Genomic DNA, 115,343 nt, shown 5'->3' on the forward strand with positions numbered 1-115,343 from the left:
AGTGAAGCTACAATAGCTAATGCAATTGAAAGTGTGAAAGCACATGTAAATGAAGTCATCGTGCTTGATACAGGATCTACAGATGAAACGGTAAGGATTGCTCAAGAATTTGAAGCAATTGTCTTTCACTACTCATGGCTTGATGATTTTTCTAAAGCAAGAAATGTTTCCTTGCTACATGCTAAACATGGCAGTTGGATTTTGATTATTGATTCTGATGAAGTGTTTTCATGGGACAAATCGATAAGTTTGAAGGAATGGCTGGTAGGAAAAAATCCAGAAACTGTCTTCACTTTCACATGCAATCATTTCAAAGTGTCGGATAAACAATTACTCTCCATAACACATGTAGAGCGATTATTTGCAAGAGGTTATTATCACTATCAAAGATCAATACATGAAACATTAGTTTCAAATAGAGCCAATAACAAAATAATAGAGATCTGTCCTAGTGGTACTTTTCATCATTATGGTTATGATGAATCGGAACATAAGGATAAACATATTAGAAATGTTAGACTGCTACAAAAGGCAATTCAGTTAGATCCTAAGGATGGATTAAATTATCGCTACTTAGCAAACGAAGCTTTTAATACTGAACAGTACACGCAATGTCTCCATTATGTCAATAAAGCATTCGATCTACTTGCTGTTGAGGAAACCTACAGCCGTGCTCAAGTACATTACTATAAAATTATGGCACTTCTACAATTAAATCGAATCGGTGAAGCTGAGAAGGCTGTTAGATCATCTATCGAAGAGATTCCAGATTATATCGATTTGTATGCAATAGCAGGGGAGTTACACTTTGCTTTTAAGCAGTGGTCTGAGGCGGTCAGAAGCTATAAGGAATGGGAAATTCGCTTGGAGCAGCAAATACTGCTTCCAAATAACTGTATTACTCTAATGAAGACATTACGCATGCATAATTGGATTGCCATTCAAAAGTTAGTACGTCAATCAAATAGAAATGAGGCCCCAATTATGAAATTGGCACTGTTAGTTGTCCATCCACATCTCGAAATGGATTTAGAGGAACTAGTCAAGCATTTTGAAGAAAAATTTAGTAGCATACCCTTTGATATCGGATATTGGTCAAATTCGCACGATTTAAAAAACAGCCAATTGCATATTGGAAATTGTCAATTTCATCTTGTTGAAGCTAGTAATTCTATGGAAGCAGCGGAGAAGCTATCTACAGCCTGTGAATCGGATGTGACTTGGATATGGATGGCAAATGAGAGACTTGTTTCAGAAGTGAACGAGGATGTTATATATAGCGTTTTATCTAATAACGGCTGTATCTCTGTACGCTCTTATTCGGATCGTATTGGAAGTCGCTCATTGGAGAATCGACTTCATGTGGGCAAATTAATGACTGAAGACATACATATAATGGCAGGTGCCCAGTCAAATAACTCGAGAATGATAGCGAACGGTAATCCTTTCTCGGTTCCATCGCCACTCGTTGTTCAAAGACCATTTATTATCGCTCTAGATAAACAAGCTCTGTACATGGAAGCTGCTCGGAAAGAAACATCTCGTAACCAAGTACTTACTGCCTTTGGTTGTCAACGATATGAGGAAGTTCTGCAGATGGAAGAACCGGATGAAGGAGCGGGAGAATGGGTAACCTTCCGATTTTATCGGATACTTGCTTGTATTAATCTTGGTCAAATCGAACAGGCATCAGAGTACATTTACTATGCTTTGCTCGCTGACTTAGACGCTCAGGATCGATTAGAATTTATCTATTTATTCGGGAAACTATCTCAGAATGTGCAAATAAATGATATGAAATCGGAAGCTATTGATCTGATGGAGGAATCATTGCAATTACATCCAATGATCGAAACGAAGCATGTGCTTACAACCGAGACTGATTGGCTAGCTTTAATAGCGGAGCTTCAGTGGCAGCTGGGGAAACAACAGGAGGCTATCCGATCATGGCGCCATAGTCTTGAAAGTTCATCTTACCAAAATGAAGGATGTGCTTATCGTTTAGCGGAAGCCATCTATGAACATTATCAATTGGAGGGTTCCGACAAGGTAGCTCGTATGCTCTTTGAGATCTATAACCGAGATTCCCCGACAGCAAGATCATACCTACCCCCTCTTTTCCATTATTTGAATATACCTGAGTCGGCGCTGTTTTTCCAACGTAATTCAGATGAAATCAATAAAGGTACATTCCTAGATGATGATTGTCCGATGGTTAGTGTTATCTTACCCGTTCGTAATGATACAGAGTTTTTATTCGAAAGCATTCATAGCATTCTTTCACAAACTTATTTAAAGCTTGAATTAATTATTGTCGATGATGGCTCTGAAGAAGATATCTATTCAATCGCGAATCAGTTTAATCATGATAGTCGTCTTAGCTACTATAGGATTGAAAGCAATGGTGGCTTCCCGTACGCACTAAACTATGGTTTGTCAAAGGCTAAGGGCGAAATGATGACCTGGATCTCATCTGATAATAAAGCTCATCCAAGTTGGTTGGAGCGAATGGCTTTGAAACTATCAGCACATCCCAATGCTGCTGCTGTTTATTCGGATTACTATCATATAGATAAGAATGGCTTGGTCAATGAAACCATTCGAATGCCTACTTATAAGCTTAATGGAATGCAAAATGGAGGGCCATCTCTTGTATGGAGAGCATCCACTTTGCAGAGAACTGGGAACTTTGACACTTCGCTCTTTGGTATTGAAGACCGTGACTTTTCGGTGCGGATAGCCCTAGTAGGAACAATTATTTCACTTCAGGTGCCTCTCTATTATTATCGCATACATAGTAGCAGTTTCTCATCCAAGATTGATAATGGTTCTTTTGGCGGCTGGCTAGCTCTATATGAGAAGTTAAAACGCAAATGGTTGTTTTTAAATTTTGTATAATAGACCAGGATTTTAAATCATGACTGAAACTAGGTACCAAGCAGTTCAACTAGACGATATTGAACATATTCACCAACAACTGCAACTAGATTACAAGGATTTGTTACTGTCATAGGGATGACGATTGTTGCCTAACACGAAATCTATTAATCTCTCATATACTACTTTAGTTTCAAAATAGGGGAGGTGTAGAAGATCATGGCAGGGAACTCAATGAAAATTACAGGTGCTTATATTTTAATCGTACTAAGCTTTCTAGCTATCATTTTGACATGTGAGTCGAAGCTATTGTCACCATTGGGGGGGATTTTCATTGCAGGTGTAAGCTTCATAGGGGCTGTTCTTATGTGGCAGGATGCAGTCGAGTCATTGCAAGGAGTTAGCACGGAAAATATCAACCGTGCCAAAGTCAATCGCTGATAAACTAGAGGATAAAGACAACACCCCCCAGAAGTCGAAGTCTGAATCCGGGAAGTGGAGTGATTTATTTGGATTCGGCAAAATGATGGACAAACTCCCCCTTCATAAACTCTCAGCAAGAATGGCTTATTGCATGTTTTTCGATTTGGTTTTATTGTTTTTCGTTCTTATTCTACGTGCGACTGATACCAAAATGAATGAGTTTCCGAATGCTTGGGATTTTAGACTAATCGTACTCACAACCATCGTTGTCTTCTTCGTTGGGCTGTGCGATTTGATGAAATTAAAGAAATAAACGGGATGAAGTCCTGTTAAATGCCTCTTTTTAAAAAAATGAAGAGGCTTATTTTTTAATAGAATTGCCTTTTTTTTGGGGGGGAAACTGTAGTTTACAGAAAATTCAGCATTTTGAAATGCGGAGAATAATGTCGAATAATAAAGGTAGTTTGTAGAACTTTGTCGAATAAAATGGGAAAATAGGATATTATAGTCTTTTCTAGCAGTTCGTAAGAGAATCCGCATAATTTGCACATAAAATTCGGAACTATTACAAAGGTGAAAATTTGATTAATATTCCATGAAATTCGCGGATTTGGTACTTGTTACCTAGTCCACAAGGTAGGCAACACATCGTATATATGTTACACTTTCAATAAGAGATTTAGGAGAAAAATGGTTGAAATCCTGATTTTTTGTCGAAATTATATCATATGTTTACGTGATTGGGGTCTCCAATGATTGATATACATAGCCATATATTGCCACATTTAGATGACGGGGCATCAGATCTGGAGCAAGCCGTTCACATGGCAAGGGCAGCCGTGGAACAAGGGATACATACAGTAATTGCTACCCCCCATCATGAAAATGGTAGATTCACGAACGATGCAACTTTAGTTGTAGAGAAAGTGAAATTGTTTCAAGAGGAGCTCAATAACAGGAATATCCCTCTTCATATCCATACAGGTCAAGAAATTCGCGTCTATCGGGGATTAATTGACGATCTTGAAGCTGGGCGCACTGCCACGTTAGATGGCTCACGCTACTTGCTAATGGAATTCCCATCGGATCGAATACCTTCGGGAATAAATGAAGTCATGCACGAGCTGCTGCTACTAGATATTGTGCCAATTATCGCACATCCGGAGCGTAATCGTGAGATTGCCCAGGATCCTATGAAGTTGCTCCAATTAGTGCAGCTAGGTGCCTTGAGTCAAGTGACGGCTCATTCCCTGCTGGGTCACTTCGGTAAGTCCATTGAATCACTGTCACTTGATTTATGCAGGAATCACTTAGCTCATTTCATTTCTTCAGACGCGCACAACACGACTAATCGTAGGTTCGTACTTGCAGAAGGATATGAAGCTTTGCGTTTGGAGCTAGGGCAAGCCATTGTGAGTTCTTTTCAAAACAATGCCAACAGGATCATACATAACCTTGCAATTGAAACACAATCCCCTGTTTGGTCGAGACCGAAATGGTTTCAGTTTTGGAAATTCAAATAAAAGCAAGACAACTAATTTAAAGAGGTGAATTTTAGCATGACGATGAAAAAAAAATTAACTGTTACAACTTTGGCAGCAAGCATTATGTTTGCATCCATTGCTGGACTTCCACTAAGTGAGCAAGGTCTAGCTAATAAACTAGGGATTACGGTAGGGGTGGCTTCTGCTGCAACTCCTTCAATTCAGGATAAACTGAATGGATTGCGTGATGAGCTGGCAAGAGATACGCAAGGACTAGAAGCCGCAAGAGCGACTAGGGATTTTGTTGAACTTCATGAGTTTTCAGATGTAGAGATGGAAACCCTACTTGGACCTATTTGGACTAATTTGTCTCCAGCAGGAGTTGACGTTACTCCAGTTTTCGAACTATTTAATTCATTGGATCTGTTCTACGATGAGTCAAGTAATGCTATTGAACAATTACTTAGTGAGCCTGCAATTCGCGATGCTATTGATTTGTTATTTACTTATGAAGCAGATGGTTATGAAAGACTCCCTGGTATTGATGAATCTGGTGGTTTGAGCAAGCAAAGCGTGATTGATTTTCAAGAAACAGCACTCACTGCATTAAAAGATAACAAGATGAAATTGTTACTAATTATTAAAGATGCATTTGAAACTGGTGGTAGTTCTCAAGCTATTAAGGATGAGCTAAATGAGATCGTCTCGAATAATGTATTGAATCAACAAAATTTGATTATTAGCAAATTCTTGAACAAGTATGGAATCACGCTTAGTGATCTTAATCAGGTTCAAAACAACATTGCGAACTTTATTGGAGAAGATGCCAAATTAGCTAGAACTGCAATCGAATCTGCCGGCATTAGATACCTACTTAAGGATGAATTTACCTATGCACCAGTTGTAACTTCGAGTTCTGTAGAGCCGAAACTTACAATTTTTGGATATCCCCTCAATCCGTATTTAAATTGGGAATTGGTAAGCGGGAGTGGCGTGAAATTTGAAAGTGGTAAACTCCTACTTGATGGTGCAAACTCCGGTAGCGGTGTAATTCAAGCACGCGATTCCAAATTCAAACTACTGCTCTACATCTCACCTACGCTGACATTGACGAAAACAGACGATAGTAATACCACAGGTGGCGGTGGTTCTCCAGTTACTACAAACGATGAAACAACGAAAAAACTAAATGCACTTAAAGATCAACTTGCAAATGCATCAGAAGAAAAGAAACAAGAAATTTTCCGAAAAGCACAAGAAATAGTCGCAGATGCCATTCGTGAACTAGCTACACTTGATCTTCAATCACTCATTAAAGTTGAAAGCGACACTGCGAAACCGACTCTTAACGTAACTGAGCTAGCGAGCAAGATGAAAGAAATTGCTGCGCAAGCGAAAGATCTTAACTATCAATTGAAACAATTGAATCCGAATGCAGCCGTAGAGAAGATCCAACTTAAACTTGATTTCGGTTCAATTTCAGCTAAAACAACAGAAATTCCGTTAGGTAAAGCATTGCTGGATGCAGCAATTGCAAATGGTGTTGAAACTGTTGCCATTTCCATGAATGGCCTTACATTAGGCGTGAGTCCAACCGAGTTCGGTGCAGATGCAACGCTTAAAGTGACTAGTCAAGATACCAAAGTAGCAACAAGTGCAACACAACTGCCTGTAGCAGCTGGGGTATATGAATTTGAGTTTACATCAGGTGGAGCGAATATCAGTAACTTCAATACGCCAGTTGAAGTGACGATTCCAGTTCCGAACGGCAGCAAATTCGATACAGAGTTATTATCCCTAGCCAAAATCGTAGATGGCAAATTAGAATTCTACGGTGGTAGCTATGAGAATGGTGTGCTGAATGCACAGCGTACAGGATTCTCTACGTATACAGTAGTTGAGAATAAAGTTGAATTTGGTGACACGACTTCTGTTAAAGCTTGGGCTGGCAGACAGATTCAAGTTGCTGCTGCAAAAGGAATCTTAGAAGGTCGCGCTGATCAATTTTTCGTACCTAACGGTCTAGTCACACGTGCAGAATTCGCGAAAATGATCGTAAAAACCTTCTCTCTTGAAAATGTAACAGCAACTGAGAACTTTACAGATGTGAATGATTCTGACTGGTTCAAAGTATACGTGGCTTCGGCAGTTAAGAATGGCATCGTAAACGGGAAAGAAGCAAGCAAGTTTGATCCAAATGGTAATATTACACGTGCAGAAATGGCTGTGATGTCATCCAGAGCGCTCGCACTAAAAGGGATTTCCTTGAGCCCGGCTAAAGTAGACGAAGCACTCCAAGGATTCACCGATGTGAATGCGATTAACTCATCTTTGAAAGCTGGCGTTGCGCTTGCAGCAAGCGAAGGCATTGTTATTGGTGAGGAAGGCAATGTATTTAATCCAAATGCTAACTCTACTCGTGCTCAAGCTGCAGTTGTTATCTACCGATTGTTGAATAAATAGAAACCGTATATTTCAGGAGGAATCCTCATCTCTACCAGATAGAGGGGGGATTCCTTATCTTTTCTAATAAAAATATGATGAGACCAACGACCAAGGCGAGACATGACATCATGTAGACGGAGGGAATGGCATGGAACTGGATTTAAAAGATTACTTGAAGATTATCAAGAAAAGGGTGTGGATGATACTTTCAATTGTTGTGCTGGCTACAGTAGCAACGGGGATTATCAGCTATTTCTTTATGCAACCGATCTATCAGGCTTCAACCAAGTTAATTGTAAATAAATCAAATGATCAAGTAGGCCTATCACAAGTTGATATCAATACAGTTAATTTAAATATCAGACTCATTGACACGTACAAAGAAATTATTCGTACCCCAAGAATTATGGATAAGGTCGTTGCCGAATACCCACATTTGAAAATGACTGCTGAGCAGCTCGTGAATACGGTCAAAGTGAGCTCAGTTAACAATACACAAGTTATGACTCTCATTGTACAAGATCCTTCGTACGCTCGAGCAGCGAGTATTGCCAATGCCGTGTCAATCGTATTCCAAGATGAAATCCCTAAAATTATGAAAGTCGATAATATTTCCTTGCTGAATGAGGCCAAAGATATTGAGAATCCGGTGCCAGTGAAGCCAAATAAGAAGTTAAATGTAGCTATCGCTTTCGTAGTGTCATTAATGATTGCGCTAGGAGTTGCCTTCCTATTGGAATACTTGAATGATCAACTAACGACTGAAGAAGAAGTTGAACAATATTTAGGTTTGCCAACCTTAGCGATGATTACCAAGATGAGACCAGAAGATTTACAGAACAATCATAGCAAACAAACGAATGAACAAAGAGTGGGAGGACGTTCAGATGTCAAACTCAACCAATAAAAGACCGATTATCACACATCAGAATCCTAAATCTCCCATTTCGGAAGCGTATAGAGCTCTTCGTACCAATATCCAATTCTCATCAATCGATGAGGAGTTAAGGGTTATCATGGTAACTTCTGCTGGACCTGGTGAAGGGAAATCAACCACACTGATTAATTTAGCTGTAGCCTATGCACAAACAGATAAGAAAGTATTAGTTATCGATGGGGATCTCAGGAAACCAACGATGCACCACACACTGCGTGTATCCAATCGTTGGGGACTTACGAACCTGTTGACGAATCAACTAACCATTCGGGAAGTACTTCAAGACACATTTATACCTAACTTGCAGATTATTACTTCGGGACCTATCCCTCCTAACCCATCGGAAATATTGGCTTCCAAAAAAATGTTAAGTGTCCTTGAGGATCTTAAGCTCCAGTTCGATGTCATTTTGATTGATGCTCCTCCTGCGATCGCTGTAACCGATTCACAGATCATTGCTTCGCGTACAGATGGAGTTATCTTGGTCGTAAATTCGGATCGAACGAAGAGAGAAGCTGTACTCAAAGCGAAGCAAAACCTTGATAATGTGCGAGCAAGATTACTTGGCGTCGTGCTGAATAATGTGGATCGGAAAAATAAAGATGCTTACTATTACTATTATTATGGTGAAAGTCAATAAGATCACCTACGAGTGAGGGATTCCCGTGAAGTTAGGCAACAAACAGACAATACTTGTTACTCTCGATATGTGTCTAATTTGGCTAAGCATATTGATTGCCTATTTACTAAGGTTCGAATTACATATTCCTGCGTCCTATATGAGACAGTGGATGGAATATTCTGTGATATCTATGGTTGTGGGATCCGCTTGTTTAATCTACTTCAAGATGTATAGACGTGTATGGGAATATGCAAGCATAGGCGAAGTCATTTCAATTGTCAAAGCAGTCGTAGCTACCTGTACGCTGTCTTATTTCATTATGATTTTGTTACATGAGCCAAGAGTCCCATTCGCCGTATACGTCAGGGTAATGGAGAATATGATTCTTATCATTGGAGCAAGTCGTTTTGTCTGGAGAGTGGTTAGAGATAAATACTACAAGAAGAAATCTAACCAACGGAAAGCGTTAATTATTGGGGCAGGTGCCTGCGGAATCTTAATAGCCAAAGAATTGAAATATAATGCGAATTCCCCCGTTTATCCTGTTGCCTTCGTTGATGATGATCCTGCCAAGTTCAAGCATTTGATCATGGGTGTCCCCGTTATTGGTGACCGTAATGCGATCATCCAAATCGTGGAATCCAGTGAAATTGACGAAATTATTATTGCAATGCCATCTGTTTCCAAACTAGAAGTTTCTGAGATCATTGCGATCTGCAAACATACGAAAGCCAAAATGAAAATCATTCCTAGGATTAATGACTTGATCGAAGGCAAAGTCACGATTAATGCAATTCGTGATGTACAAGTAGAAGACCTACTTGGCCGTGACCCTATTAACGTTGATCTAGAGGGTATTGCCAATTATGTACAAGGTAAAGTCGTTCTAGTCACAGGAGCAGGGGGTTCTATTGGATCTGAATTATGCCGACAAATTGCACCTTTTCATCCAAAAAAGTTAATTCTGTTGGGCCATGGAGAGAACAGTATTTATCTCATCGAGAAAGAAATACATAGACTTTTTCCAACATTACACATAGAGCCAGTCATTGCAGACGTTCAGGATTTAGAACGAATGAAGGAAGTCTTCCAAACTTTTCAGCCAAAAGTTATTTTCCACGCAGCTGCCCATAAACACGTTCCCCTCATGGAACGCAATCCAGCAGAAGCTATTAAGAATAACGTTTTTGGAACCCGAAATGTTGCAGAATGTGCCCATCAATTTAACGCGGAGAGATTTGTTCTCATTTCAACGGATAAAGCCGTTAATCCCACAAGTATTATGGGAGCTACCAAGCGGATTGCCGAACAAATCATTCAAAGCATGGACCTTGTAAGTCAAACCAAATTCGTAGCCGTGCGCTTCGGTAATGTACTCGGTAGTCGTGGTAGTGTGATCCCGCATTTCAAAGAACAGATCGCCTTGGGCGGACCTGTGACCGTCACGCATCCAGAGATGGTGCGCTATTTCATGACCATTCCAGAAGCAGTTCAACTGGTTATCCAAGCAGGTGCATTTGCAAAAGGTGGAGAGATCTTCGTCCTAGATATGGGCGAACCGGTCAAGATCGTTGATCTAGCCATCGACCTTATTCGTCTATCTGGCTTCGAACCTGGAGTCGACATGGAGATTCAATTCTCTGGTATCCGTCCTGGGGAGAAGTTATATGAAGAGTTGCTTCTAAGTGAAGAAGGGCTTGGTAACACTACGCATGATCGTATCTTTGTCGGAAGTCCTTTGAAGATTAGTCAAAGTGAACTAGCGTTGAAGATTTTAAGATTAGAAAAAGTAATTGCTGATAAACATGGAACCGTCTATGAGGCTTTGAAGCATTTGGTGCCGAGTTTTAGTAATGTGGGTTAGAGGGATATTGGTAGTAAGTTTGATATTACATTGAAGGAATACAAAAGTAAGGTTAAATAGGATTAGTTGTTATGTAGTTGCTTGGGAAGAATGATACACCGATTTAGTACTAAACAGCTATAGAACTTAAGGAGTGTAGATTGTATGTATATAAAAATTAAAAGATTAATAGATATCGTACTTTCTTTAATCGGACTTATTGTAATGTCACCGTTATTCTTAATTTTAACAATAGCGATAAAGTTAAATTCTAGTGGTCCAGTTTTTTTTAAGCAAAGGCGCGTTGGAATTAATAAGACACATTTCAATATTTTGAAATTTCGTACTATGAGAATTGACTCTCCTAAAGACACTCCAACTCATTTATTAGAGAACCCAGAGCAGTACATTACCCAAATTGGTAAGTTCCTAAGAAAAACATCACTGGATGAACTACCTCAAATTTGGAATATATTTGTTGGTGAGATGAGTATTATTGGTCCTAGACCAGCTTTGTGGAATCAATTTGATTTAATTGCTGAGCGTGACAAGTACGGTGTAAATAATGTGCCACCTGGACTAACTGGGTGGGCGCAGATCAATGGTAGAGATGAGCTTCCAATTAAAGTTAAGGCAGAGTTAGATAGAGAGTATGTTGAGAAAATAAGCTTACGGATGGATGTTAAATGTTTCTGTGGAACAATCGTTAGTGTTTTGAAAAGTGATGGGGTTGTTGAAGGTGTGACTGGAACTACTGGAAAGAAAGAAGTTGCAAGTAGTAAGGAGTTTGCAACCAAATGAAAAAAATATTGATAACAGGTACAAGTAGCTATGTTGGTAATAACTTGAAGAAATGGCTTCTAAATGAACCAAATAAATATTCAGTAGATTCGATCAGCTTAAGAAACGATTCATTGAAGGGAATAGACTTTTCAGAGTATGATGTTGTGTTTCATGTGGCTGGAATTGCTCATATAAATGAAACAAAAGATAATGTAAAACTGTATTATGAAGTGAATCGTGATTTGGCATATGAAACTGCTAAAAAAGCAAAAAGAGATGGTGTTAATCAATTCATATTTTTAAGTTCGATGAGTGTTTATGGAATTGAAAGCGGGGTGATTACTAAAGACTCCCCACTCAAGCCCAAAAGCAACTATGGGAAGTCTAAGTTACAAGCAGAGGAATTAATTTCAACATTAGAAGACGAAGATTTTAAAATCGCAAAACTGCGCCCACCTATAATTTACGGTAAGGGTTGTAAGGGGAATTATCCTAAGTTGGCAAGTCTTATTCTTAAAACACCAATTTTTCCTGATATAGAAAATAAGCGAAGCATGATATACATAGATAATCTCTCTGAATTTGTAAAGTGGATAATTGATAATGGTGCCAGAGGTTTGTTTATTCCTCAAAACAAAGAGTATGTGAAAACAAGCAAAATGGTACAAATGATAGCTGAAGCTCATGGGAAGAGGATCCAAGTAACTAAGTTGTTTAATCCCTTATTAGTTTTAATGAAAAAGAACAGTACATTTAATAAAATATTTGGAGATTTAGTTTATGAAAAAAGCTTATCTAAATACGATACTCAATATAATTACTTTATTGATTTTAAGAACTCGATAAAGTTAACGGAGGACAAATTGAAAAAAATTGTAATTCTCTCAAATCATCATACATATACTTACAACTTTCGTAAAGAAATTATACAAAGACTTTTGGAAGAAAATTATAAAGTATATATCGTACTTCCTTATGGTGAGAAAGTTGAACTTTTAAAACAAATGGGATGTGAATTTATAGATCTACCTCTTGATAGGCGCGGGATGAATCCAATTAGTGATTTAAAGTTGTTAATTAAGTATTACAGAATTATTGAAAATATTAAACCCGATGCTGTTTTATCGTATACTATTAAGCCTAATATCTATGGAGGCCTAGTATGTAGGCTACAGAATATTCCGTATTTCCCAAATGTCACAGGACTTGGAACTGTAATGGAAAAAGAAAGCTTGCTACAAAAAGTACTGATTCAAATGTATCGATTAGCATATAAAAATGCTAGCTGTATATTTTTTCAAAATGAAGAGAATAAAAAGTTCTTTGAGAGACAGAAAATTACAATGAAAAAAAGCATGAATATACCAGGTTCAGGTGTTAATACGCAGCATTTCTCATTACTTCCTTATCCCTGTGATGATACTGTGGAATTTGTATTCATATCTAGAATTATGAAGGAAAAAGGAATAGATCAGTATTTGGAAGCAGCCGAGTTTATTGGAACGAAGTATCAAAATACAAAATTTCATGTACTTGGATTTTGTGAAGAAGACTATGAGGGTAAACTAAAAGAAATGCATGATAACGGATTTATTATATATCATGGAATGCAAAGTGATGTTAGAGAATTTCATAAATTTTCACACTGCACTGTTCATCCTACCTATTATCCAGAAGGAATGTCAAATGTACTTCTTGAAAGTGCTGCTTGTGGAAGGCCAATTATCACTACCAATCGTAGTGGTTGCCGCGAAGTAGTTGATGATGGTATTAATGGGTATGTTGTTGAACAGGAAAATAGTCTGGATTTGATAGACAAAATAGAAAGATTTCTAAAATTAGATTTTAATTCGAAAAAACAAATGGGTATTTCTGGAAGGTTGAAGGTTGAAAAAGAATTTGATAGAAATATTGTGGTAAAGGCTTACTATGAACAAGTTGAACTAGTAGTGGGGGATTAAAGTGGACTACAAAAAGTTAATACCAAACCGGCAATTAAGATTAAAAATATTAAAATTTACAGATTTTTTGCCAGATAAATATATTGTTAAACTTCAGTATAGAATTGCCACTGGAAGAAAATTGAACTTGAAAAATCCTGTGCGGTTTACAGAAAAATTACAATGGTATAAGCTAAACTATCGTGATCCTCTTATTACAAAATGTTCAGATAAGTATAGTGTTCGCGAATATGTTGCCTCAAAAGGATATGAAGATATACTAGTTCCGATGTATGGAATTTATGATCGAGCTGAAGATATTGACTTCAGTAAACTACCTGATAGATTTGTGCTTAAAACCACAAATGGTAGTCATTCAAATATTTTATGTGAAAAAAAATCAAATCTAGATGTTGAAAGTACAAGAGTAGGATTAAATCAATGGTTAAAAGCATGGAGTGGTAAAGTTGGTAGAGAGTGGGGTTATTATAACATAATTCCTCGAATTATCTGTGAAAAGTACTTAGACAAGGATGAAAATAATGATTTAATTGACTATAAATTCTTCTGTTTCAATGGTGAACCAGTCTGTCTGTACGTAATTGTTGAAAGATTTTTGGAAGATGGAATAAAGTTAGGTATATACAATATGGATTTTGAAAAAATGCCCTACAGAAGAGCTGATATACGCGAGTTAACTTCAAAAGCTGTTAAACCTAAGAATTTTGAGAAAATGGTTGAAATTGCAAAAGTACTTTCAAAAGATTTCCCTCATACGAGAGTAGATCTTTATAATATTGATGGTGAAATTTATTTTGGTGAATTGACTTTTTATAATGGTAGTGGTTATAAGGGGTACTTGCCCGATGAATTTGATTTTATTCAAGGAGAAAATTTTATTCTCCCGTCACTAATTAAGTCCTAAGAAGTATGGGAGGATCGAAAATGAAATTAGCTTTATTGGGTGATATAGCATTAATTGGAAAATATGATACAACTAAAAACTCAGATGTTAGAAAAAGGTTAAAACATTTGTCTTTAAAATTAGAGGAATATGATTTTGTAATTGGAAATTTAGAAACACCATTAACAAATGAAACTAAAACTTTAGTGTGTAAGTCAATGCACTTAAAGACAAGTACTATAAATGCTGAATTATTAAAATATCTCCATATAGATGCAGTTTCTCTAGCTAATAATCATGTGTATGATTACGGTAGAAAAGGGTTTGTTGATACTATTAATACTTTAAATAATAATAATATCGAATGGTTTGGCGCAAATCTGAAGTATCTGACTAAAGTAATTAATGGAGAAAAAGTATCCTTTAGTGGATATTGTTGTTATAGCACTAACGCATCTGGTTATATCGAAGGTAATAAACAAAAGGGTATCAATCTGCTTAATTATAATAACGTTATGAAGCAAATTGCGATAGACAAAGATAATGACTCTTTTAGCATTATGTCATTCCATTGGGGAGATGAACATACGAACTATCCAAAGTATGAACATAAAAAGTTTGCTGAACAAATTGCTGTTAATAATGATGTAGTGATTTGTGGGCATCACCCACATGTAATACAAGGAATTCAGAAGTTTAATAATTCACTAGTAGCGTATAGTCTAGGTAACTTCATATTTGATGACTGTACATCAATAACCGGGGGACTAGTATTAAAGCAGAATGAAAGCAATAAAAAATCTTTTATTCTAGAAATTGAAATAAAAGAAGGGCAAATTATTGATCACAAGTATCTTGGATTTAAAGAAGAAGGAGAACAGTTTGTTTTTTATGATATAGAAGATGAAATACAAGAGTTATCAAATACATTAAATAAAATAGAGTCTATTGATATATATGAAGAGAATAGAAGATTTCAAATAGATAATGTTAGGAAAGAGAAATTTGGAGATAGGAATCTAAATTGGCTGATAAGTAGAATGAATTATTATTCATTAGGCGCTTATATAACAGCAAAAGTTCGAAGGAAAAAATATTTGAAAGAAGTGCCAAGATTTTTAGATGGGAGTTAACTATCTATGAAAAAGACAGTTTTATATATAGGCAATTTTTCATTTCCGTTAGGAAATGCAGCTGGTAAAAGAGTGTATGCCAATGGTAAGTTACTCAAAGATATTGGATATGATGTAGTCTTTGTTGGAATGAGTAAAGAATTCATTTCACTTAAACCACTGGAGGAAACAAAAAAAAAGTTTGATGAATTTGCTTATTATGATTTCCCATATCCCAATAAGATTTTTGATTGGTTAAATTACGGGAAATTATTCAGTGAATTAACAAGGTTTCTGGCAAACGAAAAAATACTAGATGAAATAGGTCTAGTTATATATTATGGGAGTCCTTCACTTTCATTATTTATTACAAAGCTAATTAAGTTTTTTAGAAAACAAAATATTAAAGTTATAGCTGATTGCGTAGATTGGCTTACAACTAAGACAAATAATCCTTTATTCGATATAGTGAAATGGGCAGACAATACTTATCAAAAAGCATATGTTAATAAAAAAGCAAATGGAATTATTGCTATAAGTAGTTATCTCTCAGATTATTATGGAAAAAATGATTGTATGACAGTTATTATTCCGCCGCTGTCTCCTGTTGAATATTGCATTTTAGATCAAAAATCAATCAATAATAATGTCACAATACTATCATATGCAGGTCTACCTTTTAGGAAAGGACAATTAGTAAAAGATCTTAGTAAATTGAAAGATAGAATTGATAAAACAGTAATATTGCTGCATCAAGCAAAAATAGAGGGTTGCGAATTTATTTTTAATGTTTATGGTTTTACTAAAAGTGAATATTTGATAGCAATACCAAATCACAAAAAATATATAGATGAACTAGCTGATAATATTGTGTTTCATGGACACAAATCAAATGAAGAAGTGGTAAAAAATATTATTAAATCGGATTTCACTATTTTAATTAGAGATGTTAATAGAGATACTACCGCAGGCTTCCCAACAAAAATATCGGAGAGTATCAGTTGTGGTACACCTGTGATAACAACAAGAACTAGTGATTTAGGAGAATATATAATTGAAGGAGAAAATGGCTTTTTTATTAATAACACAGATGAAATGGAGTATGCTGTTTCAGATATTAAAAAAATTCTATGTATGAATCAAGTAGAAATAAAAGTAATGGAAAAAAAATGCCTAGACTCAAAAATTTTCTACTATAAAAACTATGTTAATAAATTGGCTGAATTTATAAGTAAAGTTTTGGAGGAAAGAGTTAGCTAGAGTTTGTGAAAAGTATCTCCTACTGACGTTATGTATTAAATATACAATATAAGCGATAATTGAGGGGAAAAGGTACGTAGAGATTTATCAATGATCATTCAGAGATTTTGCGAAGATTGACATAAGCACATTGAATAAATAAAAATTGATATTAATCTTATGGTAACAGCAATGAAAAAGCTGTGTGTTATAAAGATCAGTAGTTGCAATTTTGATAAAATAAATCTTTTATAGTGGAGGGAAATAGATTGCATTATTTTGACATTCCTATTGTTTTATTTTTCTTTAGGAGGAAAGATACTATATTAAAAATAATTGATAGAATATCTAAAGTTAAACCACGTAAGCTATACTTAATATCGGATGGGCCTAGAAACGACGCTGAAAGGGAAGAAGTAAAAGCCTGTCGGAGTGCTGTCGAACAGCACATTACTTGGGAGTGTGAAATAATTAGAAATTATTCGGATGTTAATAAAGGAATATATAATAGGATTGGACTTGGGGCAAAATGGGTGTTTGAAAGTGAAGAAAAAGCTATTTTTCTAGAAGATGATAACCTTCCTGAAATCACCTTTTTTGAATATTGTAAAGAAATGCTAGATTTATATAAAAACGATACTCGCGTATTGTGGATCTGTGGTACTAATTATTTAGAAAAATATGAACCTGAAAATCGTGCCAGTTATGTATTTACTCAGCATCTTCTACCATGTGGTTGGGCATCATGGTCCAAAAAATTCACTCAGTTTTATGATGGAGAAATGAGTTTATTTGAAGATAAATCTTTAGTTAAAAACTTAAAATACGAATACTCAAATAAAGCGTTATTTAGCCAACAGTATTATTCATTTCAGAGAACTAAGCATTTATTAGAAAACGATTTGCGTGCTTCCTCATGGGATTATCAAATAGCGTTTTCTATCCGTATCAATGGTTTGTATGGAATATCACCGATAAATAATCAAATTCAGAATATAGGTGTTGATGAATTTTCGGAACATGGAGGAACCTCGTTAAATAATGTAATGACTAGACGTTTTTGTGGAATAAAATCATATCCGCTAGAGTTTCCCTTAGTACATCCAAAAACTGTATTATCTGACCATACTTATGAAGAGAAGATTGGAAATATTATCTTGTATCCTTGGTATTTAAGAACTGGAAAATCTATTGTGAAACTACTAAAACCAATTTTAGGAATTGGGGAATATGAAAGTTTTAAAACATGGATGAAAAAATTTGGTAAAGGTATGTCTAACAAATGATCAGAACTATCGAACATCAGTTACCCCCAAAAAATGCACTTAATATATTCTTGATTGTTTTACTTGCTATTTCAATAGTATATAATAGCGGGTCAGCATTAATGACTGTCAATGTCACTATTGGACTAGAATTGCTATTTACTTCTTATATTATTCTTTTGGTAAAATACTCGAAATTTAGTCTGCGGATTAAATTCAACCTGTTCAATCTTTCATTTTTTCTTTTAATGGTAATGGTTATAAATTCGTTTCTATTTAATTTTGATCTGACTTACATAGCTAGTAATATTAGGTATGTGTTAATAATAAGTTTTGCGTTTATATTTGTAAAATCCATTGAATTTGAATTATTTGTTAAATATTATATCAAAACCATGAAGTTTATTGTTGTAATTTCATTAATACCTTATTATATAATAAACTATTTAAATATTAATTTTCTTCAAAGCTTGCCAATAATAGAGAATGTTAATGGTGTCCAATATTATAATGGGATATTATTTTACTACTTCACATATTCCCATTTAAGGAATATAGGCGTATTCTGGGAACCTTCGATTTTTTCAAGTTTAATTGTTATGGCAATGGTTTATGAGATATGCTTTAAAAAAGAAAAGACTTCTTATATAAATATAATGATATTTACAGTAGGGATAATTACTTCTCAATCAACTGGAGGTATTTTCTTAATTCCATTGGTTCTATTTTTATATCTATTTAAAAACGCTAATACACTCAAAAGTTTAATTTTACAAATAGGGCTTTTATTAACTTCTTTATTCGCATTTTTTAATTCGAATCAACTTATTTTGTTACTGGCAGAGATATTTCCTAGAGCATATTTACAACTTGACACGGCTCAAGACAATGTTTCTGTAGTCGATAGGTTGCAATCACCACTTGCTAATTTTGAATTATTCTTAGGAAAACCCTTTTTTGGGCTCGGTTTAGGTAATGTAGACACTGCTTATTCATTCTTGAACATAACACAGACATCCACTTCCACTTACTACTTGGCCACATTTGGAACTCTAGGAATTATTTACACTTTCTTGATTGTATATGGTGTAATGAAACAAAAATATCGCTCTTTAAATGAAAGATTTATTATTACAATTATAATATTAATTATTGTAAATAAAGAACCACATTTTTGGTTTGTTGGAACTTATATTATTTTATTCTATTTTATTAAACCGGAACTAAATGTAGAAATAAAGTAAACGAATATTATTTGCTATTACAATAATATTCAAATACAGACAATTATGAATTATTGTGAATCGTTAATATAATATAAAGATGATAGGTAATAATTAATGAAAAGAAATTATTTTTATTCAATAAAAAAAAATAAAAGCTTATTTTTAAATATTGTGGGTTCAATAGGAATAAAAGGTTTGTCTATGCTGGTTGGCCTACTGACACTCTCGGAGAGTATGAATTATTTCTCAGATCGACAAGTACTAGGTGTGTGGTTCGTATTAGTATCAATATTAACTTGGATCCTTACATTTGACTTTGGTATAGGCAATGGGTTAAGAAATTATCTTGTTGAAGCGTTTGTTGAAAAAGATACAGTTAAAGTGAAACGATATATTTCCTCAGCATATTTTACAATGGGAGTTCTATCTCTAACACTTATAATAGTAGGTTATATTTTTATAGGAATATTAGATTGGAATTCCCTTCTAAACATTGAAGATAACCTTATCAATAATAAATTTTTAATAATTGTGATTCGAATAATGTTTATTGGTATTGGACTTCAGTTTTTCTTGAAGCTTATATTGTCAGTATTATACGCAATGCAAAAAACTGCTTTATCGAATTTGATATCTTTGATATCGAATACTTTAATACTTATTTTTGTTATGCTTAATAAAACAATGGACATAAAATCTAGTCTTTTAAATCTATCAATTGTTTATATTTTGGCAATCAATATACCACTTATAGTTGTCACTATAGTATTGTTTATAAATCCGTTAAAGAAATCAAAGCCCAATCTTAAATATTTGTCAAAAGAATATGCTAATAAAGTATTAAAGTTAGGATATATGTTTTTCTGGGTACAACTTAGTTTATTAATAATCAACTTGACTAATGAATTTCTGATTGCTCGATTGTTTGGCCCTGAATATATTGTAGAATACCAAGTTTACAATAGATTTTTTATGCTTTTTTTGACTTTTTTTTCAATCTTAACAATACCGATTTGGTCAGAAATAACGAAAGCTTATAAGGAGAAGAGAATTGATTGGATTAGAAAAATGTATAAATATCTTAACTTTGCAGCCTTAGCTGTTTGTATTATCTGTTTTTCAATTTTACCAGTATTTCAATATATTGTTAACTTATGGATGGGGAGTAATGCATTAATAGTTGATATTCATACAGCGTTTTTATTTGCTACTTTCAATAGTTTAATGGTTTTTATTTACGCAGTTACATGTATTGCAAATGGGATAGGAAATTTAAAGACTCAGTTGATATGTAACACAATTGCAGCTGTAATTAAAATACCACTTACTATATTATTATCAAATTTATTAGATGCTTGGACAGTATTAATAGTGGTAAACATAATAATAATGCTTCCGAGTGCGGTGGTACAACCTCTGGTTATACGGAGACAATTAAACTTTGTATACAAATAGTATCATAATCTAAGTGTAGAATATAAGTTGAGGAGAAATTTAAATGTTTAACAATAAGACTTTATTAATTACAGGTGGCACAGGTTCTTTTGGTAATGCTGTTATGAAAAAATTCTTAGATTCAAATATTAAAGAAATTCGAATTTTTTCTCGTGATGAAAAAAAACAGGATGACATGAGAAAACTTTATAAAAATGAAAAGCTGAAGTTCTATATTGGTGATGTGAGAGATTTGGGGAGTTTAAAAAATGCAATGCATGGTGTCGATTACATTTTTCACGCAGCAGCACTAAAGCAAGTACCATCTTGCGAATTTTTCCCACTAGAAGCTGTTAAAACAAATGTGATAGGAACAGATAATGTGCTTTCAAGTGCTATTGAAAGTGGAGTAAATAAAGTGATTTGTTTGTCTACCGATAAAGCTGCCTATCCAATAAATGCAATGGGCATTTCTAAAGCAATGATGGAAAAGGTCTATGTTGCTAAAGCAAAGACAGTAGACTCAGATCGGACATTAATTTGTGGTACACGCTATGGAAATGTGATGGCTTCTAGAGGTTCTGTAATACCCTTATTTATTGAACAGATTAAGAATGGGGAACCATTAACAGTAACAGACCCCAACATGACTAGATTTCTTATGAGTTTGGAAGAGGCTGTTGAACTCGTAGTATTTGCATTTGAAAATGCTGTTGCAGGGGATATTATGGTACAAAAAGCACCTGCATCGACTATTGGGGATCTAGCACAAGCAATTAAAGAATTGTTCAATGCAGGCAATGAGATAAAAATTATTGGAACTCGGCATGGGGAAAAATTATATGAAACGCTATTAACTAAGGAAGAACATATAGTAGCTGAAGATTTAGGTGGTTTTTATAGGGTGCCAGCAGATAAAAGGGATCTTAATTATGATAAGTATTTTGTAGAAGGTGTTAAGAAATTATCTTCTGAAGATGAGTATAATTCTCACAATACAGATAGACTAAATATAGAACAGATTAAAGATAGGTTACTAATGCTTGATTATGTTCAAGAAGAATTGAAAGGTTGGAATAAATGATGAGGATACTGGTGACCGGTTCAAAGGGTTTTATCGGTAGAAATCTCATAGCAGAGCTTAAAAACCAAGATTTTACAGATATTTTTGAGTACAGTAGGGAAACAGATCCATCTTTACTAGATAAATATTGTAAAGAGGCAGATTTTGTGTTTCATCTTGCTGGTGTAAATCGTCCCAATGATGAGTCTGAATTCATGGAAGGTAACTATGATTTTACATCAACCCTACTAGATTCTTTGAAAAAGAACCAAAACAATTGTCCAGTAATGCTATCGTCTTCAATCCAGGCTGAACTAGATAACCCATATGGTATTAGCAAAAAAGCTGGTGAGGATTTACTCATTGATTACAGCAAAAAAACAGGGGCTAAAGTACTCATTTACCGTTTATTTAATGTGTTTGGGAAGTGGTGTAGACCTAATTATAACAGTGCAGTTGCGACATTCTGTCACAATATTGCTAATCAATTACCGATATCCGTAAATGATCCGAGCGTTGAAATGAAATTAGTTTATATCGATGATGTTGTAGAAGAATTGATCAGTTCATTGAAAGGTAATGAAAATTTAGTTGGTGATTTTTGTGAAATTCGGGAAGTTCACAAGATTACTCTTGAAGAATTAGTTACATTGATTAGTTCCTTCAAAATGAGTCGTGAGGAACGCTCTATTCCTAATATGACTAATAAATTTACGAAGAAATTATATAGTACTTATTTGAGCTACTTGCCAAAAGATCAATTCAATTATGACCTTAAGATGAATATAGATCAAAGAGGGTCTTTTACAGAGTTTATTAAAACTCCTGATAGAGGGCAAGTATCTGTGAATATATCTAAGCCTGGCATAACAAAAGGAAATCATTGGCATCATACAAAGAATGAGAAATTTCTTGTGGTAAGTGGCAAAGGAGTCATCCGATTAAGAAATATCCATTCAGATGAAATAATTGAGTATTTTGTATGTGGAGACAAATTGGAAGTAGTAGATATACCGATTGGCTATACACATAATATTGAAAACCTTGGAAATATCGATATGGTTACGATTATGTGGGCTAATGAATTCTTTGATCCTAAGAAGCCTGACACATACTATTTGGAGGTTTAGTACATGCAAAAATTAAAAGTCATGACAGTCGTTGGTACTAGACCAGAGATCATAAGACTGTCAGCAATAATTAATAAACTAGAAGAATCAAATGCAATAGAGCATACCTTGGTTCATACGGGACAAAATTATGATTATGAGTTAAATGATATTTTTTTTAATGACTTTAATTTAAAAAAACCGGATTATTTTCTCAACGCGGCTACAGGAACAGCGGTTGAAACTATAGGGAATATTTTCGTTAAAATTGATCCTATTATGGACAATGTTAATCCAGATGCAGTGTTAGTACTTGGTGATACCAATAGTTGTCTATGTGCTATTGCGGCAAAAAGAAAGCAAATTCCAATATTCCATATGGAAGCAGGAAATAGATGTTTTGACCAACGAGTACCAGAAGAAACCAATAGAAAAATAGTTGATCACATAGCAGATATCAACTTAACCTATAGCGACATTGCAAGAGAATATTTATTAAAAGAAGGTCTACCTGCAGATCGAATTATTAAAACTGGTAGTCCGATGTTCGAAGTTCTTGACTCGAGAAAAGATGACATTGAGAAATCAGATATATTAGCGAGATTGGAACTTAAAGAAGGAAAATACTTTCTAGTATCAGCTCATCGAGAAGAAAATATTAACTCAGAAACTAATTTCCTAGATTTAGTTGATAGTTTAAATTCGGTAGCAGAAAAATATAATGTACCTGTAATTGTAAGTGTACATCCTCGAACTAGAAATATGATTAACTCTAAAGGAATAAAGTTCAATTCATTGATAAATACGATGAAACCCCTAGGTTTTAATGACTATGTTAAGCTTCAAATCAAAGCAAAAGCAGTACTAAGTGATAGTGGAACTATAAGTGAAGAGGCTTCTATTCTTGGTTTTAGAGCACTTAATATTAGACAAGCTCATGAAAGACCAGAAGCAATGGAAGAGGCATCGGTTATGATGGTAGGATTAAAAAGAGAGAGAATAATGCAAGGATTAGAGATTTTAGAAAAGCAAGATAGAAATACTCTACGGTTTGTTGATGATTATAGTATGCCTAATGTATCAGATAAAGTCCTTAGAATTATACTTTCCTATACGGATTATGTGAACAGAGTTGTATGGGGAAAATAGGTTGATAAAGTAAATCTTACATGAGCCCCTCAAGAAAAGGCTAGAAATATTCAAGAAAAAGACTTTGTTTTATATTTATTGAAAAGTAGAGGATGGCGTAGCCATGACTAAGATTGCAGTAGCAGGAACAGGTTATGTCGGCTTAGTTGCAGGTGCGTGTTTCGCTGAAGTTGGCCACTATGTAACTTGTGTTGATATTGACGAAAATAAAGTGAACTTAATGAAATCAGGTGTCTCACCAATTTATGAAGATGGTTTGGAAGTGTTAATGCAGAAAAATTATGCTGCAGGAAGACTTGAATTTACTACTGATTACAAATCAGCCTATAAAGAAGCAGACGTAATTTTCATAGGAGTAGGAACACCTGAGCAGCCTGATGGTTCTGCTAATCTATCGTATATTGCAACTGTTGCAAGGCAAATTGCTGAAACGATAGTGAAAGATTGTCTTGTTGTAGTGAAATCTACAGTTCCAGTCGGAACAAATGATAAAGTGGAACAATTCATTAATGATTTCTTGGTGAATGATGTAAGAGTAGAAGTAGCATCAAACCCTGAGTTCCTGGCTCAAGGATCTGCAGTGCACGATACTCTCTACGCTGAAAGAATTATTATTGGAACTGAAAGCAACTGGGCTGAAGAACAACTGAAGGGGATATACGAACCTTTTCATTTACCAATTGTTTCAGTAAATAGAAGATCAGCAGAAATGATTAAATATGCAGCAAATGACTTCCTTGCTCTTAAGATTTCTTATATGAATGATATAGCCAACCTTTGTGAGCTTGTGGGAGCGGATATTCAAGATGTTGCAAAAGGCATGAGTTTTGATGAAAGAATTGGCAGTAAGTTCTTGAATGCAGGAATTGGTTATGGTGGTTCATGTTTTCCGAAGGATACTAAGGCGCTTGAATATATGGCAAAACAACATGGGTATGAACTAAGAACTGTGAAGGCTGCAATTGATGTGAACAATGACCAAAAAACGGTACTATTTAACAAAGCTAGTAAGAGACTAATTACTTTTAATGGACTAAAGGTCGCAATACTAGGTCTAACATTCAAGCCAGGCACAGATGATTTAAGAGAAGCTGCTTCACTTGAAAACGTGCCATTGTTGTTAGATCAGGGTGCAGATATCTATGCCTATGACCCTATAGGAAGCATGAACTTCAGTAGAGTATTTCCAGAAGGAACGATTAGTAGAGGAAGCATTACATATGTAGAGAAAATTGATGGTGCGTTAGAAGATGCAAATGTCTGCTTTATTTTCACTGAATGGGGAGATATCAAAGCAGTACATCCTGAGACTTTTGAAAAACTGATGAGAACACCACTAGTCTATGATGGAAGAAATATCTTTAATGTTACTGATATGAGAGACGCAGGGGTGGAATATCATTCTATTGGACGTTCATCAGCAACTAGAGAGGATATAAAGGAGTTGAGGAATCTTGGATTACAAAGCGTTAGATCCTAGTAAAGTGTATTTGATAACAGGATCGGCAGGATTTATCGGGTATTTCTTATCTAGGAAGCTTTTAGAACAAGGTTGTACTGTGATTGGTTTAGATAATCTAAATGACTATTACGATGTGAAACTTAAAAATACTCGTTTAGAGCTACTGAAACAGCATGAGAAATTTAATTTTATTAAAGTAGATATTTCAGAAAAGTCTACAATTACGCATATCTTTAAAGAGTACAAGCCGAATATAGTGGTAAATTTAGCAGCCCAAGCAGGAGTTCGGTATTCTATAGAAAACCCAGATGTGTATATTCAAAGTAATGTTATCGGTTTTTATAATATTCTTGAAGCATGTAGAGAATTTCCTGTGGAACACCTCGTGTATGCATCTTCCAGCTCTGTTTACGGTGCAAATAAGAAGGTGCCTTTTGAAGAAACAGATTTCGTGGATCATCCAGTTTCGCTATATGCGTCTACGAAAAAAACTAACGAATTAATGGCACACACGTATAGCCACTTATATAAGCTTCCTGCTACAGGACTTCGGTTCTTTACGGTTTATGGTCCTATGGGACGACCTGATATGGCTTATTTCGGATTCGCAGATAAGCATTTTGCTGGTGAGCCAATTAAGATTTATAATAATGGCGATTTTGAAAATGACCTCTACCGCGACTTTACATTCATTGATGACATCGTAACGGGAATCGAGCGATTACTTGCAAAACCTCCCACAGAGTCAGCTCTTCATAAAGTCTTTAATATAGGGAATAGTAGTCCAGAAAAGCTAATGGTATTTATAGAAACTTTGGAACGAACATTAAGTAACGCTTTGGATAAAGAAGTAGTATTTAAAAAGGTGTTTGAGCCTATCAAACCTGGGGATGTGCCAGCAACTTATGCATCTACAGAATTATTGGAGAAAGCAATTGGATTTAGGCCCAAGACATCAATAGAAGATGGATTGCAGAAATTCGCTGATTGGTACGTTGAGTATAATAAAATTAGGATATAGGATATCTACGTTAATTGTAAATAATGGCTACCTAGTACTTCCGCCCCTCCCTCCCTACAAATAATCACGACGAATAGATCATTGCTGCAAATTATGGATTTGCTACAATAGAAATAAGTCAATCGCATAAATCGGACGATAATGGCAAAGCTGATGAAAATCAGTGACGCAAAGCTATAGGGACTAAGCTGGTTATGCCAGTATGTCAGCCAGCTTCCGAATCATCGTGCCTCCCAGCGATTTATGTGAAATCGAGGAGGGAATTAGATGGATAAGTATTGGCACTCTTTTTGGTTGAGATTTAATGAGGTTATCTTGGATAGCTGCATATGTGATGTTGAACGAACGAAGATTTTTAACAAAATTAGTTATCATCGTACGAAACTCTATACATAGTGAAAGCACCCTGAGGGTGCTTTTTTTTGATATCGTTCTCATTGTTGCCGCGGGTACTGCTTTAAACAGAAAATAGGACTATTGACCATGACCTTGGTCCCTCTGTAAATGTCGAATTCTCAGGTATAATGAATTTATTCCCAACTTGTACAAACCGTTATTTTGGGCTGTCGGTGAAGCGTCTGCGTTTAAACCCCCAATATTTGATCCAAATAGCGCCTTCATCATCCTTGAAAAGCTTGATACCTATTAGTTTCAATGGAGTCCATACTTCTGAAAAGTAGTAATTAGGCAAGTGCATCGTCTCCTGTGTATGGTGTATATTACTAATTAATATAAATGCTATCAATTGAAAAGTATGTCGAAATTTGTCACCCGTCTTAGTGTGGTGATTATTTTTGCGTTCTAGTGCACTTCGTGGTGCGTTTTTTTGCGTTTTCTGCGACAATATGTGACTTCTGGGCTCAAAGAGTTTATAATATACATATCTAATATGTGACTTGGCTGGTGAAGATATGAAGAAAAAGAAGTGGAAGAAGCGACTAGTCTGGGTTGGAAGTAGTTCTATAATGCTACTTGTAATTGGGTACTTTGGCATGAATATAGCTATGTCTTATTTTCTGAATTCGATGATTCCCTCCATGCCTTTGGAAATCAGTCAAGCGGTTGACGAAGAGGATAGCTTAATAGTTTCTGATGTTAGTGATGTTAATAGTAAAACTAACGCGATAAAAGCAACGAAGGAGTCTACGATTCCCAATGTGCAGAAGCTAGATGATGCGACGCCTACGCTTAAACCGCAAGAGACGACGATTCCAATAGATACGTCTACTGAGAAACAAGCTACTGGTTCATCTACTCAGAAGACGAATGATTCTAAGAGTGTTGGTCAGATTTCTACACCATCTCCATCGTCAAAGAATGGGACAGGCTATGAGGCTCAAATTACGACAGAGAAAGCAAAAGAAGTCCAGGATGTGATTACGCTCAAAGAAAAGGCTTCTGTAACTTCGGTGCTTTTGAAGAAATTAAGTGCGTCGGATCTCCAACTCTTTGCAAAGATGGCTGGTAATGGCTTATCTGTTGATGAAAAGAAGAAAGCTAAGGATATTATTCTACAGAAGCTATCGGAAGACGAGTATAACCAATTGATTGGTATTGCAGCGAAGTATGGATTAAGCCAAGGGAAGAAATATGCAGATACGCAGCCAAAGTCAACAAAGTAATGTAAACAGAGTTGCTAACTACAGTAGGGGGTTGAGATGAGAAAAAGGTTCATACTGACTGTCATTGTGCTAGGTATGCTAGGCGTTGGCGGTTATACGGCTTATAGTTATGTGATGAATGTGATTGCAGACAAAATAGCTAATCAACTCGTCGTGGATAGTGGGACAAGTCAGGAATGGTTGAATTCCATGGATATGTCCGCTATTGCAAATACGATTGAAAGTCCTCCAACGGTTTCACCGAGTGTTGAGAAGCCGAAGACGGCAAATGAAGATAAGTCGAATCCTAAAAATTCGAATGAACAGGTCAACGCTGGGAATACCGTGAAGGAGCAAGAGCCAACAACGGGAAATGAACAAAAGAAGTCGACTGCAACGGAGAAGAAGGAAGCTGTTCAATTTGAGGATAAGCAGGAGGCTGTGAAGTTCGTGATGAGCCGATTCTCGGCATCTGAACTCAACAAGCTTAGGCAAATGGCTAGTGGTGGACTGACGCCTGAGAAGAAGGCGGAACTGAAGAAGATTGCGTATACGAAGTTTAATTCGGCAGAGATTGCAGCTGTACAGAAAGTAGTTTCATCCCAATAATACATAGAAGAGGTGTTCAGGAAGTGAAAGCAAGTCAACGTATGAAAGTAATAACAGGTTTATCGTTAGCGGTTCTGATTGGGATTTCTGCGCAAGCATCAGCAGCACAAGCGCCAGTAGATGTGGATGTGTATCAAGTTCCGATGCATTTTACATTTGATGGGAAGGAATATGCACCGCCAGAGGGTCAGCAGGGTTTTATTTATGAAGGCACAACCTATGTTCCTATTCGATTCATTTCTTACTCGCTGGATAAAGCGGTCAACTGGGACCCGAATACATACACGGTAACGATTGCAGAGCCGAAGGCAACAGATAAAATTAATATTAGTGAGTATAAATTAAATACGCAGGTTTTTTCGAAAAGTACGGAGAAATTCGATAAATCGAAGTTGGCTCCAAGTAATTTGAAGGTATATAAAGAGAAGATTAATTATGTTTTTGACGGTGTAAAGAAGAGTCCAGCCGATGAATTGCCAGGATATATTGTGAATGGTAGTTTGTTTGTTCCGATCCGTTTCTTCTCGGAGTCCGTTGGCAAGACGATCAATTGGGATTCGGAAACGTACACGGTGTCCGCGGTTACGAAGGAAGAGAAGAAGCCTGAGGTAAAATTGCCAGAAACGAAACCAGAAACGAAGCCTGTCGTTACTGGGCCTGTTGGCGGCGGTGGTGGAGGTGGATCCATTAATAAACCATCCGAAGCTTCTATTAAGGCTGATGCTGAAGCTAAAATGTCAGCTTTAGAGTCAAAGGCATCTGATGTATTGTTTGATCTATTAGCTAAGTACCTTGTCTCACATGATAAGAGTTTAATATCAGAAGCCAGAGCGTTCATCGCGGATACAGAGAGTAAATTTTATCAAATTTTGAATGACGCAGAATCGAAACTTTCAACGAATGGTTATAATACTGAGATTATTAATACTTATGAAGCAGCTTATTTGGAAAAGAAAGCGTATCAAGAGGAAATACTTAAATCCCAATAATCCGCCCATTTTTGGGCTTTCATTCACCGAGTAGGCTATCGCACACATACAGTATAGTATCTAATCAAACTATACAGAGGATTGTGAGTGATTCCGATATGACGAAGCGTGAAGATCAAGAATTTCGTCCACCGCTCGGTGGACATGGCGGCGGTTTAGGTGGTATAGGCGGTATAGGACACGGTCCAGGAGGCATTGGTGGACCCGGAGGGCCGGGGCACTTCCCAGGAGGACCTGGCGGTCCAGGACACTTTCCAGGAGGACCTGGCGGTCCAGGTCACTTCCCGGGTGGACCCGGAGGCCCAGGTCATTTCCCAGGAGGCCCCGGGCACTTTCCCCACCATGGCGGCGGCTTTAACAATGTGTTGCCTTGGGTAGTGGCTCCATTGCTATATGGTGCAGCGACACAACCGTACTACCAATACCCACCATATTACCCGTACCCATATCCATATCCGCCATACTATCAGCAATATCCACCATATCCGCCGTATCCCGTGATAAGGGATGATCAAGAATCATAGTAGTATAAGAATCAGAGCTGTCTAATAAGTAGGAACTTCCTGCTTGCTAGGCAGCTTTTTTCATTATTTAGTTTATTTAGAATTATTATAAATAAGGTTGACATTATCCTTATTTTATTTATAATAATTATTATCTGATATCGATTATCAATGAAAAATTAAGAAGCCGTATGGAAGGAGTGCATCACCGATGTATGATGTCATTATTGTTGGAGCTGGTCCTGCTGGAGCTTCTGCGGCGATTTATACAGCACGAGGGAATTTGAGAACGTTAGTTATCGATAAAGCACCGAATACAGGAGCTTTAGCCATTACGCACAAAATTGCGAATTATCCCGGTGTCATTGGGGAATTGTCAGGTAAGGATCTGTTGGATACGATGCGCGACCAAGCCAAAGGCTTCGGAGCTGAGTTCATCCAAACGACGATTACAGATGTGGATGTGGAAGGCGAAACGAAGTATGTGTTTACCGCTGATGGGATGTTTGAAGGTAAGTCGATCATCATTGCAACAGGTTCTAAGGGACGTAACCGGATGCTGCCTGGTGAGGAAAATCTGATGGGACGCGGCGTTAGTACGTGTGCGACGTGTGATGGTGCTTTTTTCGAAGGCAAAACGGTCGCAGTGATCGGGGATTCGGAAGAGGCGCTGGAAGAAGCCCAGGCGTTAAGCAAGTTCACTAAATCCATCCATTTCGTTGTACCTCGACCCGAGTTGCAAGGTGTACATCACGTTCCAGAGTTGAAAGGCACGAACATTCTTTACAAGACGAAGCCGCTCGAAGTTCTGGGCGAAGGGCAGGTGCAAGGTCTCAAAATTCGTACAAGCTCTGGCGCCGAGGAGGTGCTGGATGTGGATGGTGTCTTCGTTTTCCTATCTGGCAGTAAGCCAGGTACGGATTTCCTACAGGATCAAGTTCCTCTTGATGAGGATGGTTTTATGATCTTGGACAGCTCGATGCAGTCGCCGGTTGCGGGTGTATTCGGTGCAGGAGAAGTTAGACGTACCCCAGTGAAACAAGCGGTTGTTGCCGCTGCGGACGGTGCGATTGCCGCCATGGCAGTGGATAAATTCATTAATAAACGGGCTCAACTGATCCCGCAATACAAATAAATTAACCTTTAGGAGATGACCAACTATGTCTAATGTAATCGTATATTCCAGTACTAATTGCCCTTATTGTGTCCAACTGAAAAAATATTTAACAGATCAGCAAGTCGGTTTTGAAGAAAGAAACATCGATTTGAATGACCAATACGGACAAGAGCTGCACGATATGGGCCTCATGTCATTGCCTGTCACCGTCATCGGTGACCACAAAATTCTGGGTCTCAACGTTACCAAACTCAAAAAAGCACTAGCTGAAATCGCTAGCTAATCTAATTCATAAAACCAAAGGAGATATCAACCATGACACAACAACTAACCGTTCAATCACCTGCTACTTTTGCTAAAATAGGACTGCCAGCCCCGAGCTTCAACCTGCTCTCCACAAAAAATATGGAGACGCTCGAAGAAAAAATCTCGTTTGAGGATTACCGTGGCAGATGGCTCGTATTCTTCTTCTGGCCATTTGACTTTACGTTCGTATGCCCGACGGAAATTACCGCGTTCAGCGACTATTACGAGCAATTCCTTGACCTCGATTGTGACATCGTCGGTGCATCTGTAGACAGCGTCTACACGCATCGTGCATGGACACAAACGCCGCGCGATCAAAGCGGTATTGGTCCTGTTAAATTCCCATTGGTCAGTGATTTCTCCAAAGAAACAGCACGTGCCTATGGCGTCCTAGATGACGAGACAGGTGCTGCGCACCGCGGTTTGTTCATCATTGATCCGGATGGGGTGCTTCGCTATCAAGTGGTTACGGACATGAATGTCGGCCGCTCGGTAGATGAGACGCTTCGTGTGCTTCAAGCGCTGCAAGCTGGCGGTCTGTGCCCAGCGAACTGGAAGCCAGGCGATCGCACGCTGTAAGCCGATTGTTAAGGGAAGCAGCCCGGCCCGCCGAGGCGAGCTAGCGCACAAAAAATGTGCGCAAGGGACCCGCCGGGCCCGCCGAGGCGAGCTAGCGCACAAAAAATGTGCGCAAGGGAATGGGCCCGGCCCGCCGAGGCGAGTTAGTGCACAAAATTTGTGCGCAAGTGCAAATAACTATTGTAATTTTCTGTAACTTGAAGTAAATTATTTATGAAGATCAGGTCGTGAAGAACACGCCGCTTGTATGGGAACCCGGTTCCCGTGCAAGCGGCTATTTTATTTCTTCGAGGTGGAGAAGAAGATGGGGAAAATAAATGATGAGATGAGCTTACAGCTACGTGATGCGTACGAAAAGTGGATGGCATTACAAATCAAGTCGTCCACAGGAGATCGGCGGCTGAGGCTGCAAAAGGGTCTGAGTTTCTCATTAAAGAAATTCATTATCCATGTGCTCTGGTCTGCAGTCGGGAGTTTTGAGGGATGGTTTGCTGAGTACGAAGTGATGGATTATAAAGACGGATATAGATACCTTGATTTGGCAAAACCATCGACTGGTATCAAAATTTGTATCGAAGTCGACGATAAGGGAACACATGGTCACAACGCGGATTCCTATAAATTTTCAGATGACCGATTCCGCCAGAATGATCTTATCATCGACGACTGGAAAGTGCTGCGCTTTTCATTGCAAAGCATACTGGAGCAGCCTCGCCGTTGCCAACAACAGTTGATGCATGCGTTAGCGAAGTGGGGGAATGAATCCCAAATAGCACAGCCGCTTTTGTCACCAACCGAACTTGCTATTTTCAAGTTGATTGAAAATAAGACAAAGGCCTACTCCCCGATTTCGATAGCTCAAGCAGTTGGAATCCATAGACATACAGCAGTAAAATATCTGAAGTCTCTAGTTGAAAAAGGTAAAGTAATACCTGATGTCAAAACAGGCGGTCCAATCAGGAGATACCGCTGCAACAAGGGTTAATGAGACGGAAGTTTGAATTGTCGAAATGTGAAAATTATCAAGCTGGCATAGTTCGTATTCGTACCCCCAATTAAAGTATAATAGGTACATTACAGGTAGATAGTGAGGTCGAATGCAGCATGGCGTCCATTGCGGACAAGGTATTTATGGGTTCTTTAATTTTGATGATGATAGCTGTTGTCGTTAGCGGAATTGGCTTTCAATTCGTGAATTGGAAATCACAGGTGACCAATGAACTTGAGGGAGAAACACAAACGAGCAGCTCGCGGAAGAAATCCGTTATGGATCGACAAGATAAAAGTCTGAAACGCATAGGGCGTTCTTATTTATTTTGGATTGCTCTTGCGGGCATGCTAATTTCTATAGGTTTAAGTTATTTATCGAAATAGGGAAAAGCGTAGAGCTGCTCATGTAAATGATGAGTGTGCTGTACGCTTTTTGGTTAATTATCGGGGCGAAACGACGAAAATTTACATAGTATGATGGACAAGATTCTCCAACATTCGCATCAATTGTGCGTTATAAAGAATATATAGATTCTTTATAAGGAAGTGAAGGTTGATTTCTATGAAAACGGACACGCAATTGAAAATCGAGATTCAAATTATTTCTAATGAAATATCTTTGCTATATAAGAAACAAGATGAACTAAGCAAGCAATTACAGGAAGTTTGTCTCCACGAAGAGAGACTTACCCTCAACAATGTAGAATATTCGGGTATTTTACAAAGTATTGACTACTGTATGGATTGCAGAAAAACATTAACCCTCGATAGTTGCGCAACAAGTGTTTAAACCATCTTAGGTAGTGATATATGTCGTTATACAGAACAGTGAATAAACGCGCCGGTATTGGCGTGCTTACTCATTGTTTTTTAATTTAGCCAGAATCCCGCGCAATAAACCGAGCGGATAACACCACTTTCTCCACCTGTCTGCCCGGGTGCTGTAGTCGGTACAGCAGTGTTTCTACAGCGCGAATACCTAAAGCTTCCTTACCGAGCTCGATCGTGCTCAGAGTAGGAGTCGCATAAGCGGCTGTCTCAATATTGTCCAGCCCGATGACTTTAACTTGTGAAGGTACGTCGAGACCGTGTCGGCTTAAGATGGGCAGGAGTGCAAGGGCGAGATGATCATTGGCGCAAACAAAGCCGTCTGGCATGGTTTCCGGTGTTAATGCCGCAACTTTGCGCTCCAATTGGTGAAGCATGTGTGGGCCTGAGTAAGGGATTTGCCACTTCTTCAAATGGTAGTGCTCAACAGGTCCAGGTCCTGCTATGTCTTCGAGCGCCATGCGGCAGCCCCACCATCGCTCTTTGAAACTGACGGCGAATTGATCATCGCCTATGAAAATAACACGCTTCGCGCCCGCGGAGAGCAAGCGTTGGCAAGCCATTTTGCCAGCATCCAAATTGTTATTGAGCACACAATCGACTTCGATGAGCGGTTCATGATGGTCGATAAGGATAAGTGGAATGCCACTCTGCTTCAACGAAATGACGGACTGCGCAGGAAAGGTGCCTGCTAGCAGCTGCCCTATGCAATGCGACGGATCGAGATAGGAAGGCATCTGCAGTCCCAGTTGGTGATGAGGTGCGATGGGAACGATGAGATGCTCATAACCGAGCTCTTTGCTAGCTGAAGCAATGCCGGTGAGAACCTTTCCCCAGAAAGGGTTGTCCTCCAGATAGGTAGACTGAATCCAGACTAGGATATAAGGTGTAATTTCGGTTGTGGCAGCGGGTTTGGAATCGGTATCCCCATGCGAGATGTGGCTGGCAGTTTGATGAAGAGCTGCAGGGCGTTGCGGGTGTTTCTGCTTGAGTGTATAGCCCATCGCTTTGGCAGTCTCCTGAATACGAAGACGGTTCTCTTCACTGACGCCTGATTTGCCAGATAAAGCTTGAGAAACGGTATATTTGGACATACCTAGTCGGTCTGCAATTTGCTGCATGGATACTTTTGGGCTCATGAGTGACATCCTTCTATGTTATATATACGTTGATTTATTGGAATGAACCTAACAAATCTATTGTTCCTGATCAAGGGGATATTGTCAATGCGCGTTTATTTCATAGGTTTATGCAAAAAAAGATTGACCACAACTCAGAAAGTGAGTAAATTATGTTCATAATTACGAGTTGTTAGCCTAACAAAAATAACGAAATAACATGAAGTGACGATTGAACCCACACATCGATTTGGAGGATGAAAGCATGCTTACAACGATTATTTTTTACGATCCGACATTTCCATATGAAGGAATTCGGCCCGATGACAAGGCTGTTGCACAGCTTGGAGAAATAGGAAGAGTGGTTGGAGCGGAGGGGTTAGAAGAAGCTCTGCAGCAAGGGGCAGATAACTTCATTCATCTCCACGGACGTTACTTTCCGAAGTCAGCATGGCAAGCAATCCTGACTCATGCGCGTAAAGGCAAAGGATTCGTACATCTAGGCAGTGCTCCCTTCCGGGTACCGGCATACCTAGGCACAGAGGGTTGGGAGCTGGAAATTGAGCAAACGGCGTACCATCAACAGCTTCAAATTCATGAAATTCTGTCCGTTGACGATGCTCCTATCGTCAGCTATACCGCGAATGTTGAGTTACCATTGCTGGCAGGCAAGGAAAATCTGTTCGCCATTCAACCGACGGTTGGCTTCGCGCTGCATGTGACTCGTACCGACGATCATCCAGGTCAAATTGGTTCTAGTGGTCCGATGGACGCGCATTTCACGCCACTTCTGAAAGGGATTTCCAAGGAAGGACGCGAAGTGGCTGCACCGATCGTGCTTCTTGAGAACACGAAGGGGGCGTTTGCGGGAGGGCGGTGGATTTTCGCCAATGTGGTCACGGATGAAACCTTCTGGGGTAACGGTGGAGCAGCGCTTGTAAGTGAATTGGCAGCATTTACTCAGCGCGGTGTCACGGAAATATGGTTCAAGCCGAACTACGCTTGCTATGATCCGGGCGACCGTGCAGCGTTGACAGTTCAATTGCAGACGCTTGCGAATCGTACGGGGGCTGTCTCGGAGAATGAGTCTTGGACATTCCATGTCCAAGTATCCAAAGACGGTGCAACATCACCGATCTGGACGACGGAATTCTCGATGAGTGCGTCACGCGAGCTCTCTTTTAAAAAGGTAAACCTTCCTGTCGATATTGAAGCGGGTTACTATACAGCGGTTTGTAAAGCAGCAGCGAATACGGGGGAAACGCGCACCTTTAACCAAGGTTTCTGGGGATATGATGCCGAGTTGCTTCGCGAAGGGACGCCGATGTCCTGTGATCGCGACTACTTCTGGAAGGACGGACGTCCGCTTCCGATCGTTGGGATGACGTATATGACGAGCGATGTGGCGAGGAAGTTTTTGTTCTTGCCAAACGTTTCCGTGTGGGATCGCGATATTGCGCAAATGGTCAAAGCGGGTATCAACCTGCTGCGTACTGGGGTGTGGTCAGCTTGGCGTCAAATCATGTTCGTAGACGGACATCCGTATGAGGAAGTGCTGCGCAGCATCGATGCTTTTATTTTGACTTGCAAAAGACATGGGATCGAAGTCACGTTTAATTTCTTCTCTTTTACACCAGAGCTGTGGGAGGGCGTGAATCCGTATTTGGATCCGCGCAGCGTGGAGGCGCAGAAGCGGTTTATATCTTCGGTGGTGTCCAGACATAAGGAAACGACGAATGTGCATTGGGATCTGATCAATGAGCCGTCGATGTTCAATCCGAGTAAACCTTTTGCAGGGCCGCAGTCCGCACATGATGCTTTCGAGCACGAAGCGTATGTAGCTTGGCTGGAGGAGCGTCATGGGGATATTCGGAAGCTGCAAGAACGCTGGAATATGTCTCCTGCCAAACTGCCGAGCTTCGCTAGTGTCCGCTTGTTGGATTCTTCTGAGGTGAACATGAGCACGACAGAGACGCTGGAGAAAAAAGGTTCCCCATGGTTGGACTACACCCTGTTCACAATGGACATGCACAATCGCTGGGCGAAGGAATTGATCGCGACCATTCGCAGTATAAACCCCGCACAGTTGGCGACTGTGGGACAGGATGAGGGATTGGGCGCGCAGCGGCCATCGCCATTCTTTTACGCGGAGGCTGTGGACTATACGACGGTGCATACGTGGTGGTTAATGGATCAGTTAGTATGGGACGGGATTTTCTCCAAGGCGCCGACGAAGCCGAGTTTGATTCAAGAAACGGGCATTATGTATGTAGAGACGGCAGATGGGCGTGCGAAGCGTTCGGAGTATGAGTTGCGAAATATTTTGGAGCGTAAATACGCCTATGCGTTCTCGACGGGGGGAGCGGGTGCTGTTCAGTGGATTTGGAATATTAACTTCTATATGAACAACATTAATGAGTCGCATATTGGGGCGTTGCGGGCAGATGGGACAGAGAAGCCGGAGGCAGATGTTTCGTACGATTTCGGGGCATTCATGGGCGAGATTCGCGATCTTTTCGTTGGCCGTAAATTAGAGGACGTCGTAGCTGTGTTCCCGTATTCGAATGATTTTTCCACGCGCAAATTAGCCGGTGATGCAACAGCGAAGCTGACGCGCACTTTGGCTTATGGGATGAACGTACCGTTCCGCGGGTTGAGCGAGTATCATCTCGAGGCATTGGCTTCGGATCAGCCGAAGCTGATTATCGTGCCAAGTGCGCACAACTTCAGTGATGCCGCTTTGGAAAAATTGACGACGCATGTCCGTGAGAATGGCGGAACATTGCTGTTTACAGGTCCGCTTGGTTTGAATGAGTACTGGGCACCAGTTGCTCGGTTGACGGATATCGTAGGTGAAACGGTGCTGGGCAACATTGTCCGTGAAGAGGCGATGGTCTTGGACGGCGAAATGCTTCCTGTGTCCTTCGGTGGTGCGCGAATCGCTCAGCTGAATAAAGAAGTACCACTTTCCGATGATGGCAAATGGAATTCGCAGCATGGCGTCGTTCGCAGCTACGGGCTCGGCAAAGGACAGCTCATCTGGTGTCCACTCCCAGTGGAGCTTGGTGAGCGCGATGAAGTGTTGGAGAAACTTTACGCGTATGCGTTGAAAACGGCTGGCGTTGAGCGTGAGCTGACGTGGCTGAAAGGCGGGCAGTTGCCGGGCGTGTACGGGCGGAAGCTGAGCTTTGACAGCGGATCGTTATTCATCTTCGTCTCGGAGTTCGGGGTGGACACGGAGATCGAAGTGACCGATCCGGCAACGGGAAGGAGCTACGCGTTCGAACTGGAAGCCGAACGTACAGTGATGTTCGCTGCGAATTCTGCAGGCGAGTTGCTGGCGGTGTATCGACCTGAGCAGGTTCAGGTCAAGGTGAAGTAGGAAAGATGAAGCCCCCGGGTGAGAAGATGTTCTCATTTGGGGGCTTTTTGGCATTTGGAGATGAGTAGGAGTAAGAGTGGTAGTGGTGGTTGGAGATGTATATGGATGAGGAGGTGGAAGTGGAAGTGGAAGTAGAAGTAGAAGTAGAAGTAGAAGTAGAAGTAGAAGTAGAAGTAGAAGTAGAAGTAGAAGTAGAAGTAGAAGTTGAAGTGGAAGTAGAAGTAGAAGTAGAAGTAGAAGTGGAAAGGTGGAGTTAGGTAGCTAAATTTATTTCGATCGGCGGAGGGAGTGGATGAGAATGATGAGATAGGAGTAGAGAGAAGTAGATAGAATTAGAGAGGGGCAGTTATGTAGATATCTTTTAAATAAATGGAAAAAGTATATCTAAAATAGTCGTATTTCTCAGAATTTGCTGAATTGATGGAAAAAGTACAGCTAATATGAGCAGGATTGGCGGTATATAGGATTCTGAAGGATATTAACTGTATGAAATCCATCTATTGGATCTGAATGAAGCAAATCAGCAAAAATAGCTACATAAAATCCATTTAAATTTGTTTCGAGCGGCGGAGGGAGTGGAGGAAGTGGAGGAAGTGGAGGGAGTCAATGCGCAAAAAGCCCCTCAGGGTCATCCGAGGCCACTGAAAAAGTCTATTCATAGGAAAAGGTACAGACCTTCAAGAAAATTGAAGCGGCTGTACTTTTTTTTGCTCTATAATAGAGTCATCACAAAAAGTAGGTGAGAGCGGATGATTCGGCATCAACAGACCTTGATTTTAAGTCCTTACGCGGCACTGTATGACATCGTCGTGCCGAAGGATAACATACTTCGGCAAATTAATGAATTAGTGGATTTCACTTTCATATATGAGGAATTGGAAGCTAAATATTGTTTGGACAATGGTCGTAACGCCATTGATCCCATTCGTATGTTTAAATATTTACTGCTAAAAGCTATCTTCGAGCTATCTGATGCTGACATTGTCGAGCGATCTAAGTACGACATGTCATTCAAATACTTCCTCGGCATGGCACCGGAGGACACGGTAATCGATTCGAGCTCCTTGACGAAGTTCCGCAAGCTGCGGTTGAAAGACATTAACCTTTTAGACATGCTCATTGGCAAGACCGTAGAACTTGCCATCGAACGGAATATCTTAAGGAGCAACTCTATCATCGTTGACGCAACGCATACGAAAGCGCGCTATAACCAGAAATCGCCGCAAGAAATTCTGCAAGACCGTGCACGAAAGTTGCGAAAAGCCGTTTACGCCATGGATGACTCGACTAAAGCCAAGATGCCAGCAAAGAATACAGCCAACGTTCTTGAAAACGAAATCGAGTACTGCCAAAAGCTCGTCACCTTCATCGAATACCAATCTGGAATCGCTCTAGTGCCAAAGGTTCTAGAACCGCTTAACCTACTGAAAGAGACCATAAACGATGACATTGAGCAACTTCGTCTGGCGGCGGATCCGGATGCGCGAGTGGGACATAAGAGCGCAGACGATGCTTTCTTTGGTTACAAAACGCACCTAGCAATGACCGAGGAACGTATTGTTACAGCGGCTGTTATTACAACTGGCGAAAAGAACGACGGCAAACAATTGCAGACACTGATTGAGAAAAGTAAAGCAGCAGGTATGCAGGTCAAAACCGTTATTGGAGGCTTACTCCGAAAAAGATAACATTTTGTACACGAAGAGCAATGAGATTAAACTGGTAGCCAAACTCAATCCGCTCATTACACAAGGCGGCCGTAAGAGCGAGGACGAGTTTTTGTTCAACAAAGATGCTGGCATGTACGTTTGTCCCGCAGGTCACATGGCCATTCGTAAAGCGAGACAAGGAAAGAAAGGCGTCGGTAAAAACCAAGCCGACACCTATTTTTTTGATGTGGAGCTATGCAAGTATTGCCCATTGAAAGAAGGCTGCTACAAAGAAGGAGCTAAAAGCAAGACGTATTCGGTAACGATTAAATCCGATGAACACTCCGAACAAAAGGCATTTCAGGAAAGCGAGTATTTCAAGGAGAAATCTAAGGAACGCTACAAGATTGAAGCGAAGAACAGTGAACTCAAACACGGGCACGGGTATGATGTCGCCACATCCTCGGGTCTGCTTGCCATGCAATTGCAAGGTGCAATAACCATTTTCGCAGTAAATCTAAAGCGGATCTTAAAGTTAGCGGATTAAAAATACCGAATGAAACAGCGGTCTTAGGAGTAAAAAGAAGACATCCGAGCCCAAAGAGGGAACGGATGTCTTCTTTTTTGATACGTAAAGGCAATCAACGAAAAATGCGTAAGTTTTTCAGTGGCCTCGGGTCATCCCTGAAGGGCTTTTGTCCAGCCTTGATTGGACTGTTACGTAATCTCATCAATACAAGTGCCGCAAACAAGCTTTCCTTTGAAATAAGTCATATCCTCGAAATTACCACAAAACACACAAGCAGGCATATACTTCTTGAGCGTAATACGCTCAGGGTCCACATAGACCTCGATGGCGTCACCGATCTCAATATGGAGTGTACGACGCAACTCAATAGGTAAAACAATCCGTCCCAATTCGTCTACTTTTCTTACAATTCCCGTCGATTTCATACATATACCTCCTTTTTTCATGAACGAAGGAACTACTTTAACTAGTTACAAAGTCTCATATTCTGTATATACATCTATTCCACATATCCACTCAAATTCCTTTTATTTACTGACTGTGATTTTCAAGCAGAGACCAATATGCCACTGCTGAATGAAAGCGAAAAAAATGTAAACTTACTTCAATAGAAACGTCAACTTTGACCCAGACAATCTTGGTATAGTTAGGAAAATAACAAGCGAAGGTGGAGGTTATTCATTGATTTGGAATCGTTTAGGCGTATTGACGGATGAAGTATCTCCGGATTTTGAGAAAGCGTTGAATTGGGCTGCCGAGCAGGGGTTACAACATGTTGAAGTAAGAGTTGTGAATGGCGTCAATGTATCTGTATTGGCTGACGATCAGATCGCTGACATCCGCAAAATGGTTGAAGAGCGTGGGCTTTACGTCTCCGCCATTGCATCTCCTGTGTTTAAATGCGCGTTGGATCCCAAGCGAATGGTGGAATCGGGGGATACGTTCGGGCAGCAAGAACAGAGTGTGGAGGAGCATTTTAAGAAACTGGACAGGGTTATCGAAATTGCTAAAGGGCTGGGGACAACGCGCATCCGTATTTTCTCGTTCTGGCGAGAGTTGGAGCCGCAGCAGCATCGTGATGAGATTGTTCATCATTTAAAAAGGGCAGGCGACATCGCGGCGAGGGAAGGCGTGGTCCTGCTCCTAGAGAATGAGCCTTCCTGTAACGGAGGCTTTGCGGAGGAAGTAGCGGCACTTGTATCTGCCATCGATTCTCCAGCAGTTCGTGGTCTTTGGGATCCAGGCAATGAAGCGTATGGCGCCAGAGAGGCGTTCCCGAGCGGATACCAGTACATGAAGGATGCTTTGGCACATGTCCATTTGAAGGATGCCTACATTCGTCACGATGGAACTCCGAAATGTGTGCCTCTTGGTTCAGGGGATGCGGCAATAACGGCTCAAATTAAGGCGCTTGAAGCGGATGGGTATGAGGGATTGTATACGATTGAAACGCATTTTGTTCCAGAAGGCGGCAGCCAGCTGACAGGTACGCGAATGACACTGGATGCGCTTCGAGCTCTGCTTGAGGAGGTATAGGGTTGGCTAACTGGAGGTTCGGGATTATCGGCTGTGGATCGGTCGCTGATTTTCATATCGAGGCTATACGTCAAATCGAAGAGGCTAGTCTGGTCGTGGTATCTAGTCGAACAGAGGCGAAAGCGCAAGAGGTTGCTGATCGAGAAGGCTGCTCTTGGACGACGGATTATCGCGAGCTTTTGGCCAGATCTGATGTAGATATCGTCTGTGTCACGACTTCAAGCGGCAGCCATGCAGCCATCGGTTTGGAGGTTGTGAAAGCTGGCAAGCATCTGATTATAGAGAAGCCAATCAGCATGAATGTGAACGATGCGGAGCGGCTTGTGCAGGCGGCCAAAGCGAATCGTGTTACGCTCTCAGTCATCTCACAGCGGCGATTTGAAGCTCAGAATCAAGCGATTAAACGGGTGTTGGATGAGGGGGATCTCGGTAAGCTTCTGCTGGTTGAGGTGTCACTCCCCTTCCATCGATCCCAGTCTTATTACGATAGCGCGGAATGGCGCGGAACGATTGCTGAGGACGGCGGGGCTTTAATGAACCAAGGGATTCATTGCTTGGATCTGCTGCTGTGGTTCGCTGGAGACGTTCACACCGTCTTTGGGAAAGTGGCTACTCAGACGCACGATATGGAAGCCGAAGATATGGGATTAGCCATTTTACAATTTAAAAATGGGACTTTCGGTACAATCATGGCCTCGACCAGCATTGCCCCGGGATTTGCAGCGACGATCAATTTGTACGGGGAAAAGGGTTCGATCAAGCTGGAAGGCTCGACGATTGTCCATTGGACGGTGCCGGGACGAAGCGAACCAACTTGGGCGCAAGCAGGCGCCTACGGCGGGATTACCGATCCGCGCAGCATTGTATCGGATTTTCATCAAAGCCAGCTGTTGGACGTCATGGCTTCCATCGAAGCCGGGGATGAACCGCTCGTTACAGGTGAATCTGGATTGCGCGCGGTGCAGCTAGTTGAACAGATTTATAAGAGCGCTGCCGAAGGGCGGCAGCTGACTATATGATAAATGGAGGAACGGTCCTATGAGCGAGTCACAAGTACAGGTACAGCCAATCTGGCAGGCACGAATCGATGCGTTGCAGGTGAATGTGTATGAGAATCGGATCGCGTTGGGGCAAGCGGCTGGGCTAGATGCAGCCAACCAAATCAAGTCGCTGCTTGCTGAGAAAGCGGCTATCCGTATTATTTTCGCGGCAGCGCCCTCGCAAAATGAAATGCTCGAAACGCTGGCTCAAGATAAAGCCATCGACTGGTCGCGGATCACTGTGTTTCACATGGATGAATACATCGGGTTGAGAGAGGATGCGCCGCAGAGATTTGGGCGCTTTTTGAACGATCGATTGTTCGATCAGGTAAAGCCGGGCACCGTACATCTGATTAATAGTCTGAACCAGGCAGATGACGAGTGTAGACGATATAGCGCACTCCTTGAAGAAGCGCCGATTGACATTGTCTGCCTTGGCATTGGTGAGAATGGTCACATCGCCTTCAATGACCCTCCTGTTGCCGATTTCGCTGATCCGGCGTTGATTAAGCCTGTGGAGTTGGATGACGTTTGCCGGCAGCAGCAGGTGAATGATGGATGTTTTGACAGTTTCGCTGATGTGCCGACCCATGCATTAACCTTAACTATTCCAGCGCTGATATCGGGGGCACATTTGTTCTGTTCCGTACCTGGTGTAACGAAGCATGTGGCGGTGAAACGTACATTGAACGGAGACATCTCGACCGAGTGTCCGTCGACGATTCTCCGCGAGCATCCGGACTGTACGATGTATCTGGACCGCGATTCCTATGGCCGATAATACGAGCGTCATTCGTGCACGCCATTATGCCTCAGGATCACCTGTTGCGGTTACCGTCCGCGATGGACGAATTGATGAAGTGAGGCAGTTGGACGATTCCCTGCAAGAGGAATTGCCGATCGTCGCCCCTGGCTTGGTCGATCTGCAGATCAATGGCTATGCGGGATTAGACTTCAACCAGCTTCCGCTGCAAGCGGAAACGGTTAGTCAGATCATCCGCAAGCTATGGCGGGAAGGGGTCACCTCCAGTTACCCCACCGTCATTACGAACTCGCCAGAGCCGATCACTAGTGCGCTCGGCAGTATTGCGAGCGCCTGCGCAGCGGATGCGGCGACGGAGCAAGGCATTGCGGGCATTCATCTCGAAGGCCCGTTCATTTCACCGGATGACGGAGCGCGTGGCGCTCACCGCCTGGATGCCGTAAGGCCGCCGGATTGGGACCTCTTCTGCCGCTGGCAGGAAGCGGCGGGCGGCCGCATCAAGATCGTGACACTGTCGCCGGAATGGCCGGACAGTGCCACATTCATCAAGCGCTGCGTCGATAGTGGCGTGATCGTGTCCATCGGCCACACTGCGGCAGACGCTTCGCAGATTGAGGAAGCCGTTGCGGCAGGTGCACGGATGTCGACGCATCTGGGGAATGGCGCGCACCTGATGCTGCCGCGTCATCCTAATTACCTGTGGGAGCAATTGGCACAGGAGGCGTTGTGGAGCTGTGTCATCGCGGATGGGTTTCATTTGCCGGACCAAGTGCTGAAGGTTGTGCTGAAAGTAAAGGGCGAGCAAGCACTGCTAGTCAGTGATGCCGTTGCCATCAGCGGTCTTGAACCAGGCGTCTATAAGACGCACATCGGTGGAGATGTTGTACTTACCACAGAAGGCAAGCTTCACTTGGCTGCTGACCCCCGGCTTCTTGCAGGCTCGGCCCAGATGCTGCTGTGGGGTATTGCGCATCTGAACAGACGAGGCATCGCCGAGTTCTCATCCGCGTGGGAAATGGCCTCGACACGCCCGGCTCGCTTGATGGGGTTACCTGTCGCAGCGGGAATATCGGCAGGAGCCCCGGCTGATTTCGTGCTCTTGGGCAATGTGCGAGATGATGGCAGCATCCCCTTACGGCAGACTTACAAAGCCGGGAAGCTCGTTTATGTTGAGGGTAGTGAGATTTAATAGAAGCGCGGATTTGCTCGTCGCACGATAGGGTTGTTCTATTCGGCCAATTGGCATATGCTTGAAGGAAATATGGCTTCGGACAGGTGGTAATCGTATGAGCATGGGGAAGGGAATGTCCTATTTTCAAAGTAATTTAACGCTGAAAAAGGAATTTCCTTTTAAAATATTCAGCTACTCCAGCCTCTCGCTGAAGCAGCCCTTGCATATTCACGAATATACGCAGATTGCATACGTACTCAAGGGGGTATGCAACCATCAGCTGCGAGGCAAGTCGCTGAATGTCAGCAGAGGGGATATGTTTATCATCACCCCAGGGGTGGAGCACAGCTTGAGCGCTATCCAGGATCAGGAGTTCGAAGTGGTGCTGATTGATTTTCTCCCGTATTTGGTGAGGGAGCAGTTGAAGCCTTTCTCAGATACCCTGCAGCCTTTACTTCAAAATGCAGACGAACAACCCGAGATATCCTCCTTACCGCAGCCGTGGCTGCATATCTCCAAGTCGAAGCAGCTTCTCGTCGAGCAACTGCTTCAAGATATTCAGGATGAATTTGAGCATCGTGAAGCGGGTTACGAATTTGCTATTTGTACGAGTCTCGTCAAGCTGCTCATTATTATGGATCGCGAATACCGGCGTGCAAGGCGAAAGCAACGTGTGCAATCAACATCGATGAGTCAGCATCCAATTGAAGAAGTAAAACGATATATACACGATAATTACAGTCAGGATATTCCGTTGGAGCAAGGAGCTTTCCTAGCGAATATGGCGCCTGCGTACTTTAGTACGGTTTTTAAGAAAGAGACAGGGCAGAACTTCGTTGATTATGTGAATGAGGTACGCATTGAAAGAGCGATGGAGTTGATTCAGCGCAATATGCATACGATTACACAAATTGGCTTCCAGGTCGGATTTCATCATCTGAGCCATTTTATCCGAACATTCAAAAAACGAACAGGCATCACGCCTACTGAATATAAGAAAACGTTTGGCAAGACCCCCTAAACCTACGAAGAAAGAGGTAGTTGAGATGACCAAGAAAATTGTAAAGGTAGGTATTATCGGACAGGGACGCAGCGGGCGCGATATCCATGGGAATTTACTTGTTCAATTGCCTGAGCATTACCGAATTACAGCGGTTGCGGACTCCATTCCAGAGCGTCAAGAGCTGGCGAAACAAGAATACGGATGCCAAGCTTACGGGTCCTGGGAGGAGATGGTTGCTCAAGAGGAACTGGATTTGATTGTGAATGCTTCTCCGAGCCATCAGCATTTTCCGATTACGCTAGAGCTACTTAACCGCGGTCTACATGTGTTGTGCGAGAAGCCGTTGGCGAAATCAACGGAGGAAGTTGACCAGCTCATCGAGGCATCCGAGCGAAACGGCGCTATCTTGGCGGTATTCCAGCAATCCCGATATCAGCCTGCCTTCGTTCAGCTGCGTAAAGTGATTGAATCTGGCGTACTGGGGCGCATCGTGCAGATCGACTTCAGCTATAACGGATTTGCTCGCCGTTGGGATTGGCAAACGTTGCAAAGCAATAATGGCGGTAGCTTGATGAATACAGGACCACATCCACTGGATCAGGCGCTGCAGCTGTTCGGTGCGGACGCACAGCCGGAGGTCATGTGCATCATGGACAGAACGAATACGTTCGGTGATGCGGAGGACTATGTGAAGCTTTTGCTGCGTGGAAAAGGTAGGCCAACGATTGATTTGGAAATTTCATCCAGCTCCGCCTATCCTCACGAGCAGTTCAACATTCAAGGAACGAATGGTGGCCTGCATGGAACGGGGGATAAGCTGGAGTGGAAATATTTTAAACCTGAGGAAGCGCCTGAGCAGAAGCTAATCCGAGAGCCTTTATTTTCAGCAGATGGGAAGCCTGCCTATTGCAGTGAAAAGCTGCCTTGGCAAACGGAAAGCTGGGAGGTTGCGAATCCTGGTGGAAAATCAACTTTCGAGCATATGACGGAGAAGCTGTACCTGATGTTGTATGACACGCTGACCGAGGGGAAAGAGTTGGAAATTACACCTCAGCAGGTGCGCAGGCAGCTGTGGGTTATTGAGGAGTGTCAACGCCAGAATCCTCATATTTATGCGGAAAAGCAATAAGAAGCAATGCCCCGAACTCGCTTTTTTGGCGGAGGAGGGGCTTTTTGAGATCGATCGTGCTGAGAGGACGGCGGGAAAGCGTGATCTCGCACGCTTATTAAGGTTCGCGAGCGGCTCAGTTAAAAATAACTGGATTTCCTGTAGTTAATTTTGGACGGTTTCATCTTTTTTAAGGAATAAATGTATTTCATACAGCTAAATGAGCACGATTTGATGGGAATAGTGGAATGTGGCGATATTAACTGTATTTTTTACATTTAATTGGATTTTCTTGGGGGAATTCCGGGAAATAGATGTAGTTTATACAGTTAGTTGTCGGCGAGTGGTAAGTGAGTGTGTATGTGCGAGTGGCGAGCTAGTGGCTAGTGAAAGTGTATATGAGCGAGTGATGGGGCTAGTAGCTAGTGAGTGTATATGTGCGAGTGGCGGGCTAGTGGTTAGTGAGTGTATATGTGCGAGTGGCTGGCTAGTGGATAGTGAATGTATATGTGCAAGTGGCGGGCTAGTAGCTAGTGAGTGTATATGAGCAAGATGCGCTGCCCACCTAGTTAGCCTCATTTCATAGATGATTCTTATCATCTACCAATAAGTGAAAGATTTGCTTATATGCGAGATCGCCATGATGTCCTATATTTCTCAGTAAGGCTATGCCAATTGCTTTAAGTTACGTATGTGTGAACATGGGTACCCAGAGGAGGAGCAGCATGAACTGGATTTTTGAACGGATGGAAGCGTCGCATCTGAGTGATATGGTGGTGCTTTGGAATAAGGAGTTGTTGGCGTCGTTTCCGATGAGGCTGCGATTGCTGGAACAGAATGTGGTAGGAGACAGACTTTGGCTAAGGGAAGGATCTTGGGTAGCGCTAGAGGAGTCGTCAAGGCGTGTTGTTGGATTCGTTATTGCCAAAATGGCAAGTGATGTTACTACGCGTTTTGGCATTCGCGGGGATATGGGATGGATTCAGGCTCTGATGGTAGACCCGGAGTATAGAAACAAGGGAATCGGAAGTTCTTTACTTTACAAAGCTGAAGAGGCCCTGCAGAATGCAGGAGCACGACGGATCATGCTGGGTAATGATCTGCACGGCCGTCTGTTTCCAGGGATTCCGGATCAGCTCGAGGAAACGAAAGCGTGGTTTGAGAAGAGGACTTACTCCTTCTTGGAGAAATCTTTTGATCTGATGAATGCGTACCAAGAGGATCAGATCGTATCTTTGCCAGCTGTCCATGAGGCAACATTCCGAGTTGCCAATCCGCACGATCGAGAAGGTTTAACTGCGTTCATGAGCCGCTGCTTTCCTGGTACATGGGATTATCAGCATCGCGATTATTGGGAACGCGGGGGGACGGGCCGGGAATTCGTGCTACTAGAGAAAGAAGGCTCGATCATTGGTTTCTGTAGGATGAACGATGCACAGTCTCCCCTGTTAGCGCAGAACATTTACTGGTCGCCGCTCTTTGAAGGCGAATTAGGCGGCATTGGCCCTCTAGGCATTGATGAGAGCTTCCGTGGATATAAGTACGGTATCTCGATTGTACAAGCAGCAATTCATTACCTGTTGCAGCGTGATGTTCGCCACGTGGTCATTGATACGACACCTTTCGTAGATTTCTACGGAAAGTTGGGCTATCTTAGTTGGAAATGCTATGCGAGATATGCCAAGGATTTAAATTAAGGGAATTAAAGAGGGAGCAGATACACCATTCGGGTGTGTTTGCTCCCTTTTTTGAATTAATTCTTATTATTAAGCCTACGAAACTCACTAGGTGTAATCCCTGTATGTCGTTTGAAGACACGGTTAAAAGAAGCAGCTGTAAAGTAACCAACGAGCGAAGCGATTTCCTGTACTTTCAGGTCGGTATCTCGCAGCATTTCAATCGATTTATTCATTCGGACGGTGAAAATGTAGTCGCTGAAATTCGTTCCTGTCTTTTCTTTGAAGTAGGTCGATAGATATGGCCCGGTAATTCCCAGCTTAGCAGAGATAGCTTCCAGTGACAGGTCATCTCCAAAATTGGATTCGACATACTCCATGACGAACTTGGTCATGACGTCGGTTTCCGATTTCTTCTCCTTAATGGCGGCTGCGGAGCGGGATAGGAACCAGTGTAAGAATTCCTTGTACTGCTCTAAGGTATGGCATGCTTTCAAGAGATCGTAAGGTGAACCTCTGTCGGAGAGCGTATGGATAGAAATATTTTGGGCGTACATACTCTTCAATGCTTTGTTTACGATATCTTTGGTGAAGTCTTGGAACTGGTAGGCTAATGCGCCAGCCTTGGCAAGCTGATCAAGCAGCTTATCGGCTAGAGGTATTGTGACGGCGTCAGATCCAGCTTGTAGATTAGCTGTCAGCTCGTTCTCCTCGGAAGGTGTAGGAATCAGTAGCGCGGGCTGTGGGAGCCATTCTGTAATGATCTGAACATCTTCGCCTAGTCGTCTTTGTTTAATGAGGTCTAACGCGTTCTGATAGGTTTCCACAAAGTCAGATGAGTTCTTGTGAATAGGACTTGGTGCAATGGTGAAGTTGCAATATAACGAGTCGGTGTCCAGCATGCGCACAAGATGATCTAGATCATCTGGATGCCCATCATCTTCCTCATTTTCGATAAAAAGAATGGATAGGATCTGATCTTTCTCCAATTGGAAGGTTAATGAATCAGCGTATATACGCGAGAAATGAGTCTCGATGAGTTCCTTATACGTGTTGAAAATGCGCTGATGGCCGTTCGTAATTTCCGTGAGGAACTTATCTTTGAAGTCAATTTGAAAAAGGATGAGCTTGTACGGCTTGTTCGCGTCGATAGAGGTATGCAATTGTGAGCCTTTACCTTCCAGCTTCTTCAATCGTGTCATGTAGGCAAATTGCTGCAACAGGGTATTCTTAGAGCGAATGTCGTTATGAAATTCCTGATTCGATCGGGATAGATCGTGAAGTGTATTGTGAAGCAAGTTGAATTCCTTAATTCGACTATTCGTAATGCCTTGGAGACCTGCAGGATGATACGATTCCAGCGAACGAAGCATATTGGCAAGAGGATTATGAAATCTTCTAGCGATCAGATATGAAACGGCAAGTGAGATGAATAAAGAAAGCAAGATGAGCACTAGCATATTGAGATTAAGCCGGTGAATTTGTTTGGTTAACCCTTTGTCAGAGACGATCTCGATGTAAGTTAAGCCTGTATCCACACTAGTGCGATAGAAGTAATAGGTATTCTTAATTAATGCATAGCCGCTTCCGGTCTTCTCCTTAATTTCATCTGGTAGTTGAGTCACATCAGAGGAGAAAATTACATTGTGATTACCATCCATAATGAGGAGGCTGCTTTCAGGCTGCGACTGATGAAAGGCTTCGAAGACCTTAGAGCTCTTCATGAAGACGATAAAAGCGAAATTCGTATCATACGCACTCTTAATTAGGATGGGCATGAGGCTGCCGATTGGTTTATTTTCGAAGGCGGTAAGTGAGTTGAAGACGGCGGAAGGGTAGATTTTGAAGCTTTGTGAGCTTTCCAACTCCTTATTCCAGAAATCAACCGTATAGGAAGACTGGGCATAAAACTTACTGAACATGGTCTCGGCATTCCGGGTACCGTCTTTTTCAATGACAAACCGACTATCTTTGAAGTAATAGAGGATGTTGTCTAAATAGAGCAAGGAATTATTAAGTGAGTACTGTAAATTGGTTTGTGCTTTAACCACAATATCGTAGTGGGATAATGGATTACCATTCTTGAGGATTTCTGTGTCATTGCTGAACAGGTAGCCGACCATGATGCTTCGAATCAGCTTGATATGCTTCTCATAATTAGCGACAGTCGTATTCAAATTTAGACCGCTATTGAGAATAATCTCATCCTTAATCCGATCGCGGAAGAAAGAATAGGACCACGTATTAATCGATACGAGCAACAGAATAATCGCGATGAAGCTGAAGAACAAGGTGTAGAACAGTGATACTTGATTTTGGATTTTTGTCGAAAATCGTGCTATCCACTTCATCGTGTCATTCCTTTCCTTAGTAGGAGTTAACCATATTGAGTATAGCATGGAGCACTAGGAGCGGTTCAATACTCTGAGCTTTAAAAAGTTCTCTATTTTCATGATTCATGACGCAAAGAACGTGGAAAGGGTGCAAAATAGTGACAGATCGTGGATGCTCATGCGTAATTTTCCAATCTACCAATAATCGTGAATATTGACTTTCCTTAAGAACCTATGTCGATTTCGGGAATGTAGAAAATAGTGAGGAATCGAAAGTATGCCTCATTGCCCGGATGATTGCGTTACTTTAAAGTTTGATGCATAGACAGGATATTCAGACTGGAGGTCAAGGCATGGGGCAATTCCAAAAGAGATGGCAGAACAGCAAGTATTTAATGCTCTTGTTTTTGCCGGCGCTTATTTACTACTTATTATTTAAGTATGTGCCAATGTTCGGGATTTTGATTTCGTTTAAGGACTACAACACCTTCAAAGGTGTGTGGGCAAGTGAATGGGTCGGTTTGAAATTCTATTCACTATTCTTTCATAGTCCCGATTTTCTGAAGCTGCTGAAAAACACAGTGCTTCTAGGGATTTATAAAGTAGTTTTCGGATTTCCAGCACCTATTATTTTAGCTCTCTTATTAAATGAAGTGCGCAGGGCTACATTAAAGCGTTTTGTACAATCGATCAGTTATTTGCCTCACTTTATTTCCAATGTTGTTGTTGTAAGTATGATGTTCTTATTTCTCTCCCCAACGAGTGGACTAGTCAATAAAGTGATCCAGTGGTTTGGGTATGATGCCATGAACTTCATGCAGAATGAAAGCTATTTCCGGACGATTTATATTTTGTCAGAAATTTGGCAGCATGTCGGCTGGGAAACGATTATTTATCTAGCAGCGCTAAGTGCGATCGATCCTCAATTATATGAGGCGGCGAAAGTGGATGGTGCAAATCGCAGACTCCAATTGCTGCATATTACAATACCGGGCATTCGGCCGGCAATTATTATTCTGTTTATTTTGAACATCGGACATGTCTTGGATATCGGTTTCGAAAAAGTGCTTCTGATGCTGAATCCTTCCATTTATGCAACCGCCGACGTGCTATCTACCTATGTGTATCGGACGGGTATACAGTCATTGAACTACAGTTATGGTACAGCGATCGATTTATTCAGCAGTGTCATTAACCTCATCTTCATTCTGACTGCCAATTGGATTAGCCGCAGAACGAGCGAGACAAGCTTATGGTAGGGAAGGGAGTACGTGTATGAAAAGAAAATTTGGTCTCTTTGATATTGTTTTATTCGTGAGTTTGCTGGGAGTTGTCGTATCGGCACTGTATCCCTTCGTTTATATGATAGCGGTTTCGTTCAGTGGAGTCGTTCCCGTCTTAAAGGGGCAAGTATTCCTGTGGCCAAAAGAATTTAATCTGAACACCTATGCATCCGTTTTTGAAAAACCAGAAATTGGAAGGGCTTACCTCAATACGATCTTCTATACCATACTCGGTACGACGCTTTCTTTGTTAGTTAGTGCAGCAGGTGCTTATGCCCTTTCGAAGAAACATATGCTGTTTCACCGTGGCTTCATGATCATGATTGTGATTACACTATTTTTCAGTGGTGGCTTGATACCAACATTCCTAGTCGTCAAAAGCTACCATCTTATTGATACGATTTGGGCGATGATTTTACCAACTTTGGTCAACTCCTGGAACCTGATTGTCATGCGTACGTTCTTTGCTGGCATGCCCCAGGAGGTTGAGGAATCTGGCAAAATGGATGGGCTTACGGACATCGGCATCTTCTTTCGGCTCGTTTTACCGCTATCCAAAGCCATTCTGGCGACCATTGGTTTATTCTACGGCGTTGCAATCTGGAACAACTTCTTCTCCGCGCTCTTATATTTGCGAGATGCCGACTTGTTCCCTCTACAAATTATTGTTCGCAACATGGTGCTGCAAGGTCAAGGCACGGGTGCTGGCAATATAGGCGGCGATACGATGATCGTAGACGAATCCATTAAATACGCAACCATTATTATTACAACGGTTCCCATCCTGATGATCTACCCGTTCCTGCAGAAGTATTTTGCAAAAGGAGCACTAATTGGGTCGATCAAAGGTTAATATAGAGGTACAAGAACAATGGGAAGCAAGAAACGCAAGACAAGTGAGACATGGATAGTCGGATCAGTAGAACAGCATGAGGCTATTTCGCACATGGGAAAGCAAATTCAAAGAAATTAGGGAGAGTGGGGCAACGTATGAAGAAGAAGTCGGTCGTTATGTTAGCAACAATTATGAGCATGAGTTTCGTTGTGGGTGCATGTTCCAAAGAAAACAGTGTGGCAACACCATCCGCAGCATCGACAGCAGCAGCCTCATCATCAGCGTCATCAGCACCGAAAGCACAAACCTTCAAGTTTCTAGACTACAGTAACCCAAGCTGGCCTTATGATGCGAATTGGAAAGTATGGGGATATTTGACGGAGAAAACAGGTGTAAAGCTTGATATTCAATTGCCGCCAGGAAATCTGCTTGAAGATGCACTTAGCATAACTGTTGCTTCTGGTGATATGCCAGATTTGATGTGGACACAAACGAAAGCAACCGCTGATAAATTCGGGCAGCAAGGTGCCTTGGTCAACATTCTTGATTATGTGAAGGACATGCCGAACTTGAAGGCTTGGATGGAGAAATATCCAACAGAAGCGCAGAACGTATTATCGTCTAATGGCAAAATGTATGTGTTCCCTAACCAAGGTTTAGGAGAATCTAACCGTCGTACCTGGATGTATCGGGAAGATGTATTCAAGAAGCTTGGTTTAGCCGCACCAACGAACTGGGATGAACTCTATGAGACTTTGAAGAAGCTCAAAACGGCATATCCAGACAGCTATCCGTTGACGTTCCGTAATGGCTTGCGCTATTTGTACGATTTCGGAGCGGGATTCAATGTACCTGCAGAAGTAGAAAAGCGTAAAGCATCTGTTTTCTTTGACAGCGCATCCAAAGAATGGAAATATGCGCCGATCCAGAACGAATACAAGACGATGTTGACGTATATGAACAAGTTCTATAAAGAAAGCTTGATCCCGAAAGATTTCTTAACGATTGATACGAAAATGTGGCAGGATATCGTTTCCACGAATCGCGCATTCGTGACACTTGACTACATGGGACGTATTGACTTCTATAACAGTGCATTACGTAAAGACAACCCGCAGTTCACTATGAATTATATGGCTCCTCCAGCAGGTTGGGCAGGTGGACCGCGTAAGACTGCCTTTACAGCAGTGACAGAGGAAGGCTTCATGGTTTCTTCCAAGTCGACCAAAATCAAAGATGTCATGAAATACATGGATTTCTTCTACTCGGAGGAAGGTAAGAAACTTGTTAGTTGGGGGAAAGAAGGAGATACGGCTAGCGGAAATTCCTTCACAACGAAATATGCGGACATCGCAGATTTGAGAAAGAAAACCGGTTTGTCCACAGATGGTGCTTATACTTGGTTTGATTTCAATGCACATATTTCCGTTTCTTCACCAGAGTTGCAAGCTGCCTACAAAGAAGCCCCTAAATATGATGGCGAGAAAAATAGTACACTTGCTTTCACGCTGGAAGAACAACAAATTTTGGATACGAAGGGTGACTCCTTGAACGCTAATCGTGATGAGAATTTCTCCAAATTCATCATGGGTGCACGCAACTTCAGCGAGTGGGATAAATTCGCTGAAGAGCAGAAGAAGCTTGGCTACGAGGAAATCGTTAATATTTACAAGAATGCCGACAAACGCGCAAAAGATGCAGTGAAAAAGTAAGGTTTAGAGGAAACACTTGACTGATTGCAGCCCCGCCTGAGATAGCGGGGCTTTGTATTACCCCAGAGGAGAGGAATGAAGATTATGGTTCTTCGTCAGTTTATGAAAAGGCTGTCAGCTTTACATGCAGGATTGCTACTCTTCAGCCTGCTGCAAGTGTTCCTTCCGCTTCAAACCGCGCGTGCGGCGGTTCAGGAGTTTCCGATTTCCTTACAGTTGAACAATATGGATTCGACGACGAATCTAACTGGTGACATTAAAGGCACAGCCGATCTTGCTGTCGTAAATAATTCCGATCCTCAGTATATCAAAGAAGGTACGGGATCCAAGAAGTGGTTATTGGCCTTTAATAATGGCGCGGATGTTGCAGGTTCGGCGCTTATTTATCCCAAATTAGCGCCGAACGTTGATTTGAACGGATATAGCACAATGAAAATATGGGCTTATTCAATAAAAGCAAGAACCGGCGATCAAGCTGATAAGCCAATTCAACTTCGATTTTATATGAAAGGTGACACTAGTAATTACTATTACTACAGAGTCCTATTGGATTGGACAGGATGGAAGGAAATTGAGGTTCCCCTCAACGTGGTAAAAACACAGAAGAGCATTGCAACATTAAATAATTGGGGTTCGTTAGATTACGTGCGTTTCGATCAAGCCGCTATCGCCAATACGACGCTAGACTTAGGCTTGCAAATTTACTTAGATGATTTTCGATTAACCAATACGGCATCTATTCAACCTGTTACGGCAGATAAAGCCTCTGGCGAATATGCAAATAAAGTAACGGTTAGTTTATCCAGCTTATCGACGCCAGCTATACTCACGAAGATATACTATAAACGAGTCGGTATTGATAGTACATTCCAACTTTACACAACGCCACTCACGCTCACATCAAACGGTGAACAGACAGCCAATGTAACACTGGTTACGAAATCATCAATTAACAATATGGAAAGTGAAGAAACGAGCTATCAGTACGCCATTATTTTTCGAGACTATGTAGAAACGGTTAATGTGAACCCGCCAGCGGGATTATATGCGGAAACGAAGTCGGTTACCTTATCCTCACCGACAGTCGGGGCGGCGGTCTATTATAAAATTGAAGGTGTAGATAACACTTATAAGCTGTATACAACACCACTTGTAGTTGATCACTCACAGACAGTAACGACGAAAGCTGAATTCGAAGGCAAGGTCAGTGAAGTGAAGAGTTACACATATAACATTGATTTGTCTGGAAGTTCCAGTACACCAATTGGTAGTATGGAAACTTTTGCAGGTTGGACGAACACGACAGCAACCTCTGAAATACCAGCCGTTCTTGGTACGAAATCGGGGAAATGGACAGATCCAACAACGGCCATTAACGTAACAGGGATGACTGGACCTTGGAAGCAAAATGACCAAATCGAATTCTGGATGTATTCAGAGAAAGCATCGAATAAAAAGGTGTATTTCATTCTTGAGTGTAACGTTCCAACGCCAGGGTTCGATTATTTCATGTCTACGTTTTATGTGGATTGGGTAGGATGGAAGAAAGTTGAAGTGCCCTTCAACAAAATGCTGAATTCAACGGGATTAGCTGATTTAGCGAATTTTAACCAAGTCATCATACATCCTAATTGGTACAATTTAGATGTATCCGATCCGACGGAAAAGCTGTATTTTGATGGTTTTGCACTTGCTAAGAATGCGGTAGAATCATCCATTAAACAAATTGATAAGAGTACATTACCAGATAGCACGCTGAACTATACATTTTCGCTCAAAAATATCAGTGATGTCGATACCGCTTATCAAATTACGCCTAAAACACCATTTGGAGCTGGTTACGATGTAACCGTATCTCCGACAACCGCTGTCGTTGCGAAAGGTGAGGAAACGGATGTAAATCTTCAGGTCAAGGTGCCAGCCTCTGCCCAAGCGGGTGATGTGCAGAAGGCGATTTATACTGTGAAGCCTTTACAAGGTGGTAAAGAAATCACAATTGAATTGAATGTGAAGGTCGGGGCTCCAAGGGTCGCGACGAAGCAACATCCTTACATTATGACATCTCAAACGCAACTGAACGAGGCGAAAGCTAAGATTCAGAGCTATGGTTGGGCTGAAGATTACTTAGATGCGATAAAAGTGAAAGCAGACAGCTGGTTGAACAAAACGGTCTACTATCCATCCAAACCAGCAGGAGAGAGTGGTAAATTCGTATGCGGGGATACACCACTCGTTTTCAATTATGATTCGCCTCATGCGCATCTCTGTCCGACAAACAACCAAGTATACACGGGTTCCGATGTGGATGCTGGGTGGCGGTTTACCGCACATACGGTTAATATCGAAGCCGTACGCAATCTTGCACTAACGTATGCATTAAGTGGAGAAGTTAAGTATGCGCAGAAAGCCAAAGAAATGCTGCTGAATTATGCGGAATTATATCCAAGCTACGCCATGCAAGCGCTAAATGGTAGGCTGTATTATCAGTCGTTGGATGAAGCAGTTCAAATGATTCAACTTGTTCAGGCCTACGACTTGATTGAACCAAGCGGTCTATTGAATGCCGCTGATAAATACAATGTGGAGCAGAATTTGTTTGCCCCATCGGCTAAAACTTTACAAGGTTATGACGTAGGGAAGTCTAACTGGCAAACGTGGCACAATGCAGCGATTGGTGCTGTTGGCGCAGCGTTGGAAGATAAAACGCTAATGGATTTCTCTGTTACCGGGAAGAGCGGATTTAACTTCCAAATGGCGAACAGTGTTCTATCGGATGGATTCTGGTACGAGGGTGCGATTGGTTACCATTTCTACGCACAGTCTGCCCTGTTCTTCCATGCACAAGCCTTGAAGAATATGGGATATGATCTATTTGCTAGTCCGAATTTCAAGAAAACATTCGATGTTACGATTCAGTATGCTTTCCCTGATCTCGGCATTATTAACAGTAATGATTCTGGTAAATATCCTACCAATTTAGGAGCGCCAGGAAGAGTCGTGCCGATGGATTACGAAGGCGTATACGCACAATACAATGATGCTGTATACAGTACACTGCTAAGTACGCTTTATAATGACAAAGAGCGGGCAAGAGGCGGCTTTATTGTACCAGGCAATGCAAGCTCAGGTATTGTTGGGGAGCAAGCAGTGTTTTACGGGAAGTCTGTGATTCCTACTGGAGGCACATTACCGTCAGAAAGTATGAATTTCACAGGACTTGGCCATTCTGTATTACGAGCTGGTACTGGAAATGAACAACTGTATGCACTCGTTGATTACGGTGTACACGGCGGTTATCACGGTCATCCTGATAAACTTCATTTAGAGGTATTCGGGAAAGGTGAGCGGTTAGCCCCGGATCTGGGTATTCCTCCTTACAGTAATTCCATGTACACGTCATATTACAAAACGACATTCTCACATAACACCGTTATGGTTGACGGCGATACACAGGCGATTCCAACTGTGAACAATGTGGAAGTATATGAACCCACGAAGTTATTCATGCAATCTGAACCTTTTAATATTATGACGAACACCTCAAGTAAAGCATACACGGGCATGGGACGCTATGAGCGAACAGTGGCTGTGACGAAGGATTACATGATCGATCTGTTTACGCTAGAGTCGGCAACAAGACGTCAGTATGATTGGTTATTGCATGGCATTGGTTCCTTCACGCCTGGCACAACAATGGATACTTTCGCAGGTCCACTGGGTACGAAGGACTCGACGCCTTTCTTCCGAAATGGTACATCCAAGGAGCTTTCCGGTAAATGGGAAGGTGCATGGAATACCGCCAATGGAAAGGGATTAAAGTTATTTAGTTTAACTAGCTCTCCGAGTGCGACTTCTACGATGATCGTAGGTGAAGCACCAGGACCTGGCAATGATACAGCTGCTTATACACCAACCGTGGTTAATCGTGTATATGGCAACAATGCGCAATTCGTTAGCGTACTTGAACCGTATTCAGGAACAAGTAAAATCGAGAACGTGCGCAGAACCGATTCCACACACATCGTGGTGGATATGAAAGATGGTCGCAAGCAATTATTCTATTCGAATAGCGAGAAAGAAACAGCTGGACAGTTGCAATACTATTTCGTAGATGGTACGCAACAAACAGCGGAGAATGTGGTCATCGCAACTAGTGTGAATTCGAATGAATTACAGCTGACTGTTGGCGAGTTGTCGGGCGTTAGCAGTGTGACAACGGTGACTTACGCGCCATCCACAACGAAGGTGATATGGAATGGTAGTGAAGTACCATTCACCAAGGATAATGGTTTTGTAATGGTAAGCGTGAAGTCAGCATCTGCACCTACATTATCAGCAGATGTGACAGCGAATGATACTCTGAGCGCCATCGACATTACGTTCCCAGAGGATGCCGCATGGAGAGCGGCCATCTCGTCAGTGAAGGATGGCGCAACGAGGTTGTCACCTGCGGATTACGTGATCCAAGCAGGGAAGATCACGATACGTGCTGGTGTGCTTAGTGAGGGGAACCATTCAATAACGGTAAAAGCAGCGAATTATGACGATGCTGTTGTTACACAGATTATCCTGCTGGGTGTTCCAGTCGTGATAAGTAACGATGCATTGCTGTCGGACTTAGGTGTAAATCAAGGCTCGATAACGTTCGATCCTGCTCAACTGTCCTATAGCGTGGATGTACCAAATAGCGTAACCAGTCTTATTTTGACGGTAAGTAAAGCTCATGTGAATCAAACGCTGACAGTTAGCGGAGCAACGTATAGCTCAGTAACGGGGAATGTGTATACCTACACGGTGAACGATTTACAAGTGGGAGCTAATTCCATCGCTATTAAGGTGACAGCGGAAGATGGCATTGCCTTCAATCCATATCAGCTTAGTGTGAATCGAGCGGCAGAAGTGCCAGTAGTTAGCAGTAATGCTGACTTGAGTGGGCTAATGTTGTCTACTGGCGTGATATCTCCTGTTTTTGCAACGGACACAACGTCCTATAGCTTGCAGGTATCTAATTCAGTTTCGCGTATATCGGTTACGGCGAGTGTGTACGAAAGTCATGCGACAATGACCGTGAATGGCGTTTCAACGATTAGTGGCCAAGCGAGTGAGCTGGTTAATTTACAAGTAGGTACGAATGCCATCAAGGTCGTAGTGACTGCACAGAACGGCAACAGTAAGACTTACACGGTAACCGTGACACGTGCAGCAGATACCAGTAGCTCTTCATCATCACCTTCAACATCAAACAACTTACCCGTTGTTTCTACAAATGGTACGTTGACATTGCCGCAAGGTAAAACAGGCGAAGTTAGTTTGAACAATGAGGTGAAGATTACAATCCCGGCAGATGCTTCGGGCAAAGAACTGAAACTCACGATAGACAAAGTACTCGATACGCAAAAACTGATCACAAGTAGAGAGGTTCTTGCTAGTCCGATTTTTGAGATTTTGAAAAATTTCTCAGAGAACTTCAGTAAGCCTATTACGCTAACGTTTGCTTTTGACAAAACGAGCTTGAAGGCTGACCAGAAAGCAGTCGTTTTCTATTATGACGAGGTTAAAAAAGTTTGGGTGGAAGTCCCTGGTGGTAAGGTAAATGGGGATCAAATCACCGTTGATGTCAACCATTTGACGAAGTATGCAGTATTCGCTGTTAATCAAACGACGGTTATACCTGGGAAACCAACCGTAGATCCAATATCAAATCTGAGTGATATCGCAGGACATTGGGCAGAGGCAGATATTCGATCAGCGTTGAAAACGGGCATCGTGCATGGCTATGAGGATGGCTCATTTAAGCCGAATCAGTTCGTGTCGCGTGCGGAATTCATCGTCATGCTGATGAACGCGTTGCATCCGAACGCTGGGGCAGAGAATCTGCCGAATTACAGCGATAGCGATGTGATCGGCGACTGGGCGAAGCAAGCAATTGCGCTCGCAGCCAAATCGAACCTTATTCAAGGCTACGAGGACGGCACATTCCGTCCTGGCAATCCATTGACAAGAGCACAACTGGCTGTTGTGCTGGCGAACGTGAACGGATCTGGCTCCTCAGCGGCAAAAGCCGTGGCATTCGCGGATGTCTCCGACATTCCTGCGTGGGCCTTAGACGCTGTAGGCATCGTACAAGAAGAGGGGCTGATGCAAGGATACGCAGAGAACCGCTTCGGACCTCTTGCCACAGTTACACGTGCAGAGGCGATCACGGTGATTACTCGATTGCTGCCAAAGCAAACTAACAAGTAAATAAACAAAACCAGGAAGGCACACGCTTGCATGCAAGTGTGTGTCTTTCGGTTTTTATTTGTGTAGTCTGTATCTCTAACAGAAGCCTGTATCTCCAAGAGTACCTTGTATCTTCAAGAGTAACCCCTGTCTCCAAGAGTAGCCCTTATCTCCAAAAGTAGCCTCTTTCTCCAACCTTAGCCCCCAACAACTGCTGCCAATTTGAGAGTAGTGAAAAGTTAGGACAGTAATCAGGGGGGATGAGTGTAATGGACTATAATGAGCATAATTGTCGTGAGGATAAAGAAAAGAATGTGGGAAAAGTGGAGTAATGTGAAGTAGAAGGACGATGTGGAGTAAGAAGTAACAAGGGAGTGGATGTAATCGACATAGTGACCTCAAATTCCCTCTCCCCGTCAAAAATGCAAAAGAGCACTTTTCGTAGGGGGTTCGCCTAGAAAATTGGAAATTGATGCAAATAGGCATCAATTTAGAGCGATTTCATGAGATTCTCCTAAAAAACCTTAAAAAGGTTGCCTATTTGCACGCATTCCCTAATATCGTCATTCAAATAGTAGCAAAGGTTGTATTTTTGCATTTTTGAGGATGAGGAGAGAAGGGAAAGATTACAACCTTCTAATCACACCACCATTAGTCCGATTTTACCGAACTAATCTCACTGTCAGCACCAGCAAATCCTAATTAGTCCGACAAAGCCCAACTAATTCGCCTCAAACGCCCCTCACACTAAGAAAACAAGTTAATAGTTCGGCAGAATCGGACTAATTGACTATTTTAGAGTAGAATGTTCGGTTTAGTTCGGCAGAATCGGACTATTGCGGATGTCGGGAGTACGCTGAGGAGATTAGCAGTGAGGAAGTGAGAAAGAAAAGTAAATGTGGAAGGGATGATCAGCAGCAGCTTAGAAGTGCAGTGAAAGTGAGTGCTCCTAAAGCAAACAAAAAGAATAAGCCAATTACAACAGCAATTGGCTTATCCCTTTCTTCACTTCAAATTAATAGAGTTTGGTGATTTTCCACCAATTGATATCAAAACCGCCGGTCACCGCATAGAGGCCGAATTGATGTGTGCCTGCTGGAATCTGAACCTCATGAGAAACAGTGCGATAAGTCGACCAGCTGCCGGTATTCGGGATATCGATTTGACCTAACACGGTTCCGCCAGAGTTGATGTCCAGCGAGATCTTCCCGTTATTATTCGGGGTCGCAATCCGATATTCGACCAAATACGTTCCAGCTGTGGGGATATTCACATTGCTAAAAGCAATCCAATCTTGGTTGTCAATCGCGCCAACATTTTGGCCGCCGCCTGTATCTGGAGTGGTTTCGGTGATGACGCCGTTCATAGAATTGTAGCTTTCGGCTTGGAACGTGCGGTTATAACAGCCCCCAACGGCGAGTTCGCAGATTTCTGCTTTATTGGTGGAAACCTTGAGGTCGTCGTACCAGATATAAGAGTCATTCTGAGGTGCGAATGCTGAGGTAGCTCCGCCGAAGAACGAAGAGAAGTAGGCTTTATCAACTTTATCGGTGTTGCGAACGAAGCGTAATCCTGTAATGTTGGCTGCCGAAGTGCCGTTATACCAAATTTGGATCTCACCATCTGGATTGGCATTTCCGTTCGTAACGGTGTTAACCTTGAGGCGCTGAACGATGTTCACCCATGATCCTTTCGGGTAATAGATGTCGGCACCGTTGTTTTTCAAAACAGCATAGTCCCCATATTGCCCAGCATTGCCCATGTGATAGTAATAAATAGCGGCTTGCCCGCCTGAACGCCATATCATCCGAGAGCTAAAGCCATTATAGCCCGTACACTCCTGCCCGCCTGAACAAGCGGCACCACCGGCTAATCCTAGCCCGAGTTTACCTGCATTTTCGGTCGATCCCCAACTGAAATCGCTGCTAAATCGCACCCAATAAGATAAATAATATTCTTGCCCAGGTGTTACGGTAAAAGGTGCTTGAGCCCCGGAATTTTGCGGATCAATTTGGCCTTGAGGGTAGAATACACGAAGTGACTGACCACCAGAGTGGTTAAAATTATAGCCATCAATCCATGTGCGTGTGCTCATGCCAAGGTCCCAGGGGGCACTCCAACCGTCGATACCCCATTGCGAAAGACTGTAAGCGCTTCCGCGCGTAGGCCGTTCAAAGGTGTTCACTTTTGGTGTTGCATAGGCAACAACCGATCCCATCATCATGAAGAAAACAAGCACTAACAGCAATACTTTCTTTTTCATAAAAAACCTCCTGTTAAAAATAATACATGCCTTGTTTCGGAATGACTAACAAGCTGCTGCGAAATTCATGCTGATCGTTGGCCGTTCGTGCCTTGCGACGTTAAACCATCACCTTCTTCCTTCGTCTGGGGAATTCTCTCCACTACGCAAAATTACGAACTCTTGTTGACTCTCAGACTCGATAGATATCTGCGCTTCTTCATTGTATTAGCGTATGAGCTGGCGAACTATCGTCAGATTTTCGGAAAATAGCCCTAAATACGTCTTTGAGCGTGTGCAGAGTTATCACTTTTTAAGATAATTGATCAGAATGGTGGTGTGTGGATTGTAATCAATTTTACATGTTAAAATAGAAGAAAATGGACAACTAGGAGGCACTATGGATCCCATCAGATTGTTGAAAAAGGAAGATTTACAAGACAGTCTTGCCTTGTCGGAGTTTGCTTTTCAATTTACGGTTTTGCCGGAGGAACGAGATAAACGGCTGGCAGAGATGGCATCCCAACAGACTCTTGGATATTTTGCCCAAGAGCAGTTAGCAGCCAAACTAACAATTCTGGAGCTGGAAACATGGATAAACGGCAAAGCTTTTCAAATGGGTGGCATTGCCGGTGTAGCGACATGGCCAGAATATCGTCGACAGGGAATGGTCGGCCAACTGTTGTCTGCATCATTACAAACGATGAAAGAATCCGGTAAGACTGTATCTTTCTTAGCACCGTTTTCTTTTGCCTTCTATCGCAAATATGGGTGGGAGGCTTATATCGAATATATGCGATATGAAATAGCTACCCACCAGCTACCAAAGCCAGAGGTGGCAGCGGGCAGCACGCTCCAACGCATTGAAGCGGAACCGGCGGTGCTGAATCCGATCTACGAGGCTTATGCAAAACGCTTTAACGGCATGCTTGTTCGGACAGAAGAGTGGTGGCATAGGATGCTTTCCAAGAGGAAGAAAGGTATCGTAACTATATATCGGAATGCTGCTGGGGAGCCAGAAGGGTACATCATTTACCAAGTGAAGGAAAGTGTGTTCACTGTGCTTGAACTAATTGCACTAACAGAGGATGCTAATCGTGGACTATGGCGATTAATCTCCAATCATGACTCGATGATTGACAAAGTGGTATGCCAGACGCCGATTGGCGACCCGCTGCCATTTGTATTGGCGGATCCTCGAATTAAGCAAGAGGTCGTTCCTTATTTTATGGCGCGAATTGTTGATGCTGCTGCGTTTCTGAGGGAGTATCCTTTTAATGTGGTTGTGGAAGGTGGAAGCGAGGGTAAGCCATTGTATCTTCAGCTTCGAGATGGACACGCCGAGTGGAATAATGGAATATTCCGAATTCAGCCATCAGAAGGTGATGGGAATGCTGTTATTAAACTAAGTGAGGAACAAATGTTCGTGAATGAGCAAGGCGGCGATAAAAAGGAAGAGCGGCATGTCATCTCATGTGATATCCAAACCTTGTCCGCGCTGCTCATGGGGTACAAACGAGCATCGTTGCTGCATCGTATTGGCCGTCTGCAAGGTGACACGGTTGAGATCTCCAGGTGGGAACGATTCATTCCGGAGCGCACAACGTATCTGACGGATTTCTTTTAAAAGAGTGAAAGGCACGGATCTCGGATCCGTGCCTTTTTTCAAAATAAGAAAGTATAAAATTCAAAGAGCAGGATTCCCTTCTAAGTGTGGTGATTTTGCAGATCACACGCTAGCGCACAAATAATGTGCGCAAGAAGATGCAGCCCGGCTGCCACGGCACGCTAGCGCACAAATAATGTGCGCAAGAAGATGCAGCCCGGCTGCCACGGTATGCTAGCGCACAAATAATGTGCGCAAGAAGATGCAGCCCGGCTGCCACGGCACTCTAGCGCACAAATAATGTGCGCAAGAAGATGCAGCCCGGCTGCCACGGCATGCTAGCGCACAAATAATGTGCGCAAGAAGATGCAGCCCGGCTGCCACGGCACGCTAGCGCACAAATAATGTGCGCAAGAAGATGCAGCCCGGCTGCCACGGCGCACTAGCGCACAAATAATGTGCGCAAGAAGATGCAGCCCGGCTGCCACGGCACTTTAGCGCACAAATAATGTGCGCAAGAAGATGCAGCTCTTCGGCCATCGCATGCCGCCTATTTCTCAATGGGGTCTGCCCAGTCTGTGTACGTTGAGTAATGATTTGTGAAATACTGGATGTAAGTAGAGTAGATGTAATTGTAGAAGTAAGTAGAAGTAGAAGTAGAAGTAGAAGTAGGTTTAGAAACAGGAGTAATTGTAGGAGTAGATAGAGATGAAGTTATAATATATGAATGTATGAGTTTGGAGTGCGGAGTCAGAATAGTGTGTTGGTCGGATTGAATTCTCGTAATTCTCCTTTGCGTCAGGCGAATAAATGGATTTGATACAGTTAAATTCTTGGAATTTCCGATCAAACACAGAATAGATGGAAAACCTACAGTTAAATTTAACTATTTATACCCGTTTGAACAAAAGAAGCAGTTTTAACTACATATTTTACATTAAAATCGAGTTTAGGAGGAAATTTCACATAATTAGCTGTACTTTTTCCAGTTAATGCAAATATAAAGAGCACAAACACTTCCAGATCTATAAACTCCACCAATTTCGTCCGAGGACTTTGACGCACCAGCAAAAAACCAGTTAGCATCGCACCATCTGATGCTAACTGGTTTTAGTAATGCGACTTGTAGCGGGCAAGTCTATTCCACTAACTTAACATCCACAATAACTTCCAAGTCCTGCGTGCCTGAGCCGCGATAGACGCCTTTGACAGGGACGATATCATTATAGTCTCGTCCATGCCCAAGCTTGATGTAGCGCCAGTTCACTTCGCAATTGTTCGTTGGGTCATACCCAAACCAGCCAGATCCCGGGATGAGACATTCCACCCAAGCATGGGAGGCTTGTGTGAAATCCGCACTGCCTCCTTGCAAATCACCGACGAAGTGGTAGCCACTCACATATCGGGCTGGAATGCCTTTCTCACGGCAGATGGTGATCATGAAATGAGAGTAGTCCTGACAAACACCACGCCTCAGCTTCAGCATCTCGCCAACCGTGGTTTGCACGGAGGTTGCGGAAACATCATAGGTGAAATCGTGATTGATGGTGGTATAGATGGTTTGGAGTAGATCATATAGAGGTACTCCATCATCGACTATGGCGTCGGAGTAAGCTTTCAACTCTGGTGTTAGCCCTGTATAGCTAGTAGGTAATAAATACTCAGCATATTCATTCTGAAAGTCATCTCTGTATCTCGAAGCTTTCTCTTCATAAGCCGATCGATGGGATACAGGGTTGTTATCATTCTCGTGGGTAACGACGGTGGAGACCATTTTGATCGTGAGTTCACGATGAAGCTTATTGACCGTAAAGGCGTGTACCCTGTTGTGAAAATAGTCTGAATAGGTGAAGAATGCCGAAACGGGCTCAGTTGTGATCGCATGATGATAACACGATTGCCGACTGTCTGTTAAGGGAGTTAGCCGAATTTCATTGACACTGTCCTGTGCGGAATCGGTGTAGGAATAGCGAGTAATGTGCGTAATTTCCAGCTTCTTCATGCGATAACCTCCTCCCGAGAGGGAAAAAAGACTTTGGACATCCGTACCCCCATCCCATTGCAGGAGTCGAGGAGTGTTTGCAATGTCGTTTCTAATTTACCTGATCTCAAATCATCATCATCCATGCAGGCTAAATTCGCTTTCACTTTCCCAGCTAATTTAGCTAGCTTATGAACTGCGTTGGTGAGCTCAGGATCATCCAAATGAATGCCCTTGAACGAGCGCTCCAACGATTGAATGGAGAAGGCGACCGAACGTGGGAAGGTCTCATTCAATAGCAGAAATTTGATGATACTATTCAAATTGACCGTGTCCGCATATTCTTTTCGATACGATTCGTATCCACTGACGGATTTCAAAACTGCGAGCATAAGCGGATAAGAAGAAAAGTCCTCTTTGGCATATTCCGAGCAGAGAGATTGAATTAATCGCAGCAGATTCTCAGCACGCTCTAAATAGCGCCCAGCTTCAACGAAGTGCCATTCGTTCTGACGAGGCATGACAGAAGTCGCCGCGCCTTGAAACATGGATAGCGTATCCCGGATAAAGCGATAAAACAGATGAGGCGAATCATTCGTAATATCGCGGACTTCTTTTTCTTTGAGCCATAAATAGAGTCCATTTAAAATGTCCCAAAGCTCGGAAGGCATTTTCTCCCGAATATTTCGCAGGTTGGCACGTGCGTGGTTCGTACAGGCAAGCAGGGAGTTAGAATTATTTTTATCTAGCGTAATGTACTGAAGTACGTGTTGTTCGGTGAAGCTGCCGTACTGTTCTATGAAAACAGCACGGTCCCCAATTGTATCGATGAGCCGGCTCCAGGATTGCTTGCTGCTGCCTTCCATGTCCTCACGGATATGATAATACACATCGATCAGCCTAGCGTGATTCTCTGTTCTTTCCGAATATCTACCGATCCAGAATAAAGCTTCCGCTGTTCGTCCCATCATGACCATATCCCTTGGCCTCCATTCGAATTGTAGGTTGCGTTTAGCGAACAACCCACGTATCTTTACATCCCCCGCCTTGCGAAGAATTCACAACGAGGGAGCCTTCTTTCAAAGCAACACGCGTAAGTCCGCCAGGAATCACTTGAATGTCTTCACCCGCGATGACAAAAGCTCGCAAATCAATGTGCCTTGCCGCCATTTGACCATCGATCATGACTGGTGCTCTCGATAGTTGTATCGTTGGTTGCGCGATGTAGCGATCAGGGTTGGCTAGGATTTTGAGCCGGAAATCAGCAATTTCACTCTCAGAAGCCGTTGGCCCAATCAGCATGCCATAACCGCCAGATAGCGAAGTTTCCTTCACAACCATTTCATGCAAATTCTCCAAAACATGCGCTCGCTCATCGGGCCGCGAAAGAATGTACGTCGGTACATTGTTCAAAATAGGCTCTTCATTCAAGTAATACCGAATCATATCTGGCACATAGGCATAAATGGCCTTATCATCAGCTACGCCAGTACCTGGTGCGTTCACAATGTTGATATTGCCTGCGCGATAGGCGTTCATAATGCCAGAGACACCTAGCATCGAGCTCGGATCGAAAGCGAGCGGGTCTAAGAAATCATCATCGATCCGGCGATAGAGAACATCAATTTGACGAAGTCCTTTGATACCGCGAATGTACACTTTGTGATCAATGACGACGAGATCGTGTCCTTCAACTAACTCTAATCCCATTTGTTGCGCGAGGAACGTGTGCTCGAAATAAGCGGAGTTATAGCAGCCTGGTGTCAAAAGTCCAATAACAGGATCAGATTTACCGGAAGGACTTAGCTTGCGCAGCGCGGTCAGAAATACATTTAAGCTATGCTCAATATCTTGAATGGAATGACTGAACACGAGTTCAGGGAATAAGTGCGTCATGATTGATCTGCTTTTATATAGGTAAGAGAAGCCAGAAGGGGAACGGAGATTATCCTCGAGAACGAAATATTCACCCTGCTCATCTCGAATTAAATCAATCCCAGAAGCCGTAACATACACATCGTTAGGAATGGAAAGACGCATCATTTCTGGTCGGAAATAACAATTGGAAAGCACCATTTTTCTGGGAATAATCCCATCCTTCAGAATGGACTGCTCATGGTAAATATCTTTGAGGAACATATTGAGTGCCTTTACTCGCTGTTTGAGTCCACGTTCGAGCTTCATCCACTCTTCCTGCGGGATAATCCGAGGGATAGGATCGAAGGGGAGTGTGCGCTCTAGCGCCTCCGTCTGATCGGGACTATAGAGGGTGAAAGTGATCCCTTCTTCCATCATCCGTTTCATCGTAGCGGTCTGGCGTTTGTTTAAGTTACCTGTCTTCATCGACATGAATTGAAGGAAGGTACTTTGATAATGAGGGCGAACCGAGTAGGCGTTCATAAACATCTCATCAAAAAAAGGTCGAGGATCATAAGGGGTAGTGACCAGATTCTCAGGTTTGGACATCGCAGCTCCCTGGTTTCATCGATATGCATTCGGAAGCTACATGTTGCTAAGGGCCCGAAGCAGAAACCAGGCCTCCTTTCTGATCTAAGTTCTTTATTTGTTAATTTACATAACATGAGTAGTGGTGTGATGTGGATTTATTCTATTGTAGATTTTTCAGAAAATTATGTCAATATAGAAAATGAGCTAAAACACTGACGTTTTTTATAAAAATTTTCTTAATGTTCGGAAAAAACATGAAAATTCCAGTTATATGTCTTGATTTGCATGAAAATTCACTATAAAATTGTCGAATAAGACAAATGTAAAAGAAAGTCACATTAAATGTGATAAAAGGGGTGTTGGGTATGTTTGATTGGCTGGGGTTTAGAAAAGGTCTGCCTTTATGGTGGTCCTACCGCCTGAATCGTCATATCAAGGAAGATGTTGAGCATATTTTCGAAGGAATTGCGCACACAAGAACAGAAATTTTACGAGACTGGGCTCTCGCCTACTGGTCCAATTTGGACCGATTGTTTGAACAGTTATCGGGAACTGAAGTGTGGAAGGAGTCTGCTTCGAAGGATGTATCGGTCGTTGGAAAGCTCCTAACAGCCGCAATGAAGAGTGGAGCTGATTTCTCTGAAGTATTCATTTTGAATGAAAAGGCTTCTGTCGTATACTCCACACACAACGCTCATGTGGGAAGATCTTATGCGGCTGGAGGCGTGCTGGGGAAAGGGCTGGAAGAAACGCGCAAAGGCGTGAAATGCTTATTCGGACCATTCTCGGATCCGCTTACGCTCCAAATTGGCCCAAGCACTTCGCCATTTCATGATGCGATGACGATCGCTTTCATTTCACCTATTATGGTAGGTGGGCAATGGAAAGGAGCCGTTTGTGGACGCGTGCCGAACGATGTGCTCGGGGATTTGATCCAGCGCGAGTCAGGGCATGTATATCCCGATTCTGGTGATAACTACTTATTTATGGCCAAGCCTGGGTTAAATAAGCAAATCGTTCCTGGCACAGCATTATCGCGAAGCCGATTCGAAGATTTGACTTTTACCCATGGCGATAATTTAAAAGACGGCGTTCGCACCGATTACGGTATCGTTGGCGTTAAGGAGCATACGGAGTTGGAGCTTATTTTCACGGATCCGGCGACGGGACAGCTGCATCCAGGCGTAGCGGGAACCATTGCTAAGGGAAATAATTTATTCGTGGAATACCCAGGATATTCCGATTATCGTCATATTTCGGTTATTGGGAAAGGTGTAACCTTCCAGCTGCCGCATTGTCCTGATGTGTGGGGAATGATGTGTGAGGGCGATTTGGAAGAGGTCTATCGCATTCGTTCGATCGATTGGAAGATGTTTAGTCTGCAAATAAGGTTTATAGTTCTCATGCTGCTAGTTTCCGCGAGTAGCTTCTGGCTCCTAAATGGACATGTTTCCAATGGCGTCGGCGCTGCAATTATGATGGGTGTCAATCTTCTCTTCGGCGGAGTTGGTGCAAGTTTAATTAGACGCCAAGGAAGTAAGCCAATTGCTAGACAACTTGCTCAAATCAATAAATTTATTCGAATTAATGCTGAAGGTAAAGGGGATTTGACACAGCGTCTGAAGGTTGACGAGTTCGCTGGCGATGAGACGCGGGATTTGGCCAAATGGATCAATAATATGATCGATTCCTTGGAGGGCATTATGCTACAGGTGAAGCAAGCGGCTGCTGAGGTGCAAGTGAGCCAAGAACGGATGAATGACTCAACAGGGTCGACAGAGCAATCTACAGGTCGGATGAGTACCAAAATCCATGATATGATTCGCTCACTGCGTGGTCAACTGAAGGATATTGATGTCGCGAAGGACGTTACGCAAAATATGAGCGGAACTTTACGTGAACTGGAGCAGAAGGCTTCAGGGCAGATTGCCGTAGCGCAGGATGAAGTTGAACGTATTGGTCAGAAGATGACGGATATCTCGGCAAAGGTGGAAGAGACGAATCAAACGATCCAAACCTTCTTGCATACGACACAAGAAATTCCGAAGCTGCTTAAAGTCATTGAAGAAATCTCAGCGCAGACGAATCTATTGTCACTGAACGCCTCCATAGAGGCAGCACGCGTAGGTGAGCACGGCAAAGGTTTTGCCGTTGTTGCTGGGGAAATTCGCAAGTTAGCGGATTTGACCAAGAAATCAACGACAGAAATCAATGAGACGATCGAGCAGATCGAACGACATGCGAATGAAGCCTTCATCTCCATGGAAGAAGGTACGAAGGTCGTTTTAGAAGGAACGCAGATTGTTGCTGCAGCATCTGAGATTCTGAGTACGGCGAACGCTCACGACACTATGAAAACGCAGGTTGTAGAGGAAGTCGTTGCGCTTATGGAGAAGATTGCAGCAGTAAGCAAAGAGAACCGTCAGATCTCAGCGGAGGTTGAGCTTACTGTGAAAGAGCTCCTGCAGGACATGCATCATGTACGTCAAACGACAGGTGATGTAGGGGCAATAACACACTCTATGCTGTTGCTTGTGAATCAGTTTCATTTGACGGAGAGCCGTATTCGTTAAAAGGTGATTATTAGACTTTCTTTCGCATGTTAACAACCCCATCCCGCATACAATGATAATGCGGTATGGGGTATTTATGTTCACATGACCTACCTGATACGTATGGTTACATACGAGGCAAGTTTCTAAAGAAACTTTAAGGAGGATGTCAAATGAGTGACCGTTTGAGCATTCAAACGAATCGGGCAGATAATGTGAATCCTAGTGAATTTAGAATGCTAGCCCAGCGTTTGAAGGAGGAGCATGTGCAAATGCGTGAGCAGCTCTCCGACATTCGAACGCTAGCTGCAGCTTTGTACACCCTTGATGATTGCTCAATTGGGATGTGTCGTCTGATCGAACTTCAGGACGGCATTCTATCCTTGGTGGAGGAATTGGAGCAGCATTCGGAATGGGAAGAACAAGTTTTATTCCCGGGTCTGCAATCATATTTACATCCGACAATGGCTATTTCTGTTTCCCGGTCCATGCATGTGTTGGAGCAGGATCATGATTTGGCCAAAAGAGTCGTACAGTCATACGTCAACGGTGTTAATGCCATGAGCGTGCCGGTCGACATGGACTTTGTCCATGTGATGGCCTCCGAGCTGCTGACCGCTTGCCTCATTCTGCTCAAGCACTTCACGTTGGAGGAGGAGCTTGTATATCCTCTAATTGATCGGATTATGGACCAGATCGAGGAGCAGATTAGTTAGGTAGGGTGCCAACGGAGTAAGCATGAGAAGGCGCGCTGGTCTGGTGTAATAGGAGTAGTTAGAGTAGCAAACTGGGTAAGAGTAGAAGGAGTAGTAAGCGTTACAAATGCAGCTGAAATTGTTGGAGTAGTCATGAGGAAGTGAAGTTTGAGTAGTAGGATTGGTGAAAGTAGCAAGTGAAGAGTGTAGAGAGTGTCAGGGTGAAATTCGCTAGAATAGTTGAAAGTGGAAAAGTGGAAAAGTGACAAGTCGTAAGCGGCAAAGTAGTAAAGTGGAAAGTGGAAAGTGGAAAGTGGCAAGTCGCAAGTTGCAAAGTGACAAAGTGGCAAAGTAGTAAAGTAGCTAGAGTAGTTGAAGTGACAAAATAACAGGTGTGTTAATTAGGGTCAAGTGTCGCGTGAGTAGTAGGAGTTTGAAGTAGCTAGAATTTGACAGTAGCAAAGAGGCCCTGCCGCGCCGCCGCAATAACTGGAAAACCTCCATTTAAATCAGGCCAATTGGCCTGATTCCAGAGAATAACTGCAAAAACTCCAGCTATTTTCAACCATTTGCTCGCTTTTCGCGACAAAGGTGAAATTTAACTGGAGTTTTTCCATTTAAATGGAAGAATCAGCCGGATCGAGCGAATTTAGATGTAGTTTTGCATCTAATTACCGCCGGGGCTGCGCAAGGAGGGGGAAAGGTTCCCCCGACAGCCCTCCACACCTTACATGCTCGGCAAGAGCCACTTCAGCGCAGTGAATTTCCGCAGCTTCTAGGCTCCGCAAGCGCCGCGCCGCTGCAATAACTGGAAAACCTCCATCTAAATCAGGCCAATTGGCCCGATTTCAGAGAATAACTGCAAAAACTCCAGCTATTTTCAGCCAATTGCTCGCTTTTTGCGACAAAGGTGAAATTTAACTGGAGTTTTTACATCTAAATGGAAGAATCAGCCGGATCGAGCGAATTTAGATGTAGTTTTTCCATCTAATTACCGCCGGGGCTGCGATAGGAGTGGGAATCGATCTGCGGAAAGTGGCGAGGCGCCGACATTTCCGCGAAAAGAATCGATTCCCAAAAGAGTCGACAGTTCGATTCGCGAAAGAAGGGGCATGCCCCCCTCTTAAGCCTCCAACGTGCTCAACGTTTTCTCTTCGCACTCCTTGGAACAGAAGCTATCATGCTCCTCTTCACAAGCCTCGCAGCAAATGTGCTTCAAGTGGCATAGATCATTCGCGCAATTAATATAGCGATCCTCTGCGGTTCCGCAGTGGTAACATTTGCCTACAACGATATCTTCATCTGTGCGGTTAATCGGTACGGAGATGCGCTCATCGAACACATAGCATTTCCCGTCGAATAAACGACCTTGCACCTCTTCGTCTTTGCCGTAGGTGACGATCCCACCGTCCAGCTGATACACGTCGGTGAAGCCTTCGTTAATCAAGAAACCGGATAATTTCTCACAACGGATGCCTCCCGTGCAGTAAGTGAGAATTGGTTTGTTTTTAAACTCATGCAGATTGTTGCGAATCCACTCAGGGAATTCCTTGGTCGTTTCGACCTCAGGGCGAATGGCGCCACGGAAATGTCCGATATCATACTCATAGTGATTACGGCCATCGAGCACGATGACATCTTCATTTTTGAGCTTCTCATAAAATTCCTTCGGCTTCAAATGCGTTCCCGTAAGCTCATTCGGGTTCACGTCTTCTTCAAGACGGAAGGTGACGAGCTCTTTTTTCGGACGGACAAACAGCTTCTTGAAGGCATGTCCTTCATGATCATCGATCTTGTAAACCATATCTTTAAACAATGGCATGAGATTCATCATCGCCATGTAGGCTTCCGTTTGCTCTACGGTCCCAGAAAGGGTGCCGTTAATACCCTCAGGAGCAATCAGAATGCGTCCTTTGACACCGAGCTTTTTGCAATAAGCCAAATGTTCTCGCGCCAATGCTTCGTGATCAGCAACAGCAACGAATTTATAATACAACAAGATGCGGTATGGAGCGCCATGTTCAGTCATAACAATAACCACCTATACGTATAAAATGACACACTCCATCAAGATGGAGTATACGCATATAGTGACATAAATTCATGTTTTTTTCAATCAAGCAGTAATTTTTGGATAGTTTGATACACAAACTGCAGCTCGAACTCTAACGCCTGAAGCAAAGGGAACGCGCTATATAAATCCCGATCTGTTGCTTGCAGCTTCTTTTGCTCATTCACAAAATCCTCCAATTCACTTGCCGCGGCAAACACGCGATTAGCCGAAAGATTGCTGGAAGAGCCGCGTATACCATGAAGCAAACGAAGAATCTCCTCGAAGTTGCCTTCGTCGATGTTTGCTTTCAACTGCGCTATCAGCGGGTCGGTTTGATCTTGAAATTTACGGAGCATCTCACGATAAATGTCCGTTTTTCCGCCCATGCGTTGGACTGCCTCCGCAATATCGAGTCCAGCAATTTTATGATTTTCCACCTGCAGACGAAGTGTGGTTTCAATAGCAGTTCTTAGCCGTTCGGGTATGATAGGCTTGGAGATCATGTCACTCATCCCCGCCTCCATACAGGCCAGACGGTTGTCGAGCGTTGAATCCGCAGTTAAGGCAATAATCGGAATATGTGCCCATTTCGGCTCAAGACGAATACGTTTGGTCGTTTCGATCCCATCGAGCTCGGGCAAGTGGATATCCATCAGGATCAAATCATACGTATGATTCTCCAAGTCATGCAGGGCCTCGAATCCATTCCCAGCCACTTGAATGCGGCAGTTCATCATACTTTCCAGCAGGGAGCGAGCCACCGTTTGGTTAATTTCATTGTCCTCCACAATCAGTATGCGGAGTGGAGCCTTACTCAGGCCATTTAAAGGGGAGAGTGCAAAGTCTTTCTCCCAATCGGTCGCCAAGGGATCTGTCGAATGGGTATGTACGATTTCGCTTTCAGCTTGCAGCGAAGCTAGCGTCCTGTACAAGAGACTACGAGAGATCGGCTTGACTAGGATAGCATCGGGCGAGGCTTCTGTGGGTAGCTGTTCAAGTGCATCTCGTCCCGATAACGATGTGTAAATAATCGTTCTAATCCCTTGTTGTTGGCAAGCAGCCAACATGGTAAGCCACACATCTTCCCCATACATATCATCGGCTTCCATATCGAGCAGAAGGTAATCAAGGGGGATATGATCAATAACTTGGAGGGCTTCTTTCCACGTATACACCCCCGCAGCATCGTTGCACATAGATTGCAGGTTTTGGACAAGCACCCTATTAAGTGTAGGGTGATCTTCTACGACGAGCATAGCGAGTGGCAAGGGAATGAACGGCTTTGTGCTTGGCAAATAGAGTGTGAAGGTGAGAAGGACCAGAAATTCACTCCCAGCACCTTGCGTGCTCGAGACCGAGATCGAACCGCCCATATTTTCGATAATATTTTTGGAAATAACAAGTCCTAGTCCCGTTCCTCCATATTTACGGCTGGTTACCTCGTCACCTTGGATAAAGGGTTGGAATAAATTGGCCAACTGTTTCTCTTCCATGCCAATCCCCGTATCCGTAACGCTGAATCGAAGCGTAACCTCATTCTCATGCGTTTGATCTACGCCAACACGAAGTATGACAGTTCCTTGTTCCGTGAATTTAATTGCATTGCTGGATAGATTCAGAAGTACCTGATAGAGCCGTAAAGAATCGCCGATCAATCCAATAGGCACTTGGTCGGATATATCACAAATAAAATCCACTGGCTTATGACCTATCAGCACACTTAGCGTTTCACACACACGATCGATGGTCTCATCTAGATAAAAAGGATGATGTTCGATCACAAGCTTATCTACTTCCAGCTTCGAAAAGTCCAGAATATCATTGATGATATGCGAAAGAGATTGGGAGGAACGAGATATTTTGCGTATATAATCCATTTGTAATTCGGTCATCGCGGTTCGCTCAAGCAGGTGGGAAAGTCCTACGATCCCATTCAGAGGCGTACGTATTTCGTGGCTCATGCGAGCAAGGAAAACACCTTTGGCCAAATTGGCATCATCCGCCTCCTGCTTAGCTAGGATCAACTGCTCCTTGGCATGGACCTGATCTGTAATATCTCTCGTAATTGCCGAGAAATAAAGCTCGCCATTATCGAGAGGAAAGTGAGGCACGATGATAAGCGATGCAATGATGCGTTGTTGTTTCTTGGTCATGACTTCTGCTTCGATTTCCCAGAAGCCATCTTGGATAGCCGTTTGAAGACCTTCGTCGAAATTAATGTCATTCAGAATTTCTACAAACTCATGAAAATGTGTGCGTTCATAATCGGTTCCAGCTAATCCCATCGAGTGAATACCGGCAGGATTAATATAGAAGATATAACCGTCTTGATCGAAGGTGAGAATGGCATCCCGCGCGCTTTCAACAATCGTGAACAGCCGTTCCTTCGTCTCATTACTTTCTTTAATATCACTGATATCGCGTGCAATTAAGACGTAACCTTTTAATTCGCCATTCGGATGCGTGATACAGCTAACACTCGCTTGCACATAGATGCGGGTGCCGTTTTTATGATACCAGGTCCACTCTAAATCCTCTTTCAAATGGCGCAAGGAACGAATGACGAGTGCTGTACAATCTGCGGGAATCGTCTCGCCTAGTTCCGCAGAATATTGTGCGGCTCTTTCATTCAGCTGTTTTTGATCTAACCAAATTAAGGGAGAGGCGATTTTATGTACGTCTGCAATAGAATACCCAAGCATCTGCGTAGCTCTGCCGTTGAGATGATTAATCATAAAGTTTGGATCCATCACGATCATGGCGTATTGATTATGACGAATAAAAGCTTCGAACGGCTCGAAAAGCTCGCGGATATTCTCCATCATGCCATTGACAGATAAGGCAAGGGCACCTAATTCATCTTTGCTTTTGAACACGATGGGCTTCATGTGGAAATCACCAGCTGCAACCGCCTCGGTTACTTGGAGGATTTGTTTAATCCTTTTGATAATCAGATGGTTCGTTGTGAGGTAAATAAGGAAGAAAATAATTAGCGCTGCCATGACGATTAATCCTACTGTTGACCATAGTAGTGGACTTGCAGGGGCTTCAATGGCAGTGACTGGCATGGAATAAGCGAGATACCAATTTAATTGAGGGATGCGTGCATAGAACCATCGTGTCTTCGTTCCAGTGAGAAAGGGCTCGTCAATATAACCATGCCCAGCTCGTAAGGCTTGTTGAAACGCAGGTTCTAATTCGGGATATTCCGTGAAAATGTTCATCTTAAGAATGGTAGAGGGGTTTGTATCATACAAGACAAGTCCCTCCCGATTCACAATCAGCTGCTCTCCGTGATCGAGTGGAGCTAGTAAATGTTCTTGAAAAACAGGTGCTGCCTCCATAGAAACATCGATGATACTAACGACCTTATGTTGATCATCAAAGATGGGCGCTGTAATCGAGATGACGTATATGCCCTTCATTTTGCTTAGATGAGGGTCGGAAATAAAGGTTTTCCCTTTCAGAGCTTGCTGGAAGCGAACCTCACCTGAGATGGAGAAAGTCAAACCAGAGGTAAATTGCAGGGTTCCATCCAAATCAGAAATAGCCATGGCGTGATAGCGATTCCCATCCGATTGCAATTCATGCGTCAGAAATTGTAGACGTTGTGCTTGCGTACCATTTTTCATAATGCTGACCCGGCTTATAAGCTCAACTTCTGCCAGACGAATAGACAAGAAATCATATAAGTTTCGTGCGGAATTCGATACAGCGGTTATGGACTGCTCATTCATTTGCTGCAGTAACTTACTTCTCGAGAGCTTATAATTGGTAAATCCAACGACGGCAAGGGAGATGGATGTGATGAGAACAAGCCAGGCGACGATTTTAAATCGTAAGGATGATGACATTTTTTTCCTCCGAAAGCCATGTAATTGTTAGAAAACCTCATAGTTTTATCATGATTAGAACAGAACAAATTTAATGATTTCAATCTATGATATATCCAACAGATCAATTACGTATACACACTAGTTCAAAAATGGGTCAAAGAAATAGGGGGATTTAGGTATGCAGATGACAGTAAGAACGAAATTTATTGCGGTATTTGCAATCATCTTCTTGATGGTTGTAGGAATGAGCTGGACAGCTATGGATCGGATGGGTGCGTTAAAAGACATGAACAATAGTCTTGCCAACAACTGGATGATGGGGATTCAAGATATTGAGGAAGTACATTTTCATTCGGAACATTTGCTAACTTTGTACTATCAGAAGAAATTAGAGCCAGACGTGAAAAAGCATGAACCTATCGACAATGGTATGGCAGCAACGATTACACAAATCGACAAATTGTTAGGAAAATATAAGGATTCTGTGTCGAGTGAAGATGAAGGGGTACGTTTGCAAGAGCTTATCAAGAACTGGGATGGATTTAAAACATCATTTGTAGCAAACAAACAGTTATCAGGTGATCCAAGTAAAGTGAAGGAAGCGGCAGAGAGCTTGCAAGTGATGTCAGCGGCCTTCAGCAAAGCACAGAAATCCATGGCCGATATGGTTACCTACAACCAAGAAGGCGGTCAGCAAGGTGTAGTAAACAGTGTTAATGAATACAAACGAAGTGTAGTAATTGCTTTTATTGCCTTGGGTGTGATGCTTGTATTTATGATTGCAGCTTGTTATTTCCTCGTAAGCAACATTTCTAATCCTGTTCGCAAAGCATCACAAGCTTTAAATCGGATCTCCAAAGGTGATCTAACTGTTCCAACGATTGTTGTCAAAAATAAAGACGAAATCGGCCAACTTATCGGAGACGTGAACCAAATGGTGAGCCATCTTCGCCATTCCGTAGAACAAATGCTGCAAGCATCGACAAGTGTTGCCGCTTCCTCTCAGCAGCTGTTTGCCAGCTCGGAGCAGAATACCTCAGCGTCACAGCATGTTGCGGTATCGGTGCAGGATTTTGCTAATGGAGCGGATACGCAAGCTCAAAGCTCTGTGGAGTGTGGGAGAGCCATGGAAGAAATGGCAGCAGGAATTTCCCGTATCGCCGAAACAACAGCTGATGTATCAGAACTATCCATGACGGCTACGAACATTGCGGAGCAAGGCACACATGCCATGGAACGCGTCGTGAATAAAATACAAGCAGTCAGCACATCCGTAGATGCAGCGAATCAGGTGATTCAAGAACTTGAGAAGCATTCCCAAAGTATCGGCCAGATTTCCACGTTAATCGGGAATATTGCTTCGCAAACGAACTTGCTTGCGCTGAATGCAGCGATTGAAGCTGCACGTGCCGGCGAAAGCGGCAAGGGCTTTGCTGTAGTAGCTGGTGAGGTGCGTAAGTTGTCTTCCCAAACAGATGATTCCGTTCGTGAGATTTCTGAGCTTATTACGTCGATACAACGAGACTCTGCTCGTGCTGTTGGGGTTATGAACAATGGAAGAACAGAAGTGCAGGAAGGTCTACAAGAGGTCAGTGTTGCTGAGAAAGCATTTGGTCAAATCGTACAAGCCTCGCAAGAAGTAGCGAGTAAAATTCAAGAAACAGCGGCGGCAGCACAACAAATGGCAGCAAGTTCGGAAGAAGTGGCGGCTACTGTTGCACAAGTAGGTTTCGTTGCCCAGCAAACTTCAGGCACAGCGCAATCCGTTGCTGCAGTTACTGAGGAACAGTTGGCATCAGCCGAAGAAATCACAGCATCAGCCAAAAACCTTGCCGGAATTGCAACGGATTTGAATCAAGTGGTGGGTACTTTCCGACTTTCGTAAATTATTTTCAAAAAAAGTGGTGGAGAATCAGACTTTTCCGAAAGCTGGTGCGTCTAGTTATCGTGAGGGTAAAAAGCGACAAAAAACGATAACTCAGAAGGAGTGAATAGGAAATGAAAAAGAATCCATGGAATATGTTGAAAATGGGTGTTGTTGGTTGTGCAGTACTAGTAGGTGTGAGTGCTTCGGTACTTCCTGTTGCGAGTATGGCTTCAGCAGATACGGTTGTTGCTACATCGGCAACTAAAGCTGCTCCAGTTGTCATTAAAGAAGTAGTGCTTACGTCCAAAAGCACATACCTAACAACCAACATCAAAGTACCCCAGTTGACAGGTATGTTGGATACGAAATATCAAGACGAACTGAATGATATTATTCTATCGCATGCCAACAAAGATTTAGCTAGTTGGGAAAAAGATGCTGCCGATGCTGCTGCAGCAGCCAAAGATAAGGGATATACGTACCGTCCATATGGTCTTACGATTGTCTACACATTGAAATCGGACGGCTCAGGTCAACCTTCAGGTGTTGTTTCTCTTACCGTAACTACATACGGTGAAACGGGTGGCACAGGAATGCCTAGAGTGGATACGTATAATGTGCTGAATGCGGCAGCGGCGCAGCGTGTAACGCTGCAGGATCTGCTTGGTGCGGATTACAAAGCAACTGTTGATGCAGGTGTCATTGCCAAAATGAAAGAGGAACCGCAATATTTCTTTCCAGATCAATTTAAAGGAATTGATTCAGAGCAAGGTTTTTATGTAGAAAAAGGGGCAGCGGTTGTTGTGTTCCCGAAATATGCCATTGCAGCGGGTGTTGCTGGAAGTCCAGAATTCCGCTTCAACTTGCCTAACAATGTGATCATTAAACCGAATCCTACTCCGCAGCCTGGTACCGACAAAGTGAAAGTGGAATTGTCGACTGGCGATGTCGAACAGAATGCGGATGGCGTTTCACTTGTTCCTTTCCGTAAAGTAGCAGAAGGTTTGGGTTACACCGTGAAATGGAATCAAGATACGTATGCGGCAGAGTTGTCGAAAGGTGCGCAGTGGACGAGTGTGAGTGTGGGGAAAGACAGTTATTTCTATGCCAAAATGGCACCAGTTGCTCTAGGAGCGGCTCCGGTCATTCTAAACGATACGCTTTATGTGCCTACTAAATTTGTGACAGACATGCTAAAAGCGGAAGTGACAATTGATTCGCAAGGGATTCATATCGTACAATAATGGAGTGAAAAACAGGAATAATGAATAAAAATAAGCCTTCAGTTGCCGATTCAGGTGATTGAAGGCTTTTAACTAACACGTTACTGTAAGCGTTTGCATATACTAGAACATCCCGCATGTAGGAGGTGATCGGTATGTATCTCAAAAATAGTTTGTCAGCACTCATGGGGCTTTGGTTTCTGATGACGCCTTGGGTGTTTGGATTTGGGGATGTAACCAATGCGCTCTTCACCTGTGCACTGTTCGGAAGTCTGCAATTCGTAAGTTCGATGCTAGCTTTAGGAAAAACAGGGAAGCATATGTGGCAGAACTGGGTTTGTGTCGGCAGTGGTGTCGTTTTTATCGTATTCCCAAATGTGTATCACCTATCTTTCATAGCATTCTTCTCCTTCGTTGCACTTGGCTTTATGACGATTCTGATTAATTACGCCAATTTGTACCCGGACTCACAATAAATTCTTTAAGCGCCTATTGAATTTAGAAATCAATTATGTCATAATGAATTTATCGAATTGACAATATGAAGGATGCAAAGATCAAGTGCCTTAGCTGTCGTTCTACAGTTAGGCTTCTCTTTTTGCTAATCGATAAAGTCGTTATAATAATATTAGATATACAATATAAGGAGTGGTGAACATGAAAGCTTTCGTTCTGATTGATTATACGGTGGATTTCGTAGTGGGCAAGCTACCTTGCGGGGATCCTGCTATTGCGATAGAAACTCGGCTGTGCGAGTTAACCGAAAGTTTTGTTACCGAGAAGGATTATGTCGTGATGGCTGTTGATGTGCATATAGAAGGAGATCCGTTCCATCCTGAAACGGCATTGTTTCCACCCCATAATATACGTGATACGGATGGCAGGGAGCTCTACGGTTGTCTAAGAGAAGTACATGAAGTTCACAGAGCTGCGATCTATTGGATGGACAAAACGAGATACAGCGCATTCTGCGGGACGGATCTTGAACTGCAGCTTAGAGCTAGAGGTATTCAGGAGCTTCATCTAGCTGGTGTGTGTACAGATATCTGTGTCTTACATACAGCAGTGGATGCGTATAATAAAGGTTTCTCCCTCGTCATTCATGAGGATGCGGTTGCCAGCTTTGATGCGGAAGGGCATGTATGGGCATTGCGGCATTTTGAAAAGACGTTAGGGGCTAAAGTTGTTCGTGATTGGAAAAATTAAGTAAAATGATAAGATGGATGATGAATGGATGAAAGATGGGGAGGATGAAAGCGATGAATTGGCAAACCATGGATGCGATGACAAACTTAACGCTGCATACGGATAAATATCAAATAAACATGATGTACGCCCATTGGTTACAGGGGACACATACGGAGAGAGCTGTCTTTGAGGTGTACTTCCGCAAGCTGCCTTTTGATGGGGGGTATGCGGTCTTCGCAGGGTTGGAGCGGGTGATTCATTATGTGCAAAATCTGCATTTCGGCGAGGAAGAGATTGCTTATTTGCGTGAGCAAGAGGAGAACTATAAAGAAGAGTTCCTTGATGCGCTTCGTGCCTTTACATTCAAAGGCGATATCCAAGCCGTCCCCGAGGGAACGCTTGTCTTCCCAAATGTGCCGCTTGTTCGGGTGATCGGAAGCATATTCGAAGCGCAATTGGTCGAGACGACGATCCTCAACTTCGTGAACTTCCAGACGCTCATCGCGACGAAAGCCTCACGCATGAAAGGCGTTGCTCCGCACGATGTGCTGATGGAGTTCGGCACACGCCGTGCCCAGGAGGCTGACGCCGCCATCTGGGGCGCAAGAGCCGCTTATATCGCGGGGTTCCACGCGACATCGAACCTGAGAGCCGGGATGCTGTTCGGCATCCCGACCAAAGGCACGCACGCGCACGCGTGGGTGCAGGCCCACGACACGGAAGCGGACGCTTTCCGTGCGTACGCCGAGGCCCTGCCCGAGCAGGTCACGCTGCTCGTGGACACCTACGACACGCTGCGCAGCGGCGTGCCGAATGCGATTGCAACGGCGCGGCAGCTCGCGAGCCGCGGCAAGCGCTTGAACGCCATTCGCCTCGACAGCGGCGATTTGGCGTATCTGTCCCAGCAGGCGCGGCGCATGCTGGATGAGGCGGGCTTTCCGGAGGTGAAGATTGTGGCATCCAATGACTTGGATGAGCACATCATCGCCGGGCTGAAAGCCCAAGGGGCTAAGATCGACAGCTGGGGCATCGGGACCCAGCTGATTACGGCGGCCGACCAGCCGGCGCTGGGCGGGGTGTATAAGCTTGTTGCCCGTGAGAAGGACGGCACGCTCGTGCCAGTCATTAAGATTTCGGGCAACCCGGAGAAGGTGACGAATCCGGGCTTCAAGGAAGCCTATCGGATTATGAATAAAGCGACGGGCAAAGCAGAAGCGGACTATTTGGCTTTGCAGGACGAGATGGATATTCGGGAAGGACAGCGAATTAAGCTATTCGACCCCATCCATCCGTATTTGTTCAAATATATCGAGAATTATGAGGCGGTTCCGCTGTTGAAACCGATTTTTGAAGCGGGTGAGTTAGTCTATGAATTGCCTACCTTGGAAAACATTCGCGACTACCATGCCGAGCAAATGCAGACCGTCTGGCCGCAATACTTGCGGATGCTGAATCCTGAGGTGTATCGTGTTAATTTGAGCGCTGCCTTGTGGCAGCTGAAAATGGATTTGATTCATGCACATCAAGACTAGCCGGTCTTGATGTCAGCAATCGCAGGATTTTGGAATATCCGACTTCAGTGGTATGATTAATAGGAGCTACACGGTAAAGATGCGCTCTCATATTCTAATCTTATTCCGATGGAGGTTATTAACGATGTCTACGAAAGCGAATCAAGCATTGACAACTGGGGTTACGCTCAACAATGGCGTACATATGCCTTGGCTGGGTCTCGGCGTTTATAAAAGCAAGGAAGGTCAAGAGGTTATCGGAGCAGTTCAAACCGCTTTGGAGTTAGGTTATAGAAGTATTGATACGGCTGCGGTCTATCGCAATGAAGAAGGTGTTGGTCAAGGGCTGCGCCAAAGCGGCGTCCCGCGTGACGAAATTTTCGTAACCACGAAAGTGTGGAACGCGGATCAAGGTTACGAGTCTACGCTGCAAGCGTTTGATGCAAGCCGCAAACGACTTGGTTTGGAGACGATTGATCTGTACTTGGTGCACTGGGCCGTCTCTGCCACGTATCGCGAAACGTGGAAAGCGCTGGTCCACCTGTACAAAGAAGGGCATGTTCGTGCGATTGGCGTGAGCAATTTCCAAATCTCTCATTTGGAGCATGTCATTGAGGATACTGGTGTTGTGCCTGCGGTTAATCAAGTCGAATATCATCCAGAGTTGTCACAAAAGGAACTGCTCACGTTTACTCGTGAACATGGTATTCAATTGGAAGCGTGGAGTCCGCTTATGCAGGGCAAGCTGAACCAGCCTGAATTGGCACAGCTTGCAGCTAAATACGGTAAATCAGCAGCACAAATTGTACTGCGTTGGGATATCCAGCATGGTGTCGTGACGATTCCGAAGTCTGTGACGGAGCATCGTATTCGTGAGAATGCGGACATTTTCGATTTTGAGCTGAGTGCTGAGGATATGGCTCTGGTGGATGCTCTGAATATTAACAAGCGTATCGGTCCAGATCCGGATCATGTAACGTTCTAGTATGTTATTAATTGGCAAGAGGAAACGCCCGTTTGTGCGGGGTTTCCTCTTTTTTGTTTAATGATGAGTATCGATGTCGGAATTGGCTAGATGTGCTCATAGAGTCTCTCTTACAGTAGCTGGATTTCAGTCTATTCGGTTTCTTGGACCCTTGGTTCAAGAAAAAACCAAATAACGGGAAATTCTACAGTTATTATTGCTTAAATGACCTCAGATTTTCTAATAACTGTAAAAAATACAGTTGATTACGAGTTGAACCGTTGAAAAGGGCAAATAGCTGCGAATTAGATGGATATTTTCCATCTAATTATACAATTTGGTATAAATCAATAGAAATAGATGGATATTTTACAGTTATTGAAGGTCTGACTCGTCTAGAGTGCTCGTTTTCGCCAGTTGATGTCAGTTGTCCGGTGTCCGGTGTCCGGTGTCGGGTGTCGGGTGTCGGGTGTAAGGTATAAGGTATCAGATGTCAGGTATCAGGTGTAAGGTGTCAGGTATCAGGTATCAGGTATCAGGTTTCCGGTATCAGGTTTCAGGTTTCAGCTCTTCGCTGTACCCTAGCCAGTACCTTTTATCCAATTTCCCACCAATCGCGCCGACCTCCCTCCGCTCATTTCAACAAAGCTATCATCTGATACACCTCGCGGTGGTCACCGGGCAGTAAGAAATTCGCGACCTTCAGCTGAGAGGAACCATCGCCGTCAAGGAAAAGCCCATCGACTAGTTGTTTCTCCCCTACCTGCTCTTGTACCGCTGTACGGAACTCTTCACCCGTGCAAGGGGTAGGCGCAACTACCAGATACACGTTGTTCATTCGATCATACACAATACCAGAGCGCATGCGCTTCTCGTTAATGACAGGCATTTCTTCCGAAATGGCTTGCTCGGCCCAGCCCGTTGGATTCGTAAGCCCCATGCTTACGCCTCCCTGCGCCCAATATCGGGTGCGATCCAGCACCTGTAGCTCGCTAGCATTTTCGACAACTTGGACGGTAAAGGTTTGCGCCTTCTCATCCCACACAAGTGTTCCTCGTTTCCGATCCGTGTTGTACCAGCCCGAGCCGTAATCACCAGGTTGCCCCTTCACAGGCTGATCATTGGTTACGGCGATACTTAGCAAATACCCCTGCCAGAAGAATCCGCCATTAATCCCATTGTCCTGCCGATCAGTCACATTTGCCGTGATGGCTTTGAGTCCAATATTTTGAGGCGAAGTTTCAATAACGTGAAGAAGAACGCCGTTCGTTGCGGGTTTAATGCTATACGCGGCACTTGCTTTTGGGAGCGGTTGTGAAGTTGTGGTGTGAAGCCCCCAAATTAAGGTCCATACGAAACTGATGATTGCGATAAGTAGATAGATTAGTAGCTGAGCAGCACGCGCTTTGAAAAGGCGAATAAGGTCCATAGATTTCTCCATCCCAGCTGTAGTAGTCTCTTCCTTTCTATTAGTCTATGAAAAGAGCAGGAGAGATATGCCCATTTATCTACGAATAAATCTACGAAAAAAAACGCTTACGAAGGAATCTACCATTCGTAAGCGTTGGTCACGAAACACAACTATGTAACGATAAAAATTAAAAAATCGGTATGCGTGCCTTATTCCCATCTTTGGCATATAAAATCGCTTCTGAGCTGAATAGATCTACTCGCTCTAACGAATTAACTAAATTCATGGTGGTGAATTTGTTATGGCGAAGTGCGTTGATCAAAGAGGGAATTAACTTATGGTCCGTGCCGACGAAATTAACGGATATCGGCTTCTTATTAAATAAAATATTCATTCTCACTTCAACACATCTCCTTCTGATTTTGTTTCTAAGTAGATATTAAGATTATCATACCTTTCTCAATAAGTTCGTCGATTGGCGTTGTCGGAATTCCACTAGTTCTGTCAGTAGATATATGTTTCATCTAATAAGTTGGCTCTATTGCTCCGTAAACGCTCCAGCCCTTTGATAGACGGCGTAACCTTTTATTTTGTATGATAGGGTGAGTTACGTAAAATTTGGAAGCGGAGGGGGCTAGCTTTATGGAGTCTTCACATATTGTTATCGAAGCGGATGGCTTAATTAAAAATTATGGGTCCTTCCAAGCTGTAAGAGGCGTTAATTTCCAGGTCTATCAAGGCGAGGTATTTGGCTTGCTTGGTCCGAATGGTGCTGGGAAAACGACAACGATGGAAATGATCGAAGGGCTGCGGAAGCCTGACGGTGGACGCGCTATTGTGGCTGGATTTGATACACAGAAGGATTTGGGTAAGGTTAAGGAAGTCATCGGTGTTCAATTGCAGTCGACTTCGTTATTCGAGTTGTTGACCGTAGAGGAAATTATGAGGATGTATGCCAGCTTCTATCCGAGTTCAGTTCCGATTGGCCCGCTATTAGAAGATATGACGTTGGTTGATAAAAGAAACGGTCGTGTCAAGCATCTATCCGGTGGGCAAAAGCAGCGGCTTGCCATTGGTCTTGCGCTTTTGAATGATCCCAAGGTCATCTTCTTGGATGAGCCTACGACAGGGTTAGACCCGACAGCAAGACGAACGCTGTGGGAGATTATTTTGAAGCTGAAAGAGCGAGGCAAAACGATTGTGCTGTCCACGCATTATATGGAGGAAGCGCACGTGCTTTGTGATCGTATTTGTTTGATGGATCAAGGGAAAGTCGTCGCTTTGGATACGCCGCGTAATCTTGTGAGCAGCTTACAGTCGGATAGCGCGATTGAGTTTAGACTACAAGACTTGGCGGAAGCGGACAAGGCATCGGTTGTAGAGGAGCTTCGCGATATTCGTGAAGTCAAGGGCATTGACGTGCGTAAGGATGTGTTCGTCCTATATACGGATAAGTTGCAGGAGTCGCTTATTGATCTCGCCCAGAAAAGCGCTGGCGGCAGATGGCAATTGGCTGATTTGCAGACACGAACGGCTACGCTGGAAGATGTGTTTATCTCCATGACCGGAAGGAGCTTGAAAGCAGAATGAATGCTTATATTCAATTGACGTTAAGCCAGCTTCGGTTTTTTGTTCGTAATCGACAAGTGCTCGTATTCACCTTGTTCATGCCGCTTTTCTTCATGATTATGCTCGGTTCCTTTCTAGGAAAAGGAAATGATATCATCGTCGATGGCGTTATCATTGATCAGGATCAAAGTGCAGAATCCAGAGTCATGGTGGAGGCGCTGCAAACGAATAGTATTTTGAAACTTAAGTCATCAGATGATGTGGATAAGTCGCTAGAGCAGCTGAAACATGGCGATCAGAAGTTAGTTGTCGTTATTCAGAAAAATTACGGGCAAGCGGTAGGGTTGAAAGGAGCAGACAGTTCTAAAGCCAGCTTCCTTCAAGTTTACTATGACCAAACGAACCAGCAGAGTGCGCAGATCGGTTTGCAGACGATAGGGCAGGTGGCGGATGGCGTTTCCAAGCAAATGTCCAACTATATTCCGATTGTTAAAATTGAACCGGTTGGCGTGCAAGCCCTGCAGCTTCGCTACATCGATTTCCTTGTACCGGGTATTCTGGCCATGATGATCATGACCAACAACTTAAATGGCGTTTCGGGACAAATTGCTTCGTGGCGTGAGCGAGGTGTGCTGCGACGCATGCAGAGTACGCCGCTGAAGGCATCGACGTTCATTGCCGCGCAGATTACAGCACGACTTGTGATGAACACAGCGCAAGCCTTGATTGTACTGCTTGTTGGTGCTTTGATATTTGGCACACAGGTGAACGGCTCGTGGTTACTGCTCCTGGTGTTTATCGTCATGGGCATATTGACGTTCATGTCCATCGGTTTCATCATCGCCGGCGTGGCCAAAACCCCAGAGAGCGCCGGGCCGATTTCCGGACTGATCTCGTTTCCGCTCATGTTCTTGGGCGGCGTGTTCTTCTCGGTGTCCAGCATGCCGGAGTTCTTGCAACCGATCGTGAAATCGATCCCGATTACCCAGCTCAGCACTGCCCTTCGGCAGATTATGAATGTAGGCGCGGGCATCGGGGATCTGTGGCAGGAAGGGCTGATGCTGGCCATTTGGCTGGTCGTGTCGTTCATTGTGGCTACGTTTACGTTTAAGTGGGAGTAGGCGGTTGGGCTTGTCTTTGAAACCTGGCGATTGACTGCCATTGAGTAGTCTTAATAAGGGATCTATGTTGCCGAAAGGGAATGTAGATCCCTTATTTCTACTCGAACAGCTGCTTTGGCAGCTGAAGGGGAACGATAGTGCGCTATTTCTCGAAGCAGCGACGTTTTTACACCGAGTTTGCCTTAATAGCGCACCTACGTTCCGTTTCATCGCTATAATACCTGATTTCATGCAAATAGCGAACTTATGTTCCCTCGAATGGCCGCTGTTACCATTGTTAAGGGATCTGAGAGCTAACGGAAAGCCAAATCTCTCCGAGATTGGCTTTTTTCTTTTTAGAAGGGCGTTATGGCGTACCGCGGGTACTCTGCTCACAGTTAATAAATCCACAAACGATAAGCCATACTGTAATGGTGTAATGGTAAATTACCTACAATTAGGAGGACTTGAATGAGTAAACAACATTGGCAAATCCCGGCTACAGAGGGTCTCGGTCTCCAGCTCAATAAGGGCCAAGTGATTCGAGTTACCGATGTAGAGGGAGAACAAGTTGCCGACTTTGTGGCCTATCGTAAGGATGATAGTAGCGAGCGGCTTGACCCCAGCGTTACGATGGACGCTTTACATGCGATGAAAGTGAAACCCGGCGATACCATCTACTCCAATAAATATACCCCAATGCTCACGATTGTTAGGGATACGGTAGGACAGCACGATTGGATCAACTCGGCCTGTCGGCCTGAAATGTATGAGCTGCTTTATAATAAGCGAGACCACACCAGCTGTTATATGAATTTAAATGAGGCTCTGGCACCATTTGAGATTCCTGCCCCAGATCAGCATTATCCCTTTAATATATTTATGAACACCATCATTCAGCCATCTGGACAAATTCGTGTTGAGAAGCCTCTATCTAAAGCCGGAGATTATATCGAGCTTCGTGCAGAAATGGATATGGTTGTGGCTATATCTGCTTGTCCCTGCTCAGAAAGTCTCTGCAATGGATACAAATGTACACCTATTCGCGTTGACATCATTTGATCTTCTAATGGACTAGCGCCTCTCATACAATAACTTGTACAAGTTATTTGCTATTCAGGGGGCGAAGTCTATGGACGCTTTTATCACTTATGTGTTTCTTGGCATTTCGTTATCGGCGCCAATCGGTCCAATTAACGCTGCTCAACTCGACAAGGGAGCCAGATTTGGCTTTACGCAGGCGTGGTTGATCGGATTGGGCGCGATGTGTGCCGATTTGTTGTATATGCTGCTGATTTATTTTGGTTTAGCCCATTTCTTGACTACCCCGTTTATGAAAACATTTCTATGGTTGTTCGGCTGTTTTGTGCTTATCTACACGGGTATTGATACATTAAGAAACGTGAAGGTAACGCAAGAAGCTAACCCTCGTGATGCCCAATCCAGTGGTGTAAGCTCCTTCCGTTCTGGATTTATTATGGCACTTACCAATCCGCTAAATATCTTATTTTGGCTCGGCATTTATGGCTCCATTTTAGCCGAAAGTGTACAGAATTATGGACTTACCCAGGTGCTTTGGCATACCTCCGGTATCTTTGCAGGCATCCTTCTATGGGATGTTGCTATGGCTACGCTTGCCAGTTCCTTTCACAAATTCGGGAATCGCACTACCTTGCAAATCATTTCTATCATAGCTGGCCTTTCTCTCATTGGCTTCGGGATGTACTTTGGCTATCAAGCCTATAAACAGCTACTGGGTTAGTCAGCGGTTTTGTAAGTCGAATTGTAGCTCCTACCGGGATACTCACCCATCTAATCACCTTCGCATAGTATGCTTCGTACTTACGAAGGAGGTTATTACGACATGGCTGATTTATATGCCAAAGATTGGCTTGATACACATATCACCACCCTTGCCGCATGGCAGCAGGATGCCTTTCGTCAATTTGGAAATATGATCGCAGATCCAGATAATACGTACCCTTGTATACCCGGCCGCCAAGGATTCCTCACGAACAACCTGCGCTTTGGCTTTGCGGCAGATCCTAGAACAGAGCAAGCGGCCCTTGACGCAGTGGAGCTCTTGCAAGCATATGGTCGATGCTCACGGGAAACAGGGAAATTTGCCTCACTCGTTATATTTTTCCATACACCTGTAGACATGCTGAATAGCTTCTCTGTAGAAGACTATGAGGAGCTCTTTTGGTCTGTTCTAAGTGGGGTCAGCGCCAAAGATGAGGCGCCCTGGCCTGAACATATTTCGAAGGATCCTTCGCACCATTCTTGGGAATTTTGCTGTGATGGGGAGCCGTATTTCTCTTTTTGCGGAACACCTGCCCACCTGGTTAGAAAGAGCCGAATGTTCCCGCATTTCCTCGTTGCCTTCCAACCGCGATGGGTGTTTGAAGAAATCAACGATTCTACCCCTTTTGGACGCAATATGAAAAAACGTATTCGGCAAAAATTAGAGGCGTACGACAGCATCCCCGCACATCCTTCTCTGAAGTGGTACGGGCAAGAAGATAACCAAGAATGGAAGCAATACTTCTTGCGTGATGACGAAAGCGTCCCTTCTAAATGTCCTTACACGTATATGAAAAATAAACTAAAAGCCGTGGGCGTGCTATTTCATAAATAGGATATCGTTACGCAGGCTTTGTTCGTTCCGATTTATGCTTCATCCACCAAGTAATTAGGATAATCACCATGACGATGAGCAGGCTAGTCCAGAACCCAGGTCTTCCTGTTTTCTCCAAGAGTGAACCCGTTACTGCTGCGATGATAAGAAGGATAGCTGTCCAAGATTTCAGTTGTCCGCTAAGGCTTGGTCGAAGTTGTTTCAGATACGATGCGACGATTAGCGACCACGTATATAAGAGCACCAAGCCTCCAGCTGTGGTTATATGTTCAAAGATTTGGCTAGGCATCACCAGTGCTAGGACGATAGAAACACATAGGCCGATCATATTCACACCTAGAGCATATAGTGGTAGCTGCTTTTTGCCTTTCCTATTGGCCAGCCACGGCGGGGCATCACCGCCTTCCGCTAAAGCAACGAGCATCGTAGATACGCCATATAGCGAGGCAACGAGGATAGAAAATCCTGCAATAATTAGAACGCCATTCATTAAGTGCACGAGAATAGGCAATCCCATGATGCTCAGAGAGAGAAGCAGGGGGCTTTTATCAGGTGTTAACTGGTCTTTGGTAATAAAAAGAAGCGCTAAACTTAGAGATAACACATAGAGTACCGTGATCGTAAGGAGCATAAGTCTTCCAGCTTTAGAGGCTTCTTTGGGATTTTGCAAATGGATAGCCATAAAACCCATGACCTCTATACCACTAAACGCATAAAACGCATACAGGAGTCCCTTCCATGCGCCGGTCCAACCTGAACTAAACCAATGGGTCGTGCTGCCTTGAATAGTGTTTATGCCATGGCTTCCTTTAAAGAAAACGACGCCTGCAATGGCGATGAATAGGAATACGGCTCCCATTTTGACGATAGCGCATATATTTTCAGTTTTGTTAATTCCTTTCGAGCCTAGGATAACAACGAGGAGGGCAAGGAGCGAATAGATAGCGGTCAACAACCAGAGTGGTAGGTTAGGAAACCAGAATTGTGTGAAAATTCCTATTGCCGTTAAGGAACTTCCGAGAATGAGCATTTCTGAGGACCAATATAACCATCCCACACCAAATCCTGCCCAGCGGCCATATGCTTCCCTCACATAATTTCGAAATGACCCCTTTTCAGGGTTGGCCTCTGTCATCTGTGCTAAGGCATCATATACAAATAAGGTGGCTAGTGCTGCCAATAAAAATATGACGACAACCAGATACCCACTCTTATGGATGGCGATGCCAGAACCTAGGAAGAAACCTGTTCCAATCGTGCAGCCAATTCCGAATAATGTTAACTGCCACCAGGATAACTTGTCCGCGTTGTTATCGCTGTACGTATGCCGCAAAGTCACCATAAATGATTCACCACCTCCAAATCTCTGGCTAAAAATATGAGAAAGCCCATACAGCGGCCTTTGGGCCGATGCTGGGCTTCACAAGCTGCTAGCTAATGCACAGACGCTGCCCCTCTGTTATTCGGCGGCATTTGTGGAGCCCCGCTTGCGGGGACGAATGCTGTTAGCATGCTTTGCATATCAGAAGCTTCTAGTTGTGGCACCTGATAGTAGGCAAGTCTATTTTGATAAAGGAAGATTTCATAAGCCATTTCTATGAAATTTTGTACCTGAGAGGCTAATACACGCCGAACAACGGGATTCGTCACTTCTACGGCTGTCATGGTTAGCAACGACGCATGCGTTTTGATTAGACCGAGCATATGCCCGCTTATTCCCGCATCCTTCACATCAGCGAGTGATTGGTTAGGCTTTTTCGGGGCAGTTGGCTTAATGCCGTAGATCGGCTCCGATAATTGCCTAATCATATACGTGGACGTTTCTTGGCTCGGCTTTTGACCGGTTGTGAAACACTCAGCGGTTAAATTGTACTGGGCAAGTGTGAATTGGTATTGACGATCCAAAATGTCCAGCAGCTCGCTGTCTTGTACAAACTGTCTAAACATCATGAATTGATCCAGCACATTAATGGTACAGGCTAACACCTCATGTAAATCGAAAAGCTCATGACCGCCGTGGTTTGTACGCGGCGTAGTTTGCGTTGGATAATTGGGTTGTATTTGCTGTTGCATAACGAAGTCTCCTTTGGCGTTGAGGTAAAGTAACTTCGTTAATGTTGGTTTTAGTTCGTTGGTTTATACATGGCTATAACATCTATTGAAATTGCTCACTTATAAGGGAGCCGCGTGTGTAAAAGTTGGCAACGACTTACTTGATCGTGCTACAATTAGTAAATATCAAAGTAAAATCAGAAGGAGGCCCAACATCGTGTCAAATCCAGATGAGAAGAAAATCCACACCTATCAAGATTGGCTGACATGGGACGGGACATGGGAGTTAATTAATGGTAAAGCCTATAATATGTCACCAGCTCCGACATCATTGCATCAATATATTGTAGGAGAGCTTTATTTTGCTCTAAGGACTTTTTTACAGAATCGGAATTGCTTTGTTTTTGTGGCTCCATTTGATGTGTTTTTTAGCGAAAGTGAAGAATATGAGTCGCCTGATCATGTTACCCAACCCGATCTTTCCGTGGTTTGCTCGAAGGATCAGATTTCAAAAAGTGGCTGTCAAGGTGCTCCAACAATAATCATTGAAGTGCTTTCCCCTTCAACTGCATTGAAAGACTTTAATGAGAAGTTTAATTTATATCAGAAATATGGGGTACAGGAGTATTGGATTGTCGATCCAGGAAACCGAACGGTTCACGTGTATTCGCTGCAGGATGGCAACTACCAAGTTCGTCAACTGTATACGGAACAAGATACGATCCAGTCTTTCATTTTCAAAGATTTACAGGTGCCGTTAAATAAGTTATTTAGCCTAGAATAAGAGGAGAAGCTCTTGCAGCTCAGACTAAGAGCTCCGGATGGCGGAGGGGAATAAGGGATCTACGTTGCCGAGGAGGAACGTAGATCCCTTATTTGCTTTTAAATCGTGATTTTTGGGGAGTTGCGGAACGACAGTTCCCTATTTCTCACAGCAGGGGCATTTTTAAGCCGAATCTGCCTAAATAGCGTACCTACGTTCCGTTACCTCGCGAAAATGACTGATTTCATTAGAATAGCGCACTGACGTTCCGCAATATGTGGCTGCCCCGTCTAAGAGAAGTGGATTTAAACACTTATATCAAGATTTCCGCCTAAGTTCGGCTGCACACTGCGTTCAATCAATTGGACTACTTGCTGGCCTTGTTCGGTCATTTGCTCTTTCGCCATTTTCAAAACGCTTATTCCAACCGCTTGGGAAAAGTTGTTTTGGGCTGATATCATTGACATAGCTGCAATATCCATGGTGTTCCTCCTTTATTGCTGAGTATCTAACCATTTCTATATCGGAATATTAGCCTGCAATTTTTAGCGAAATAAGTACACAACGAAAAGCCCAACCCTTGAAGGGTTGGGCTTTCTCTTACAAAAACCTCCGATGATGCTTCTTCCCATCAAAACTAAACAACACCGGCTTATCCTCCACCATCGTATGCATATGAATGGTCTTACCCCACAGCTTGTAAATATACGGCAGCGTCCGTTCAACATATTTCAAATCCAGCTCCACGCCTTCAAAAGCGTGCTTCAAATACAGCTCCCCGTTGCGCTGATAGTCGCCATCCTCAACAACGATGTAAGGGAAGCCACCATTCACTCTGGAGTAAATGAGTTGATCGCGGGTATTTTCCCATGTCTTGTCTGTGATTTTCCACTCAGGGCCTTTCTTCTCAAACACGTACAGATCTAACTCTTCAACCAGTGGTTTATTCAAATAGTTGCGGATAAACGAGGTATCAGATTCATATTCGCGAACTTCGAAGATTTTCTTCCTGCCTTGACCAGGAACGCGTCCGAATCTGCGGATTTCTTCATCCGTCGGGGCATCCCAGTGTTTCTCGATGTCCTCAAATATTTTGACACCCAGATAATATGGATTTAAGGAATGACGGGAGGGAACGACGACAGAGGAGTTCAGCTTGGAGTACTCGATCGTTTCTTCCTCGGTCAAATCCATCTCACGCAGGATATGTTGATGCCAGTACGAAGCCCAGCCTTCGTTCATGATTTTGGTTTCGAGCTGCGGCCAGAAGTAGAGCATCTCATCGCGCAGCATGGTCAGGATATCCCGTTGCCATTCTTCCATGTAAGGGGCATTTTCCTCTATAAAAAGAAGGAGATCCTTCTCCGGTTTTGGCGGAAAACGCTTCGTATCTTCTTTATCCAATGAAACCAAAGGTTTATTGCGGCTATCTAAGTCCCATAAATCCTCATATCCGTAGGTGGCTTCGCCTCGAACGCTTGGTGTAGCTGCTTTGTTATTTTCTTGGCGTTTGCGAGTCTGGCCATATGTTAGTGTTAGTACAGGGTCAATGTGCTCTTGGATGGCGAGAACGGCATCTATGAATTGTTCGACCTCGTCGATGCCATGCTCAATTTCATATTGGCGGATGCGTTCAGCCGTAGCGGACATGCTTTCGACCATGTTGCGATTTGTTTTGGAGAAGCGTGCGTTATTTTTGAAAAAGTCGCAGTGGGCGAGCACGTGCGCGACGATGAGTTTATTTTGGATCAGCGAGTTTCCGTCTAAAAGGAAGGCATAGCACGGGTCCGAATTGATGACCAATTCGTAAATTTTACTAAGTCCAAAATCGTACTGCGTTTTCATACGATGAAAATTTTTACCAAAGCTCCAGTGACTATAGCGTGTCGGCATTCCGTAAGCACCGAAGGTGTAGATAATTTCTGCCGGACAGATTTCATACCGCATGGGAAAGAAGTCGAGCCCAAAGCCTTTCGCGATCTCGGTGATTTCATCAATGGCATATTCCAGCTTCTGGATTTCGGATTTACTCACTGTGCAGGCACTCCTTCCTGTTTGGTAAAAAAGGTTTTCAACGCTTTATACACTTCACCTTTTTCACGGATGACATAATGCAAGAATTTGGGATTATTGATATGGCGGAAAGCGGACATCAGCGTCGAGCTGCGATTATATTGATTCACTTCCCCATAGCCAAACATGTTCGAACGCTCCATTAATTGCGTAATCAGCTTCACACAGCGCTCGTTATCTGATGTTAAATTATCGCCGTCCGAGAAATGGAAGGGATAAATATTAAACTGAGAAGGGGGATACCTTTTATCAATAATATCAATGGCAGTTTGATAAGCTGAGGAGCAGATCGTCCCGCCGCTCTCGCCTTTCGTGAAAAACTCTTCCTCTGTCACCTCTTTGGCCTCGGTATGATGCGCGATGAACACAATCTCAACGTTCTCGTATTTCGTGCGCAAGAAGCGGGTCATCCAGAAAAAGAAGCTGCGCGCTATGTACTTCTCGAAGGAGCCCATGGAACCAGAGGTATCCATCATGGCAATAATAAGCGCATTGGAGTGCGGTTTTTCGATCTCTTCCCATGTTTTGAAACGCAAATCATCTGGTGAAATATGATGGATACCCGGCGAGCTGCCTCGCGAATTACGACGCATATTTTCGAGAATCGTCCGCTTCTTATCGATGTTGGACATGATCCCTTTTTTGCGTATATCGTTGAAAATAACTTCAGTGGACGTCATATTCCGCTTCTCTTTTTGCTGCAAATTGGGCAACTCAAGCTCAGAGAACAGCATCGCTTGCAGCTCTTCCATACTTACTTCGGCTTCGTAATAATCATCGCCGGCTTGATCGCCCGCGCCTTCGCCTTTACCTGGACCTTGCGCAGGCTGCGGGTCTGTTCCCAGCACATCGCCAACCTGCGAATCGCCGTCGCCTTGACCGACATGTTTGCCTTTGTTGAAGTTGTAGCGGAAGCGGTATTCGTCTAAGCTTTTTATCGGTACCTTCACGACTTGTTTTCCATTGGACATGACAATGCTTTCGTCTGTAACGAGATCAGGAAGGTTCTGTTTAATGGCATCTTTGACCTTCTCTTGATGTCTGGTTTGATCTTGGTATCCTTTGCGGTGGAGTGACCAATCCTCTTTGGAAACAATAAATAAGGGCTCTGTCATGGGGACACCTCCTTGGCGTTTATGATAAGCGGCAGCGCTAATCAGACATAGGGAAATAAAGCTTGTTATTAAATATATTCAAGTGTGCGGGGGATATGTGGTGAATTATAGTTCGAATTTATCTAAAAAAGGAGGTAATATTTTCAGTAGCCTCGATTGAACTGTTTGGAAGTTAATTTCTGATATAATAGAATCATCTGACTTTAATAGGAGCATGAATTCTACTATTTGGCATGTCTAGCAATGGCAGTTATTTTCCCCAAGAAATATTATCAACACAAGAGCTTTGCAAGATTTGGAGGCACACAGCATGGATTACGTAGAAATTGGTCAGGTGATTTCCGGATTTCGGGAACGGATGACCAAGCTGGCACTTTTTGACCCGCTCTTTGAGCTTCAGAGAAAGCGGCAAACGGATCGACAAAACAAACCGATTGATTTTATGGAACTTGGGCTGCTCTCGCTGCTTTATTTTTTTGAGCAGAAGTTGATGCGAAACAACAAGGCAGGTGTCAAAGACTTAGCTGAGTTTCTTCAAAAGGTGACAGGGATTTTCGTTGATATGGACGACGCCGGATTCGAGGATCTGGCTAGGCAGATCACACAAGTGTTTCGCCCGACGACAGGGAAGAAACGGGATTTTACGTTTATGAACTGGGAATCTGGGGTGACGGAGCATATTTACATATCGATTCTGAAAGCGAATGCCTTCGATTTAAGAACGAATACGCAGTACTACACGCTCGACGAGGATGGGTTGGAGCTTATTTTTGCGACCAAAGAATTTTACACTGAATTTCAATTGTCGATTCATCAGTTGGTATTGCGCAAACAGTTGGAGAAGGGCGAGTTCGAAGGCGCTTTGCGGCAAATTAACGAAATGCGGATTGACGTGGAAGCACTGCAGGAACGGATGATTAAGCTTGAGCATGAGTTGAAAAGAAACATTGTGTCGGAGGAAACGTTTGGTCGTTATAAAAGTCTGTTAGAAGATATTTATTTGCGATTGCAAATGGAGAATGAGGAGTTTGAAGAATTACGACAATTCGTCAAAGAGACCAAGGATCGCGTTCAAGCACAGACCGTTAGACAGGCAGATCAACGCCCTTATGAGTTAATTTTGCGGATATCCAATGAGTTGGAGAAAGTGCATGGCGAGCATTCTGTTCTTTTTCACCAGAGTATGGTGTTAAAATCGCATGCCTTAGGCGCTGCGCAAGAATCCTTATATTATACGGGACTGGACTCCTTTAATTGGGATCAGGATATTGCTTCTCTAATCTTTAGTACGCCGCTGCCTTTGGAGACGATGAAAGGTGTCATTGCCCCGTTCCTACCTGTGCAAGAGACGAAAATGTGGTCATTGTTGACTGTTTGGTCTGAGCAAAATTTGCTGGAAGACAGCACTGGACAGGAGCGGGATGATACGTTTCTGGAAATTGGCGGAGACAGTGACGAATATCGGTACCAGACGATGCAGAAAAAGTTGTATAAGCATCTGATGGAGCTCCTTCTTCACGTGATGGAAGAGCAGGGGCAAGTTGAAGTGAAACTTTTCATCGAACAGTTCGAAAACCATGAAAATGCAAGTTTACTAGGCGAGAGAGCCTTCTATGATTTTTGGATTTATCTGCATCAGAGAAGCCCTTTACGGGCAGTGGATTTGGATACGCAGCAGAATGATGAGCAGGGAACGTTGCTGGAAGACATGTACGCACTTCTCGGTAATCGTTGTCTGGCCGTTATTGAACAACAGGACATCATTCAGGTAAATGACAGGTTTAGCATACAGAATATGTTGATTTCGTGGGGAGAACAGGATGACAATCGGACTTGAAAATGGAACAGTAATGAAAGCTTTTCGGATCTACACGTTGCTCGCGCGTGATAACGAAGTGGGGAAAGAATGGGTGCAAGCCTACATGGCGGATGACGCGGTACGTGGACTTGTGGATCAATTTGCGCGAGAAGTGGATTGCGTAACGATTATTGCCGGCGAACAGCTGTATATGATTCCGGAGACAAGGCTATCGCCTTTTCATATGAATAATGAAGTGATTAAACGCACTTATCTGCGGACGAACGCGGTGAATGCGGATCTTTATCTGATGTATGTCAGTATTATTGTGTTGATTGGCGCCTTCTATGATAGTTATCAAACGATGGAGCCTACGAGAAGTTTTATCGGGATTGAAGAGTGGACAGAGCTTGTGAATGAGCGAATTGCCTTATTAAAGACTCATCCAGAAGCGGAATTAAAAGAGATGGAGAAGGAATTCTCCTATAACTGGTCAGCCTTGATCGAAAAATGGGGTGCCATGGACGATATCAAGGAGACGGCCGTGAGGCAAAGCGGGAATACGATCAGCCGGGTCAGTTTTATGGATTCTGTCCGCAAGTTTCTCGTGGCGCAAGAACTGGTAATCGATATTGGCAATCAAGAAATTACGTTGACCGAAAAGGCGAAAGTGGTTGTGCAGCGTTATTTTATGGAACTAGAGTATAACCGCGGTATTTTGGAGTTTTTGTATCAAAGCCATGCGTTTGAGGGGGAGGGAAGCGAACATGCCAGCGATCTCTAGAATTCGGTTTACCAATGTCGTCTACGAAGATGGAAATAAGCGTTACAACGACGAATTGTTTCATTTCGATGGGCATAACGGCGCGATCCTGTTGGAAAATGGGGGAGGCAAGACGGTTTTCATCCAGTCGGCCATTCAAGCCATTCTGCCGCACGAGGAGCTGGCTGGACGTAAAATTAAAGATACATTAAGCCTTGAAAATGGGCCTGCACATATCGCGATTGAGTGGATTCTATGCGAACGGCCTCGAAGATATGTCGTGACCTGCATCAGCTTGTTTTTGACAGCAACAGGAATTGATTCGTATCGGTATGTATATGACTATCCGGTGCTGGATCCCGACGCGATTGATCGAATTCCTTTTGTGAAGGGGAGTGCGGGCCATATTCGAGCAGCGGATAAAGGCGAAATTCATGATTACTACCACGGGATGACGGTAAAAAGAATGAATGCGAAGATGCCATCCACGATGAAAGAATATAAGAATATACTGGAAAATGATTACCATATCATCGCCTCAGAGTGGGAACGGATTGCGAAGATCAATAGCTCAGAGGGCGGGGTAGAGAGCTTTTTTGATGAATGCAAAACGACTGGACAGTTGTTTGATCGTTTGTTGATTCCGACAGTAGAAGACGCCATGGCTGGCTATGAACAAGGCGAGTTTGCGAATAATTTTGAAATGCATAGGGACAGCTTCAAAAAGTATAAAGAGTTAAAAGAAAAGATCGAAGAAAACAAAAAAATCCTCGTGGAATTGGACCAGTATGTGCTGCGCTATGCCACAATGGATACGAAGCAAGTAGCGTATGCAGCTGCGCAAGCTGAAACGAAAGCCTATTGGCTGCTTGTCAATGAGCAGAAAAATGAGGAATCCGCTAAGCTCTCGGGGTGGCATCAGCAAATGGCGGTATGCGACCAACAGTTGAGAGTATTGGCTCAAAAGAAGGACTCGCTGCATATTGCAAAGGAAAAGCAGGAGCAGTCTGTTTTGGAAACGAAGCTCAAATTGGTCGAGGACGACGTTGAGTTCAAAGAAAAACTTGTACGGGGTGCGAAAGAGGGCTACTATTCGTTGCGTTTGGCCGATTACAGGCAGCAGTGGACCTCTGCCGAGGAGCGCATGAACTATGTGCAGCGCGAACTTGAACATTTCGGTCATACCCAAGAAGAGGATGCTCTGCGGAACGCGTGGATCGAGAATGGCGGTCAAATTCGCAGTATCTACAGCAAGATGGAGCAGGAGTGGCAGGTTGAAGAAGTGAAGCTCAGTCAGGAAGTAGCTGCTCATGCGAATAGGTTGAGCCTAGAGGAAACGATTCTGAATGAGCTTTCAAGTGAACTAGAAGCCTTGAACAAGCAACTCATTGCGCATAGATCGATTGTGCAAGCCCGGGAGAAAGATAAAGAAGAGCTGAGAGAGAATGTTCTGGCCAATCCGGCTGTGGAGAGCATGGAAGGCAGCATGGCAGACTGGATTGAGCGTTATCAGAAGTTGGATGAGAGCAATGTGCTGTTGGTGCAGATGAATAAGGATTTGGCATTCGGTAAAAAGGAAAGCGAGAGTCAACTAGCAGGCGTTAGTGAAAGCCTCAAGATCGCCTACGTCGAACGTGCCAGTGCAGAGCAAAATCTAGAAGCATTTAAAAAAGCGCATCAATCCATACTTGAAGACATTGCTTCTTACAGGTCTTCATGGGGGAGGCTTTCCTCCGTGTATGAGAAGCAAAGTTCGATAGAAGAGCGGCTTAGCGAGGTTACGGAAAAGCTGCTGCTGGAGAAGGAAGCTTACTTGTTGAAAGAACGTCTCGCATTCCGCTATATTGATGATTACAACGGCCAACCTACATTTTTTGCGGATCTCTACGTACAAGGCTTGGTGGAAAAATGGAGAAATCAGTTCTCCTTATTGGAGACAGGTATTCAATATTTACAGAGTTTAGAGTTAACCGAACGAGCAATGACTCACCCCCTCTGGTCTGTAACGTTGATTACAACTGAAGATGAGGTTGGGGGAGTAGTTAGCAAACTGAGGCAGTATGCAGAGGATATGCAGTTCCCGATCCAAGTGATCTCTTCTCAGGAAGCGGCTCGTCTGGCGAATAGTGAAACACCGATAGTGGTGGAAGATAGGGCGTGGGTTGAACCGCAGCATTGGCGTGATAATGCGGAGGATGCGGAATTCGTCATTTGGAAGCAAACGATCTCCTTGAAAGGAGAAGAAGTTCGAACAGCGCGTAAAGAAAAGGAAAGCGAGCTGCAGCGCGCTTCAGATCTTCAAGCTGCTTTTAGTCGATTCCTAGTGGTATACCCGCTCGAGGTCGTACAAGAAATGGAACGGTGTGTAGGGATTACACGTGAAGCTGTGCGTGAGCTAGAGGGTCAAGAGGATATCATTAAGAAATCCATACGGCTAGTAGAGCAGACGATGCTACAGCATAATGCGGTTTTGGATGAGCAAAAGGAAGAAATGGTTCAGCTTCAAGGTTGGATTGAAAAAGGGCGGAAATACGCCGAGTTGGGCAAAGAAATCGTTACGTTGAACAGTGCCATCGACCAGCTTGCCCAGCTCTCTGACGATCAGCAAAATAAGCTGGAGGGCAGGCGGCGCTCGATGGAGCAAGCAAAGCTGCAGAGTGAATCCGTGAAGAGCAGATTGAATGTTTTAAAAACAGAGAAAGCGAGTCTTCAAGGTCAAGAACTGTATATGGAATTAAGAGATGTGCAGCCCATTGCAGCAAAGCAAAGCATGGATTGGTTGAAAACAGAAAGAAAAGATTTGCATCTCAAGCTCAATCATATCTCCCAAGGTCGCCAGCAACTCGAAGCGGAGTTAAAGCATGCTCAGGCTAGTAGAACAACGTTGGAACGTGAGATGAACAAGCTTCGCTTGGAACAAGCGGACTTGAATTTGAACGAGGATCTCGCCTTCTCTGTGACGGGTGAAGATCAGATGTCGCAGCTATTGTCAGAACTCAAAGAATACGAATTAAGATTGAAGCGGGATAAGGAAGAATTTGCTCGCGTCGACAAGCAATTTAATGAACTGACTGCAAGAATTAAGTTACTGGTTGAGCAGTATAGTGGTTCACATGAGGGTGAACAGCCACTGACCTTTACGGAGTCGCTGAGCGCTGTGGATGTTCACGTTCAAAGTGAGGATACTCGTCTACAGCGGATGAGATCTGGCTTACAGCAGCAGTCTACGCATATTCAGGCGCAATTAAGTAAAATCGGTGACGTGATCGATTACTTAAATCAATATAAAATTTTACACGGGTTTGAAAATCCACTCGTTCAAGCCGCTTTTATGACTCAGGAACAGAAAGTGGATTTCCTGAATGACCGTATGAAAACGGTGCGGAAATCTGTGGCGTCGCTAACCGCCTGGATGAAAGAACTAGAAACAGAAGAGTCGACGGTGAAAAAGGCTAGACTGCATTTTATTGATTTTTGCCGGAAACAAATCAAGGACGTCAAGATGAGAGATATGGCCGAGCAAGGCGTCGAGAAAAAGGACAACTATCAGGAGCTGACGCAATTTCAGCACAAAATGCACAGCCGTATTGAACGCGTCAACCATGTTGCGGAAGAGACGATGCGCACGCACAATCAACAGCTCGAACAGTATATCATTCATGTGCACAGCCATGTGAAGCTGATCGCGTCTGAACTTCGAGATATTCCGAATAAAACGAGAGTTAAAGTCGATGACCAGTGGAAGCATATTTTCTCCTTTCTCATTCCTGAGTGGGATGAACTGGAGGCGAAGGATCATCTGCGCAAGCATCTGGAATGGGTTTTGACCGAACTAGAAAAAGGACATTACCGCGATGATAACGATCAAGAAGTGAAATCAACGGTTCGCAAGGAACTTGAAAAATGGCTGGATACCAAGCAGCTTCTGCAGATTGTTCTGCAAGAAAAAGTGATGAAAGTCTCCTGCCGTAAAGTAACCAATGAGAATAATGTGACGAAAGCCTCGTTCTCATGGGAACAGTCTAATAATTGGTCTGGTGGGGAAAAATGGAGCAAAAATATGACGTTATTCTTAGGACTACTCAACTATGTCGCGGAGAAACGGCAGCATATTCAAGCGAACATGAAGCGACATCGCACTGTGATCCTCGATAATCCCTTCGGGAAGGCATCGAGTGACCATGTGTTGAGTCCAGTATTTTTTATTGCGGAGCAGCTTGGGTTTCAGATTATCGCACTAACTGCGCATGCGGAAGGCAAATTCCTCAAAGATTATTTCCCAGTCGTCTTTAGCTGTAGGCTGAGACAGGCAGCGAATGGAAGCAAGCTGGTCATGACCAAGGAGAAGGAAATTAATCAAGCTTATTTCCGTGATCATGCGCCGATTTCGCTGGAAAGATTAGGGGACGTGAAGCAGATGGAATTGTTTATTTAGGAGGGCTTTACTTCCTGAAGTAAGCGAGAGTATCTGCTGTATTACGTACCTTCCTCGTGTAACGGACTCATTTCATTACAAAAAGTCTGCTTAATCTCCTGTAGCTACGCTTCGGAGAGCATGCAGACTTTTTTAGTTATTTCAAAGATGGAAGGAAATGTTATACTAGTTCCAAAGAGGTTTCTAGCGGGTGAAATACGCTAACGACAAGGAGAGAGAAATATGAGCACATCGGTTCTGGCTTATATAGCGGATAATTACGGAGTTACGACGGAGTCCCATCCGGACCCGATTCTCACAATGGCAGGGCAGCTTCTTTTAACGGAGGAAGGGATGCAAGAGTTCCTAATTGCTTACTCGCCGCTGATGAAAGCGCTGGAACCTGCTGCTGCTGGTGCCTATTTGATCAGCCGTCTTGGGAGTCTGAATGCGGCGATGCAATATATGGTTACACATGATGAATTATTTGATTTGTCTCCGGAGCTGTGGGAGCTGCAATTGTATCGAAGTGAGAAGGGCTTCATTGAATTCCGTATTGTGCTCCAAGAACTAAAGGAGCTTAACGGTCCACAGTGCGGACTTCGAAATGAATGGCGCGAAGAACACCTATCCCGTTGGTATGCTGGGACTATCCGGCCAATTGTCGAAGCGATCGCCGTCGCCTCAGATATGGACATTCATCATTTGTGGAAAATCGTACCGATGCGCCTTCGGTTTATTTTTGGACAATGGAAAGAAGCGAATACATCAGAAGAATGGCAAGCTCGTTATGAGGAGGACCATCTATTCGTTACGAAAGAGTTGAAAGGTGAAGTATTCGGCCAACTTCGGAATCCCTTGTATACCAAGGTTGTGACTGTGGATTACCCTGGGTATCCTGGCGAGCTCGACACGAAAATTAAACTGAAGACAGCCTGTTGCATGTACTACCGAACGGAAGGCGGATACTATTGCTATACGTGTCCCCGTATGAAACCACAAGAGCGCGAGGAGCGCAAAGAACAATTACGAGTTCAATTTGCCGAATCAGCCGCTGCCAAGATTGTTGCGAAATAATGCACTTATACGCGTGTATCGTAATAATTACAAAAGTTTTACGAAAGTCTGCCACTAATCTCCCGAGGATGCGCTATGGAGATTAGGCAGGGCTTTTTAGTTGCTTTTACTGGATTATTATACTTAATTAGCCCGTTACAAATAAATAACCATTGGTAAATCATTTATTAAACAGTCATCTCCTTTCAGTGTGAAATCGGGTGGCCTTTTTATGCTCATTTTCCTGTTGGTTTTTTTCTGTATTATGCATACAATAAGGGAAAGCACTTATTTGATGCAGCAGGGTGATGAACTTTTTGAAAAATTGGCTAACTAGTAATGTGAAATCGACATGGATTTTCAGCATTCTCGTACTTACTACGATAGCTTGCGGAGTATTAGGCTACTTCGGGCTGCTCCGAGACAGTGATGGAGGATTTACCTTACATACGCATTCGACCTTTCAACCTGATGTGGTTGTCATGGGAACAGAACTAGAAGGCATGTATCTAGCTCAAAAGGCGAAGAAGGAAGGTCTTGACGTATTAATCCTCGAAACGAAAGAGCGACTAGGCGGACAACTCATTCAGGGAGAGATGCTCTATCTCGATGGAACCTATGATGATGAAGGCACTCTGCTTATGCAAGGTGGTATGAAGGAGCTATTCCAACAGTACACACAAGGAAGTATCCGCACGAAAACGGATTTTGCCCATTATTTTCACAAGCTTATTGAAGGTATCCCCGTTGAGAAAAACATCGTGCTTGAAGACTTGAAAGTGACAGGTAATAAGGTTATTTCTCTCGCCTACCAAGACGGTGATGGGAAAAAGCGAATGGTGAAGCCTTCTTATCTTGTTGATAATTCGGATGACGCTGCTTTGATTCGTAAGCTTGATGTACAGCCGCTACCTGGGTTGGAAGCGCTTTATGGGAGCAAAGAACGCGAATATATGAGTGGCACATACATGATGAAATTTAAGGGAGTCGATTGGGACAAGTTTCAAACTCAGTTTTGGAAAATGACGAAGATCGAGCGTGCTCATACATTCGGACCTGAAAGCTACGTGAATTCACACATCGCATATGGGTTTCCGCCAATCGTATCGGCCTATGAATTGCACAACAAGAACGAACTTAATCTCCGAGGATTGAACATTCTTAATCAAGGTAACGGGGAAATTATTATTAACGCGCTTCAGGTATACGGCATCGATCCAAGCAGGGAGGAAACGGTCGAACGAGGGATGAAGCTCGCCAAAGAAGAAATGCCTTTCATACGCGATCATCTTCGCAAACATATGGCTGGCTTCGAGAAGTTGGAACTAAGTGGAGAGCCGAATGATCTGTACGTTCGTGAGTTCAACCATTATCCAACGGAATATGTGCTGCAGGCATCGGATTTAATGAGTGGACGGATGTTCTGGGATAACGTGAGTGTCGGCGGGTATTTCATGGATATTCAAGGGTCACGCTCGAATCGGGAGGGTTTGGCAATTGGGCGTCCGGATAAATATGGGATGCCTCTACGAAGTTATTTGCTTCATGATTATGACAACGTTGTCACCGCTGGGAAGCTGGTTGGTGCAACCGCTGTGGCTTACGGAAGCGCAAGAATTCAGCCGAACGGGGCAATGGCTGGGGAGTCGATTGGCGTATTGATGGCTCAGATGCAGGGAAGAAGCCTGAAATCGACGACTCCAGAGGAGATCGCTCGTCTTCATAAGCGAATGGAGCAGACTTATCAGATCAAGTTGCATAACCAGGTAGCAAAGAATAAAATTGCTCATCTCTCAGAAGGGGAGCGGGCAGAGCTGGACAATGGAAGGATTACATTGCTGAAAGGCAATAAAATCGCGCATCATTTACCTTTTATCCGAATTAGATTTGAAGGTCAAGCTATCACTTACGACGGGATCAAGCCCATTGTCATTGGAGGCGTCCCTTGGGTGCCACTCAGTCAAACGTTCGAGAAGCTAGGCCAAGGCGATGCTACATATGATGAAGAAAATAGAAGCATTCAATACACGTTTATGGGAAGGAATGGAACAATTTCTTCGGCAGACGTGCAAGTGCTGAACAATTTCGTGCTCGTAAGCTGGGGGAAACTTGCGGAAGAACTAGGCTACCATTGGGATTGGAATGAGTCTCGTGACGAGGTAATTGTGAGGCGTTTATGAGCGTGTTTGAAAGTCTGCCTGAGCATAAGCTCAAGCAGGCTTTTTTTGTTTCGGCCTAAGCCCACACCATCGCCCACCACAAGTAATAGTCTACTCTATATGGTGATTGGGAGTGTGACAGATGAATAGATACGGAACGAGTAAGCGACTGGTCAAAATCAAAAGAAAAGCTAGCTTGCACGTGGCAAAACCAATCCAACAACGCGTGTATGCCATTCGTAAAGTCGCTACGGTTATGTTGCCTTTCTATCGTAAGTTGGCGAGCAGCCGTTCGTTCTCCATCCAATGGGCGAAGGCCGTGCGGGAGGCCGATATTGCGCGCATGAATAAGCTGCTGCGCTCCGTTATCGGTTCAGAGCCACTTTCGGCATTGGCGTCGAATGGCGTGGGGTGGTTCGTCGATTTTCCGCTGCCGAAACCACTGCTTGTGATTACGAATGGAACGACGATTCGTCCAGGCCAAGTGCAGTTCACGTTCAGTTCCGCGATAAATCGTGCGATCGCAAAGGCGGTCCTTCCTCTTTATCGGGAAATTATTTGCAATCGGAGTTACGCGGCACTGATCGTGAAGGCAATCAATACGCAGAATGAGACCTTGTTAAATCATCTGATACGAAGTACAGTAACGAGTCGGAGACTGGTATCTGTTCAGATTGATTTCTCTGGTTTTTTTCTCGGATTCAAATATCCAAGTAGCAAATACGTGTATTTAAATGAGGTTTTTCGTGAGTATGTTATGTAAAAGGTTAGGTATAAACATAAATTTCTAGGTGGACCACTAATCAATTGGGGGCATTTCGTAGTATAATGTTCCTATTGATTATTGGAGGCACACACATGACATTGATTAAACATTTACAAGCACCAGATGAATTTACAGGTTTCTATTTAATTAAAGAGCTGGAAGTCAAACAGACGAATACAACACCTGCCAAAGATTTCATGGATATTGTACTCTGTGATGCGAGTGGACAAGTATCTGCCAAAATGTGGGACGTTAGCGCTGCGGATAAAGAGACCTTCTTCCCAATGACCTTAGTGAAGGTACAGGGACTTGTTCAATTGTACCGCGAACGCTTGCAAGTGAAGGTAGGGAAGATTCGCAAAGCACTGCCGGAAGATGGTGTGCAAATCACTGATTTTATTCGTTCCGCACCGATCAGTCCAGCTGATCTGATTCATACGATTAATGGCGTGTTGTCGAGTATTACGAATCCAACGATTCAGTCTATCGTTTCGTTTTGTGTGGCGAAGGTCGGGGATAAGCTGGACCATTATCCAGCGGCTAAGACGCATCACCATGCGTATTTTGCAGGGCTTGCCTATCATATCGTTCGTATGCTGGAGCTTGGTGAGTTTATTTGCAAACAGCGGCCATTTCTCAATGCTGACTTGATTAAAGCTGGTATTATTCTTCATGATATCGCGAAGCCAGAAGAAATGATCGCACAGCTCGGCATCGTTTCCGACTATAGCGTGCAAGGGAAGCTGCTGGGTCACATCTCCATGGCATCCAACTGGATTACAGAGGCAGCTCTGCATCTTGGGCTAGATCTTCAATCCGATCTCGTTATTGGATTGCAACATATTGTCCTTTCTCACCACAACTTGCCAGAGTGGGGAAGTCCCGTACTACCGCAGCTACCGGAAGCAATCGCTCTCCATTACATCGACTCGATGGATGCGAAGCTGCAAATGGTCGAGGACACATTGCTCGTCACTCCGGAGTCCGAGTCATGGACGCCAATGATTCGCGGGTTAGAAAACAAAGCGATGTATCGCTTGAAGCTGTAGCATGGGGAAGCTGTTTCCAAGTGGAGGGATCTACTTGGAAACAGCTTTTTGTGTTTGGTGAAGGGCTTGTGCAAAGTGCTGCAACGCCACCTCCAATAGTGCCCGCACTTGTACCGAACCCGAACCTGAACCTGAACCTGAACCTGAACCTGAACCTGAACCTGAACCTGAACCTGAACCTGAACCTGAACCTGAACCTGAACCTGAACCTGAACCTGAACCTGAACCTGAACCCGAACCCGAACCCGAACCCAAACCCCAACCCCAACCCGAACCCGAACCCGAACCCGAACCTGAACCTCAATCCCAACCCCAACCCGAACCCGAACCCGAACCCCAATCCCAACCTCAATCCAATCCCAACCCTAGGTGCTCCACTGAAAGTAAATAGATGGATAATATGTAGTTAATTTCGTGTTATCCTTCGTTTTATTAGAAATAACTGTAAAAAGTACAGCTATTTTCAGCCAAAAGCGTCGAAATCAACAGAAGCGAGGGAATTAGATGTACTTTTTCCATCTAATCTATAAATTTCAACTTAAACTGACGAAATAGCTGGAGTTTTTCCAGTTAATTGGGTTTTAGAGGTTTTAGGGGGTTATAGGGGTTATAGAGGTTTAAGAGGTTTAAGAGGTTTTAGGGGTTTGGAAGGTTTTAGAAGTTTTAGAAGTTTGAGCGACAAAGAGGTCTTAAAGGACCCAATGATGCAACTTAACACCCAAACCTGCCACAATTCTCATATTCAGCAGCATTACTATCAAGCCTTCACCTCACCAACTAGCCTATATCCATAACCATCAACAGTACCGCACCCACAAGCTCCCTTATAGTAGCCAATATTTTCTCTTCTTTCTTCCTCGACTCAACATCTGGAAGTCATGCTAGTAGTTTTCCGGTTAATTGGGTTTGAGGGATCTAAGCCTTCTCGCCTGCCGAGTCGAAGGCAAACAACCTCATATAACTAGTCGCATCCGATAGTCCAAATCAAAGCTCCAAACCCGTTCCCTGTTTGAACCTTTTAATCACCATTTGGGTGTTCACGCGCACAACGCCGTTCAATTTGTAGATATTTTTATAGAGGAATGCCTCCAACGCAGCATCATCCTTCAATAAGGCATGCATATGCAGGGAGCTGGTTCCTGTCATTTGGTAGATCGACACCACATTCGGGTCGGCTGAAAGTGTGTTTCCAACTTCCTCCGCGTAGCGCGGCTCCACTTCCACTTCGAAGAAAGCACTAACCACCTTCCCTAACTTTGTTGCATTCAAGCGTATCGTAAAATTCTCGATAATTTCATTGTCGATTAGGTTTTCAACACGTTTTTGAATCGCGACACGCGATAGACTTAGAATCTCACCGATTTTCGCATAGGACATTCTACTGTTCTCGTGCAGCAATTTAATAATTTCTTGATCGACAGGGTCCAGATCATGCAAATCTAACATAAACCTCACTCCATTTCGTAGTCTGGAAATATATACAATTGCTCAGTATTCCTTACTCTTTTCATAATATGTCGCTAAAATCAACGAATTTGCAACGAATGTTAATCTAAAATTGCCAAATTTCTAAATAAACGAAACTATTTTTACGCTGTACATTTACACATGGTGTTGACCACATTACAAAGTCTGCATATAATCGTGTCAATTAATATAACACAAAATTATTAAAGTGAGTTAAATGTTAGACAATATAACGCGAGGAGCTGTCAAATGTCCAAAAAACTCATCTACAACGGAACCGTCCTGACGATGAATGCTACGAATCAAATGTTCAAGCCAGGCTATGTGTACATGGAACACGATGTCATCTGTGAAGTTGGCGAATGGAAGTCAGATGGCAGCTTAGATCATCTTCTCCAAGAGGCTTCATATCGGTACAACGCTGAGGGAAAAGTAGTGATCCCCGGCATCGTGAATGGCCATACACATCTGTTCCAAACGTTTATGCGTGGCGTATCGGACCACTCTCCCTTAGCCCAATGGCTGAAAGAGATTATTTGGCCGATGAGTCTCGCAATGGAGCCGGAGGATTTCTATCTGGCTGCACTGATCGGGTGTATTGAAAATCTGAAATCAGGGGCTACGTATATGATGGATCATCACTACATCCACACGTACCCAGAGAATGATGCGAGCGTGCTAAGGGCAATGGTCGATTCGGGGATTCGTGGACATTTGGCACGAGGAGGCTCCGACTTAGCTGGGGAAGTTCGCCTGCGAGAGACTGGTGAGCAGATTTTCAATGCTACTGATGCATTACTTGATCAGTGGGAAGGTGCAGCGAACGGTCGCATCCGAATAGCGCTAGGACCACTCAACTTATATGGTTGTTCCCGAGAGTACCTCGAACGAGCAGCTGTGTTCAGTCGAGATCGCAAGCTCATTTCTCATGTACATGTCGCAGAAACGAGTGAACAAATCGATACAACGATGGCGCGATATGGACTTAGAAATTTGGAGCTGCTTAACGAAGTAGGCTTACTCGGCGATCAGACGCAGGTTGTTCATGGTGTTTGGCTGGATGACGGGGAGCTCGAGCTAATTAAAGATAAACAAGCATCCGTTATCCATTGTCCCGTTTCGAATATGTATCTAGCTTCCGGAGTTGCTCGGGTGCCTGAGATGTTGCGGATGGGCATCAATGTAGCCCTGGGAACAGATGGCCCTGGCAGCAACAACTGCCAAGATAATCTCGAAGTATTGAAGTTTACTGCGTGCTTACACAAAGTGAATGAGTTGGATGCCACATTGCTGCCCCCAATGGATGTGCTGCGAATGGCAACGGTGAATGGCGCAAAGGCAGTAGGCCGAAGCCAAGATCTGGGCAGCCTAGAACCAGGAAAGAAAGCAGATCTAGTCACAGTAGATATGATGAAAGCCCATATTAGCCCCGTGCATCGCGCATCTTCGGCACTTGTCTATAACGCCAACGGGAATGACGTTGATTTGGTGATGGTAGGCGGGCAAGTCGTTGTGGAACATGGGAAGAGCACATGGATCGATGAGCAGGAAATTTTAAGGAGAGCACAAGCCAGAGTAGATGTACTTCGCAACAAGTTGGCGGGACAATATCCTATTTTTGCAAATCACATGTAGGTCCAATAAGAGGAGGATGGTTTTTATGGCATTACAACGACTACACGATCCCGTTCTAGAAAATGATTGGCATGCGGTATTCCTTGCGTCCGATCTGAAGGACCAGCCTGTGGGTGTCATTATTTTAGGAGAAAGAGTAGCGCTTTACCGCTCCAGTAGAGGCGTTCACGCCATGCAAGATCTATGCGTCCATCGCGGAGCCATGTTATCCAAAGGGTGGGTCAAGGATGATGTGCTGGTTTGTCCGTATCATGGCTGGCAGTACGACTCCTCTGGACAATGCGTTTGTATTCCTGCACAGCCTAAAGGGGAGAAAATTCCACTTCGGGCGAAAGCTGTTACGTATTCATGTGAAGAGAAATATGGCTTCATCTGGGTGTGTATCGGTGAAACAGCAGCTCCTATTCCACATTTTGAGGAGTTTGCGAATCCGGAGTACCACCCACTTCCTTGTGGACCGTATAAGGTTGCCGCAGCTGGAACACGTGTGATTGAAAATTTCACAGACTTCGCTCACTTAATGTTCGTGCATCAGGATTTACTAGGTCACCCAGACTATGCAGAGCTTCCTGATTTCCAGGTTGTGAAGGAAGAGGATCGCATCTATATCGAAAATATTCCGATTTTCCAGCCTGTTGCGCATTCCGGTTCAGATAAAAGCGAAGGCACCACTTATGTCTATAGGAAGGAAGTGTATCGGCCACTGTCTGCTAGGTTATCGAAGGCGGATCCAAGTAATGGTCAAACGTTATGGATTATGCTCACCGTACTGCCTGTAGCTGCTGAAGAATGCGTCGTCTTCATGATGGTTTCTCGTAACTACGCGTATGATGTTGATGATGCAAACTTCATTAAATTCCAAGACATCGTGTTTGAACAGGATGCTAGGGTCATTGAGACGCAGAAGCCTGAGCTGCTGCCTCTAGATCTTCAAGTCGAACTGAATCATAAAGTGGATCGCTTCTCAATTGCGTATCGCCGTTGGTTAAAAGAATTAGGTGTGGTAGTTGGGACGATATAGTTCGGAGCTTAATGTTCGGTTTTAATCAATAATATTCACTTTACAATAATCATATAGTTGGAAAAGTAATGAAAAGGCGTACTTTTATTGTGAAAAAATACAAAACGTCAGTCTATTCGTTGACGGAGACAAGCCGTGAAACGTATATTTGACTCAAGGTTAAACAAGATTTGTAGACATAGAAAACCAAATATGGAGGGGAAGTTAACCATGAAACGATTTCAACGTACACTGGCACTTGCAACGAAACGCCCAGGAGCTGTATCCCTAAGTTTAGTGATGATTTCTAGTTTGCTAGCCGCATGTGGAAGTTCCAGTACTCCCGTTTCCTCGTCAGCGCCAACAGCAGCACCAACGGCGGCGGCGGCTTCTCCTGCAGCATCAGCGGCACCAGCCGCCAAACCGATTGTTCCAGCAACGGTGGTGTTGAACTGGTTCGCCGAGCCTGAGCACGGTGGGAATTTCGCAGCACTATCGAAAGGGTATTACAAGGATGCAGGTTTCGATATGACCTTGATGCCAGGTGGTCCTTCCGTATCCTCGACACAGATCGTTGCTTCCGGTAAAGCCCAATTCGGCATGGCGAATGGTGATGACATTTTGGTAGCGAGACAAGAGGGAATACCTGTAGTAGCGATTGCAACCTCGATGCAGAAGAGTCCACAAGCCCTGTTTTATCATAAAGATTCCGGTGTGAAAGATTTCGGAGATTTAAATACGCACAAAGTGTACGTAGCATCAACGGCGAGCTTCTGGCAATTCATCAAAAACAAATACAAATTAACAAACGCACAAGAAATGAAATATACAGGACAGTTAGTGAATTTTGTGAGTGACAAAACGGCACTAACGCAAGGCTATGTGACCTCAGAGCCATTCACAATGGATCAACAAAAGATTGACTACGGTACGCTGCTCGTTGCCGATTCTGGTTATAAAATCTATGCTGGCGTATACTTCACAACGGAGAAAATGATTGCAGAGCATCCCGATCAAGTTAAGGCCTTCGTTGAAGCGACAGTGAAGGGCTGGGATTACTACAAAGATCATTCCGATGAGATTAATCCAGCCATTCAAACGAAGAACCCAGACATGGGCCTCGATATGA

The 115,343-nt window shown here is 43.3% G+C and carries 86 protein-coding genes, 1 pseudogene and 1 riboswitch (2 of these 88 only partly in view); of the genes and pseudogenes, 70 read left to right on the plus strand and 17 right to left on the minus strand.

What is annotated here, in order from left to right; genetic code table 11:
* The 30 genes from HQN88_RS11120 to HQN88_RS11265 all read left to right on the plus strand — a co-directional run.
* Positions 1-2,898, plus strand: the 3' portion of a protein-coding gene (locus HQN88_RS11120; RefSeq protein WP_173111030.1) for a glycosyltransferase. The gene continues 39 nt to the left of window position 1, outside the view; only the last 2,898 of its 2,937 coding nucleotides appear in the window; its start codon lies beyond the left edge, outside the window; it ends in the stop codon at positions 2,896-2,898.
* A gap of 198 nt (positions 2,899-3,096) precedes the next feature.
* Positions 3,097-3,318: a hypothetical protein gene (locus HQN88_RS11125; protein ID WP_173111033.1), complete on the plus strand. Its 222-nt coding sequence runs from the start codon at positions 3,097-3,099 to the stop codon at positions 3,316-3,318.
* Positions 3,299-3,613 (plus strand): hypothetical protein, encoded by a 315-nt coding sequence (locus HQN88_RS11130; protein ID WP_173111036.1) that lies wholly within the window; start codon positions 3,299-3,301, stop codon positions 3,611-3,613. Before HQN88_RS11125 ends, HQN88_RS11130 begins: the two co-directional genes overlap by 20 nt.
* A gap of 439 nt (positions 3,614-4,052) precedes the next feature.
* Positions 4,053-4,823 (plus strand): tyrosine-protein phosphatase, encoded by a 771-nt coding sequence (locus HQN88_RS11135; RefSeq protein WP_173111039.1) that lies wholly within the window; start codon positions 4,053-4,055, stop codon positions 4,821-4,823.
* A 36-nt stretch (positions 4,824-4,859) separates the two neighbouring features.
* Positions 4,860-7,247 (plus strand): S-layer homology domain-containing protein, encoded by a 2,388-nt coding sequence (locus HQN88_RS11140; protein WP_173111041.1) that lies wholly within the window; start codon positions 4,860-4,862, stop codon positions 7,245-7,247.
* Positions 7,248-7,377: 130 nt separating this feature from the next.
* Positions 7,378-8,136, plus strand: a complete 759-nt coding sequence (locus tag HQN88_RS11145; RefSeq protein WP_173111044.1) for a YveK family protein — start codon at positions 7,378-7,380, stop codon at positions 8,134-8,136.
* The gene (locus tag HQN88_RS11150) at positions 8,117-8,806 is read left to right on the plus strand and encodes a CpsD/CapB family tyrosine-protein kinase (protein ID WP_173111047.1); all 690 of its coding nucleotides are present in this window, start codon (positions 8,117-8,119) and stop codon (positions 8,804-8,806) included. Before HQN88_RS11145 ends, HQN88_RS11150 begins: the two co-directional genes overlap by 20 nt.
* Positions 8,807-8,957: 151 nt before the next feature.
* Positions 8,958-10,652 carry a polysaccharide biosynthesis protein gene (locus tag HQN88_RS11155; protein ID WP_420794133.1) on the plus strand — a complete coding sequence of 565 codons (1,695 nt, stop codon included), beginning with the start codon at positions 8,958-8,960 and terminating at the stop codon, positions 10,650-10,652.
* 144 nt (positions 10,653-10,796) lie between these two features.
* A complete protein-coding gene (locus HQN88_RS11160; protein WP_173111050.1) occupies positions 10,797-11,432 on the plus strand; it encodes a sugar transferase in 636 nt (211 codons plus the stop codon).
* Entirely contained in the window at positions 11,429-13,375 is a 1,947-nt protein-coding gene (locus tag HQN88_RS38350) for a glycosyltransferase (RefSeq protein ID WP_173111054.1), read from the plus strand. Before HQN88_RS11160 ends, HQN88_RS38350 begins: the two co-directional genes overlap by 4 nt.
* Before the next feature lies 1 nt (position 13,376).
* Positions 13,377-14,279: an ATP-grasp fold amidoligase family protein gene (locus tag HQN88_RS11170; protein WP_173111057.1), complete on the plus strand. Its 903-nt coding sequence runs from the start codon at positions 13,377-13,379 to the stop codon at positions 14,277-14,279.
* Positions 14,280-14,299: 20 nt separating this feature from the next.
* Positions 14,300-15,391: a CapA family protein gene (locus tag HQN88_RS11175; protein WP_173111059.1), complete on the plus strand. Its 1,092-nt coding sequence runs from the start codon at positions 14,300-14,302 to the stop codon at positions 15,389-15,391.
* A 6-nt stretch (positions 15,392-15,397) separates the two neighbouring features.
* Positions 15,398-16,630: a glycosyltransferase gene (locus HQN88_RS11180; protein ID WP_173111062.1), complete on the plus strand. Its 1,233-nt coding sequence runs from the start codon at positions 15,398-15,400 to the stop codon at positions 16,628-16,630.
* A 248-nt stretch (positions 16,631-16,878) separates the two neighbouring features.
* Positions 16,879-17,895, plus strand: coding sequence for a glycosyltransferase family 2 protein (locus HQN88_RS11185; RefSeq protein ID WP_173111065.1), 1,017 nt, complete (start codon positions 16,879-16,881; stop codon positions 17,893-17,895).
* Positions 17,892-19,118, plus strand: coding sequence for a hypothetical protein (locus tag HQN88_RS11190; protein WP_173111068.1), 1,227 nt, complete (start codon positions 17,892-17,894; stop codon positions 19,116-19,118). Before HQN88_RS11185 ends, HQN88_RS11190 begins: the two co-directional genes overlap by 4 nt.
* Before the next feature lie 96 nt (positions 19,119-19,214).
* Positions 19,215-20,555 carry an MATE family efflux transporter gene (locus tag HQN88_RS11195; protein ID WP_173111071.1) on the plus strand — a complete coding sequence of 447 codons (1,341 nt, stop codon included), beginning with the start codon at positions 19,215-19,217 and terminating at the stop codon, positions 20,553-20,555.
* 43 nt (positions 20,556-20,598) lie between these two features.
* The gene (locus tag HQN88_RS11200) at positions 20,599-21,618 is read left to right on the plus strand and encodes a polysaccharide biosynthesis protein (protein WP_173111074.1); all 1,020 of its coding nucleotides are present in this window, start codon (positions 20,599-20,601) and stop codon (positions 21,616-21,618) included.
* On the plus strand, positions 21,618-22,727 hold the full coding sequence (locus HQN88_RS11205) for a capsular polysaccharide biosynthesis protein CapF (protein WP_173111604.1): 1,110 nt from the start codon (positions 21,618-21,620) through the stop codon (positions 22,725-22,727). Before HQN88_RS11200 ends, HQN88_RS11205 begins: the two co-directional genes overlap by 1 nt.
* Before the next feature lie 3 nt (positions 22,728-22,730).
* Positions 22,731-23,855 carry a non-hydrolyzing UDP-N-acetylglucosamine 2-epimerase gene (gene wecB, locus HQN88_RS11210; protein WP_173111077.1) on the plus strand — a complete coding sequence of 375 codons (1,125 nt, stop codon included), beginning with the start codon at positions 22,731-22,733 and terminating at the stop codon, positions 23,853-23,855.
* A 103-nt stretch (positions 23,856-23,958) separates the two neighbouring features.
* The gene (locus HQN88_RS11215; protein WP_173111080.1) at positions 23,959-25,335 is read left to right on the plus strand and encodes a UDP-glucose dehydrogenase family protein; all 1,377 of its coding nucleotides are present in this window, start codon (positions 23,959-23,961) and stop codon (positions 25,333-25,335) included.
* Positions 25,310-26,338 carry a GDP-mannose 4,6-dehydratase gene (locus HQN88_RS11220; RefSeq protein WP_173111083.1) on the plus strand — a complete coding sequence of 343 codons (1,029 nt, stop codon included), beginning with the start codon at positions 25,310-25,312 and terminating at the stop codon, positions 26,336-26,338. The genes HQN88_RS11215 and HQN88_RS11220 overlap by 26 nt, the downstream gene beginning before the upstream one ends.
* Positions 26,339-26,471: 133 nt before the next feature.
* Positions 26,472-26,559, plus strand: a riboswitch (cyclic di-GMP riboswitch).
* Positions 26,560-27,303: 744 nt separating this feature from the next.
* Positions 27,304-27,960, plus strand: a complete 657-nt coding sequence (locus HQN88_RS11225; protein ID WP_173111086.1) for a hypothetical protein — start codon at positions 27,304-27,306, stop codon at positions 27,958-27,960.
* Between the two features lie 36 nt (positions 27,961-27,996).
* On the plus strand, positions 27,997-28,548 hold the full coding sequence (locus tag HQN88_RS11230; RefSeq protein WP_173111089.1) for a hypothetical protein: 552 nt from the start codon (positions 27,997-27,999) through the stop codon (positions 28,546-28,548).
* Positions 28,549-28,571: 23 nt separating this feature from the next.
* Positions 28,572-29,537 (plus strand): copper amine oxidase N-terminal domain-containing protein, encoded by a 966-nt coding sequence (locus tag HQN88_RS11235; RefSeq protein ID WP_173111091.1) that lies wholly within the window; start codon positions 28,572-28,574, stop codon positions 29,535-29,537.
* A 98-nt stretch (positions 29,538-29,635) separates the two neighbouring features.
* Positions 29,636-30,061: a hypothetical protein gene (locus HQN88_RS37315; protein ID WP_216855689.1), complete on the plus strand. Its 426-nt coding sequence runs from the start codon at positions 29,636-29,638 to the stop codon at positions 30,059-30,061.
* A gap of 190 nt (positions 30,062-30,251) precedes the next feature.
* Complete coding sequence (locus HQN88_RS11245) at positions 30,252-31,175, plus strand: NAD(P)/FAD-dependent oxidoreductase (RefSeq protein ID WP_173111094.1); 924 nt, start codon at positions 30,252-30,254, stop codon at positions 31,173-31,175.
* 25 nt (positions 31,176-31,200) lie between these two features.
* Positions 31,201-31,440: a glutaredoxin family protein gene (locus HQN88_RS11250; protein WP_173111097.1), complete on the plus strand. Its 240-nt coding sequence runs from the start codon at positions 31,201-31,203 to the stop codon at positions 31,438-31,440.
* 32 nt (positions 31,441-31,472) lie between these two features.
* Positions 31,473-32,042: a peroxiredoxin gene (locus tag HQN88_RS11255; RefSeq protein ID WP_173111100.1), complete on the plus strand. Its 570-nt coding sequence runs from the start codon at positions 31,473-31,475 to the stop codon at positions 32,040-32,042.
* Between the two features lie 304 nt (positions 32,043-32,346).
* Positions 32,347-33,027 (plus strand): response regulator, encoded by a 681-nt coding sequence (locus HQN88_RS11260; RefSeq protein WP_173111103.1) that lies wholly within the window; start codon positions 32,347-32,349, stop codon positions 33,025-33,027.
* Between the two features lie 119 nt (positions 33,028-33,146).
* Positions 33,147-33,416, plus strand: a complete 270-nt coding sequence (locus HQN88_RS11265) for a hypothetical protein (RefSeq protein WP_171630242.1) — start codon at positions 33,147-33,149, stop codon at positions 33,414-33,416.
* Positions 33,417-33,907: 491 nt separating this feature from the next.
* On the opposite strand, the gene HQN88_RS11270 is transcribed toward HQN88_RS11265, so the two are convergent.
* Complete coding sequence (locus tag HQN88_RS11270) at positions 33,908-34,999, minus strand: LacI family DNA-binding transcriptional regulator (RefSeq protein ID WP_173111106.1); 1,092 nt, start codon at positions 34,997-34,999, stop codon at positions 33,908-33,910.
* Between the two features lie 244 nt (positions 35,000-35,243).
* Here HQN88_RS11270 and HQN88_RS11275 point away from each other — a divergent pair, with 244 nt between their 5' ends.
* The 3 genes and pseudogenes from HQN88_RS11275 (at position 35,244) to HQN88_RS11285 (ending at position 40,556) form a co-directional block, all read left to right on the plus strand.
* Positions 35,244-38,360 carry an alpha-amylase family protein gene (locus HQN88_RS11275; RefSeq protein WP_173111109.1) on the plus strand — a complete coding sequence of 1,039 codons (3,117 nt, stop codon included), beginning with the start codon at positions 35,244-35,246 and terminating at the stop codon, positions 38,358-38,360.
* A 95-nt stretch (positions 38,361-38,455) separates the two neighbouring features.
* The gene (locus tag HQN88_RS11280) at positions 38,456-38,617 is read left to right on the plus strand and encodes a hypothetical protein (RefSeq protein ID WP_173111112.1); all 162 of its coding nucleotides are present in this window, start codon (positions 38,456-38,458) and stop codon (positions 38,615-38,617) included.
* 492 nt (positions 38,618-39,109) lie between these two features.
* Positions 39,110-40,556, plus strand: a pseudogene (locus HQN88_RS11285) (IS1182 family transposase).
* A gap of 170 nt (positions 40,557-40,726) precedes the next feature.
* Here the strand turns inward: HQN88_RS11285 and HQN88_RS11290 are convergent.
* A complete protein-coding gene (locus tag HQN88_RS11290) occupies positions 40,727-40,963 on the minus strand; it encodes an AbrB/MazE/SpoVT family DNA-binding domain-containing protein (protein WP_173111115.1) in 237 nt (78 codons plus the stop codon).
* A gap of 256 nt (positions 40,964-41,219) precedes the next feature.
* Between HQN88_RS11290 and HQN88_RS11295 the strand changes: the two genes are divergently transcribed.
* From HQN88_RS11295 to HQN88_RS11325, 7 genes are all read left to right on the plus strand, one after another.
* On the plus strand, positions 41,220-42,074 hold the full coding sequence (locus tag HQN88_RS11295) for a sugar phosphate isomerase/epimerase family protein (RefSeq protein ID WP_173111118.1): 855 nt from the start codon (positions 41,220-41,222) through the stop codon (positions 42,072-42,074).
* A gap of 2 nt (positions 42,075-42,076) precedes the next feature.
* The gene (locus tag HQN88_RS11300; RefSeq protein WP_173111121.1) at positions 42,077-43,093 is read left to right on the plus strand and encodes a Gfo/Idh/MocA family protein; all 1,017 of its coding nucleotides are present in this window, start codon (positions 42,077-42,079) and stop codon (positions 43,091-43,093) included.
* Between the two features lie 19 nt (positions 43,094-43,112).
* Positions 43,113-43,895, plus strand: a complete 783-nt coding sequence (locus HQN88_RS11305; protein WP_173111124.1) for a glucosamine-6-phosphate deaminase — start codon at positions 43,113-43,115, stop codon at positions 43,893-43,895.
* On the plus strand, positions 43,885-45,066 hold the full coding sequence (locus HQN88_RS11310; protein WP_173111127.1) for an N-acetylglucosamine-6-phosphate deacetylase: 1,182 nt from the start codon (positions 43,885-43,887) through the stop codon (positions 45,064-45,066). The genes HQN88_RS11305 and HQN88_RS11310 overlap by 11 nt, the downstream gene beginning before the upstream one ends.
* Positions 45,067-45,163: 97 nt before the next feature.
* Positions 45,164-46,069, plus strand: a complete 906-nt coding sequence (locus tag HQN88_RS11315) for an AraC family transcriptional regulator (RefSeq protein WP_173111130.1) — start codon at positions 45,164-45,166, stop codon at positions 46,067-46,069.
* 25 nt (positions 46,070-46,094) lie between these two features.
* Positions 46,095-47,180: a Gfo/Idh/MocA family protein gene (locus HQN88_RS11320; protein WP_173111133.1), complete on the plus strand. Its 1,086-nt coding sequence runs from the start codon at positions 46,095-46,097 to the stop codon at positions 47,178-47,180.
* A gap of 704 nt (positions 47,181-47,884) precedes the next feature.
* Positions 47,885-48,856 carry a GNAT family N-acetyltransferase gene (locus HQN88_RS11325; RefSeq protein ID WP_246320164.1) on the plus strand — a complete coding sequence of 324 codons (972 nt, stop codon included), beginning with the start codon at positions 47,885-47,887 and terminating at the stop codon, positions 48,854-48,856.
* Between the two features lie 56 nt (positions 48,857-48,912).
* Here HQN88_RS11325 and HQN88_RS11330 read toward each other — a convergent pair whose 3' ends face one another.
* On the minus strand, positions 48,913-51,186 hold the full coding sequence (locus HQN88_RS11330; protein ID WP_173111136.1) for a helix-turn-helix domain-containing protein: 2,274 nt from the start codon (positions 51,184-51,186) through the stop codon (positions 48,913-48,915).
* Between the two features lie 335 nt (positions 51,187-51,521).
* Between HQN88_RS11330 and HQN88_RS11335 the strand changes: the two genes are divergently transcribed.
* The 4 genes from HQN88_RS11335 to HQN88_RS11350 all read left to right on the plus strand — a co-directional run bounded on the left by HQN88_RS11335 (position 51,522) and on the right by HQN88_RS11350 (position 61,241).
* Complete coding sequence (locus tag HQN88_RS11335; protein WP_056624457.1) at positions 51,522-52,427, plus strand: ABC transporter permease; 906 nt, start codon at positions 51,522-51,524, stop codon at positions 52,425-52,427.
* 16 nt (positions 52,428-52,443) lie between these two features.
* The gene (locus HQN88_RS11340; RefSeq protein WP_056624454.1) at positions 52,444-53,304 is read left to right on the plus strand and encodes a carbohydrate ABC transporter permease; all 861 of its coding nucleotides are present in this window, start codon (positions 52,444-52,446) and stop codon (positions 53,302-53,304) included.
* 137 nt (positions 53,305-53,441) lie between these two features.
* Complete coding sequence (locus HQN88_RS11345) at positions 53,442-54,998, plus strand: extracellular solute-binding protein (RefSeq protein ID WP_246320165.1); 1,557 nt, start codon at positions 53,442-53,444, stop codon at positions 54,996-54,998.
* Between the two features lie 75 nt (positions 54,999-55,073).
* Positions 55,074-61,241, plus strand: coding sequence for an S-layer homology domain-containing protein (locus HQN88_RS11350; RefSeq protein ID WP_173111139.1), 6,168 nt, complete (start codon positions 55,074-55,076; stop codon positions 61,239-61,241).
* 994 nt (positions 61,242-62,235) lie between these two features.
* On the opposite strand, the gene HQN88_RS11355 is transcribed toward HQN88_RS11350, so the two are convergent.
* Positions 62,236-63,483 (minus strand): carbohydrate-binding protein, encoded by a 1,248-nt coding sequence (locus HQN88_RS11355; RefSeq protein ID WP_173111142.1) that lies wholly within the window; start codon positions 63,481-63,483, stop codon positions 62,236-62,238.
* A 379-nt stretch (positions 63,484-63,862) separates the two neighbouring features.
* On the opposite strand from HQN88_RS11355, the gene HQN88_RS11360 reads away from it, so the two are divergent.
* The gene (locus tag HQN88_RS11360; RefSeq protein WP_173111145.1) at positions 63,863-65,089 is read left to right on the plus strand and encodes a GNAT family N-acetyltransferase; all 1,227 of its coding nucleotides are present in this window, start codon (positions 63,863-63,865) and stop codon (positions 65,087-65,089) included.
* A 1,117-nt stretch (positions 65,090-66,206) separates the two neighbouring features.
* Here HQN88_RS11360 and HQN88_RS11365 read toward each other — a convergent pair.
* Genes HQN88_RS11365 through HQN88_RS11375 form a run of 3 tightly spaced genes read right to left on the minus strand, consistent with a single transcriptional unit; the run spans position 66,207 to position 69,515 of the window.
* Positions 66,207-67,070, minus strand: coding sequence for a transglutaminase family protein (locus tag HQN88_RS11365; RefSeq protein WP_173111147.1), 864 nt, complete (start codon positions 67,068-67,070; stop codon positions 66,207-66,209).
* A complete protein-coding gene (locus HQN88_RS11370; RefSeq protein ID WP_246320166.1) occupies positions 67,067-68,026 on the minus strand; it encodes an alpha-E domain-containing protein in 960 nt (319 codons plus the stop codon). Before HQN88_RS11370 ends, HQN88_RS11365 begins: the two co-directional genes overlap by 4 nt.
* 34 nt (positions 68,027-68,060) lie before the next feature.
* The gene (locus HQN88_RS11375) at positions 68,061-69,515 is read right to left on the minus strand and encodes a circularly permuted type 2 ATP-grasp protein (protein ID WP_173111150.1); all 1,455 of its coding nucleotides are present in this window, start codon (positions 69,513-69,515) and stop codon (positions 68,061-68,063) included.
* A 347-nt stretch (positions 69,516-69,862) separates the two neighbouring features.
* Between HQN88_RS11375 and HQN88_RS11380 the strand changes: the two genes are divergently transcribed.
* Together HQN88_RS11380 and HQN88_RS11385 are read left to right on the plus strand one after the other, a co-directional pair.
* Positions 69,863-72,070: a methyl-accepting chemotaxis protein gene (locus HQN88_RS11380; protein WP_173111153.1), complete on the plus strand. Its 2,208-nt coding sequence runs from the start codon at positions 69,863-69,865 to the stop codon at positions 72,068-72,070.
* Between the two features lie 152 nt (positions 72,071-72,222).
* Entirely contained in the window at positions 72,223-72,765 is a 543-nt protein-coding gene (locus HQN88_RS11385) for a hemerythrin domain-containing protein (RefSeq protein WP_173111156.1), read from the plus strand.
* A gap of 1,102 nt (positions 72,766-73,867) precedes the next feature.
* Here HQN88_RS11385 and trhO read toward each other — a convergent pair.
* Together trhO and HQN88_RS11395 are read right to left on the minus strand one after the other, a co-directional pair.
* On the minus strand, positions 73,868-74,773 hold the full coding sequence (gene trhO, locus HQN88_RS11390) for an oxygen-dependent tRNA uridine(34) hydroxylase TrhO (protein WP_173111159.1): 906 nt from the start codon (positions 74,771-74,773) through the stop codon (positions 73,868-73,870).
* An 83-nt stretch (positions 74,774-74,856) separates the two neighbouring features.
* Entirely contained in the window at positions 74,857-78,651 is a 3,795-nt protein-coding gene (locus tag HQN88_RS11395) for a response regulator (RefSeq protein ID WP_173111162.1), read from the minus strand.
* Between the two features lie 160 nt (positions 78,652-78,811).
* Between HQN88_RS11395 and HQN88_RS11400 the strand changes: the two genes are divergently transcribed.
* The 6 genes from HQN88_RS11400 (at position 78,812) to HQN88_RS11425 (ending at position 85,407) form a co-directional block, all read left to right on the plus strand.
* Positions 78,812-80,518 carry a methyl-accepting chemotaxis protein gene (locus HQN88_RS11400; protein ID WP_173111165.1) on the plus strand — a complete coding sequence of 569 codons (1,707 nt, stop codon included), beginning with the start codon at positions 78,812-78,814 and terminating at the stop codon, positions 80,516-80,518.
* A gap of 113 nt (positions 80,519-80,631) precedes the next feature.
* Positions 80,632-81,744 (plus strand): stalk domain-containing protein, encoded by a 1,113-nt coding sequence (locus HQN88_RS11405; RefSeq protein WP_173111168.1) that lies wholly within the window; start codon positions 80,632-80,634, stop codon positions 81,742-81,744.
* A gap of 134 nt (positions 81,745-81,878) precedes the next feature.
* Entirely contained in the window at positions 81,879-82,199 is a 321-nt protein-coding gene (locus HQN88_RS11410) for an SPW repeat domain-containing protein (protein ID WP_173111171.1), read from the plus strand.
* 181 nt (positions 82,200-82,380) lie between these two features.
* Positions 82,381-82,929: a cysteine hydrolase family protein gene (locus HQN88_RS11415; RefSeq protein WP_173111174.1), complete on the plus strand. Its 549-nt coding sequence runs from the start codon at positions 82,381-82,383 to the stop codon at positions 82,927-82,929.
* Between the two features lie 53 nt (positions 82,930-82,982).
* Positions 82,983-84,443, plus strand: a complete 1,461-nt coding sequence (locus HQN88_RS11420; protein ID WP_420794148.1) for a nicotinate phosphoribosyltransferase — start codon at positions 82,983-82,985, stop codon at positions 84,441-84,443.
* Between the two features lie 124 nt (positions 84,444-84,567).
* Positions 84,568-85,407: an aldo/keto reductase gene (locus HQN88_RS11425; protein WP_173111177.1), complete on the plus strand. Its 840-nt coding sequence runs from the start codon at positions 84,568-84,570 to the stop codon at positions 85,405-85,407.
* A 613-nt stretch (positions 85,408-86,020) separates the two neighbouring features.
* On the opposite strand, the gene HQN88_RS11430 is transcribed toward HQN88_RS11425, so the two are convergent.
* Both HQN88_RS11430 and HQN88_RS11435 read right to left on the minus strand, forming a co-directional pair.
* A complete protein-coding gene (locus HQN88_RS11430; RefSeq protein WP_246320167.1) occupies positions 86,021-86,815 on the minus strand; it encodes a hypothetical protein in 795 nt (264 codons plus the stop codon).
* A 169-nt stretch (positions 86,816-86,984) separates the two neighbouring features.
* Positions 86,985-87,197 (minus strand): hypothetical protein, encoded by a 213-nt coding sequence (locus tag HQN88_RS11435; protein WP_173111184.1) that lies wholly within the window; start codon positions 87,195-87,197, stop codon positions 86,985-86,987.
* Between the two features lie 242 nt (positions 87,198-87,439).
* Between HQN88_RS11435 and HQN88_RS11440 the strand changes: the two genes are divergently transcribed.
* The 5 genes from HQN88_RS11440 to HQN88_RS11460 all read left to right on the plus strand — a co-directional run bounded on the left by HQN88_RS11440 (position 87,440) and on the right by HQN88_RS11460 (position 92,104).
* Positions 87,440-88,387, plus strand: coding sequence for an ABC transporter ATP-binding protein (locus tag HQN88_RS11440; RefSeq protein ID WP_173111187.1), 948 nt, complete (start codon positions 87,440-87,442; stop codon positions 88,385-88,387).
* Entirely contained in the window at positions 88,384-89,487 is a 1,104-nt protein-coding gene (locus HQN88_RS11445) for an ABC transporter permease (protein ID WP_173111190.1), read from the plus strand. The genes HQN88_RS11440 and HQN88_RS11445 overlap by 4 nt, the downstream gene beginning before the upstream one ends.
* Before the next feature lie 450 nt (positions 89,488-89,937).
* Entirely contained in the window at positions 89,938-90,528 is a 591-nt protein-coding gene (locus HQN88_RS11450) for a DUF1989 domain-containing protein (RefSeq protein WP_173111193.1), read from the plus strand.
* Positions 90,529-90,598: 70 nt separating this feature from the next.
* Positions 90,599-91,228 (plus strand): LysE family translocator, encoded by a 630-nt coding sequence (locus HQN88_RS11455; protein ID WP_173111196.1) that lies wholly within the window; start codon positions 90,599-90,601, stop codon positions 91,226-91,228.
* Between the two features lie 102 nt (positions 91,229-91,330).
* Entirely contained in the window at positions 91,331-92,104 is a 774-nt protein-coding gene (locus HQN88_RS11460) for a YqcI/YcgG family protein (protein ID WP_173111199.1), read from the plus strand.
* A 7-nt stretch (positions 92,105-92,111) separates the two neighbouring features.
* Here HQN88_RS11460 and HQN88_RS11465 read toward each other — a convergent pair whose 3' ends face one another.
* Complete coding sequence (locus HQN88_RS11465) at positions 92,112-93,446, minus strand: amino acid permease (RefSeq protein WP_173111202.1); 1,335 nt, start codon at positions 93,444-93,446, stop codon at positions 92,112-92,114.
* 92 nt (positions 93,447-93,538) lie between these two features.
* Positions 93,539-94,177, minus strand: a complete 639-nt coding sequence (locus HQN88_RS11470; protein WP_173111205.1) for a spore coat protein — start codon at positions 94,175-94,177, stop codon at positions 93,539-93,541.
* 196 nt (positions 94,178-94,373) lie between these two features.
* On the opposite strand from HQN88_RS11470, the gene HQN88_RS11475 reads away from it, so the two are divergent.
* A complete protein-coding gene (locus HQN88_RS11475; RefSeq protein WP_420794147.1) occupies positions 94,374-94,940 on the plus strand; it encodes a Uma2 family endonuclease in 567 nt (188 codons plus the stop codon).
* A gap of 284 nt (positions 94,941-95,224) precedes the next feature.
* Here the strand turns inward: HQN88_RS11475 and HQN88_RS11480 are convergent, their stop codons facing one another.
* From HQN88_RS11480 to yhbH, 3 genes are all read right to left on the minus strand, one after another.
* Positions 95,225-95,401: a YjfB family protein gene (locus HQN88_RS11480; protein ID WP_173111208.1), complete on the minus strand. Its 177-nt coding sequence runs from the start codon at positions 95,399-95,401 to the stop codon at positions 95,225-95,227.
* Positions 95,402-95,519: 118 nt separating this feature from the next.
* Complete coding sequence (locus tag HQN88_RS11485; protein ID WP_173111211.1) at positions 95,520-96,953, minus strand: SpoVR family protein; 1,434 nt, start codon at positions 96,951-96,953, stop codon at positions 95,520-95,522.
* Positions 96,950-98,107 carry a sporulation protein YhbH gene (gene yhbH / locus HQN88_RS11490; RefSeq protein ID WP_173111214.1) on the minus strand — a complete coding sequence of 386 codons (1,158 nt, stop codon included), beginning with the start codon at positions 98,105-98,107 and terminating at the stop codon, positions 96,950-96,952. The genes HQN88_RS11485 and yhbH overlap by 4 nt, the downstream gene beginning before the upstream one ends.
* 310 nt (positions 98,108-98,417) lie before the next feature.
* On the opposite strand from yhbH, the gene HQN88_RS11495 reads away from it, so the two are divergent.
* The 8 genes from HQN88_RS11495 to HQN88_RS11530 all read left to right on the plus strand — a co-directional run bounded on the left by HQN88_RS11495 (position 98,418) and on the right by HQN88_RS11530 (position 110,522).
* The gene (locus HQN88_RS11495; RefSeq protein WP_173111217.1) at positions 98,418-99,944 is read left to right on the plus strand and encodes a replicative DNA helicase; all 1,527 of its coding nucleotides are present in this window, start codon (positions 98,418-98,420) and stop codon (positions 99,942-99,944) included.
* On the plus strand, positions 99,928-100,689 hold the full coding sequence (locus tag HQN88_RS11500; RefSeq protein ID WP_246320168.1) for a DUF6063 family protein: 762 nt from the start codon (positions 99,928-99,930) through the stop codon (positions 100,687-100,689). The genes HQN88_RS11495 and HQN88_RS11500 overlap by 17 nt, the downstream gene beginning before the upstream one ends.
* A complete protein-coding gene (locus tag HQN88_RS11505; RefSeq protein ID WP_173111220.1) occupies positions 100,673-105,103 on the plus strand; it encodes a coiled-coil domain-containing protein in 4,431 nt (1,476 codons plus the stop codon). Before HQN88_RS11500 ends, HQN88_RS11505 begins: the two co-directional genes overlap by 17 nt.
* A gap of 222 nt (positions 105,104-105,325) precedes the next feature.
* The gene (locus HQN88_RS11510; RefSeq protein ID WP_173111223.1) at positions 105,326-106,159 is read left to right on the plus strand and encodes a (2Fe-2S)-binding protein; all 834 of its coding nucleotides are present in this window, start codon (positions 105,326-105,328) and stop codon (positions 106,157-106,159) included.
* Between the two features lie 296 nt (positions 106,160-106,455).
* Positions 106,456-108,318, plus strand: coding sequence for an FAD-dependent oxidoreductase (locus tag HQN88_RS11515; RefSeq protein ID WP_173111226.1), 1,863 nt, complete (start codon positions 106,456-106,458; stop codon positions 108,316-108,318).
* A 121-nt stretch (positions 108,319-108,439) separates the two neighbouring features.
* Complete coding sequence (locus HQN88_RS11520; RefSeq protein WP_173111229.1) at positions 108,440-109,060, plus strand: hypothetical protein; 621 nt, start codon at positions 108,440-108,442, stop codon at positions 109,058-109,060.
* Positions 109,061-109,155: 95 nt separating this feature from the next.
* Positions 109,156-110,112: a 3'-5' exoribonuclease YhaM family protein gene (locus HQN88_RS11525; protein WP_173111232.1), complete on the plus strand. Its 957-nt coding sequence runs from the start codon at positions 109,156-109,158 to the stop codon at positions 110,110-110,112.
* Positions 110,055-110,522: a hypothetical protein gene (locus HQN88_RS11530; RefSeq protein WP_173111235.1), complete on the plus strand. Its 468-nt coding sequence runs from the start codon at positions 110,055-110,057 to the stop codon at positions 110,520-110,522. The genes HQN88_RS11525 and HQN88_RS11530 overlap by 58 nt, the downstream gene beginning before the upstream one ends.
* Before the next feature lie 574 nt (positions 110,523-111,096).
* Here HQN88_RS11530 and HQN88_RS11535 read toward each other — a convergent pair.
* Complete coding sequence (locus HQN88_RS11535) at positions 111,097-111,558, minus strand: Lrp/AsnC family transcriptional regulator (protein ID WP_173111238.1); 462 nt, start codon at positions 111,556-111,558, stop codon at positions 111,097-111,099.
* A gap of 270 nt (positions 111,559-111,828) precedes the next feature.
* Between HQN88_RS11535 and HQN88_RS11540 the strand changes: the two genes are divergently transcribed.
* The 3 genes from HQN88_RS11540 to HQN88_RS11550 all read left to right on the plus strand — a co-directional run.
* Complete coding sequence (locus HQN88_RS11540; RefSeq protein WP_173111241.1) at positions 111,829-113,214, plus strand: amidohydrolase family protein; 1,386 nt, start codon at positions 111,829-111,831, stop codon at positions 113,212-113,214.
* Between the two features lie 25 nt (positions 113,215-113,239).
* Complete coding sequence (locus HQN88_RS11545) at positions 113,240-114,235, plus strand: aromatic ring-hydroxylating dioxygenase subunit alpha (RefSeq protein WP_246320169.1); 996 nt, start codon at positions 113,240-113,242, stop codon at positions 114,233-114,235.
* Positions 114,236-114,445: 210 nt separating this feature from the next.
* A protein-coding gene (locus tag HQN88_RS11550; protein ID WP_173111247.1) for an ABC transporter substrate-binding protein crosses the window boundary here: on the plus strand, positions 114,446-115,343 show its 5' portion. It continues 185 nt past the right edge of the window; the window shows 898 of its 1,083 coding nt (coding positions 1-898); its start codon is at positions 114,446-114,448; its stop codon lies off the right edge, out of view.

The organism is Paenibacillus qinlingensis, assembly GCF_013204845.1.
In the GTDB taxonomy this organism is placed as follows: domain Bacteria; phylum Bacillota; class Bacilli; order Paenibacillales; family NBRC-103111; genus Paenibacillus_E; species Paenibacillus_E qinlingensis.

What these genes read in the sequence shown, in the direction of transcription:
- HQN88_RS11125 (WP_173111033.1), top strand. Translation starts at nt 3,097, where the DNA reads ATGGCAGGGAACTCAATGAAAATTACAGGTGCTTATATTTTAATCGTA.
- HQN88_RS11135 (WP_173111039.1), top strand. Translation starts at nt 4,053, where the DNA reads ATGATTGATATACATAGCCATATATTGCCACATTTAGATGACGGGGCA.
- HQN88_RS11140 (WP_173111041.1), top strand. Translation starts at nt 4,860, where the DNA reads ATGACGATGAAAAAAAAATTAACTGTTACAACTTTGGCAGCAAGCATT.
- HQN88_RS11145 (WP_173111044.1), top strand. Translation starts at nt 7,378, where the DNA reads ATGGAACTGGATTTAAAAGATTACTTGAAGATTATCAAGAAAAGGGTG.
- HQN88_RS11150 (WP_173111047.1), top strand. Translation starts at nt 8,117, where the DNA reads ATGTCAAACTCAACCAATAAAAGACCGATTATCACACATCAGAATCCT.
- HQN88_RS11155 (WP_420794133.1), top strand. Translation starts at nt 8,958, where the DNA reads ATGGAATATTCTGTGATATCTATGGTTGTGGGATCCGCTTGTTTAATC.
- HQN88_RS11160 (WP_173111050.1), top strand. Translation starts at nt 10,797, where the DNA reads ATGTATATAAAAATTAAAAGATTAATAGATATCGTACTTTCTTTAATC.
- HQN88_RS38350 (WP_173111054.1), top strand. Translation starts at nt 11,429, where the DNA reads ATGAAAAAAATATTGATAACAGGTACAAGTAGCTATGTTGGTAATAAC.
- HQN88_RS11175 (WP_173111059.1), top strand. Translation starts at nt 14,300, where the DNA reads ATGAAATTAGCTTTATTGGGTGATATAGCATTAATTGGAAAATATGAT.
- HQN88_RS11180 (WP_173111062.1), top strand. Translation starts at nt 15,398, where the DNA reads ATGAAAAAGACAGTTTTATATATAGGCAATTTTTCATTTCCGTTAGGA.
- HQN88_RS11190 (WP_173111068.1), top strand. Translation starts at nt 17,892, where the DNA reads ATGATCAGAACTATCGAACATCAGTTACCCCCAAAAAATGCACTTAAT.
- HQN88_RS11195 (WP_173111071.1), top strand. Translation starts at nt 19,215, where the DNA reads ATGAAAAGAAATTATTTTTATTCAATAAAAAAAAATAAAAGCTTATTT.
- HQN88_RS11200 (WP_173111074.1), top strand. Translation starts at nt 20,599, where the DNA reads ATGTTTAACAATAAGACTTTATTAATTACAGGTGGCACAGGTTCTTTT.
- HQN88_RS11205 (WP_173111604.1), top strand. Translation starts at nt 21,618, where the DNA reads ATGAGGATACTGGTGACCGGTTCAAAGGGTTTTATCGGTAGAAATCTC.
- wecB (WP_173111077.1), top strand. Translation starts at nt 22,731, where the DNA reads ATGCAAAAATTAAAAGTCATGACAGTCGTTGGTACTAGACCAGAGATC.
- HQN88_RS11215 (WP_173111080.1), top strand. Translation starts at nt 23,959, where the DNA reads ATGACTAAGATTGCAGTAGCAGGAACAGGTTATGTCGGCTTAGTTGCA.
- HQN88_RS11225 (WP_173111086.1), top strand. Translation starts at nt 27,304, where the DNA reads ATGCTACTTGTAATTGGGTACTTTGGCATGAATATAGCTATGTCTTAT.
- HQN88_RS11230 (WP_173111089.1), top strand. Translation starts at nt 27,997, where the DNA reads ATGAGAAAAAGGTTCATACTGACTGTCATTGTGCTAGGTATGCTAGGC.
- HQN88_RS37315 (WP_216855689.1), top strand. Translation starts at nt 29,636, where the DNA reads ATGACGAAGCGTGAAGATCAAGAATTTCGTCCACCGCTCGGTGGACAT.
- HQN88_RS11245 (WP_173111094.1), top strand. Translation starts at nt 30,252, where the DNA reads ATGTATGATGTCATTATTGTTGGAGCTGGTCCTGCTGGAGCTTCTGCG.
- HQN88_RS11250 (WP_173111097.1), top strand. Translation starts at nt 31,201, where the DNA reads ATGTCTAATGTAATCGTATATTCCAGTACTAATTGCCCTTATTGTGTC.
- HQN88_RS11255 (WP_173111100.1), top strand. Translation starts at nt 31,473, where the DNA reads ATGACACAACAACTAACCGTTCAATCACCTGCTACTTTTGCTAAAATA.
- HQN88_RS11260 (WP_173111103.1), top strand. Translation starts at nt 32,347, where the DNA reads ATGGGGAAAATAAATGATGAGATGAGCTTACAGCTACGTGATGCGTAC.
- HQN88_RS11265 (WP_171630242.1), top strand. Translation starts at nt 33,147, where the DNA reads ATGGCGTCCATTGCGGACAAGGTATTTATGGGTTCTTTAATTTTGATG.
- HQN88_RS11270 (WP_173111106.1), bottom strand. Translation starts at nt 34,999, where the DNA reads ATGAGCCCAAAAGTATCCATGCAGCAAATTGCAGACCGACTAGGTATG.
- HQN88_RS11275 (WP_173111109.1), top strand. Translation starts at nt 35,244, where the DNA reads ATGCTTACAACGATTATTTTTTACGATCCGACATTTCCATATGAAGGA.
- HQN88_RS11280 (WP_173111112.1), top strand. Translation starts at nt 38,456, where the DNA reads ATGTATATGGATGAGGAGGTGGAAGTGGAAGTGGAAGTAGAAGTAGAA.
- HQN88_RS11290 (WP_173111115.1), bottom strand. Translation starts at nt 40,963, where the DNA reads ATGAAATCGACGGGAATTGTAAGAAAAGTAGACGAATTGGGACGGATT.
- HQN88_RS11305 (WP_173111124.1), top strand. Translation starts at nt 43,113, where the DNA reads ATGAGCGAGTCACAAGTACAGGTACAGCCAATCTGGCAGGCACGAATC.
- HQN88_RS11310 (WP_173111127.1), top strand. Translation starts at nt 43,885, where the DNA reads ATGGCCGATAATACGAGCGTCATTCGTGCACGCCATTATGCCTCAGGA.
- HQN88_RS11315 (WP_173111130.1), top strand. Translation starts at nt 45,164, where the DNA reads ATGAGCATGGGGAAGGGAATGTCCTATTTTCAAAGTAATTTAACGCTG.
- HQN88_RS11320 (WP_173111133.1), top strand. Translation starts at nt 46,095, where the DNA reads ATGACCAAGAAAATTGTAAAGGTAGGTATTATCGGACAGGGACGCAGC.
- HQN88_RS11325 (WP_246320164.1), top strand. Translation starts at nt 47,885, where the DNA reads ATGAACTGGATTTTTGAACGGATGGAAGCGTCGCATCTGAGTGATATG.
- HQN88_RS11330 (WP_173111136.1), bottom strand. Translation starts at nt 51,186, where the DNA reads ATGAAGTGGATAGCACGATTTTCGACAAAAATCCAAAATCAAGTATCA.
- HQN88_RS11335 (WP_056624457.1), top strand. Translation starts at nt 51,522, where the DNA reads ATGGGGCAATTCCAAAAGAGATGGCAGAACAGCAAGTATTTAATGCTC.
- HQN88_RS11340 (WP_056624454.1), top strand. Translation starts at nt 52,444, where the DNA reads ATGAAAAGAAAATTTGGTCTCTTTGATATTGTTTTATTCGTGAGTTTG.
- HQN88_RS11345 (WP_246320165.1), top strand. Translation starts at nt 53,442, where the DNA reads ATGAAGAAGAAGTCGGTCGTTATGTTAGCAACAATTATGAGCATGAGT.
- HQN88_RS11350 (WP_173111139.1), top strand. Translation starts at nt 55,074, where the DNA reads ATGAAGATTATGGTTCTTCGTCAGTTTATGAAAAGGCTGTCAGCTTTA.
- HQN88_RS11355 (WP_173111142.1), bottom strand. Translation starts at nt 63,483, where the DNA reads ATGAAAAAGAAAGTATTGCTGTTAGTGCTTGTTTTCTTCATGATGATG.
- HQN88_RS11360 (WP_173111145.1), top strand. Translation starts at nt 63,863, where the DNA reads ATGGATCCCATCAGATTGTTGAAAAAGGAAGATTTACAAGACAGTCTT.
- HQN88_RS11365 (WP_173111147.1), bottom strand. Translation starts at nt 67,070, where the DNA reads ATGAAGAAGCTGGAAATTACGCACATTACTCGCTATTCCTACACCGAT.
- HQN88_RS11370 (WP_246320166.1), bottom strand. Translation starts at nt 68,026, where the DNA reads ATGGTCATGATGGGACGAACAGCGGAAGCTTTATTCTGGATCGGTAGA.
- HQN88_RS11375 (WP_173111150.1), bottom strand. Translation starts at nt 69,515, where the DNA reads ATGTCCAAACCTGAGAATCTGGTCACTACCCCTTATGATCCTCGACCT.
- HQN88_RS11380 (WP_173111153.1), top strand. Translation starts at nt 69,863, where the DNA reads ATGTTTGATTGGCTGGGGTTTAGAAAAGGTCTGCCTTTATGGTGGTCC.
- HQN88_RS11385 (WP_173111156.1), top strand. Translation starts at nt 72,223, where the DNA reads ATGAGTGACCGTTTGAGCATTCAAACGAATCGGGCAGATAATGTGAAT.
- trhO (WP_173111159.1), bottom strand. Translation starts at nt 74,773, where the DNA reads ATGACTGAACATGGCGCTCCATACCGCATCTTGTTGTATTATAAATTC.
- HQN88_RS11395 (WP_173111162.1), bottom strand. Translation starts at nt 78,651, where the DNA reads ATGTCATCATCCTTACGATTTAAAATCGTCGCCTGGCTTGTTCTCATC.
- HQN88_RS11400 (WP_173111165.1), top strand. Translation starts at nt 78,812, where the DNA reads ATGCAGATGACAGTAAGAACGAAATTTATTGCGGTATTTGCAATCATC.
- HQN88_RS11405 (WP_173111168.1), top strand. Translation starts at nt 80,632, where the DNA reads ATGAAAAAGAATCCATGGAATATGTTGAAAATGGGTGTTGTTGGTTGT.
- HQN88_RS11410 (WP_173111171.1), top strand. Translation starts at nt 81,879, where the DNA reads ATGTATCTCAAAAATAGTTTGTCAGCACTCATGGGGCTTTGGTTTCTG.
- HQN88_RS11415 (WP_173111174.1), top strand. Translation starts at nt 82,381, where the DNA reads ATGAAAGCTTTCGTTCTGATTGATTATACGGTGGATTTCGTAGTGGGC.
- HQN88_RS11420 (WP_420794148.1), top strand. Translation starts at nt 82,983, where the DNA reads ATGAATTGGCAAACCATGGATGCGATGACAAACTTAACGCTGCATACG.
- HQN88_RS11425 (WP_173111177.1), top strand. Translation starts at nt 84,568, where the DNA reads ATGTCTACGAAAGCGAATCAAGCATTGACAACTGGGGTTACGCTCAAC.
- HQN88_RS11430 (WP_246320167.1), bottom strand. Translation starts at nt 86,815, where the DNA reads ATGGACCTTATTCGCCTTTTCAAAGCGCGTGCTGCTCAGCTACTAATC.
- HQN88_RS11440 (WP_173111187.1), top strand. Translation starts at nt 87,440, where the DNA reads ATGGAGTCTTCACATATTGTTATCGAAGCGGATGGCTTAATTAAAAAT.
- HQN88_RS11445 (WP_173111190.1), top strand. Translation starts at nt 88,384, where the DNA reads ATGAATGCTTATATTCAATTGACGTTAAGCCAGCTTCGGTTTTTTGTT.
- HQN88_RS11450 (WP_173111193.1), top strand. Translation starts at nt 89,938, where the DNA reads ATGAGTAAACAACATTGGCAAATCCCGGCTACAGAGGGTCTCGGTCTC.
- HQN88_RS11455 (WP_173111196.1), top strand. Translation starts at nt 90,599, where the DNA reads ATGGACGCTTTTATCACTTATGTGTTTCTTGGCATTTCGTTATCGGCG.
- HQN88_RS11460 (WP_173111199.1), top strand. Translation starts at nt 91,331, where the DNA reads ATGGCTGATTTATATGCCAAAGATTGGCTTGATACACATATCACCACC.
- HQN88_RS11465 (WP_173111202.1), bottom strand. Translation starts at nt 93,446, where the DNA reads ATGGTGACTTTGCGGCATACGTACAGCGATAACAACGCGGACAAGTTA.
- HQN88_RS11470 (WP_173111205.1), bottom strand. Translation starts at nt 94,177, where the DNA reads ATGCAACAGCAAATACAACCCAATTATCCAACGCAAACTACGCCGCGT.
- HQN88_RS11480 (WP_173111208.1), bottom strand. Translation starts at nt 95,401, where the DNA reads ATGGATATTGCAGCTATGTCAATGATATCAGCCCAAAACAACTTTTCC.
- yhbH (WP_173111214.1), bottom strand. Translation starts at nt 98,107, where the DNA reads ATGACAGAGCCCTTATTTATTGTTTCCAAAGAGGATTGGTCACTCCAC.
- HQN88_RS11495 (WP_173111217.1), top strand. Translation starts at nt 98,418, where the DNA reads ATGGATTACGTAGAAATTGGTCAGGTGATTTCCGGATTTCGGGAACGG.
- HQN88_RS11500 (WP_246320168.1), top strand. Translation starts at nt 99,928, where the DNA reads ATGACAATCGGACTTGAAAATGGAACAGTAATGAAAGCTTTTCGGATC.
- HQN88_RS11505 (WP_173111220.1), top strand. Translation starts at nt 100,673, where the DNA reads ATGCCAGCGATCTCTAGAATTCGGTTTACCAATGTCGTCTACGAAGAT.
- HQN88_RS11510 (WP_173111223.1), top strand. Translation starts at nt 105,326, where the DNA reads ATGAGCACATCGGTTCTGGCTTATATAGCGGATAATTACGGAGTTACG.
- HQN88_RS11520 (WP_173111229.1), top strand. Translation starts at nt 108,440, where the DNA reads ATGAATAGATACGGAACGAGTAAGCGACTGGTCAAAATCAAAAGAAAA.
- HQN88_RS11525 (WP_173111232.1), top strand. Translation starts at nt 109,156, where the DNA reads ATGACATTGATTAAACATTTACAAGCACCAGATGAATTTACAGGTTTC.
- HQN88_RS11530 (WP_173111235.1), top strand. Translation starts at nt 110,055, where the DNA reads ATGGACGCCAATGATTCGCGGGTTAGAAAACAAAGCGATGTATCGCTT.
- HQN88_RS11535 (WP_173111238.1), bottom strand. Translation starts at nt 111,558, where the DNA reads ATGTTAGATTTGCATGATCTGGACCCTGTCGATCAAGAAATTATTAAA.
- HQN88_RS11540 (WP_173111241.1), top strand. Translation starts at nt 111,829, where the DNA reads ATGTCCAAAAAACTCATCTACAACGGAACCGTCCTGACGATGAATGCT.
- HQN88_RS11545 (WP_246320169.1), top strand. Translation starts at nt 113,240, where the DNA reads ATGGCATTACAACGACTACACGATCCCGTTCTAGAAAATGATTGGCAT.